The sequence below is a fragment of the Lysinibacillus xylanilyticus genome (assembly GCF_001183605.1).
In the GTDB taxonomy this organism is placed as follows: domain Bacteria; phylum Bacillota; class Bacilli; order Bacillales_A; family Planococcaceae; genus Lysinibacillus; species Lysinibacillus xylanilyticus.
The window spans coordinates 788,838-904,180 of the sequence record NZ_LFXJ01000010.1 but is presented as its reverse complement, the minus strand read 5'-3'; the positions used below and the strand labels follow the sequence as shown (position 1 = coordinate 904,180).

At 36.4% G+C, this 115,343-nt stretch carries 110 protein-coding genes and 2 riboswitches (2 of these 112 cut by a window edge); of the genes, 18 read left to right on the top strand and 92 right to left on the bottom strand.

Going from position 1 to position 115,343, the window contains the following annotated elements; all coding sequences use genetic code 11:
- The 3 genes from ACZ11_RS21725 to sirA all read right to left on the bottom strand — a co-directional run.
- A protein-coding gene (locus ACZ11_RS21725; protein ID WP_049668608.1) for an S-ribosylhomocysteine lyase crosses the window boundary here: on the bottom strand, positions 1-220 show its 5' portion. 251 nt of this gene lie to the left of the window's left edge; the window shows 220 of its 471 coding nt (coding positions 1-220); it begins with the start codon at positions 218-220; its stop codon lies off the left edge, out of view.
- A 193-nt stretch (positions 221-413) separates the two neighbouring features.
- Entirely contained in the window at positions 414-632 is a 219-nt protein-coding gene (locus ACZ11_RS21720) for a YneF family protein (RefSeq protein ID WP_049668607.1), read from the bottom strand.
- A gap of 102 nt (positions 633-734) precedes the next feature.
- Positions 735-1,160 carry a sporulation inhibitor of replication protein SirA gene (gene sirA, locus ACZ11_RS21715; RefSeq protein ID WP_049668606.1) on the bottom strand — a complete coding sequence of 142 codons (426 nt, stop codon included), beginning with the start codon at positions 1,158-1,160 and terminating at the stop codon, positions 735-737.
- Between the two features lie 284 nt (positions 1,161-1,444).
- Between sirA and ACZ11_RS21710 the strand changes: the two genes are divergently transcribed.
- From ACZ11_RS21710 to ACZ11_RS21675, 8 genes are all read left to right on the top strand, one after another.
- Positions 1,445-1,798, top strand: a complete 354-nt coding sequence (locus tag ACZ11_RS21710) for a lmo0954 family membrane protein (protein ID WP_049668605.1) — start codon at positions 1,445-1,447, stop codon at positions 1,796-1,798.
- A gap of 15 nt (positions 1,799-1,813) precedes the next feature.
- Positions 1,814-2,449 carry a PspA/IM30 family protein gene (locus ACZ11_RS21705; RefSeq protein WP_049668604.1) on the top strand — a complete coding sequence of 212 codons (636 nt, stop codon included), beginning with the start codon at positions 1,814-1,816 and terminating at the stop codon, positions 2,447-2,449.
- Positions 2,450-2,807: 358 nt separating this feature from the next.
- Positions 2,808-3,161, top strand: coding sequence for a lmo0954 family membrane protein (locus ACZ11_RS21700; protein ID WP_049668603.1), 354 nt, complete (start codon positions 2,808-2,810; stop codon positions 3,159-3,161).
- 15 nt (positions 3,162-3,176) lie between these two features.
- On the top strand, positions 3,177-3,815 hold the full coding sequence (locus tag ACZ11_RS21695; RefSeq protein WP_049668602.1) for a PspA/IM30 family protein: 639 nt from the start codon (positions 3,177-3,179) through the stop codon (positions 3,813-3,815).
- Positions 3,816-3,917: 102 nt separating this feature from the next.
- Positions 3,918-5,039, top strand: a complete 1,122-nt coding sequence (locus tag ACZ11_RS21690) for an alpha/beta fold hydrolase (protein ID WP_049668601.1) — start codon at positions 3,918-3,920, stop codon at positions 5,037-5,039.
- 65 nt (positions 5,040-5,104) lie between these two features.
- Positions 5,105-5,788 (top strand): cell wall-active antibiotics response protein LiaF, encoded by a 684-nt coding sequence (gene liaF, locus ACZ11_RS21685; RefSeq protein ID WP_049668600.1) that lies wholly within the window; start codon positions 5,105-5,107, stop codon positions 5,786-5,788.
- The gene (locus tag ACZ11_RS21680; protein ID WP_049668599.1) at positions 5,785-6,822 is read left to right on the top strand and encodes a sensor histidine kinase; all 1,038 of its coding nucleotides are present in this window, start codon (positions 5,785-5,787) and stop codon (positions 6,820-6,822) included. The genes liaF and ACZ11_RS21680 overlap by 4 nt, the downstream gene beginning before the upstream one ends.
- A complete protein-coding gene (locus ACZ11_RS21675; RefSeq protein WP_049668598.1) occupies positions 6,797-7,429 on the top strand; it encodes a response regulator transcription factor in 633 nt (210 codons plus the stop codon). Before ACZ11_RS21680 ends, ACZ11_RS21675 begins: the two co-directional genes overlap by 26 nt.
- Positions 7,430-7,785: 356 nt before the next feature.
- Here ACZ11_RS21675 and ACZ11_RS21670 read toward each other — a convergent pair whose 3' ends face one another.
- Positions 7,786-8,445, bottom strand: coding sequence for an HAD family hydrolase (locus tag ACZ11_RS21670; RefSeq protein WP_049668597.1), 660 nt, complete (start codon positions 8,443-8,445; stop codon positions 7,786-7,788).
- A gap of 20 nt (positions 8,446-8,465) precedes the next feature.
- Positions 8,466-9,452, bottom strand: coding sequence for a serine hydrolase domain-containing protein (locus ACZ11_RS21665; protein ID WP_049668596.1), 987 nt, complete (start codon positions 9,450-9,452; stop codon positions 8,466-8,468).
- A gap of 118 nt (positions 9,453-9,570) precedes the next feature.
- Here ACZ11_RS21665 and ACZ11_RS21660 point away from each other — a divergent pair, with 118 nt between their 5' ends.
- A complete protein-coding gene (locus ACZ11_RS21660; RefSeq protein WP_049668595.1) occupies positions 9,571-9,906 on the top strand; it encodes a hypothetical protein in 336 nt (111 codons plus the stop codon).
- A 39-nt stretch (positions 9,907-9,945) separates the two neighbouring features.
- Here ACZ11_RS21660 and tkt read toward each other — a convergent pair whose 3' ends face one another.
- Together tkt and ACZ11_RS21650 are read right to left on the bottom strand one after the other, a co-directional pair.
- The gene (gene tkt / locus ACZ11_RS21655; protein WP_049668594.1) at positions 9,946-11,940 is read right to left on the bottom strand and encodes a transketolase; all 1,995 of its coding nucleotides are present in this window, start codon (positions 11,938-11,940) and stop codon (positions 9,946-9,948) included.
- Between the two features lie 310 nt (positions 11,941-12,250).
- Positions 12,251-12,484: a DUF896 domain-containing protein gene (locus ACZ11_RS21650; RefSeq protein ID WP_049668593.1), complete on the bottom strand. Its 234-nt coding sequence runs from the start codon at positions 12,482-12,484 to the stop codon at positions 12,251-12,253.
- Between the two features lie 210 nt (positions 12,485-12,694).
- Between ACZ11_RS21650 and ACZ11_RS21645 the strand changes: the two genes are divergently transcribed.
- Entirely contained in the window at positions 12,695-13,207 is a 513-nt protein-coding gene (locus tag ACZ11_RS21645) for a GNAT family N-acetyltransferase (protein ID WP_049668592.1), read from the top strand.
- A 328-nt stretch (positions 13,208-13,535) separates the two neighbouring features.
- Here ACZ11_RS21645 and ACZ11_RS21640 read toward each other — a convergent pair whose 3' ends face one another.
- Both ACZ11_RS21640 and yneA read right to left on the bottom strand, forming a co-directional pair.
- Positions 13,536-14,204 carry a YneB family resolvase-like protein gene (locus ACZ11_RS21640; RefSeq protein WP_082172861.1) on the bottom strand — a complete coding sequence of 223 codons (669 nt, stop codon included), beginning with the start codon at positions 14,202-14,204 and terminating at the stop codon, positions 13,536-13,538.
- Positions 14,201-14,515 carry a cell division suppressor protein YneA gene (yneA, locus tag ACZ11_RS21635; protein WP_049668591.1) on the bottom strand — a complete coding sequence of 105 codons (315 nt, stop codon included), beginning with the start codon at positions 14,513-14,515 and terminating at the stop codon, positions 14,201-14,203. The genes ACZ11_RS21640 and yneA overlap by 4 nt, the downstream gene beginning before the upstream one ends.
- 161 nt (positions 14,516-14,676) lie before the next feature.
- On the opposite strand from yneA, the gene lexA reads away from it, so the two are divergent.
- Positions 14,677-15,294, top strand: a complete 618-nt coding sequence (gene lexA, locus ACZ11_RS21630) for a transcriptional repressor LexA (protein WP_049668590.1) — start codon at positions 14,677-14,679, stop codon at positions 15,292-15,294.
- A 289-nt stretch (positions 15,295-15,583) separates the two neighbouring features.
- Here the strand turns inward: lexA and ACZ11_RS21625 are convergent, their stop codons facing one another.
- From ACZ11_RS21625 to ACZ11_RS27125, 16 genes are all read right to left on the bottom strand, one after another.
- Positions 15,584-16,306: a gamma-glutamyl-gamma-aminobutyrate hydrolase family protein gene (locus ACZ11_RS21625; protein WP_049668589.1), complete on the bottom strand. Its 723-nt coding sequence runs from the start codon at positions 16,304-16,306 to the stop codon at positions 15,584-15,586.
- 96 nt (positions 16,307-16,402) lie between these two features.
- Entirely contained in the window at positions 16,403-17,155 is a 753-nt protein-coding gene (locus tag ACZ11_RS21620) for a prepilin peptidase (protein WP_049668588.1), read from the bottom strand.
- Between the two features lie 407 nt (positions 17,156-17,562).
- Positions 17,563-18,288 (bottom strand): hypothetical protein, encoded by a 726-nt coding sequence (locus tag ACZ11_RS21615; RefSeq protein WP_049668587.1) that lies wholly within the window; start codon positions 18,286-18,288, stop codon positions 17,563-17,565.
- Entirely contained in the window at positions 18,285-18,878 is a 594-nt protein-coding gene (locus ACZ11_RS21610) for a PilN domain-containing protein (protein WP_049668586.1), read from the bottom strand. Before ACZ11_RS21610 ends, ACZ11_RS21615 begins: the two co-directional genes overlap by 4 nt.
- Positions 18,878-19,849: a type IV pilus biogenesis protein PilM gene (gene pilM, locus ACZ11_RS21605; protein ID WP_049668585.1), complete on the bottom strand. Its 972-nt coding sequence runs from the start codon at positions 19,847-19,849 to the stop codon at positions 18,878-18,880. The genes ACZ11_RS21610 and pilM overlap by 1 nt, the downstream gene beginning before the upstream one ends.
- Positions 19,850-19,955: 106 nt before the next feature.
- Positions 19,956-20,429 carry a prepilin-type N-terminal cleavage/methylation domain-containing protein gene (locus tag ACZ11_RS21600; protein WP_049668584.1) on the bottom strand — a complete coding sequence of 158 codons (474 nt, stop codon included), beginning with the start codon at positions 20,427-20,429 and terminating at the stop codon, positions 19,956-19,958.
- Positions 20,430-20,532: 103 nt separating this feature from the next.
- Positions 20,533-21,738, bottom strand: coding sequence for a type II secretion system F family protein (locus tag ACZ11_RS21595; RefSeq protein ID WP_049668583.1), 1,206 nt, complete (start codon positions 21,736-21,738; stop codon positions 20,533-20,535).
- Positions 21,735-22,784 (bottom strand): type IV pilus twitching motility protein PilT, encoded by a 1,050-nt coding sequence (locus ACZ11_RS21590; protein ID WP_049668582.1) that lies wholly within the window; start codon positions 22,782-22,784, stop codon positions 21,735-21,737. The genes ACZ11_RS21595 and ACZ11_RS21590 overlap by 4 nt, the downstream gene beginning before the upstream one ends.
- A 14-nt stretch (positions 22,785-22,798) precedes the next feature.
- The gene (locus tag ACZ11_RS21585) at positions 22,799-24,469 is read right to left on the bottom strand and encodes a GspE/PulE family protein (protein ID WP_049668581.1); all 1,671 of its coding nucleotides are present in this window, start codon (positions 24,467-24,469) and stop codon (positions 22,799-22,801) included.
- A gap of 18 nt (positions 24,470-24,487) precedes the next feature.
- Positions 24,488-25,831: a VanW family protein gene (locus tag ACZ11_RS21580; protein WP_049668580.1), complete on the bottom strand. Its 1,344-nt coding sequence runs from the start codon at positions 25,829-25,831 to the stop codon at positions 24,488-24,490.
- 715 nt (positions 25,832-26,546) lie between these two features.
- Positions 26,547-28,082 carry a pilus assembly PilX N-terminal domain-containing protein gene (locus ACZ11_RS21575; RefSeq protein ID WP_049668579.1) on the bottom strand — a complete coding sequence of 512 codons (1,536 nt, stop codon included), beginning with the start codon at positions 28,080-28,082 and terminating at the stop codon, positions 26,547-26,549.
- On the bottom strand, positions 28,083-28,529 hold the full coding sequence (locus tag ACZ11_RS21570) for a type II secretion system protein (RefSeq protein WP_049668578.1): 447 nt from the start codon (positions 28,527-28,529) through the stop codon (positions 28,083-28,085).
- A 17-nt stretch (positions 28,530-28,546) separates the two neighbouring features.
- Positions 28,547-28,996 carry a type IV pilus modification PilV family protein gene (locus tag ACZ11_RS21565; protein ID WP_049668577.1) on the bottom strand — a complete coding sequence of 150 codons (450 nt, stop codon included), beginning with the start codon at positions 28,994-28,996 and terminating at the stop codon, positions 28,547-28,549.
- 341 nt (positions 28,997-29,337) lie between these two features.
- Positions 29,338-31,443, bottom strand: a complete 2,106-nt coding sequence (locus ACZ11_RS21560; RefSeq protein WP_049668576.1) for a DUF2339 domain-containing protein — start codon at positions 31,441-31,443, stop codon at positions 29,338-29,340.
- Between the two features lie 93 nt (positions 31,444-31,536).
- Positions 31,537-31,788 (bottom strand): phage holin, encoded by a 252-nt coding sequence (locus ACZ11_RS21555; protein ID WP_049668575.1) that lies wholly within the window; start codon positions 31,786-31,788, stop codon positions 31,537-31,539.
- Between the two features lie 1,180 nt (positions 31,789-32,968).
- Positions 32,969-33,163, bottom strand: coding sequence for a hypothetical protein (locus ACZ11_RS27125; RefSeq protein ID WP_236690920.1), 195 nt, complete (start codon positions 33,161-33,163; stop codon positions 32,969-32,971).
- 554 nt (positions 33,164-33,717) lie between these two features.
- Between ACZ11_RS27125 and vanG the strand changes: the two genes are divergently transcribed.
- Both vanG and ACZ11_RS21540 read left to right on the top strand, forming a co-directional pair.
- Positions 33,718-34,764, top strand: coding sequence for a D-alanine--D-serine ligase VanG (gene vanG, locus ACZ11_RS21545; RefSeq protein ID WP_049668574.1), 1,047 nt, complete (start codon positions 33,718-33,720; stop codon positions 34,762-34,764).
- Between the two features lie 50 nt (positions 34,765-34,814).
- The gene (locus ACZ11_RS21540) at positions 34,815-35,513 is read left to right on the top strand and encodes a D-alanyl-D-alanine carboxypeptidase family protein (protein ID WP_201778554.1); all 699 of its coding nucleotides are present in this window, start codon (positions 34,815-34,817) and stop codon (positions 35,511-35,513) included.
- A gap of 460 nt (positions 35,514-35,973) precedes the next feature.
- Here ACZ11_RS21540 and ACZ11_RS21535 read toward each other — a convergent pair whose 3' ends face one another.
- From ACZ11_RS21535 to ACZ11_RS21520, 4 genes are all read right to left on the bottom strand, one after another.
- Positions 35,974-36,609, bottom strand: a complete 636-nt coding sequence (locus tag ACZ11_RS21535) for a queuosine precursor transporter (RefSeq protein ID WP_049668572.1) — start codon at positions 36,607-36,609, stop codon at positions 35,974-35,976.
- Positions 36,609-37,109 (bottom strand): preQ(1) synthase, encoded by a 501-nt coding sequence (queF, locus tag ACZ11_RS21530; protein WP_049668571.1) that lies wholly within the window; start codon positions 37,107-37,109, stop codon positions 36,609-36,611. Before queF ends, ACZ11_RS21535 begins: the two co-directional genes overlap by 1 nt.
- A gap of 263 nt (positions 37,110-37,372) precedes the next feature.
- Complete coding sequence (locus tag ACZ11_RS21525) at positions 37,373-37,930, bottom strand: hypothetical protein (protein WP_049668570.1); 558 nt, start codon at positions 37,928-37,930, stop codon at positions 37,373-37,375.
- A gap of 198 nt (positions 37,931-38,128) precedes the next feature.
- A complete protein-coding gene (locus ACZ11_RS21520; protein ID WP_049668569.1) occupies positions 38,129-39,484 on the bottom strand; it encodes a YjiH family protein in 1,356 nt (451 codons plus the stop codon).
- Between the two features lie 920 nt (positions 39,485-40,404).
- On the opposite strand from ACZ11_RS21520, the gene ACZ11_RS27120 reads away from it, so the two are divergent.
- Positions 40,405-40,863 carry a hypothetical protein gene (locus ACZ11_RS27120; RefSeq protein ID WP_236690919.1) on the top strand — a complete coding sequence of 153 codons (459 nt, stop codon included), beginning with the start codon at positions 40,405-40,407 and terminating at the stop codon, positions 40,861-40,863.
- Positions 40,864-40,967: 104 nt separating this feature from the next.
- Here ACZ11_RS27120 and ACZ11_RS26450 read toward each other — a convergent pair whose 3' ends face one another.
- From ACZ11_RS26450 to ACZ11_RS21495, 4 genes are all read right to left on the bottom strand, one after another.
- Entirely contained in the window at positions 40,968-41,120 is a 153-nt protein-coding gene (locus ACZ11_RS26450; RefSeq protein ID WP_161804485.1) for a hypothetical protein, read from the bottom strand.
- A 225-nt stretch (positions 41,121-41,345) separates the two neighbouring features.
- Positions 41,346-42,680, bottom strand: coding sequence for a type I glutamate--ammonia ligase (glnA, locus tag ACZ11_RS21505; RefSeq protein ID WP_049668566.1), 1,335 nt, complete (start codon positions 42,678-42,680; stop codon positions 41,346-41,348).
- A gap of 84 nt (positions 42,681-42,764) precedes the next feature.
- Positions 42,765-43,139 (bottom strand): MerR family transcriptional regulator, encoded by a 375-nt coding sequence (locus ACZ11_RS21500; RefSeq protein ID WP_049668565.1) that lies wholly within the window; start codon positions 43,137-43,139, stop codon positions 42,765-42,767.
- Between the two features lie 299 nt (positions 43,140-43,438).
- Positions 43,439-44,689: a methionine gamma-lyase family protein gene (locus tag ACZ11_RS21495; protein WP_049668564.1), complete on the bottom strand. Its 1,251-nt coding sequence runs from the start codon at positions 44,687-44,689 to the stop codon at positions 43,439-43,441.
- 303 nt (positions 44,690-44,992) lie between these two features.
- Between ACZ11_RS21495 and ACZ11_RS21490 the strand changes: the two genes are divergently transcribed.
- Positions 44,993-45,598, top strand: a complete 606-nt coding sequence (locus ACZ11_RS21490) for a trimeric intracellular cation channel family protein (protein ID WP_049668563.1) — start codon at positions 44,993-44,995, stop codon at positions 45,596-45,598.
- A 97-nt stretch (positions 45,599-45,695) separates the two neighbouring features.
- Here the strand turns inward: ACZ11_RS21490 and cobT are convergent, their stop codons facing one another.
- The gene (cobT, locus tag ACZ11_RS21485) at positions 45,696-46,751 is read right to left on the bottom strand and encodes a nicotinate-nucleotide--dimethylbenzimidazole phosphoribosyltransferase (protein ID WP_049668562.1); all 1,056 of its coding nucleotides are present in this window, start codon (positions 46,749-46,751) and stop codon (positions 45,696-45,698) included.
- A 114-nt stretch (positions 46,752-46,865) separates the two neighbouring features.
- A riboswitch (cobalamin riboswitch) is annotated at positions 46,866-47,042 on the bottom strand.
- Positions 47,043-47,287: 245 nt separating this feature from the next.
- On the opposite strand from cobT, the gene ACZ11_RS21480 reads away from it, so the two are divergent.
- The 3 genes from ACZ11_RS21480 (at position 47,288) to add (ending at position 49,656) form a co-directional block, all read left to right on the top strand.
- Complete coding sequence (locus ACZ11_RS21480) at positions 47,288-47,794, top strand: NUDIX hydrolase (protein ID WP_049668561.1); 507 nt, start codon at positions 47,288-47,290, stop codon at positions 47,792-47,794.
- 109 nt (positions 47,795-47,903) lie between these two features.
- The gene (locus tag ACZ11_RS21475) at positions 47,904-48,428 is read left to right on the top strand and encodes an AAA family ATPase (protein WP_049668560.1); all 525 of its coding nucleotides are present in this window, start codon (positions 47,904-47,906) and stop codon (positions 48,426-48,428) included.
- A gap of 70 nt (positions 48,429-48,498) precedes the next feature.
- Positions 48,499-48,597, top strand: a riboswitch (purine riboswitch).
- A gap of 66 nt (positions 48,598-48,663) precedes the next feature.
- Positions 48,664-49,656 (top strand): adenosine deaminase, encoded by a 993-nt coding sequence (add, locus tag ACZ11_RS21470; RefSeq protein ID WP_049668559.1) that lies wholly within the window; start codon positions 48,664-48,666, stop codon positions 49,654-49,656.
- A gap of 106 nt (positions 49,657-49,762) precedes the next feature.
- On the opposite strand, the gene ACZ11_RS21465 is transcribed toward add, so the two are convergent.
- The 58 genes from ACZ11_RS21465 to ymfI all read right to left on the bottom strand — a co-directional run.
- Positions 49,763-50,065 (bottom strand): rhodanese-like domain-containing protein, encoded by a 303-nt coding sequence (locus ACZ11_RS21465; RefSeq protein ID WP_049668558.1) that lies wholly within the window; start codon positions 50,063-50,065, stop codon positions 49,763-49,765.
- A gap of 99 nt (positions 50,066-50,164) precedes the next feature.
- Positions 50,165-50,395, bottom strand: coding sequence for an RNA chaperone Hfq (gene hfq / locus ACZ11_RS21460; protein WP_049668557.1), 231 nt, complete (start codon positions 50,393-50,395; stop codon positions 50,165-50,167).
- Between the two features lie 90 nt (positions 50,396-50,485).
- Entirely contained in the window at positions 50,486-51,388 is a 903-nt protein-coding gene (miaA, locus tag ACZ11_RS21455) for a tRNA (adenosine(37)-N6)-dimethylallyltransferase MiaA (protein ID WP_049668556.1), read from the bottom strand.
- Positions 51,375-52,289, bottom strand: coding sequence for an alpha/beta fold hydrolase (locus ACZ11_RS21450; RefSeq protein ID WP_049668555.1), 915 nt, complete (start codon positions 52,287-52,289; stop codon positions 51,375-51,377). The genes miaA and ACZ11_RS21450 overlap by 14 nt, the downstream gene beginning before the upstream one ends.
- Positions 52,290-52,292: 3 nt before the next feature.
- Positions 52,293-53,939, bottom strand: a complete 1,647-nt coding sequence (locus ACZ11_RS21445; protein ID WP_049668554.1) for a glycerol-3-phosphate dehydrogenase/oxidase — start codon at positions 53,937-53,939, stop codon at positions 52,293-52,295.
- A gap of 171 nt (positions 53,940-54,110) precedes the next feature.
- A complete protein-coding gene (gene mutL, locus ACZ11_RS21440) occupies positions 54,111-55,997 on the bottom strand; it encodes a DNA mismatch repair endonuclease MutL (protein ID WP_049668553.1) in 1,887 nt (628 codons plus the stop codon).
- 14 nt (positions 55,998-56,011) lie between these two features.
- The gene (gene mutS / locus ACZ11_RS21435; RefSeq protein WP_049668552.1) at positions 56,012-58,591 is read right to left on the bottom strand and encodes a DNA mismatch repair protein MutS; all 2,580 of its coding nucleotides are present in this window, start codon (positions 58,589-58,591) and stop codon (positions 56,012-56,014) included.
- 118 nt (positions 58,592-58,709) lie between these two features.
- The gene (gene cotE, locus ACZ11_RS21430) at positions 58,710-59,360 is read right to left on the bottom strand and encodes an outer spore coat protein CotE (protein ID WP_201778553.1); all 651 of its coding nucleotides are present in this window, start codon (positions 59,358-59,360) and stop codon (positions 58,710-58,712) included.
- A gap of 472 nt (positions 59,361-59,832) precedes the next feature.
- Positions 59,833-60,270, bottom strand: coding sequence for a RicAFT regulatory complex protein RicA family protein (locus ACZ11_RS21425; protein ID WP_049668551.1), 438 nt, complete (start codon positions 60,268-60,270; stop codon positions 59,833-59,835).
- Positions 60,271-61,815, bottom strand: a complete 1,545-nt coding sequence (gene miaB / locus ACZ11_RS21420; RefSeq protein WP_049668550.1) for a tRNA (N6-isopentenyl adenosine(37)-C2)-methylthiotransferase MiaB — start codon at positions 61,813-61,815, stop codon at positions 60,271-60,273. It lies immediately after the preceding gene.
- Between the two features lie 500 nt (positions 61,816-62,315).
- A complete protein-coding gene (locus ACZ11_RS21415; protein ID WP_049668549.1) occupies positions 62,316-63,323 on the bottom strand; it encodes a histidinol phosphate phosphatase domain-containing protein in 1,008 nt (335 codons plus the stop codon).
- Positions 63,320-64,105 carry a DeoR/GlpR family DNA-binding transcription regulator gene (locus ACZ11_RS21410; protein WP_049668548.1) on the bottom strand — a complete coding sequence of 262 codons (786 nt, stop codon included), beginning with the start codon at positions 64,103-64,105 and terminating at the stop codon, positions 63,320-63,322. Before ACZ11_RS21410 ends, ACZ11_RS21415 begins: the two co-directional genes overlap by 4 nt.
- Positions 64,102-65,103 (bottom strand): ABC transporter ATP-binding protein, encoded by a 1,002-nt coding sequence (locus ACZ11_RS21405; protein WP_049668547.1) that lies wholly within the window; start codon positions 65,101-65,103, stop codon positions 64,102-64,104. Before ACZ11_RS21405 ends, ACZ11_RS21410 begins: the two co-directional genes overlap by 4 nt.
- The gene (locus tag ACZ11_RS21400) at positions 65,100-65,885 is read right to left on the bottom strand and encodes an ABC transporter permease (protein ID WP_049668546.1); all 786 of its coding nucleotides are present in this window, start codon (positions 65,883-65,885) and stop codon (positions 65,100-65,102) included. The genes ACZ11_RS21405 and ACZ11_RS21400 overlap by 4 nt, the downstream gene beginning before the upstream one ends.
- On the bottom strand, positions 65,885-66,727 hold the full coding sequence (locus tag ACZ11_RS21395; RefSeq protein WP_201778552.1) for an ABC transporter permease: 843 nt from the start codon (positions 66,725-66,727) through the stop codon (positions 65,885-65,887). The genes ACZ11_RS21400 and ACZ11_RS21395 overlap by 1 nt, the downstream gene beginning before the upstream one ends.
- Before the next feature lie 402 nt (positions 66,728-67,129).
- The gene (locus ACZ11_RS21390) at positions 67,130-67,966 is read right to left on the bottom strand and encodes an alkaline phosphatase family protein (protein ID WP_049668545.1); all 837 of its coding nucleotides are present in this window, start codon (positions 67,964-67,966) and stop codon (positions 67,130-67,132) included.
- Positions 67,956-69,044, bottom strand: coding sequence for an ABC transporter substrate-binding protein (locus ACZ11_RS21385; RefSeq protein ID WP_049668544.1), 1,089 nt, complete (start codon positions 69,042-69,044; stop codon positions 67,956-67,958). The genes ACZ11_RS21390 and ACZ11_RS21385 overlap by 11 nt, the downstream gene beginning before the upstream one ends.
- Positions 69,045-69,295: 251 nt before the next feature.
- Positions 69,296-69,667, bottom strand: a complete 372-nt coding sequence (locus ACZ11_RS21380) for an ELKS/Rab6-interacting/CAST family protein (RefSeq protein ID WP_236690930.1) — start codon at positions 69,665-69,667, stop codon at positions 69,296-69,298.
- 573 nt (positions 69,668-70,240) lie between these two features.
- Complete coding sequence (locus tag ACZ11_RS21375; RefSeq protein ID WP_049668542.1) at positions 70,241-71,620, bottom strand: sensor histidine kinase; 1,380 nt, start codon at positions 71,618-71,620, stop codon at positions 70,241-70,243.
- The gene (locus ACZ11_RS21370; protein WP_049668541.1) at positions 71,608-72,270 is read right to left on the bottom strand and encodes a response regulator transcription factor; all 663 of its coding nucleotides are present in this window, start codon (positions 72,268-72,270) and stop codon (positions 71,608-71,610) included. Before ACZ11_RS21370 ends, ACZ11_RS21375 begins: the two co-directional genes overlap by 13 nt.
- A gap of 28 nt (positions 72,271-72,298) precedes the next feature.
- The gene (locus ACZ11_RS21365) at positions 72,299-73,054 is read right to left on the bottom strand and encodes a lantibiotic immunity ABC transporter MutG family permease subunit (protein WP_049668540.1); all 756 of its coding nucleotides are present in this window, start codon (positions 73,052-73,054) and stop codon (positions 72,299-72,301) included.
- 3 nt (positions 73,055-73,057) lie between these two features.
- Positions 73,058-73,786 (bottom strand): lantibiotic immunity ABC transporter MutE/EpiE family permease subunit, encoded by a 729-nt coding sequence (locus ACZ11_RS21360; protein ID WP_049668539.1) that lies wholly within the window; start codon positions 73,784-73,786, stop codon positions 73,058-73,060.
- A gap of 1 nt (position 73,787) precedes the next feature.
- Positions 73,788-74,495 carry a lantibiotic protection ABC transporter ATP-binding protein gene (locus tag ACZ11_RS21355; protein WP_049668538.1) on the bottom strand — a complete coding sequence of 236 codons (708 nt, stop codon included), beginning with the start codon at positions 74,493-74,495 and terminating at the stop codon, positions 73,788-73,790.
- A 658-nt stretch (positions 74,496-75,153) separates the two neighbouring features.
- Positions 75,154-76,020 (bottom strand): 2-oxoacid:ferredoxin oxidoreductase subunit beta, encoded by an 867-nt coding sequence (locus tag ACZ11_RS21350; RefSeq protein WP_049668537.1) that lies wholly within the window; start codon positions 76,018-76,020, stop codon positions 75,154-75,156.
- Positions 76,020-77,759 carry a 2-oxoacid:acceptor oxidoreductase subunit alpha gene (locus ACZ11_RS21345; RefSeq protein ID WP_049668536.1) on the bottom strand — a complete coding sequence of 580 codons (1,740 nt, stop codon included), beginning with the start codon at positions 77,757-77,759 and terminating at the stop codon, positions 76,020-76,022. The genes ACZ11_RS21350 and ACZ11_RS21345 overlap by 1 nt, the downstream gene beginning before the upstream one ends.
- 308 nt (positions 77,760-78,067) lie before the next feature.
- The gene (locus tag ACZ11_RS21340; protein WP_008178903.1) at positions 78,068-78,334 is read right to left on the bottom strand and encodes a stage V sporulation protein S; all 267 of its coding nucleotides are present in this window, start codon (positions 78,332-78,334) and stop codon (positions 78,068-78,070) included.
- Between the two features lie 1,032 nt (positions 78,335-79,366).
- The gene (locus ACZ11_RS21335; RefSeq protein ID WP_049668535.1) at positions 79,367-80,164 is read right to left on the bottom strand and encodes a TIGR00282 family metallophosphoesterase; all 798 of its coding nucleotides are present in this window, start codon (positions 80,162-80,164) and stop codon (positions 79,367-79,369) included.
- Between the two features lie 268 nt (positions 80,165-80,432).
- Positions 80,433-81,473, bottom strand: a complete 1,041-nt coding sequence (gene rfbB / locus ACZ11_RS21330; protein ID WP_049668534.1) for a dTDP-glucose 4,6-dehydratase — start codon at positions 81,471-81,473, stop codon at positions 80,433-80,435.
- Positions 81,474-81,514: 41 nt separating this feature from the next.
- Positions 81,515-82,405: a glucose-1-phosphate thymidylyltransferase RfbA gene (gene rfbA, locus ACZ11_RS21325; protein ID WP_049668533.1), complete on the bottom strand. Its 891-nt coding sequence runs from the start codon at positions 82,403-82,405 to the stop codon at positions 81,515-81,517.
- A 62-nt stretch (positions 82,406-82,467) separates the two neighbouring features.
- Positions 82,468-83,175: a WbqC family protein gene (locus tag ACZ11_RS21320; protein ID WP_049668532.1), complete on the bottom strand. Its 708-nt coding sequence runs from the start codon at positions 83,173-83,175 to the stop codon at positions 82,468-82,470.
- Positions 83,176-83,186: 11 nt separating this feature from the next.
- Entirely contained in the window at positions 83,187-84,278 is a 1,092-nt protein-coding gene (locus ACZ11_RS21315) for a DegT/DnrJ/EryC1/StrS family aminotransferase (RefSeq protein WP_049668531.1), read from the bottom strand.
- Between the two features lie 361 nt (positions 84,279-84,639).
- Positions 84,640-85,485: a methionyl-tRNA formyltransferase gene (locus ACZ11_RS21310; protein WP_049668530.1), complete on the bottom strand. Its 846-nt coding sequence runs from the start codon at positions 85,483-85,485 to the stop codon at positions 84,640-84,642.
- A 313-nt stretch (positions 85,486-85,798) separates the two neighbouring features.
- On the bottom strand, positions 85,799-87,016 hold the full coding sequence (locus ACZ11_RS21305) for an ATP-grasp domain-containing protein (protein WP_049668529.1): 1,218 nt from the start codon (positions 87,014-87,016) through the stop codon (positions 85,799-85,801).
- Position 87,017: 1 nt separating this feature from the next.
- The gene (locus tag ACZ11_RS21300) at positions 87,018-88,505 is read right to left on the bottom strand and encodes a lipopolysaccharide biosynthesis protein (RefSeq protein WP_049668528.1); all 1,488 of its coding nucleotides are present in this window, start codon (positions 88,503-88,505) and stop codon (positions 87,018-87,020) included.
- Positions 88,505-89,464, bottom strand: a complete 960-nt coding sequence (locus ACZ11_RS21295; protein WP_049668527.1) for a glycosyltransferase family 2 protein — start codon at positions 89,462-89,464, stop codon at positions 88,505-88,507. Before ACZ11_RS21295 ends, ACZ11_RS21300 begins: the two co-directional genes overlap by 1 nt.
- Positions 89,465-89,531: 67 nt before the next feature.
- Entirely contained in the window at positions 89,532-90,572 is a 1,041-nt protein-coding gene (locus tag ACZ11_RS21290) for a glycosyltransferase (RefSeq protein ID WP_049668526.1), read from the bottom strand.
- Positions 90,573-91,105: 533 nt separating this feature from the next.
- On the bottom strand, positions 91,106-92,230 hold the full coding sequence (locus ACZ11_RS21285; RefSeq protein ID WP_049668525.1) for an EpsG family protein: 1,125 nt from the start codon (positions 92,228-92,230) through the stop codon (positions 91,106-91,108).
- Positions 92,224-93,324: a glycosyltransferase gene (locus ACZ11_RS21280; protein WP_049668524.1), complete on the bottom strand. Its 1,101-nt coding sequence runs from the start codon at positions 93,322-93,324 to the stop codon at positions 92,224-92,226. Before ACZ11_RS21280 ends, ACZ11_RS21285 begins: the two co-directional genes overlap by 7 nt.
- Positions 93,325-94,389 carry a glycosyltransferase family 4 protein gene (locus ACZ11_RS21275; RefSeq protein WP_049668523.1) on the bottom strand — a complete coding sequence of 355 codons (1,065 nt, stop codon included), beginning with the start codon at positions 94,387-94,389 and terminating at the stop codon, positions 93,325-93,327.
- Positions 94,382-95,518: a non-hydrolyzing UDP-N-acetylglucosamine 2-epimerase gene (gene wecB, locus ACZ11_RS21270; RefSeq protein WP_049668522.1), complete on the bottom strand. Its 1,137-nt coding sequence runs from the start codon at positions 95,516-95,518 to the stop codon at positions 94,382-94,384. Before wecB ends, ACZ11_RS21275 begins: the two co-directional genes overlap by 8 nt.
- A 1-nt stretch (position 95,519) precedes the next feature.
- Complete coding sequence (locus ACZ11_RS21265) at positions 95,520-96,629, bottom strand: capsular polysaccharide biosynthesis protein CapF (protein WP_049668521.1); 1,110 nt, start codon at positions 96,627-96,629, stop codon at positions 95,520-95,522.
- Positions 96,589-97,647: a polysaccharide biosynthesis protein gene (locus ACZ11_RS21260; protein ID WP_049668520.1), complete on the bottom strand. Its 1,059-nt coding sequence runs from the start codon at positions 97,645-97,647 to the stop codon at positions 96,589-96,591. Before ACZ11_RS21260 ends, ACZ11_RS21265 begins: the two co-directional genes overlap by 41 nt.
- Before the next feature lies 1 nt (position 97,648).
- On the bottom strand, positions 97,649-98,887 hold the full coding sequence (locus ACZ11_RS21255) for a glycosyltransferase family 4 protein (protein ID WP_049668519.1): 1,239 nt from the start codon (positions 98,885-98,887) through the stop codon (positions 97,649-97,651).
- A 523-nt stretch (positions 98,888-99,410) separates the two neighbouring features.
- On the bottom strand, positions 99,411-100,715 hold the full coding sequence (locus tag ACZ11_RS21250; RefSeq protein WP_053093239.1) for a glucose-6-phosphate isomerase: 1,305 nt from the start codon (positions 100,713-100,715) through the stop codon (positions 99,411-99,413).
- A gap of 92 nt (positions 100,716-100,807) precedes the next feature.
- Positions 100,808-101,452: a CpsD/CapB family tyrosine-protein kinase gene (locus ACZ11_RS21245; RefSeq protein WP_049668754.1), complete on the bottom strand. Its 645-nt coding sequence runs from the start codon at positions 101,450-101,452 to the stop codon at positions 100,808-100,810.
- 44 nt (positions 101,453-101,496) lie between these two features.
- Positions 101,497-102,228, bottom strand: coding sequence for a YveK family protein (locus tag ACZ11_RS21240; protein WP_049668518.1), 732 nt, complete (start codon positions 102,226-102,228; stop codon positions 101,497-101,499).
- A gap of 663 nt (positions 102,229-102,891) precedes the next feature.
- On the bottom strand, positions 102,892-103,026 hold the full coding sequence (locus tag ACZ11_RS27305) for a hypothetical protein (RefSeq protein WP_269079336.1): 135 nt from the start codon (positions 103,024-103,026) through the stop codon (positions 102,892-102,894).
- 164 nt (positions 103,027-103,190) lie between these two features.
- The gene (locus tag ACZ11_RS21235) at positions 103,191-104,897 is read right to left on the bottom strand and encodes a phospho-sugar mutase (RefSeq protein WP_049668517.1); all 1,707 of its coding nucleotides are present in this window, start codon (positions 104,895-104,897) and stop codon (positions 103,191-103,193) included.
- A 544-nt stretch (positions 104,898-105,441) separates the two neighbouring features.
- Positions 105,442-106,206: a tyrosine-protein phosphatase gene (locus ACZ11_RS21230; RefSeq protein ID WP_049668516.1), complete on the bottom strand. Its 765-nt coding sequence runs from the start codon at positions 106,204-106,206 to the stop codon at positions 105,442-105,444.
- Positions 106,207-106,703: 497 nt separating this feature from the next.
- On the bottom strand, positions 106,704-108,263 hold the full coding sequence (gene rny, locus ACZ11_RS21225) for a ribonuclease Y (RefSeq protein ID WP_049668515.1): 1,560 nt from the start codon (positions 108,261-108,263) through the stop codon (positions 106,704-106,706).
- 690 nt (positions 108,264-108,953) lie between these two features.
- Complete coding sequence (recA, locus tag ACZ11_RS21220; RefSeq protein ID WP_049668514.1) at positions 108,954-110,018, bottom strand: recombinase RecA; 1,065 nt, start codon at positions 110,016-110,018, stop codon at positions 108,954-108,956.
- A 158-nt stretch (positions 110,019-110,176) separates the two neighbouring features.
- On the bottom strand, positions 110,177-110,518 hold the full coding sequence (locus tag ACZ11_RS21215; RefSeq protein WP_049668513.1) for a hypothetical protein: 342 nt from the start codon (positions 110,516-110,518) through the stop codon (positions 110,177-110,179).
- 108 nt (positions 110,519-110,626) lie between these two features.
- Complete coding sequence (locus ACZ11_RS21210) at positions 110,627-111,883, bottom strand: competence/damage-inducible protein A (RefSeq protein ID WP_049668512.1); 1,257 nt, start codon at positions 111,881-111,883, stop codon at positions 110,627-110,629.
- Between the two features lie 17 nt (positions 111,884-111,900).
- Entirely contained in the window at positions 111,901-112,479 is a 579-nt protein-coding gene (gene pgsA / locus ACZ11_RS21205) for a CDP-diacylglycerol--glycerol-3-phosphate 3-phosphatidyltransferase (RefSeq protein WP_049668511.1), read from the bottom strand.
- Positions 112,480-112,529: 50 nt separating this feature from the next.
- Positions 112,530-113,432: a helix-turn-helix domain-containing protein gene (locus tag ACZ11_RS21200; RefSeq protein ID WP_049668510.1), complete on the bottom strand. Its 903-nt coding sequence runs from the start codon at positions 113,430-113,432 to the stop codon at positions 112,530-112,532.
- A gap of 25 nt (positions 113,433-113,457) precedes the next feature.
- Positions 113,458-114,246 (bottom strand): DUF3388 domain-containing protein, encoded by a 789-nt coding sequence (locus ACZ11_RS21195; protein WP_049668753.1) that lies wholly within the window; start codon positions 114,244-114,246, stop codon positions 113,458-113,460.
- 228 nt (positions 114,247-114,474) lie between these two features.
- Positions 114,475-114,732, bottom strand: coding sequence for a DUF3243 domain-containing protein (locus tag ACZ11_RS21190; protein ID WP_049668509.1), 258 nt, complete (start codon positions 114,730-114,732; stop codon positions 114,475-114,477).
- A 44-nt stretch (positions 114,733-114,776) separates the two neighbouring features.
- On the bottom strand, positions 114,777-115,343 hold the 3' portion of the coding sequence (gene ymfI / locus ACZ11_RS21185; protein ID WP_049668508.1) for an elongation factor P 5-aminopentanone reductase. 162 nt of this gene lie beyond the right edge of the window; only the last 567 of its 729 coding nucleotides appear in the window; its start codon lies beyond the right edge, outside the window — the gene reads right to left on this strand; it ends in the stop codon at positions 114,777-114,779.

Here is a 115,343-nt window from a genome sequence, read left to right as displayed (position 1 = left end):
GGTCGGAGTAATTGCGGATAATGTCTGCCGATAAATGCTCTAGGGAATGTAATGCAGGCATTTCCATATGCTCTTTATTTGGCTGTTTAAATCGAATATCGTATTTGTACACTTCATCGCCATTTTTTCCGGTTTTAACACCTGCTAAACGTACATATGGCGCTATTACTTTCGTATGATCTAGATCAAAGCTTTCAACATTTGTTTTTTCTTTCTGCAATACAAACAACTCCTTTATATAGAATATTTCTATTATAACGAGTTTTCCGATAGAATTATATGGTTTTTGATAATTTTTCAAATAATTTATAAAAATCAATTTTTAATTACCATAATTTTTGCTGTCGCTTCGCTTTCGAAGTAAAAAAAACAACCAGCCCCGGCTTGGACTAGTTGCTCTTTAAAAATTCCCATTACTTTTGGAATTTATTCATTTGTGACATCATTTGGCGTACTTGCTTTTCAGACGGCGTACGACCCATTTGCGCCATCATCATACGAATCATTTGCTCATTAATTGGTGGGTTTTCTTTTAAATATTTCATCATAGCTTGACGAGCTAAAAAGAAACCAAGTGCCGCGCCCGCTGCTAATGCGATAATTACAATAATAATCCAGCCCCATGTAGGCATACAACCAACCTCCTCCACTACAATATATACCGAGAAAAAAACTCTCCACGCTCCATTATACACCAAATATTAGCGTGTTACTATATATTGTAGTGAAATTTCCTAATGCATTGTATACTTCATTGGCTTTAGCCACCCACACTCATTATCTTGTTTATTAAATGCAATAAAGCGTTCGCTCATCTTCGCAAGCATTTGGAATAGATCCAAATCAAGCATTCGTGAACCCTCACAATAAACACAAATTTTGCGTTCCACTAAATAAATAGCCATTTTTCCTTTTATAGGATGTTCCAAAAATAAAGCATTACGAGCTCTCTCTAAATGTGCATACTTAGAATCTAGTTGCGCCTCAAGCATCGTAGCAATCTCATCGAAGCGTACGCTTTCACATATATATGCAAGCTCTTTTAAGGATTTCTCGTTAGCGTCTTCACAGCCTTGCATCATTTCTAATAACTTACGCTCTCTGCCGAAAATAAACGTTAAATGCTCTTCTTTTATTTTATATATGGAATAGGTTCTCACTAGAAATCCTCCTTCGCTCATTTCTTTTTCATAAGTATAGCTCATCCAAACTCTTTTATTTGTCAAACGAAGGAGGCATTCATCTTCTATTTTTGTCGAAAACTTTCTACTTTCGGTTCTATCAAATGCTTTATGACTAATTAAGTTTTGACAAATTTGAGCTTCTTCTATAGTACTTAGAATATTCTCAGCCTCAAGTCCTAGAGTAAAATCAATTTCCAGTCCGTTTTAGCAAAGCTTTCTAATAAGTAATATAAAGGTATCAACGAAAGGAGCTAAAACATATGAGAAAATTTTTTCTACTAATAGGAGGCTTTATCGCAGGATGTGTTGCACTTGCTTTAACTGGACCGATTGCAGGTCTACTATTTTCTGGATTGTTTGTAGCACTCGGTATGCACTTCTACACTTCAAGTAAATCGGCATTCGGCAAAGTCTTATGGTTTACAGTGGGTCTGATTGGTGTTCTATCAGCAATTTCTAATATCCCTGCAATGGTTGGTTTAGCAGCAATCGCTGTCATCTATGTTATCTATAAAAAATGGAATGGCGAAGATGTAAAAATCCCAACGATTGAAGCTAAAGAAGAAGATCCATTTACAAACTTTGAAAAAGAATGGTCTAACTTAACAAAATAAAAGGAGAGAATTAACATGAACTTATTTCAACGTTTTAAATATACAGTAGAGGCAGATTTACATCAGTTGTTTGATAAGAAGGAACAAAAAAACCCAATTGCGATGTTAAACCAATACATTCGTGAAGCAGAAAAACAAACAGAGCAAACTGGAAAATTATTAGAGCGTCAAGGTCAGCTAAAAGAGAAACTAGAGCAAGAATTTAAACAAAATGCGGAATTACTAGCTAAACGTGAGGCTCAACTAAAATTAGCTACTACTAGTGGTGAGCAAGATTTAATCGATTTTGCCTCTGATGAAGTTGCTGCTTACACAGCACGTAACAACACACTACAAGCTAGTATTGAAGCAAGTACACGTGAATACTTCGAGCTTGAACGCAAATTTGAAACAATGAAACACAAAATTAAAGATATGAAAGTGCGTCAATTACAGCTTATGGGCAAAGAAAACGTAACTCGCGCTCACCATCAAATGGACGGAATGATTGCTAAAAACAACAAAACCAACTTTGAAGATTTAGAATCATACATCGATAAACTTGCTTACCAAATCGACAAAGATCATGAAGTAACATCTTTCGAGACTCGTCTTGCACAGCTAGAAAAAAATGTCACAGAAGACACACCAGTGCTAATTGAAAACAAATAAGAAGTTAGGGATGCCTCAATAATTGAAGCATCCTTTTTCTTTGAAAAGAGAAAGAGAAAATAATTTTAATGAAAAAAGTGTAAACAGAAAGTGATTTAGTCCAAATGATTAAAATGATTAAAATATGTCTTTTTGTTTTATTATCCTTATAAATCAAAAGTGCTGAAATTATTAAAAAATGGTGGTATTGGCAAGTTAAAGGAAATCATATACTTTGCGTTTTTACCAATTTGAGCTTCTTCTATAGAGCTTAGAATACTCTCAGCCTCAGGACCTAGAGTAAAATCAATTCCCAGTCCGTTTTAGTAAAGCTTTCTAATAGGTAATATAAAGGTATCAAAGGAAGGAGCTAAAACATATGAGAAAATTTTTTCTACTAATAGGAGGCTTTATCGCAGGATGTGTTGCACTTGCTTTAACCGGACCGCTTTTAGGTCTACTATTTTCCGGATTGTTTGTAGCACTCGGCATGCACTTCTACACTTCGAGTAAATCGACATTCGGCAAAATCTTATGGGTTACAGTGGGTCTGATAGGTGTTCTATCAGCAATATCTAATATCCCAGCAATGATTGGCTTAGCAGCAATCGCTGTCATCTATGTTATCTATAAAAAATGGAACAACGAAGATGTAAAAACCCCAACGATTGAAGCTAAAGAAGAAGATCCATTTACAAACTTCGAAAAAGAATGGTCTAACTTAACAAAATAAAAGGAGTGAATTTGAATGAATTTATTTCAACGTTTTAAATATACATTAGAGGCAGATTTACATCATGCATTTGATAAGAAGGAGCAAAAAAATCCAATTGCGATGTTAAATCAATACATTCGTGAAGCAGAAAAACAAACAGAGCAAACTGGTAAATTATTAGAGCGTCAAGGTCAATTAAAAGAAAAACTAGAGCAGGAATTTAAACAAAATGCGGAAATACTAGCTAAACGTGAGGCACAACTAAAATTAGCTACTACTAGCGGTGAGCAAGATTTAATCGATTTTGCTTCTGATGAAGTTGCCGCTTACACAGCACGTAACAATACATTGCAAGCTAGTATTGAAGCAAATACACGTGAATACTTCGAGCTTGAACGCAAATTTGAAACGATGAAACACAAAATTAAAGATATGAAAGTGCGTCAATTACAGCTTATGGGTAAAGAAAACGTCACACGCGCTCACCATCAAATGGACGGAATGATTGCTAAAAACAACAAAACCAACTTTGAAGATTTAGAATCATACATCGATAAACTTGCTTACCAAATCGACAAAGATCATGAAGTAACATCTTTCGAGACTCGTCTCGCACAACTAGAAAAAAAATCCACAGAAGATAACGCACAGCTGCTAATTGAAAACAAATAAGATATAAGGGATGCCTCAATTATTGAAGCATCCCATTTCTTTGAAGAAAAAACTTTCCTCACTTATTGAAGGTGACCAAAAGGAGATAAAGGATATGGTAAAATGAAAATAATATTAAACAGAAAGTGGTTTAGGCCTATGATTAAAATATGTCTTTTTGCTTTTTTTATTCTTATAGTACTTATAATCATGTTATTAGGCTATCGCTTCATGGTACAACAACAAATTAAACAAAAAAGTGCTGAGATTATTGATAATGGTGGTATTAGCGAATTAAAGGAAATCAATGTAAATGGCGATAAACAATATATATTAGTTGAAGGAAAAGATAAAGAGAAACCGTTTTGTTTATTCCTACATGGTGGGCCAGGGTCACCATTCCCCTATGGCGTAAGTGCTCGAACATTGTATCCTGAAATAACCGAAAATTGCGTAGCAGTTTATTATGATCAAAGAGGTTCCGGAAAGAGTTTTAACAAGAAATTAACGAATACTACAATGACCCTTTCTCAATTTACAGAAGATGCTACTATAACAGTCGATTATATTAGAGAACATTATCAACAGGAAAAAATATTTGTCATTGGTCAGTCTTTCGGTACTGTAATTGGCACTCAATTAGTATCCGATTATCCTGAGAAGTTTCATGCCTATTTGGGCATTTCTCAAGTAACAAATATTAGTAAAGGTCAAGAACTTGGCTACAATTGGTTACATAGTGAAGCTCTATCTAATGGAGATAAAAAGACTCTCCGAATTTTAGACGATATAGGAGAGGGTCCCTATTTAGCAAAAGATGAGGATCAATTTAGCGATCTTATCAATAAATATAAAGGCATGAATTATTTTGATGATACGATAAAGAAGGTGAGTCTCTTTGACTTGATAAAAGGGGCATTTACTTCCCCTGATTACTCTTTACAGGATCTGTATAAAGCATTTATTTCAGGGCCACAATTTAGCCTTATAAAAAGCCAAGAACTAAAAAAAGAAATTATCCATACTAATTTTTTTGATTCTGTAAAAAGTATAGATATACCCGTTTATTTTATACAAGGTAAATATGATAAACAGGCGAATTATGAATTAGCAAAGCAATATTATAAACTATTAGACGCACCAAATGGTAAGGAGTTTATCACTTTAGAGCACTCCGCTCATTATCCAAATACACTTGATTCCACATTGATAAATGATACATTCAAAAAAATGCTTGAAAGATAATTAAGAACACTTTTTAAGAGAAGTTCGTCTTCTCTCATCAATTTGTAGAAAGAAGGGTGACCCTCTTGCAAAATTTCACAACTAATAAGCTCACATTTTGGGTAATATGCTTCTTTTTACTCGTTTTTGTGGAGCTCACAATTTTTAATAACGGTGGCGCCTTTTGTCTATTGATTGGGGTAGGACTTTTTTATTTAAGTTTCTCGAAAAAAAATCGTTTCTTTAAATGGACAGGAATTTTCTTTATCTCGATTGCCCTCTTTACAATGTGGAGTTTACGCCTATTTATCGTCATCATTCTCTTATATATGCTCTATCAATATTTGCAAAGAGAAAACTCTGCAAAAGTTGTTGGCTTGGAACTTTTTGAAAAACTTCCGACTACGAAAAACGAAATATTTGGTACATTACCTGCACCAGTAGATGCCTATAAATGGCAAGATGTTCAAATACAGCGACTTGCAGGCGACATTACGATTGACACGACACAAACAATTTTACCTGCCGGCACAAGCATCATTACGATTCGACAAGGCATTGGGAAGGTGCAAATATATATCCCATATGAAATTCCATTCCGCTTACACTATACGACATTGTTTGGTGAATTAAAATGTCTGCATGTTGGCCCACAACGCTTACTTAATGAAAGTGTAAGTTTCTCAGATGGAAACCCCGAGGATGCAAAACGTACACTCGTAATACATGTTGCAACATGGCTTGGGGACTTGGAGGTGCTACGTAAATGATTGCCTTTATCTCAAGAATATTTACTCTATTTTTTATTTTGATGAGTGCTACATTCGGACTCCTTGTCGCTGTTTGGGGCGAGCCAAACGAGAAAACATGGGAGCCATTATGGCAGCAGAATTATAATAATATCCCATTCGGTGGTTTTATTGCCGTCACTCTTTTTGCGCTTAGTTTACTGATTGCAAGCTGGATCAGTATGACTGCCCGTGCAAGAGAGGCTCAGGCAACCCGTATCGTGAAACAGTTAGTTGAACCTGATTTTGTATTACCCAAAAAAGAGCCTTTACCAAAACCTTTGAAAAAAGCTTTAGTTCAAACAAGTGAGTTAATTGATACTCAACGAAAAAGCTTACAGCGCTTATCTAATGAACGTGCAGAAGCTAATGATAAAATCATTCAAGAGCGCATAGTTGCTGAACGTCAACGACTTGCTCGTGAACTCCATGATTCTGTATCACAGCAATTATTCGCAGCTTCGATGTTACTGTCCGCATTAACAGAAACCAATGAAAATGCTACAAGCGTAAAGCAGGTCGAAAAAATCGTACAACAGGCACAACTTGAAATGCGCGCATTATTATTACATCTACGTCCAGTAGCTCTGCATAATAAAACTCTTGCACAAGGTCTCGAGGAACTTATTATTGAGCTGCAGCAAAAAGTATTCTTTCATATCGAATATGAGCTTGAAGAAATGTCCTTATCCAAAGCCGAGGAGGATCATTTATTCCGTATTGCACAGGAGGCGCTATCGAATACGCTACGCCATGCAAAAGCGAGCGAAGTTGAATTATTGCTCGTTGCCCGCGACGATTTAGCCATTTTACGTATTCAGGACAATGGCCTCGGCTTTGATGTCGAAGCCGATAAATCTACTTCTTACGGACTGCAAAATATTGCCGAACGTGCTGTAGAGATTGGCTGTATGTACAAAATTGTATCAGTGCCTGGCGAAGGTACAATTGTAGAGGTGAAAATCCCACTACAGAAGGAGGTTGAAGTGAATGATTCAAGTGTTAATAGTGGATGACCACGAAATGGTGCGGATTGGTGTTTCTGCCTATCTATCAGCACAACCAGATATCACTGTGGTAGGTGAAGCTGAAAATGGTAAAGAGGCAGTGGAACGTGCTCTAGCTCTTCGCCCTGACATTATTTTAATGGACAATGTAATGCCAGTTATGACAGGAGCTGAGGCGACAGCTGAAATTTTAACAGCATGGCCCGAAGCAAAAATTATGATGGTAACAAGTTTTTTAGATGATGATAAAGTCTACCCTGCATTAGAGGCTGGTGCAGTCAGCTATATTTTAAAAACGTCAAATGCGAAGCAAATCGCTGATGCCATTCGCAAAACAATGGGCGGTGAAACTGTTTTAGAGCCAGAAGTAACATCAAAAATGATGCATCGCATGCGCCACGGCAATAGTACCCCATTGTATGAGCAGCTTACCGAGCGTGAAATGGAAGTATTATTGCTCATGGCTAAAGGCAAAGCAAATCAGGAAATCGCCGATGACTTATATATTGCATTAAAAACTGTAAAAACACATGTCAGCAATATTCTAGCGAAGCTCGATGTTCAAGATCGCACACAAGCAGTAGTCTACGCTTTTCAAAACGGGCTAGCGAAGTAAGTTTTTCATGGATCGTTTGATTTATCAGCGATTCGGCTCTTTTCCCCCAAAAAATACGAAACTGCATTTCTACCAATGCAGTTTCGTATTTTTTTCTAATCAAGTATGCCTCGGCATAATTGCGTCCGGAATCGGCTTTGTGCTTAGGCCTGCAGATGTCTTTTGCGCGAAAGCGTAGCGGCAACAGCACCGACGCAGGTCAGTTAGCCGTTATCGCATGGATGCGATGATCTTAGGCTAACATCCTTTATTGAACTCCTTTCCGATTCTGTGACATCCGCCGAAGGCTTTAACTTCTTTCAGCGGAATTTGGAAACCCGCTGTAAAGTGACTTAAACCTATAAAGGTGGAAGTCTCTACTGAAAGAAGTTAAAAAGTTCTTGCAGCTCTTCTACACTGTTAACTATGTATGTTGCTTGTGCATCCGTTAATTCTTCAAGTGAGCCATAGCCATAAGTAACACCGATAGAATCTATTTGATTTTCATGTGCCCCAACAATATCGTATTTACGATCCCCAATCATCATAAATTGATCGATACTTACTTCATTAAAATGTTCGCGTACAAATGCAATAACTTCTCCTTTAGCTGAGCGTGTCCCATCTAAATTGCTACCTGCTACAAAGTCAAAAAAATGTTCAAGGTTGAAATATTTTAAAATTTGTTCTGCAAATACAGTTGGCTTTGATGTAGCTATTGCTAACTGATATCCATCCTTCTGTAAACTTTCTAATAATGAGGATATATTTTGATACAATTTATTCTCATACATACCGCTTTGGATAAAACGTTCACGGTAATAGGCAATCGCTTGCTGTATTTGAACATCATCCAATCCATATATTTCTCGAAATGATACTTGCAGCGGAGGCCCAATAAACGTTTCAAGCTGATCTAAATCTTCCTCAACTATACCAATTTTTTGTAAAGCATATTGAACAGATTTCGTTATCCCTATTTTAGGATCAGATATTGTACCGTCTAAATCAAATAAAACAACGCTATACTTTTTCATTACTAGCTCTCCTTTTATTGTTAAAGAATTGATTGATACACTGTTAAACCAAAATCATGAATATCTTTAATGTAATCAAACCCTTCAGGTGAACCAAAGCTATTAAATCCACGAACTGCCACAATATTTTCTTTTGGAATTACTAATAAAGCAACACTTGTGTAACCAAGTAATTGAAAGCTTCCTTGCGGTAATATTGGGCTTAACTCTGTAACCCCTTCTCTCTGTTGAGGCTGAATAAACCAGAAAAATCCATTAGTGGGCAAGGTCTTTGGTTTAGTATTCGGGGATTGAATTGTCGTTAATAACTGTATGATATCTTCAGGAATAATTTGTTTTCCATGTAATTTTCCTTTATCAAGATGCACTTGTCCCCACTTAGCTAGTTCTCTTAATGAGCTATACAAATTCATTTTGCTACCATCACATACATCGCTTTCATACCAAAATGGACTATCATTATGTATTACTTCTATATGCTGTTCGTTTTTTTCGCTGAACCAATTTGTTTCAGTAAAAGACAATGTCTGAAATACTTGCTCATCCACGATTTCTGCAATCGTTCTTCCAGTAACTTTATAAATGACTTTGGCAAGTAATTCTACATTAATATCTCGGTATGCCCAGTTATAGCCTGCTTTGAATTCCTTCATTATTTTTTCATTTTGACGACGTAAACCGTGAGTATGTGTTAGTAAATGTCTAATTGATACATTGGCAAAAACTTTTTCATTTTCTAAATAATCACTTAGTGGATCATCTATCGAGGCAATATAGTTATGATAAATCGCATATGCTACAGCAAAACCTACATATGTTTTACGAACAGAAGCAAGATGAAAAAGAGTATGTGTTCCTACCCTCTTTGCGTCTTGGTGTTGTCCCTGCACGCCAAAATATTCTTCTAGTACGGTTTGACCATGCTTATTAATAATAACTCCGCCACCAGTACAATCTAATTGTGAGAAAGTTTTCTTTACTTGTGTGAGTATAGCTTGTGAGTTCATTTAAATAGCCCTCCTACTCTTATCATTGTATACCAAACGGAAATTAATACCAGATAAGTTCCTTCGCCAGAGAAACCTTTTATTACCATAAACGTTATTATTTTTAAGGAGGGGTTGTGTGGATACTCGATTTACTTATAAGCATTTCGTAAATGAAAATACGTTTTCACTTCTTGATACGATTTTTGAAACTACCCTACTTTTTGCTGTTTTGCTACTCATTATCGTGATTATAAAAAAAGTATCTATTTGGTTTTGTATACTTTTTGCAAGCCTCTCGGTAATTGTCACAGGTCAGCTTCTTTGGTTTAGTGGCATTATAGCTGATGAGCTAAATATTGGAGGAAGTTCCAAGGGCTTTTACTGTTTTGTCGTTATGCTGCTAATTCATTGTGCAGCTATTTGGATTTCTTTAGTGAAGTCCTCTAAACATGAAAAAATACCGCAGTACTAAGAGGAGATTTAACCTACTGAGTATTGCGGTATTTATAAATTATAGCGCTTTTACTTTCGCTACAACATTTTCTACTGTGAATCCGTATTTTTCCATTACTAATTCACCTGGTGCAGAAGCGCCGAACTTATCAATAGCAAGAACGTCTCCTTCAAAACCAGTGTATTTATGCCAGCCGAATGATGCGCCCATTTCGATTGCAAGACGTTTTGTTACAGCTTTTGGAAGAACAGATTCTTTGTAAGCTGCGTCTTGTTTTTCGAAGCGATCCATTGATGGCATTGAAACAACTGCTACATCCATACCATCAGCTTTTAGTGCTTTTTGTGCTTCAATTGCAAGTGAAACCTCAGAGCCTGTTGCAATTAGAATGGCATCTGCCACTTCTTTTGTAGCAGGAGACACTGTATAAGCACCTTTAGTAACACCTTCACGTACTGTATCAATGGATGCGTCAAGAACAGGTAAGTTTTGACGAGATAATACTAAAACAGTTGGTGTTTTTTCAGATGCTACTGCTAGCTCCCATGCAACTGCTGATTCATTTGCATCAGCTGGACGAACAACAGATAGATTTGGCATTGCACGTAAAGATGCTAGGTGTTCGATTGGTTCATGTGTTGGACCATCTTCACCTACAGCGATTGAGTCATGTGTAAATACATAAGTAACAGGAAGACCCATTAATGCAGAAAGACGTACCGCTGGACGAACATAGTCAGAGAATACGAAGAATGTACCACCGAATACGTTAAGACCACCGTGAAGTGCCATACCGTTCATAGCTGCACCCATTGCAAATTCACGTACGCCGAACCAAATATTACGGCCAGCATAATCGTCTGCTGAGAAATCTCCAGCGTCTTTCATAGTTGTTTTATTTGAGCCAGCAAGGTCAGCTGAACCACCAAAGAATGATGGTGTTTTCTTTGCAATTGCATTGATTGCATCGCCAGAAGAAGAACGAGTAGCTACTGATTTACCTACTTCATAAACTGGTAATTCTGAAGCGAAATCCTCTGGTAATTGACCATTCATTGCGTTTTCAAATTGCGCTGCTAATTCTGGGAACTCTTGCTTATATGCTTCAAACTTAGCATTCCAAGCTTCTTCAGGTTGTGCCCCTTGAACATTAGCTGCTGCTGCGAATGTATCATATACTTCAGCAGGAATTTGGAATGGCTCATGTGCCCATTCATAAGATGCTTTAGTTAAAACGACCTCATCTTGACCAAGTGGTGCACCGTGAGAAGCAGCTTTACCTGATTTGTTTGGTGAACCAAAACCGATTACAGTTTTCACTTCGATAAGTGTTGGCTTGCCAGTTGATTTTTTAGCTTCTTCGATAGCTGCGTTAATTTCTTCAACATCAGTACCATCAGCAACTTTTAAATAGTTCCAACCATAAGATTCAAAACGTTTTTGGACATTTTCTGAGAATGATTTTTCTAAATCACCGTCTAAAGAAATATCGTTTGAATCGTATAAAACGATTAACTTTTCAAGTTTTAAGTGACCCGCTAAAGATATAGCTTCAGCTGCTACACCTTCCATTAAATCGCCATCGCCACAAAGTGAAAATGTATAGTGATCAACGATGTCATGTCCTGGTTTATTGTAAGTAGCTGCTAAATGGCGTTCAGCCATTGCCATACCAACTGTCATAGCAATACCTTGACCTAAAGGACCTGTTGTTGCCTCTACCCCAACTGTATGACCATATTCAGGATGTCCTGGAGTTAATGAATCCCATTGACGGAAGTTTTGAATTTCTTCCATTGGTAAGCCGTAGCCACCAAGATGAAGTAGGCTATATAAAAGCATAGAGCCATGACCTGCAGAAAGTACAAAACGGTCGCGGTTAAACCATTTTGGATTAGCCGGATTATGTTGAAGTTGTTTTGTCCAAAGCGTATAAGCCATTGGCGCTGCCCCCATCGGTAAACCTGGGTGACCTGAGTTTGCTTTTTCAATTGCATCGATTGACAAAGTTCGGATAGCATTGATCGCTAGTTGATCCGCATGTTGAGTCATTATTTTGTGACATCCTTTCTCGTCCTATATATTGTTCTTATACAGTTTAGTCAACATTGCTTCAGAAAACAATGGTTTTGTTATACTATTTGCCTTTTATAACATACTTTATCATTATATCAGTATAAAATTGCCCCTCATTATGAAGTCATACTTATATAAATGTAATATTTTCACGGCTTTAGGGCTGGCTGAATAAAAATAATGTCTTCGGCGGTTGTCCTAGATTTTGAAAGGAATTAATTGTGTAAGCACAATTCAAATTTCGGACACAATTATGCCGAGGAGTAATTGCTTTAAATGTGTCACACTAATTTAGAAATTTATTATTTCTAGCTTGTTTTACTTTTTCTGGAGTTACATCATTTCCTTCAGCATCTATCACTTTTACGTTTTCAATTGTATCACGCATCGTTGCTCTAAAAGTATCCAGATACTCCTTACGTAGTGCTGATCGTTCCTTAGCTTCTGCCTCAGTTAATGTACCACTTTTAGCCTTAGCAGAAAGTTCATTGATACGGTTAATTTTCTCTTTTGATAACATAAGTTACACACCTTTCAGTACATATCATAATGAATATGGTATGCAAAGTATAGCATGTCTTCCCTGAAAATGCAGTTATACCAACCTTTCTAGTATCCTTAAATTTTTGAAATAAATACCATAAATTACATGACTTTAGGAAATTACAAGTGTATAACTAATTTATAGGGTTCCAAAACAACAATTGATTTATGCTTGGAGGAATATAAATTGTTTATCAAAACGGAAAGACTATTAATAAGAGAGTTTGAAATTCAAGATTGGCAAGCTGTCTATGAATATACTTCGAATCCTACTGTAATGAAGTATATTCCCGAGGGCGTTTTTAATGAGGAAGAAGCAAAAAAGTTCGTTTCAGAAAATAACGGTGAAAAAGCAAAACACTTCCCCATTATTTTACTAAGCGAAAATACTGTAATTGGTCATATTGTTTTCCATCAATGTTTTGGTGACCATACGTATGAGATTGGTTGGGTATTGAATCCGAACTATTTCAATAATGGATTTGCATCAGAAGCAGCAAAAGCTGTATTGGACTACGGATTTAAAGAAATGAAACTTCATAGAATTATTGCAACATGCCAGCCAGAAAATACCCCATCCTATCGAGTGATGGAGAAGATCGGCATGAGACGCGAGGGCTATTTTAAAAAATGCATCCCAAATGGAGATGAGTGGTGGGATGAGTATTATTATGCTGTCTTAGAAGAAGAATGGGCATAGGGTAGTTTCAGGGAAAGATGCTTGTTTTTCAAATTTATAAAGAATATATGAGGAAGAGAGGTAGAATTCGCTACTTCTCTTATTTTTTATTGGCTACTGGATACTGTCCTACATGATAAATGGATTTTAGTTATTCATTCTTTTCGCCTATCGGGTTCTATCCGCCAATTTCGCCATTCTATCCATTACTTCGCCGTTTCTATCCGTCACTTTTGGAGCTTACTCTATACTCAAAAGTCTATCCATTACTTCACGGTCCTTTCCACATCTAGAGCCTTTAAAAATAAAAAAAATCAGCAGGACAATAAAACTCCTACTGATTAGAACGTCATTTTATTTGTTCGCTTCCCTCTTGATGTTCCCGATATCTCCTATGGACAGTAGCTTTACTCACTTCAAAGCCTAGACCTCTAAGAGTCATAGCGATTTCTTCAAAGGTGAAGCCTCGATTACGTAGGTTGACAATTTCTTCTACAGGAACATCCTTACGTTCTTGACCATTTGGATTTCCACGGTTAGATAAATTGTTTTCAGGGCGATAGCCATTTTCAACGGCACGACGCATGCCACGTCTTATTTTAGCATTATGGATTCTGCGCTGGTACTCCTCAACAATTGCTAAAATTTCTAGGAGCATCGTATCCATTTCATTTAATTGTAAAGGTCCCTCGTCTCGCATAGAAAAAACATCAGTTTCTGTTTTCTGCAATAAATGCAATACTGCCATTCGAGCATTCCCACGCCCTAAACGTGTTTCATCTTGCACAAATAATGCATTTATATCTTTTTCTTTTATGAAATCAAGCATTTCTAGTAAACCTTCACGTTCCACATCATAGCCACTATGCTTGTCCTTAAAAACACGTTTGACTTCATAGCTCTGTTCTTTAGCATAGCGCGTTAACTCCTCTTGCTGACGTTCTAACGAGGAACTTTGTGTCTCTTTTTCTGTACTCACGCGGCAATAGACAACAGCCGATTGTTGATTCATTATCATTTTTCGTTTCTCGCAATTTCAATTGAATTTATAGGATAGGATTGGTCACCCACTACTGGAATCACTAGTGATTTACCTGCAATAATTTGTACGTTCGATAATTCATTTTCTGTTTTCACAAGCTTAATCCATTCATCCGTTTTCATTTTACCACGGTATTGATCTGCTAACGACCATAAGCTATCACCATGTGCGATTTCAATTTCTGTGTACTTTACATCGCCTGGGTCTGTTATAAAAAGGTATGCTGCAAAAAGTAGACAAGCTCCTAATAAAATTGTAATATGTGGATTTTTCTTTAACCAGTTCATGTTTATAACCCCTTTTTAAGAATGTTTGTTCGGAATGTATGTTCTCATAATAGTACGAACAAACGTTTTTGTCAAACACTTTTCGAACCTATGTTTGCTTAAGTGTTCGCATTCTGTTATACTATTAATAAGTAGAATGATAAAAAAAGAGGTGAGCAATTATGAAAAAAGTTTCGAAAAGACAAGAGGCCATATTAGAGTTCATTAAAGAAGAAGTACGAGCAAAAGGGTATCCACCATCTGTACGTGAGATTGGTGAAGCAGTTGGACTTGCTTCAAGCTCAACAGTTCATGGACATTTAGCTCGTTTAGAACAAAAGGGCTTGATTCGACGCGATCCAACTAAACCCCGTGCTATTGAAATTCTAGAACCAGAGGATTCTATTCAAAAGCAACATGTTATTCATGTTCCATTAGTCGGAAAGGTTACTGCAGGTTCTCCGATAACTGCTGTTGAAAATATCGATGAATATTTCCCACTACCAGATATTTATGGAACAAGTGAAGATCAGTTATTTATGCTAGAAATTATGGGTGAATCAATGATTGAAGCTGGCATTTTAGACGGAGATTTAGTTATTGTTAAACAAAAATCAACAGCTGATAATGGTGATATTGTTGTAGCAATGACTGAAGAGAATGAAGCAACTGTAAAGCGTTTCTTTAAGGAAAAAAGTCATTTTCGTTTACAGCCTGAAAACGCAACGATGGAGCCAATTATCGTAGATCAAGTTTCTATTTTGGGACATGTTGTAGGTCTATATCGTCGTGTACATTAAAAACATCTCAATATTAAAGTATAAAAAGAGGATTTTATGTTCACAAATGGGCATATACCTCTTTTTCTTATCTTTTGAATGCCATTTTATACACTAAAAAAGAACCCACTTTAAAATGGATTCTTACACCTAGCAATGTCTTTAGTTAATTTAAAACAGCTCATCCCCATAACGCGGGATTGATTTCTGTCCAAGCTGTTCTTCATCTTTTTTGGGGCATCGTAAACAAAAAATTGCTTACTACGTCATCATCATAAAGTCCGGCTTTTATATTCTATGCTAAATAGTTTTATGCCTCTACCTTAAATTTCAAACTTGCATTTACAAATGCAGCAAATAGTTTCTTTGATACTTCATCTCCTGCAATGGCTAGCTCTTCAGGATGCCATTGTACTGCTAAACAAAATGGTAAATCATCATGCACTACCGCTTCAATGATACCATCACTTGATTTTGCTATCACTTTTAACTTTTCTGCTACTACGTTTATTGCCTGATGATGAAATGAATTCACAGCAATTTTTTCTTCCTCAATAATCGTTTTTAATAATGTATCATGTGTTAGATTAACATAATGTGTTGAAACGCCTCTTGCCGCTTGTTGCACATGCTTTATTAATTTTTTACTATGATACTCACTATCAATATCCTGATAGACTGTGCCTCCAAACGCAACATTTAGTATTTGAAGCCCTCGACAAATTCCAAAAATCGGCATTTTCCGAACATAGGCCGCGTTAATTAAAGCAAGCTCCACTGAATCTCTTTCAGGATGAACCTTCCCTAATTTCGGTGTAGGTTCTGCATCAAAGAGGAATGGATGTACATCATAGCCACCCGAGAGTAATAATCCGTCCGTCAACGATAAAATTTGTGCTACATCCTCTTCAACTCCAAGTGGAATTATAAGTGGAACACCCCCCGCTTCAATTATACTTTTGCTATAAGCAGCATTTAATCTTGAGGACAAATCATCCTCTGCGAAAGCCGTTATACCGATAATTGGTTTCATGTTATCCCCTCCATGATCTTTATCTTGCATTAACTGCCTGTAAAAGCCTGATTGGTGAAGATTATTAATCGTTGAAGGAATCCCTCGCTGGATTAATTACCAAAATCCGAGATACCAATTCATCAACGCATCCCCATAGAAATAGATAATAATAGCTGCTAGAGCAATAGACGGTCCGAATGGTATAGGCGTTTTTCTGCCCTGCCCGCGTACATTTAACACAACTATCCCAACAATCATGCCAATCACGGCTGCTAAAAATAGCGTCAGAATTGCATGTATTGTGCCGAGTACGAGCCCAAGTAAAAAGAATAATTTAATATCGCCACCGCCCATTCCACCTCTTGATAGAACAGCTATACAATATAATATACCAAAACTTACCACTGCACCAACTACACTGTCCCACCACGGAGATAAAGGAGATATCACACGTCCCAAAACTAGCAATGGTAAAAAGAATAATAGTACCTTATCGGGAATAAGCATATACGCAAAATCCGATACAACAATAATAACTAATAATGAAATTAATAATAGCGCTACGAAAAATTCTGTACTAAAGCCTAATTTCCAATATGCAAAGGCAAATAACACGCCTGTTATAAGTTCCATCAGTGGATAAATCCAAGAAATTTTTTGCCCACAGCTACGGCATTTCCCACCTAAAAATAAATAAGACAAAACAGGTACCAAATCAAGCGCTGTCAACTGTCTCTTACAAGAAGTGCAATGCGAGGGTGGACGTACAATGGACTCCTTCAAAGGCACACGTAAGCCAACTACATTAAAAAATGAACCAAGAACGAGCCCAACTATTAACACTGTAATTGTATAAGCAATTTCCATTTTTATGTCCTCCTATACTAATAGACGCCCATACATTTGAAGTATGCGCGCCAATCAATTACGCCTCGGCATAATTGCGTCTGGAATCGGTTTTGTGCTTAGGCCGCGTGAGGACCGACACGATGTCGGTCATTTCGGTAATGCCACAGGACGTGGCGCTTTTACCGATGCAGGTCAGTTAGCCGTTATCGCATGGATGCGATGATTTTAGGCTAACATCCTTTGTTAACTCCTTTCCGATTACGTGACATCCGCCGGAGGCTTTAGGCCAACACGATGTTGGTCACTCAGTCGTTGCCACAGGACGTGGCGTTTTTAGACTGAGTTCCTCTATTTCAGCAAATGTTTTTTGTTCCGAAAGCTAGCGACAGGTACAGGTGTTTGGACACCCGCTGAAAGAAGTTAAATTATTGTTGTCCTTCAAAATAGAACGTCGTTACTTGTATGGTAGCATTTATAGTTGTATCGGCGTCCTCCTGGAATTTCGCTTCTTCACCAGTTGCTTCGAAATCAATTGCATCAATTTTCATCACACGATCAATTTTTTCAATCTCTTTTATAAACTCAACCATTGCTTCATTATCCAATGCGACAACATCAATATTAAATGTTACTAGTTTTAATTCTTTTGGTATGGAATCTTTAGTGAAAGTAGCAGTTGGTAATTTATCTTTCACTTCAGGTGTTTCTCCATTATTAGCAACAGCTAGTTCATCCGCCTCAGTTGCAGATTGCTGTGTATCAGCCTGTTCCTCAGAATTTATCGAGTTGGGATCTGTCATAGTAGAATCCATTACGAGCGAATCATAATTATTAAAGTCCATAGCTTCTACCCGTGTTCCCGTCACCGCTTCAATCTCTTCAATATTTCGAATTACTTCATCAATAGCTCGAGTTTGAGGCACTTTTTTACGCAATGTTAAATTACTTGCACTATTCGATTTTCTATTTTTTTCAATTAAAGCGATCTGCTCCTGAATAGTAGAAATTTCTTGTTGAAGGGAGCTAATTGAACTTTCCTTCGCATCTACTTCTTCTAATTTAGGTGTTAATATATAGTAATATAGCGCGAATATAATTGTTGCAATTAAAGCTGTTAGGAGTAGAATCGTTGAATTTTTACTACTTTTCATGATTCTCTACCTCCAGCAAGAAATTTAAAATCAATTCCTAATGTAATAGTTGCCGAATAACGTGGTACTTCCTTAAACCTGTCCGTAGCACTTTCTTCTTCTTTGTTTCCAATAGATACATCAAAATTAGAAATAGTATCAACCTGTATATCATTGAAATATGGGCTTGCAGTTAGCTTTTCTAAATAAGATGATATAGCTGACATTGTTTCAAAATCAACAGTAATTTCTACATTTTCTTCACCAAATACATATTTCCTAAAATACGTTTGCTCTGGTAATAACATTTGTGTTTCATCAATTAACGGTGTCACAGGATACGAGACATTTTCGACAAATTGTACAGATTGCTCCAATGAACCTTGGTTCAAATTCCGCTTCCCATCTAACTCAATTTGAAGTTGTTCACGCTGCGATGAAAGCTCCACTTCCTGCGCACTTAATTTAGTAAGATCAATTTTTGCTTGGAAAAACAAGAAAATCATATATCCTACTATCATACCAATAAGAATAATAAATACTACATATATTAAAGTAGGTGTTGAATGCTTCTTTTCCAAATTCGGCAAGAGGTTAATTTCTGGTACCATCAATTAACCTCCTTCAGTGCCAATCCAATTAAGCTTGCAAATTCCTCTGAAAATTGAGGAAATGATTTTTGAATGACTGAATCATTTAACATAATAATCGGTGCCGAAAAATTATTTTCTAACAAATCTTTAATAGTACGAAGTAGTGGATTATCTCCCAAAATTATAATCTCATCTATACTTTTCTCACCTTTATGTAAGGAAAACTTAAAAAAATTCATGATACGATCGATTTCAAGCATTTGATCAGTAAGAATGATACGATAATCGTCTTCAGCTTCTAAATGATAAGAAAACCGATACTCTTCAATCTCTTTAGGCTTCCATTCCGATAAATCTGTATCAAATGATTGGTATCGTAAAAACTCCAATTGACCATATGAAAAAATACTTATCGACAATTCATTTATTGACCAATCCGCTATTAAATAAGTTCGATCATCCTTTATTAGCTGCAAATACTCTAACAGACGAATATTACACAATGCGCGAATATCCGCTACTTGTGGTTCTAATGTAGTATCTAGTAAAAGTCCAATCATTTTAGTAACTTCTTCTGAAGGTGCTGCAAATAACATTGCCTGTCCATCATTAGGATTTGGGTCAAACACATCAATAAGAGGGTCTTGAAATGGAAGATGAATAGAATGACCAATCTCCATCTCCACATAACCTTTTAATTCATTTAACTCTATATCATCAGGATGCTCAAAGCTCTTTAACAAAACTGAAGTATCCGGTACAAAAATACGTGTATTTTGCTTGTTGCCAGCCCATTTTGCAACATTATTTTTCATTAAATCAAACAATTCCATTTCATCATGAATAACAGAACCTTCTACAATTCCCTGTGCTAATGGCATTTCATAGCCCTTCCATTGCGACGGGTCAGCACCTTTTGCCACAACCGCACGCAAAATATAATCCTTTATTTCAATCGACACATGCGATTTTTTCTTTTTTGTAAACATGGGGAAAGATGCCTCCTTTTATACTTAAGATTTTAATGATTTAACCATCCATTTCCCAACCAGAAGCGTAGATTAAACTACGCCTCTGAGTGAGTTGGGAGGGTTACTATTTTGGAGTTGTTGTTTTTGATTGTTTGTCTATAGTATAAGCTGTATCAATAGCACTTCCCTTTTTTGGGTCTTTATTTATGTCATCTATCGTAACCTCATTGAATGTGACACTGAAAGATTTTACAGCATCCGGCACTATAGCTTTTAACTCCCGAGGAACCTGTATAGAAACTGTAGAAGTTCCAGGGATTTTCCCAGCTGTATCAAGATATTTGTCTTCTTTTAATTTATCAACGGTCACAACATCTTTCACCTCAGGATTATCCGTATAGTAAAGATTAGCGGCGTTTATAACATTAATAGCATCTGCCTTTACCCCATTGAATTTTGAGTTATTAATAATGTTCCCAATTGCTGGGATAGCAATCGCCGCAACAATCGCTAGGATAACGATTACTGCTAATAGCTCGATTAACGTTAAACCCTTTTGATTTTCTAATACTTTTTTATTTAAGATTTTTTTGAACATCGGTGTTCCTCCTTATAAATTGTTATGATTAGTCCGAAAACTCAAGTACATCCATTGCTACGACAACTTTTCTCTATACCATCCCCCTTTAAAGTTAGTAAGCTTACATATTTTCATATAGCGCGAACATTGGTAGGAAAATTGCTGCGACAATCACACCTACAACCACTGCTAAAATTAATATCATCAACGGTTCTATGAGCGATTTTAATGTATCAACGGTGCGATCCACCTCATCCTCATAGAAATCCGCTATCTTTTCGAGCATATAATCGAGAGAACCTGTTTTTTCCCCGATAGATGTCATTTGGGTTACTAATGGAGGAAATAGCCAACTTTTTTCTAATGGCTCAGATAAGGTACCTCCCTTTTCTAGGTTATCTCTTGCTTCTAGTACAACCTTTCCTACAACTGGATCCCCTACAACCTTTTCGACAATTGTAAGTGCTTGTAGAATTGGCACTGAACTACTAAACAGAGATGATAAGGTTCTTGTCATACGGGCAATTACGTTTTTTTGCATCAAAATACCAAATACGGGTATTCTCAATAATGCATAGTTCACATTGTAATGAAACTGCTTATTATTTTTATAGAAAAATCTAAATAGAAGAATCGATAATAAGATAATCCCAATTGCAAAATACCAGTATGCTATTAACCAATCCGAAATACTGACAACAACAACTGTTAATAATGGCATTTCCATGTCCATTTCTTCAAAAGTAGCCATAAACGTCGGAACGATAAATACCATTAGAAACATACCTACTGCGATTGTTAGCACAGATAAAATAGTCGGATATGTCAAAGCCGATTGTACTTTCTTCTTAATTTTGAATTGTTTTTCAAGTGTCCCTGCTAAGCGCTCTAAAGTCTCATCGATATTCCCTGTTGCCTCGCCTGAGCGCATCATATTAACAAACATTACCGGAAAAACCTTTGGATGCTTGGCCGCTGCATCTGAAAACGCTGTACCGCCGCGTATATCTTCTTCCACTTGTTCTAAAGCTTTTTTCAATGCTTTACTTTTGGTTTGCGCACTTAAAATATGTGTTGCCTCTACAATTGAAACTCCAGCACGGATTAGTGTTGCATATTGGCGACAGTAAATAACGAAATCCTGGTGCTTTACTTTACCGCCAATATTTAAGTCTTTGTGTAAAATGCTTTTAGACTCTTCCAGCTCACGAGCATTAATGCCTTGTGCTCGTAATTTTTCAAGTGCTACTTTTTTATTGGTAGCGTCTATAATTCCTTTTCTTTGAGCACCAGTTTTTGTGCGTCCACTATAGCGAAAAACGGTCAACTATAATCCCCCGCATTCATATATGCCCTTGCGTCTTCCAAAGAAATTTTCCCCATGGTGATTAAGCGCTGCATCGAAGTTTCCAAAGTATGCATTCCTAAAGCTTTATTCGTCTGCATAACAGTAGGAATTTGGTGAACTTTTTCATTTCGAATTAAATTTGAAATAGATGGTGCTTGTACTAGTATTTCAGTTGCAGCAATACGTCCCTTGGCATCCTTACGTACAAATAAACGCTGTGAAACAATTCCCACTAAAACATTTGCTAGTTGCACACGAATTTGTCCCTGTTGATGCGGTGGAAAAACGTCTATTATACGATCAATCGTTGTCGGAGCACTACTTGTATGCAATGTCGCCATTACTAAGTGACCTGTTTCTGCAGCAGTGATAGCTGTTGAAATCGTTTCGTAATCACGCATCTCCCCTACTAAAATAATGTCAGGGTCTTGACGTAATGCTGCACGCAAGCCATTAGCAAAGCTCAGCGTATCAACCCCTACTTCACGTTGATTGATAATGGATTTTTTATGTGCATGTAAATATTCAATCGGATCCTCAAGCGTTATAATATGCTTTGATTTTGTTTCATTAATATGATCAATCATTGCAGCAAGTGTTGTAGACTTACCCGAACCTGTTGGACCAGTCACTAAAATAAGCCCCTGTGGTTTTTCCGCTAATTGATACAGTATCTGTGGCATATTTAACGATTCAATGGAAGGAATTTTTGCTTCAATTAACCGGGCTGCAATTGCCACTTCATTTCGTTGATGATATGCATTTACACGAAAACGGCATTTCCCTGGCAATGAATAGTTAAAATCGGTTTCCCCTTTATCATGAAATTCTTGTAATTTATGCTCTGGTAAAATAGCTTTAACCATTGTCTGTAATGCTTCGGAAGTTAGCGGTTCATTCCCATAATGTTCAAGTTGTCCATGGATACGATATACAGGCGGAATCCCCTTTGTTAAATGAAGGTCAGACGCTTTTTCTTCAAATGAGTGTGTTAATAGCTCATCAATATTTCCAAATGTTGTCATGAATGATTCACATCCTAATCTACATTTGCTACACGCAATACTTCTGAAGTGGTTGTTTGTCCTTCTGCTACTTTTAACAATCCATCTACCAGTAATGTGTAATAGCCTTTTTGTTTCATATAATCGCGGATCACACTATCGCTACTTCGATTTAAAATCATTTCTTTAATATTGCGGTCGATTGGTAAAATTTCATGAATAGCCATCCGTCCACGATAGCCTGTTTGATTACACGATGGGCAGCCTCTTCCGCGTCTACCATGTGTAACACCTTCAATGCCGTTACTACGCATTATTTCCAATTCACGGTTGGTAAAAGTATAGTTTTCTCCACAGTCTCGACAAATTCTTCGTACTAAACGCTGTGCCATAATTCCTACTAGTGAGGAGGATAATAAAAACGGTTCTATCCCCATATCCTGTAATCGAGAAATCGACTCAACTGCGCTATTTGTATGTAAGGTACTTAAAACTAAATGCCCTGTTAATGAAGCTCGTACCGCTATTTGCGCAGTTTCAAAATCCCTTATCTCACCAATCATCACGATATCTGGGTCTTGACGCAAAATTGAACGTAATCCAGTTGCAAATGTTAAGCCTACTTCTTCTTTCACTTGAATTTGGTTTATACCATCGAGCTGATATTCAACTGGATCTTCAACTGTAATTATGTTGACATCTTCTTCATTCAAGTTACTTAAGGCAGCATATAATGTAGATGATTTCCCTGACCCTGTAGGTCCCGTAATGAGTAAAATACCATTAGGATTGGCAATCATGTTTCGGAAAAGAACTTCGTTTTTCTCAGTAAAGCCAAGCTTGTCAATAGAATTGGCTACACTACTTAAGTCCAAAATACGCATTACCACTTTTTCTCCATAAACAGTTGGCAGTGTCGCAAGTCGAATATCTACTGGCTTGAAATTAACATTTGTTTTAATACGTCCATCTTGAGGAATTCGATTTTCCGTGATATTTAAATTCCCCATAATTTTAATACGAGCTAATACTATATTTTGCATATGTTTCGGTAACGAGCGCTCCGTTCTCAAAACGCCATCCACTCGATAACGGACCCTTAAATCTGTCTCCTGCGGGTCAAAGTGGATATCGCTCGCACGTTGGGCAACTCCGTTAGCAATTATCTGATTAACTAGGCGAACAATTGGAGAATCCTCTCGTTCAATTTCCTCCTGTGTTTCAGCAACTGTCGCACCTATATCGAGCAATGCAGCTTCCATAGACTCTTGTAAATCATAGTATTTCGTTAGCGTACGATATAAATCATCCTTAGCTGCAATACTTGTTTCGATTTGGCAGCCCGTCGCCATACGTACTTCTTCAATTGCAAAATAATCCATCGGGTCAGCCATCGCGATGAACAATTTATTTTTTTCACGACGAATCGGAATAATATTTGTTCGCTTAGCGAGTTCAGCCGGAACAAGTTGAAGTAAATCCGGGCTTATTGAATATTGATTCAAATGAATATGTGGGATTCCTAACTGAAACTCTAGTACTTCAATTAACTGTTGCTCGGTTAGAATGTTTTCTTTTATGAGAAAATCGCCTAATTTCTCTTCTTTCGTTTTGTTCGTGAGAGCAAATTCTAATTGCTCATTTGTAATTACACCAGATTCAACAAGTAAATCACCTAAGCGCTTTCGTCCAGTTTTTACAACCATTCGCATTTGCTCCTCTCTTTACGGGCTTGTTTGTATAAAATTACCACCTTTATCATAGTAGCCGTATACAGTTTCAGGGTCATTCGGGTCTTTTGAAGTATTCGTTTCCGGTGCGTTATTGCCGGATTCTTTATTTTCAGATTGAGTATCTGGTAATCCATCACCATCTAAATCCATTTGTAAATCAGGATCACTCGAATCTGAGTTTTCGCTACTTTTTTCAGAAACAACAGGCTGTCTTGAAGATCTCACAATAATCTTATTAACCGGTGGATAATAGTCACGGCTAACAAGTTCCTCCGAAGTGTTACCATTTTCTAAAATCGAGCGATAAACTTCGACCCGTACCCCTTCTTGACCTTTTTGGAGAACCTCTTCGCTGCCTAATGGTAAATCTTTAGAATAGCGAATAATGACCCGTGGTTGTATGATCTTATCTTTACTAACTCGAACAGAGATATCTTTTTCTTTCTTTTGAGCTAGTAACTCCACTTTTAAAGAATCCCCTTCTACTGTGAGTTTTAACTTATTCGATTTATCAGAACGGTTTACAAATTGCAAATCCTTATCTAGCGTACGATTTATTCTCGCATCCAAACCTTGCTGTAAATAATTTGTCTTCTCTTCTTGGGAATGTCTCTCTGAAATCTCATAATCGGTTTGAAGAGCAGCATTATAAAGCATGGAGGCCACGAAATTAATTGCTTCAATATTTGCTTCGTCATATTTTTCTTCTATCGCTGTTAAAAAAGAAAACGGTACATCCGGTAAAATAATAGATTCATTTATTATATTCGTTAATTTATCAACACCTATTGCATTTGTAGGTATTTTCTCAATCGATAGAGCCAAACGCTCCGCTTCTATTACATGAGTATCTGCAACTGTTGCAGTGATTGTATGACTTTTCAAATTGGAAATTTGAGTGATAATCGCATTCAAGGTCGCTTCAACCTCCCATACACCAGTAGCCTCAAGCTGCTTCTTTACCTGACTATCCACTACCACATGTAAGGGTATATGTACCGCTTGTCCTTGCTCCCAGAAAGCAAACCAAGACTTGTCTGTTAAACTATGATATTCAACCATAGAACTTTCAACATCAAATACAAACAATTTTGGATCTAGTGAAATCGTAATATTGGCCCCTTCTACGCTAACAGGAGCGTCTTGCCAAGTATTAATGGCCTCATGTAAAGCATTTTCAATATCACCATCCTCTAAACCCTTAACTGATATTCCACCGATTGTAGATTCATCACCTTTAGCCAGCGCTCTATCTACGATTATATTTGGTACCCAGACTGTTAATAAGATGATTAGAACAGCTACCATAGCGCCTAACTTCAAATATAATTTCATAGCCTCATCGCCTTTACAAATATAGTAAAAAAATAAATGTCTAATTACTCACGTATAACAGTTACTTTTTGTTCATGTTTTTACAATACAACACAAACTATATTTAAAAATGAGCCTTTATCCCCAAAAATAGTTAAAAATTAGTGAACTAAGTTTTATTTTATATGAAATTGTAATCACTATAACCATATTGTCAATATGTTTTATAGCCCATAAATTCAGATTATTTGCCTAATAACCTTCATGGTTATACCTATTAATCAATCGACTTAGACACCAAAAGACTATTAAGTTGGGGTATCTAAGATAAATCTATAGGAAAGACTGCATTTAAAAATTCAAATACTATTCAAAACAAAACATAATTATGTATGGAGTTGGCTCGCATATAATCTTTCATGCAGGCATTTCTGTAAGACGAACGATTTTAATTGCAGTACGCGGCAATAACCAAAACTTCACTTTATGAAATTTTATAAAAATATTAAAGTAAGGGTTATTTAGAAAATCTGATTCCATCACAGACATTCTAAATAACCCTTTTCTATTACTTTCTCAATACCGTCTGAACAGTAGTAACCCTATTCCGAATCGTCATTGACAGTATTGCTCTTTAAACTTTTCTGCTTGTTATAAAAAATAATGTGGTTATTGAGAAAGCAAATACTTTTAGTCCCTCATTCAAATAAATTTGCTTCTACATGCTCCATAATTTTCATTCTACTTCTAGCATACTATTAGAAATTGTTAAATTATTATTTTCTTCAAATACTAAACCACCATTTGATATTGTATCTTCAATCGTTTTTTGTTTGTAAGTAACAGTTGAACCTCCACTGGTATTTACTGTATAAGCCATTATTCCTCCTATAACTTCACCTGATCCCCCCAATGTGGCTTTTGCGTTTGGGGCATATATATATAAATTGTGATTATAAGATCCTCCTTCAACAGTGATATTCGATCCACCTGCATATAGATTTCCTTGTACGCTACCAGAACCAGCTATTTTTATATCGGCTGACTTAGCATATATAGAGGCTTTTGTTTTTGTATCACCAGTAAAATCCATTAACGAAGCGCCCGTATAATATACACTTAACTGGCCTATGTCCCCTGTATTATTCATGCTTGAACTTCCCTTTAAATTAAAAGTATTCTTTATATACAAAGTTAATCTACCACTTCCCGTAATATTAAAATGCCCTTGAGAGAAGTCAAAGTTATCTATATATAAATTTTTATCTGAATTACCTACATCAATAGATAACGTTCTGTCTGAAGAAACCGAAAACGTTTTCAAGTACATATTTTGAGTAAGCGGGAGAATACCACTAAAGTTTTGATAACCATTTATGTGTCCATTCCCTCCACCATCAATCTTAATTGAATTATTTTCCAACGGGAGTTGAGTTTGCTTTCCATCGATGGTAACTTGGATTGAATTCGTATATGGTCTTGTGCTTAAACTAGTAAATTCACTATCCGGGAAAGGTGGTAATATATTTTCAGGAAATGCAACATTCCCTATAATCTCATTAGTAACATTCATCCAGTTCGGTTTAGAAAACTTATCTGAAGTTGTTCCAATCTTACCAGTAATTTTAGTACTATCTTGTGTAATACTAATATTTCCACTGTCAGAAACAACATCCCCATTAAGATTACCGCCCCCGAGTTCGATGTTTTTTATAGCGTGGATAGCAGCGGTATTTGAAAAAGTAGAACCAGTACCGCTTCCTAAATTAATTGTAATTGTTTGTGCTAGTGTTCTCGTTTTCTTTCCAATATTACCAACAGATATTATTTTATATTGCAATGGTTCTGTATTTCCTTGTATAATTTTTACATTTGCAATTGGTTTCTCATTAAATTGTTCATCAAAAGTTACTGTAGTGGAATATGTTGATTGAGCATCCTTATCAAAGATTTTTTTTATGCTACTTTCAAATGTATCTATAAAATCTAACTTAAATTTTTCTGGCTTTCTTTTATCAAGAGGTAGCTTATTGAATTTTTTTCTGTTCTCATCGTATGTAAATTCAACTAATTGTTCTACTTTGCTTTTTGTACTGTTTAAGCCACCTTCTGCAATATAAAATACAGATTGGTCATCTCTTTCATTAGTAGACATCTTTAATGAATTAGCAGTCAGTGTTAAAAGCGTAATTCCAAGAACTGATATAAAAGCGATTGTCAAAATTACTAAAAGTAACGAATAGCCATTTTCTTGCTTTAGATTCTTAAACATCTAGCTGCCTCCCCTAAAATATATTGTTGATGAAAAAGATTTACTATTTGGCGTTGTGATATCAATAATGATATGACTCCGTTTATCTTCAATGTTAAAATCAAGAACATTTGCTGCAATCATTTCATCATTTCTTGTAATCGTCTGATTCTTTCGGTGATATACGTAAGTATATTTTTGATTATTTTGATTATTTATCAATATATATTCTGTATACTCATCTAGAGCTTTCATAAGAATTTTCGTAGATTTACGTGTATCTTTAGTAACAACTTTCAAAATATATGTTGTATCAGATAATTGAATAGTCGATATCATTTGTTTATCATTTGTAATCTTACTGTTCGTTAAGATAGACATTAGAACAATAGATACAATCGTAGCTATTATAGTAACAGCCAAAACTTCTAGTAAGGTCACGCCTCTTTCATTATGAAATTTAGACATATGTACCACCTCTTTTCTTAAAAACTAAAGATGTTTTGCACTTTTGCTTTTAATACCTCCCCTCTTGAATCATAAACTTCGATAGTAATCCTAACCGTTTTATCAGGCGACATATCTTCAGCATTCACTATTATGACTTCCTTATTTTTAGCATTAAAGGGTGTCACTTTATACTTAGTGGTATTACCGGTTGAATTCACTTCATCCTTTTCAGCTGCGTACGGAAAATTAGATTCCCAAGTTTCGATTTTAGTGGATTTAAAGTAGTTATACATTTTCTCCATTTCCTTTTGCGCTAAATAGGTAGCATCAATAATTTGTTCAGAGCTTTTTCCTGTTTTATTCGATTGAATGAGTAAGCCGAAAAAGGATAATAAGACGATAGTTATTATAACTAAGGAAGCAACAACTTCAATTAAAGCGAATCCCTCTTGACTGTTAAATAATTTTCTATTTTTACGTTTCATTTTCTTCCTCCTTATGCCGACATACTTTTTAGTAACTTAAAAAAACATTAGTCTTAAACACTAAAACAACAATGCTTATGGTAACTAAGTTTTACCATTCTTCGAATTTTTTTATGATAATTATACTATTTCATATATAAATCGCATTTACAACACCACTTCTTCGTATGAATTTGTATTTATTTTTAAATTTCCCTATTCATGAAAATAAGTAAAGCGAACTATGTTCAAGTTGCCATAAAAAGCGATTAGATATAAAAAAACCATTTACCATAAAATAAAGGTAAACGGTTTTAATGTTGTTTTATTGAAATACCATACTTTTGTTCTATATTAATTATTTATTTCTTCAACAACCTACCCGACAACAGCAACCCTATCCCACCAATCGTGATAAACAGGACTGCTCGTATTAGTAAGTCTAGTGCTGACAAATCAAAGAATATAAGTTTAATAAACGCAAAGACTAAGATGACAAAACCCGTTATACGTAATGTTCGGAAGTGACGCGCGGTGCTAAGCCATAGCGAAATACTTGCTGTTAGGAATAATGTAATCGTTGAGAAGGCAATGCTTAGTTTCCAATCAAGCAAACTGTTATAGGAAAGTTGGGATATGAGACCCCAAATGGATATCATCGTAAGCACAACGCCTGCACTTACAATTGGGTCCAGAAGTTTCTCTATTTGCTCTTGATAGATTTGATAAATGCGCCCCTTCATCAGTAAATCAATCATAATTGCTAGGATAACAGCAATATACACGATTCTTGTTACTATATTTAACCACTCGACACCCTGCATATTGTACGGAATAATTTCAAGCATTATTGTGAAGAGAATGAAAAATACACTAAGTACTGGCGTTAATGCGCGCCCTTTGTATTTTGTTGGAACTAGAAGTGATCCCACGAAAAGTAATGCAAGGAAAATACACACTAGGTGCGGAATATTACCAGCACCTGCAAAGTACGTTCCATCCAGCTTTCCGACATAGGCTAAGAAATAACCAGCCGTAATTACTGCTACAATATCAACCATATACATATCCTTCATAAACTTTTCAAAGGTTGTCAGTGTCTCTTTTGGTCGTCTTGCATATACATAAATAATTAGGAGATATATTCCCGGCATTATCAAGCTAACATGGTCTATGCTGAAAAATGGTGTCGGCTCATGAAAAATAAAGCTTAAAGCGAGTGTAATTGTAAATGCGAATGAGCCGACAACCTTCATCATACTTACTCGTAATTGTAAACTCATCATTACGCCTGCAAAGGTGATGAACGGGATGAGCAATTGATCTACGTTCACTGGTAAATTCATAACTAGTAGCGTATTACATAGTGTAATAAATGCGAGTGTTACGGCACTATCAAATGCCTCCTGCCATTTTTGCTTATAGCCATAACCCGCTAAAGCAGTAAACAAGCCGACTAATATGAGTAGTAGTGCTTCGCTATATTCAATTGGTCTAATAATAAAGTTCATGAGCAATAAACTATAGGCTCCAAGGCTAAATTGGAGTCCGACATGAATATATTTCAATTTAGACTCTGCATTATATAAACGGCACCAGCTCGCGTAAAAAGTAGTTAGAACAACAAGGAAACCTATTGCAAAAACAACTCGATTGTCATTGTTCATAAACGCTATAATGCTGACAGCTAGCACAGTGAAAAAGGTTGCTATATAGAGCGCCAATTTCTGCTTGTGTTGATGAATGACAAATTGCAGCATCATAAATAGTACAACGACATAGATTAAGATAATAACAGGACTAAAATCCATAAATTCTAGTAAATATGGTAGTAATAACGAGGTAAACGCTACAAATATCGTTAGTACTTCGTTTTTCTTGAAATAGCTAATAACAATACCGTAGCCGATATAACCAACAGCAATAACAAGTGCCAGCGTTAACCCTATGATTTCATACAATATCGCACTTGCGGCTGTTGTTAATATTCCAACAATAAAAGCCCCGCCATATAAAGAAATTGTTATGGCCGATGATCCTATTTGTTTACGCTCCATCACATAAGCTGTTGCTGCTAAGGCAAGCGATAATACGTAGGCAAGGATAATTTTAACCTCGTTCGGTAAATAGCCATAATCACTCACGAGCTTTAGACCCCAAAGCACACCCATCACTAAAATTACCATAAATAATTTTGGAAGCGCCCACATAATACGCTCTTCTAATGTCCTCTGTGGCTGCACCTTTTGTTCTGGATCTGTCATTATTTTGGGCTTTGGTTCCACGTTTGAATATGGCTTTTGGTCTTGCGCTGGTTTTGGCGCAGATTGTTCAATAATGGATTTTCTGGCGCCTAACGTACTTGCTTTGGCAACAGATTGCTGGCGCTTTAAGTCTTCTAATTCATGCCGTAAATCCATCATTTCTTGCTCGAGATTGGCAATCCTCTGCTCCATTTCAAGCGACATCCAATCATCCTTCCTACTTTATCAATTTTTTTACATTATACCATATTTATCTAAAATGTAAAATTACACTTTTAATTTATTTTTACTTCTTTCTTATCTAGGTCTTCTATACATTAAAGCACGTTGACTATCACTGGTTCCCCGTGTAGTTGGATCTACTACAACCCCTACTAAAACGAAAATTGATAATACGATATTTAAGATGTACGTCGCTTGCTCATTCATTGCACTCGTTAAATCGTAGCCAAAAATAGTTGCTACTTGCTGTGCGAGTAATAAAATCAACGAAAATAGCGCAAGTAAAAATGGTTTATGCTGAAGACGGATCATCCAGTTAATTCTCATAAATGCTCACCTCCCCCCTTCTCATCCACAGTATATGCTCATCCTTAACGTGGTACATATGCAAAAATGGAGCTATAAACGTGGAATAGGAGGTATTCTTTTAAAGAATATTCTTCGTTACGAGAATTCCACTAACTTCCGAAGAAGAATTATGCACATCTCTCCTATCAAGTTATTAAAAAAATTCACAAACCATATATTAATGTCCTTTACTACGAATGCTTTACTCATAGTTAGGGTGCATCTTGTTGATGGATGCCTTCAACCTTGCTTATAGTGGGTGATTGAGATGTATGAGTGGAATGTTTTGAGGGCAATTACCTGCTTATCAATTGTGTTATTAAACACTACAACGAATACGGAAATTATTATTGGGTTGCCTGAAATATTAGTAAGCACACATTTGCAACGCTAGTTTTCGTTATTCTTTCGGCTTCCATTTTAACTATAAATTATTATTTAAGAGACATCGAACTCACTCTAGACGGTTAGACATAATACTGCTTATTAATTCAATAACTTTATGCATTTTAGCATTCGGTCAAATTGTGCCGAAGCTAAAAATCATGTTCATTCGGGATATTTTTGTTCCAATGGCTTGTCCAAAAATACCTAGTCCTTTATACAACACAAATACCTTCAACCTTTTTGCAAGTCCTTACGCTATTTCTATTGAGCTTGATTGTCTGTATGTTCATTATAAAATCATTTTGTTTTTACCTTTTAGTGCTTATCTGATTAGTAAAGCACACATGAAAAAGCCATCTCAGCAATGAGATGGCCCAAAGTATTGTGGAAAATAGTAATACAGTTATTTTGAAATGGGTGTGGCGCTTTAAATGTGATGGATTGCCGTTCCAGACTACCTACTTTTCTGTTAGCAAGCGATGAGCTGTGACGTAAAGCATAAATTTTCCGTTTGGAAGGTTTATGCTTTATTTCATTTTAGGAAGTTTTATGGTTGATTAGATGTAAAGTAACAGGGGCAATGCAATTTTTAAATTAATACGTTTATCGTACCAGGAGGTGCTGATCGTTTATATGCGTTGTTTACATTCTACTTTACAATCGCAATTTCCCTTCTTTGTAAAATTTTAGAAACTACCCTTAGAGGTCATTTTCATAACACTCAGCACATTCATCTGACTGATTTTCGAAATCTAATTAATTGACCTGCTCTTTAATAATCATTGATGGCAAATAATAAAGAATCAAGCTCTCTCTTAGAACGACGTGTTATTGATTCTCCTCTTATATTTACTGTTAATTTATCATGTTTGATTACATCAGGCTGTATAAATTCTTTTGTAGAAATACCCATTATCTTTTCTAATTGTTCAATACGTTCAGGCTTAAGAGTACCTTCACTATTCAACATCGATCCAACAAGTGATTTACTAATTTCTAATTAGTCAGATAACCCTTGATAATTTTTTCTTTCTCCGTCTAGCCAATTTTTTACCTTTTTAATTAATTGTCGTTTCATAACCGCCTACCTCCTTTGGCCACATTTATTGTAAATTTCTTTGTCAAAGATGTATTGGTAACTTCCAATTGTTCTCTGACGATTTCCTGCAATCCTTATATACTGAAATAATATTAAAGCTTTCTCTCTTCGTCTTTTGTCTGATCTCAATGCCCCACCGCAATGTTCTTGCCTTTTCTTCTGTCGAGAAAATTCCCCATCAAATAATCAATTCCTCCTTATTACCTTACCTCCTTTTAATTTCATTAAATCTTAAGAAATCTCCTAAGTTTTTATTAATAATTATTATTTATAATCAGTACTATCTTGATGAAAGAGAGATAAGATGCAGGAAAAACCGTTACTAAGAACACTGTTTTTTTACAGATAACTGAATAATGCTTGTGAAATAGACTACGATCTATCTGATGATATTGAAATCATAAAACAAGGAGGAAATAAAAATGAAACCTAATATAGCAGTGATTTTCGGAGGTAATTCCTCGGAGTATCCCGTATCGTTACAGTGTGCTTTTTCGATTTTAGAAAACTTAGATGCAAGGAAATATACAATTATTCCAATTGGTATTACAAGACAAGGTGACTGGTATCGTTATGACGGAAAATTCGATAATATTTTGAACGACTCGTGGATTATTGACACCGATAACCTTACCCCTATTATCATTTCTCAAAATTGCTCAGTGGGTGGTATTGTCGCACTTTCCGAGGAAGGTATCAATGTTACTAAACTTGATTTTGTTCTTCCTCTATTGCATGGAAAAAATGGTGAAGATGGTACAGTTCAGGGGTTGTTTGAATTAGCGGGAATACAGATTATTGGTTGTGATACCCTTTCTTCGGCTTTGTGTATGGATAAGGATAGAGCACATAAACTTGTTCAAGCCGCAGGTATTGCCGCACCAAAAGCAATAACACTGCGAAAGTCCAAAATGCAGGAAGCTCTTAGCTTGTCAAAAGATTTAGCGTATCCGTTGTTTATAAAGCCCGTTCGAGCAGGCTCATCGTTTGGAATTTCAAAGATTTACGAACAATCCGAATTGCAGGCAGCGGTTGATTTGGCGTTTGAACACGATTGTGAAGTTATTATCGAGGAAGCTGTTGAAGGATTTGAAGTTGGATGTGCAGTTTTGGGAATAGATGACTTGCTTGTAGGCAGAGTAGACGAAATTGAACTATCAAACGGTTTCTTTGACTACACAGAGAAATATAGCCTAAAAACCTCAAAAATTCATATGCCAGCACGAATTGATGAAATTTGCGAAAAGAGAATACAAGAAACTGCAAAAACTATCTATCAAATACTTGGCTGTTCAGGTTTTGCAAGAGTTGATATGTTCTTGACGCCATCAGGAGAGATAGTATTTAACGAGGTCAATACGATTCCTGGCTTCACATCTCATAGTCGTTATCCCAATATGATGAAAGGTATCGGTCTGTCCTATTCAGAAATTTTGGACAAGCTGATTGGTTTATACACAGTAAAATGAAAACTATCATTCTAAGCAAATCTCAGATTTATACAGGAGACCTAATCCTTGTGAATGCCCATTATCCCGTTCACTCTCATAGCATAGAAGGATTTTCAATCGTTGATGCAAAGTATCCTGATGTGCGTATGAAGCGTAATGCTGTAAATGCATTACAGTGCATTTTTGACAAAATCGGCTGTACAGATCAAATTGTTGCAGTTAGTGGACACCGATCGCTAGCTGAACAAGTAGAAATATATAATGGCTCAATGCGTGACAATGGTCGAAGCTTTACTGAAAAGTATGTTGCTTTGCCTAACCACAGTGAGCATCATACAGGGCTTGCAATTGACTTGGGATTAAAACAAGAGGTTATAGATTTCATTCGACCAGAGTTTCCGTATGATGGTATCTGCAATAAATTTCGCAAAACAGCACCTTATTACGGCTTTGTTGAGCGTTATCAATCAGACAAAGAAGATATAACAGGTATTGCTCACGAACCATGGCATTTCCGCTATGTTGGGCACCCTCATTCAGAAGTGATGGATAAAGAACATCTGTCATTTGAGGAGTACATTGAATATATTAGGAACTTCACTTATAACAAAGAACATCTTCGTATATCGGGAAATGCCGGAAAAGAAATTGAAATATTCTTTGTTCCTTGTCATACAGAAAGAGTGGAAATAACTATACCTGAGCATTCAATTTATCAAGTATCTGGCAATAATGTAGACGGTTTTATTGTGACGATTTTGAGATGAAAAAATGAATAGGAATAGAATGTATGCAGGCATCGACTATTTTAGATTTACTGCCGCATTCCTGGTTATTGCAGCCGATACATCTCCGCTATCATCATACAGCGAAGCTCTATAAAGAATATTTATCTGATAATAAGTTTAGGATACAAAGTGGATTAAACCATAAGATTTCCGAAAATAAAAATATAAATCATAATGCTTCCGAAAGTTTAAATTCTAGTTGAATTTGGAATTTCAGAAGCATTATTTTTTGAACCTTTATGATTTATTTAGATGTTTTAAATGATTTGGGATCGGATTATCACGAAAAGCCCTGTAGTATTACTGGTTGGAAACTATATCGTTTATTGTATGGAAATTATATGATTTTCGTCATATGAGCTCTTTCTACACAAATTAGAGCACTTGCTAGAAAACACACGCTAAGAGCTTTACTTTATTTTCAACACTTTGAATCACTTCAGTAATGAGATGGTTCAAAGCCTTTACGTTTATCAAATTTTCGCGCAATGAAAACTAGCCCATAAACAAGTGGTGTTGCTACAATGGACGCCAAGAATTTAAATATATACTGTGTAATAAATAATGTCAGCAACACTTTCATTGGCATTATTCCATAAAAGGCTATCGAAATAAATAATGCCGTATCGATGAGTTGACTTAACATCGTTGACGCATTGTTGCGAAGCCAAAGCTTACCGTTTCCATGCTTTTCTTTAAACTTACTAAATATGACTACATCCAAATTAACACTGACCGTATACGCTACAAGACTCGCAATAATGACACGCATACTGCCACCAAGAATTGTCTCAAACTCCTGCTGATAACCAAAGGCTTCTGCAGGTGGTAGTGCAATGGCAATAGCAATAAAGCATGCCGCAAACACTTGTGCCATAAGGCCTGTTCTTACCGTGCGACCGCCCGCTTCCTTGCCATATACCTCACAAATTACATCAATAAGAGGATACGTGAAAATAATTAAAATCGCCGCTGCCGGAAGCATTATCCATTCGCCTATACTAAACACTTTTACAGCTAAAATATTTGCTAAAATTAAAAAGCCAACAAACAATCCATTTAAATAGTAAAGCATCAGCGATTATCCACCTTTTCAGGATACATATCGTGGTTCATCAAACGATGCTCTGCCATTTTTTCATATTTTGTGCCTGGGCGACCATAGTTACACCATGGATCAATAGACAGGCCACCGCGTGGCGTAAACTTGCCCCATACTTCAATATATCGTGGCTCGATCAGCTTAATTAAATCATTCATGATGATGTTAACACAATCCTCATGGAAGTCCCCATGATTACGGAAGCTAAATAAATAGAGCTTTAATGATTTACTCTCTACTAGCTTTTTATCTGGAATAAAAGATATATACATTGTCGCAAAGTCGGGCTGCCCAGTCATTGGACATAGACTCGTGAACTCCGGGCAATTAAATTTTACGAAAAAATCATTTTTCGTATGCAAATTATCGACTGCTTCGAGTATTTCCGGTGAGTATTCAAATAAATACTTTGTGTTTTGATTGCCAAGGAGTGTTAAATCCTGTAAGCCTTGTTCTTCATTTCTTCCTGCCATAAAAATGCCTCCTCAAATTGTGAGAAGTCCATTATGCGTGAATCCTAATAAAAAAAAATCGCCATATCCGCATTTGGATATGGCGTAAATGACGTCATCCATAGTTTTTTATAGAGGGTATGCGCTATGAACCTCTTTCTTATTCGCTAGTAATATTAACTTAATGAATGCATTCAGTCAACTAATTTTTTCAACTTGAGGGGATTTGACACTTTAATTTAGTAAAAATACCAAGCCCCCATTAAAGGTCTTGGCATTTTTTATTATCCCTGTTCATCCTCTTGCATTGTATAGTCAATGGAATTGGCAATGTCAACTAAAACTTCAGGTGTTACCTTATTTGAAACCCTTTTATCAATCCACAGCATATATTGCCAATCTTCTCTTTCAAAAGAAAGTACATTGAAACCTGAAATTTCCATATAAATTGCAGTCGTTCCGTTTTTCAACTTGAAATCCTTTACTATATTTTCCTTTTTAGTTGGTAAATTAAACTCATTAGGTCGAACAGTAATTTTATAATGATGCTCAGGAAGTTGATGGTTAATAAATGTCACTTCAAAAAAATCATTCATATCTCCTTCAAGATCATTAAATCGACCAAAATGATGTGTAAAACTAATAGAAGGTACTCGAAGTGGTAGCTTTAGCCCTTGATGAAAGTGCCGTTCAAAATCGGAGGCAGCTGCTTCAACCGTTTTATAGCCTATCTCAGGATAAATTTCTTCATAAGGACTGAGCGAATCATTTATATAGGCATCACTTGGTTGAGAAAATAATAAATAACAGGAACTTAAGCAGAGAGAAAAAATTCTGTCCATTTTATCACCTCAGTATCACTTTCAGTATTAATACTTTAAGTGTAGTTTTTCCCAACTCAATGAATTTATGTGTCAAGTTGTATTCCGTTCACAGTTATTTATTCTTTTTTTTCGCAAATATTCTCCACTAACGCACGATTTATATAAAGAAAAAAGCAATTGTTTGCGTTAGTAAATTCGAACAATTGCCTTTTAAGTCTAAAAGAGTATATGTGCAACTAATGCTGCGATTGGTAGTGAAATAATCGTACGTATTAAGAAAATAACAACTAGATCTAAAAATTTAAGCGGAATCTTTGTACCTAAAATAAGTCCACCGACTTCAGACATATAAATAAGCTGTGTCACAGAAACGACAGCAATTACAAATCGTGTAGTTTCAGCTTCAATTCCTGCTCCTAAAATTGAAGGTAGGAACATGTCAGCAAAGCCAACAACCATTGTTTGTGCTGCCTCCGCTGCCTCTGGTAAACCAAGCACTGTTAAAATAGGTTCAAACGGCTTTCCTAAAATTGCAAAAACATTAGTGAATTCAGCAAGCATTAAAGCAACCGTACCAAATGCCATAACAACCGGTGCTACTCCAACCCATAAATCCAAGACATTTCTAAATCCATCTTTTAAAAATTGACGTGGATCACGATTTGCATGCGCAACGGTTAATGCATTTTCTAAGCCATGTGACACAGAATTATAACCTTCTGGTAATTCCTCACGTGATAAATCTACTGGTGTACCGTCGATATAAGTATCTTCTTTGTTAGAAAGAGGAAAAATCCGTGGCATAACTATCGCTAAAACAAGACCACAAAGAACTACTGTTAAGTAATAGGGAATAAAATAGCGTGACAAATGCACTGTATCTAATACTACGATACAAAACGTGATGGATACTACAGAGAAGCTCGTTGCAATAATGGCAGACTCTTTTTTCGTGTAGTTCCCCATTTCATATTGCTTACTCGTCATAAGAACACCAATTGTTCCATCCCCAACCCACGATGTAAGTGCATCAACCGATGAACGACCAGGGCTTTTAAAGAGAGGACGCATGATTTTTACCATCATCGTTCCGAAAAATTCAAGCAAGCCGAAGTTTGTTAAAAATGGTAGTAGTAGGCCTGCAAATAAGAAAATCGTAAATAAAAATGTTACTAAACCACCGTCTGGATCCATCAATAATCCACCAGTATTTTCATTATTAATCGCCGATGGTCCAAAATCAAAGACAACCATTGAGGCAAATACTAAACCAATGACTCTTATAATTGTCCAGAACCAATTTACATAAAATAATGTATCTAAAATACTAGGCTCTTTTGAATTATTTCGCGGAAATAATTTGGCAATGAGTGAACCAATTGCCGAAATCGCAAACATAATTATAGTAAAATAACCAATAACCGGAGCAACAAAACCTGCTAGTAAATTTGCTAAAATAGCAATTGGAACTTTCCATCCATCTTCCGTTAAGACTGGTGTCATAAATAATAGAACACCAATAAGAGACGGAATTATGAAGAAAAAGTATGTAGAAGTAGGGTATTTTTTCATAATTTAAAGCCTCATTTCTCTAGGTTTTTTCGAAGTTTAATACATCAAGCTTGTTAGTTATGTCCTTTTAAACCGCCAAGAAATGTATATATGAACTTAATCAGTGGGAATTTCTTTATTCCCCACTAATCATTAGTATTTACCGTTCAGGCATTTACGAGCCGAGGTGGGAGTCTTGTACCCGACGCTTCGCTTTCGATACAGATAAATTACTGTCCGTTAATGCGAGATAAAGAACGTACGGATAAAATAAAAAAACATCCCTCTAAAAAGTAACAAAGGAATGCCCAAACACTACTTTTTTTTATTATTAACATCCGCACTGCAAAATTTCTATTCATAAAGTCATAGCTATAAAAATATCATAAACCAACAATACAACGGTTAATTCTACAGCAAAATGCATTTTTATTCAATCCCAAAAAATTGTTAATGTTATATTTCTCTTCTAATTATCCACACTTCTTCTATGTATCATTACCTTTCAACAAAACTTAATTTTACATTATCTAAAAGAAGATCAATTTTACCTCGGCATAATTCCATCCTGCGGCAACGACTGAGTTCCTCTTTTTCAGCGAGTGTTTGGACACCCACTGAAAAGTAATTAAATTCGCATTCATCTCACTACCTATAGAGGTGGGAAACCTCCGTAACTGACGCTCCGCTTTCGCTACCAAGACATTTGTAGCTGACACTTTGCTTTCGCTACACAAAACATTTGTAACTGACGCTTTGCTTTCGCTACCAAGACATTTGCTAATAGAAGTTATCGTTTGGTGAAACTCTCCATTAATCATACCTATTTTGATTGCCTAAGAGATTTAACCAGCTCTTAATAGGCATACAAATAGACCACACTGTCTTTCATCTCATATGTTAACTATGAACCACAACTTATCAAAACAGGAGGTTTTACCATGCATAGACGTATGCATCATCATCACCATCATCACCACGAAGGTCCACATTGTTGTCCGCCACAAATGTGCCCAACTCAATTTGAACAACCACATTTTTGTCCACCAGAGGAATATGTACGCACTAATTACATCCATACGGTCGTACCTCATGTACAACCAGCACATATTACAACAGTTAACAAACATATAATTGATCATCAATATCACTTCCCTTGCACTGAGTGTGTAGTGGAGGAATGTTGCGAAACTCATACACTTTGCGAGATGCCACCTGAGCCTTGCCATATGCCACATCATCATATGGGACATCATCATATGGGTCATCATCATATGGGTCATCATCACATGGGACACCATCACACGGGACACCATCACCACCATATGGATCATCATATGTGCCATCATATGGATCATCATATGGGCCATCACATGGGTCATCATCATATGGGCTATTAATAGAAGAAAGCGATGGGGCTTGTTTTCCCTATCGCTTTCTTACTATTAGTGTAGATTAGAATTTCGTCATTAGTACATTCTTGAATTGATACAAAGTTATGGATTTATTTCCCCCTGCTATACATTGCTCCTACACATACGCCGCCAAGTATCACCTGTTGAGCAGGACGTCCCTTCATATCATAGCCGGCTAAATGCACACTATCCTCATGACTATTCGGTAAATCAATTGTCATAAATTGAGCAATAATTTTCACGGTTTTATTGACATTATGTCTTGTAGCAAATCGGTCCCTACATACTATTACCGCTGCTGCACCACATGTCGGTGGACAGGCCTTAAATTGTGTCTTATCATGACCTATTCTAATTGAAGCTTATTTGAGAATAGAGAATAAGGGTTGTTTATAGCATACTGTCTCGGCCATTTGGTGATAGGTGCACAAAAAAACGTTGGAGCCTCACAGCTCCAACGCTTTTAATTAGTACATTTTTAAATATTGATCGCGTTCCCATTGGTGTACTGTTGTACGATACATGTCAAACTCGATTTCTTTTGCTTCTTTAAAGTTTGCATAGATATGCTCGCCTAAAGCTGCTTGAGCTACTTTATCTTGTGCAAGTAACGCTAAAGCATCGTCAAGTGCTGGTGGTAAGTTTGCAATACCATTCGCTTTACGCTCTTCATCAGACATCACGTAGATGTTACGGTTAATAGCAGCTGGTGGTGTTAAGTTACTGCGAATACCTTCTAGACCAGCTTCTAAAATAACAGCCATTGCTAAATATGGGTTAGCAGATGGGTCCACAGAACGTACTTCTACACGAGTTGAAAGACCACGTGCTGATGGGATACGGATAAGTGGTGAACGGTTTTGAGCTGACCACGCAACATAACATGGCGCTTCATAACCTGGTACAAGACGTTTATAAGAGTTAACTGTTGGGTTTGTCACAGCTGTGAAGCCTTGAACGTGAGCAAGGACACCTGCCATGAATTGCATTGCTGTTTCAGAAAGACCTAGTTCAGTAGATTCATCGTAGAATGAATTCTCTTTACCTTTAAATAATGAAACGTTGAAGTGCATACCAGAGCCAGCTTCACCGAATAATGGTTTTGGCATAAATGTAGCATGTAAACCGTGTTTACGAGCAATTGTTTTAACAACTAATTTGAACGTTTGGATATTGTCACAAGCTGTAATTGCATCTGCATATTTAAAGTCAATTTCGTGTTGTCCTGGAGCTACCTCATGGTGAGATGCTTCAATTTCGAAGCCCATTTCTTCTAGCTCTAATACGATATCACGACGGCAGTTTTCACCAAGATCAGTTGGTGCTAAGTCGAAATAACCACCGTGGTCATTTACTTCTAGTGTTGGTTCACCTTTTGCATCTAATTTGAATAAGAAGAATTCTGGCTCAGGCCCTAAGTTGAAGCTTGAGAAGCCCATATCTTCCATTTTTTTAAGGATACGTTTTAAGTTGTTACGTGGGTCACCAGCAAACGGCTCGCCTTTAGCAGTGTATACATCACAGATGAAACGTGCTACTTTCCCTTTTTCAGAAGTCCAAGGGAACACTACGAAAGTATCTAGGTCAGGATATAAATACATATCTGATTCTTCGATACGTACGAAGCCTTCAATGGAAGAGCCATCAAACATCATTTTGTTTTCAAGAGCTTTGTCTAATTGGCTTACAGGAATCTCAACATTTTTGATTGTGCCAAGAATATCTGTAAATTGTAGACGTATAAAGTTTACATTTTTTTCTTCGATTAGACGTTTAATGTCCTCTTTTGTGTATTTACCCACAGTTTTCCACACTCCTATAAATTGTCTAGCTTTTTTATCATTACCCTACCCTATTAATAAAGTAATTAATGATGTTGCCTTTTATTAATAGAATCGAGATAAATCCCCACGACGGATGGATGATTTTTGCATGCGCTGCGCTTGAAGCATTTCCTCACGCATGATGCGACGTAATTCTGAGTCACTTAAATTAGGTTCATCTGTTGAAACAGGTTCATTCTTTTTAGAGAACAGCTTTTTAATTTTTGCCATGTTCATGCCCTGTTCCAAGTAATCTTTAATTTCCAGCAGTATATCGACGTCATTTAATGAAAACATTCGTCGGTTGCCTTCTGTTCGGTGCGGCTCAATTAAATGGTGTTCTTCATAATAACGAATCTGACGTGCCGAAAGCTCAGTCAATTGCATTACGATATTCATAGATAACAACGGCATAGTTCGTCTAATTTCACGACTCATTTAAGTCCCCTCCAATACCTGCTAATAATATAACGAAAAATTTATACTGTCAACCATTCATGTAAGGTTTCCTAACATGTAATAAAATAATTTTTTTGAAATGATTAAAAATTGTAAAATACTAAGTTTATTATCTTAAGGTAGGAGTTGATTTCCATTTCAACTTGGGCTTTTCTGAGGGCGTCCGATGTCCAATCAACTTATATACATTGCTACGTTTCAACAAATGATATCTTCAACTTTTCATCCATAAATAAAAAACTATTCAAAATGGACATTTTGAATAGTTTTTTATTTATCTATTTTTGGATTTTTTGAACAGCACTACAAATTGCAAATTTTACGTGCTCATATGTTAACCCACCTTGAATAAATGCTGTAAATGGCGGACGAATAGGACCGTCTGCTGTAAGCTCAATACTGGAACCTTGAATGAATGTTCCAGCTGCCATGATGACATCATCTTCATAGCCAGGCATATACGCCGGCTCTGGTGCATAATGCGCATTAATTGGTGAGTTCGCTTGAATTTCACGGCAAAAAGCAATCATTTGTTCCGCAGTTTGGAAAGAAACCGATTGAATTAAATCCGTACGATTAGCATCATAGCTTGGTGATGTATTCATGCCGATCTCTCCTAGCATAGCCGCCGTGAAGATGGCACCTTTTAATGCTTGAGATACAACATGTGGTGCAAGGAAAAATCCTTGATAGAAATCACCAAGCGTATTTAATGTTGCTCCTGCTTCAGCACCAATACCTGGTGACGTCATACGATAAGCACATTTCTCTACTAAATCTGCACGACCCGCAATATAACCACCAATTTTCGCTAAGCCTCCACCAGGATTTTTAATGAGTGAGCCTGCCATTAAATCAGCCCCAACCTCTGTTGGTTCCTGTGCCTCAACAAATTCACCGTAGCAATTGTCAACGAAAATAACTGCATTTGGCGCTATTTCACGGATTTTTGCACACATGTCTGCAATTTGTGAAATGGTAAAGGATGGGCGTGTTGCATAGCCCTTCGAACGTTGGATAGCAATCATTTTTGTGTTTGGTGTAATTGCAGCTGCAACACCTTCCCAATCTATCTCTTGATTATCGATTAAATCCACATGGCTATAACCGATTTTATAATCTTTTAACGAGCCAGTATCCTTGTCTCCACCATCAACTATTGATTGCAATGTGTCATACGGCTGACCCGAAATATAAAGTAATTCATCACCAGGACGAAGCACTCCGAATAAGCTAAGTGTGATTGCATGTGTACCAGAAATAATTTGCGGACGTACAATAGCAGCCTCCGCTCCAAAGACCTCTGCATACACTCGTTCTAGATTGTCACGCCCCTCATCATCATAGCCATAACCATTAGACGGGTGCAGATGATAATCACTCACTTGATGCTTTCGGAATGCAGCAAGCACTTTTTGTTGATTGAAGAACGCCATGTCTTCTACCTTTGCATGAAAAGGGCGTACCCTTTCTTCTATTTTAGCAGCTAACGCTAGTGTTTCTTCTGATAAATTGGTTGTAAAAGTCATTATGTTATTCTCCATTTCACATTTGTTCAAATCTTATCTTAACAATTTGTGAGCTTACCTGCAAAATTTGCTTTGAAAGCGCGGGTATTCTTCTTGTTTCTAATTTTCATTTGGCGATAAACTAAATAACGAACTTAATCTATTTAATTCTGCTATAATAAGATATTTGATATCTGATAATTCCAAATCGTAAGTCGATGCTTTACTTTGCAAAAACTTCTAGATACAAAAAGGTAACTTTAAAGTTTTCTAGTATGTAATCTACAACAACATGAAATGATTTATTCACAAGGGGTGAAAGGGTTGGCTTGGGAGTTTTTTAGTATCATCGGAACAATTGCCTTCGCTATTTCCGGGGCAATAATTGCAATGGAGGAAGAATACGATTTATTCGGTGTATATATACTCGGTATCGTAACTGCTTTTGGTGGTGGAGCTATACGAAATCTACTGATAGGTTTACCTGTAACAACACTGTGGGGGCAAGACATGATGTTCCAGATTGCCATTGCAGCCATTACAATTTTTTTCATATTTCCACATCGACTCATTCAGCATTGGCATCGCTGGGGCAATTTCACTGATGCTATTGGATTATCGGCATTTGCGATTCAAGGTGCCCTTTATGCTGTGAAGCTCGACATGCCTATTAGTGCCATTGTTGTAGCTGCTGTCTTAACAGGGTCAGGTGGTGGAATTATTCGCGATTTATTAGCTAGACGACAACCATTAGTCCTCCGTGATGAAATCTATGGTGTTTGGGCAGCACTAGCTGGGCTTATCATCGGACTTCAACAATTCTCAGGGGATATCTTTTTATATGTATTATTTGGTGTGATCACAGTACTTAGAATACTTTCATATATGAAGAAATGGCGTTTACCGTTACGGAAGTTGAATCGAGCATAGCTATACTGCTGCATAATAACAAGCCCAAAATCAGATTTGGGCTTGTTTTTTATTCTAATTTATCAAAAACACCGCGCATCCATGGCAGCGACTAAAGTTACTTTTTCAACAGCAACATAGATTCCTCTAATGTAGCCATGTTTTTCATCATAGAGCATGCTGCATCTAAAATAGGAAAGGCTAACGCTGCACCAGAGCCCTCACCTAATCGCATATTCATTTGCAGCATCGGTTCAATTCCGAGCATTTCAGCGGCAATTTTTGCACCTGGTTCTTCAGAGGCATGCGAAGGAATGATATAGTCTTTTACGTTTGGTTCGAGTTCGTATGCAATAAGAGCAGCAATAGTAGAAATAAAGCCATCAATAACAACAGGCTTGCGATGCGCTGCTGCGGCAAGTATCACTCCAGCCATAGCGCCTATTTCTAATCCACCAACTTTTGCAAGAATATCAATAGCATCATGACGATTTGGTTTGTTTAATGCAATAGCATTGTAAATGACTTCTACTTTATGTGCTATCCCCCCTGGCCCAACGCCTGCACCGAAGCCTGTCACTTCATTCGGATGACATTCGCGAAGAACCGATAATATTGCAGCACTCGGTGTTGTATTACCAATGCCCATTTCACCCGTCCCGAGTACATTTATCCCCTTGTTTATTTCTTCCGTAGCTACTTCAATTCCTACTTCAATGGATTGAATGGCTTCTTCCCTTGACATAGCAGGACCTTTCGCCATATTGTCCGTTCCATATTTAATCTTTTTTATGATGACACCAGCATCATGCGGAATATCCTCTTTTACGCCAACGTCTACCGTAACAATTTTTGCATTTGTTATTTTCGCTACGGCACAAACACCCGTCCTTCCTCTTGGAAAATTTAATGTTTGAAAGACCGTCACATTTTGTGGATTAGATGTCACCCCTTCATCACAAACACCATGATCTGCGGCACAGACAATAATCGCTTTTTTATCAATCGCAGGAAATAGTTCTCCTGTAATCCCTGATAATTGTACAGCAAGGGTCTCTAGTCTTCCTAAGCTTCCAGGAGGCTTGCAAAGTGCATCGATGCGTTCTCTTGCCTGCTCCATCATTTTGTGGTCAGCACTTTGAATATTTTGAATCGTCTGTTGTAATAATTGCATGAAAATTTCCCCTTTCTTTTTTGCCCTTGTTACTTGAAGAATGATTTAGAGAAAAAAATAAAAAGCCTGTAGTTTATTCCATAACAAATAAACTACAGACTTTTCCATCGTCTATATAACCGAAGCAGTTAGGCAGGTCTCCTGGCTCAATTTCAACATTTCATAGAACCTTCCCAGAACGATGCTAGTGGCATTCTCTATGAAACTCCCTTTTACAGTGGTGGGACCGCTAAAGTTTTTCACTTTATTCCCTATTCTCCCGCAATGGGCACCTAATGCTTTTATGCAATTACTTTAAATCTACGACAAAGTGGTTTTTGTGTCAATATATTAGTGAAATTGTATATTTCCTTCCAACGTTTCTGAGTTACATTTAGATACTGCACTACGTACATCGATAATTACCATATTGCTAGAAAGATTGTACATAGAAAAATAAATACTTCACTACCGGTGCAGATTAGGACAAAAGAGGAAAATCCAAACATCTTATAGAACTTGTATTGAGACTATTTTCATTAAGGTGGTAATCAAATATGGGGATTTCTAACTTCTATCAGGAACTTAGAGATAAAGTTGGTAGTGAATTAATTTTCATGCCTTGCGTAGTAGGAATTATTCGAAATAAACGAGGAGAAATTTTGTTGCAGAATAAAGGTAATGGTGAGAAATGGAGTCTCCCAGCAGGAGCAATAGAAATTGGTGAAGCACCTGCACAAGCTGTTGTACGTGAGGTGTTAGAAGAGACAGGATTATATGTTGTGCCAAAGAGATTAATGGGAGTATTTGGTGGGAAAGATTTCCGTTACGAATATCCGAACGGGCATAAAGTGGAATATAACGTTTTTATGTTTGAGTGTGATATTCAAAGTGGAGAACTATGTCCAATAGATAATGAAACTAATGATCTTCAGTATTTTAAACCAGATAATATGCCAGAATTAGCTTTACCTTATCCGAAACATATATTTACACAAACAGACAATAACGAAGTATACTTTCAATGGGATAAAACGTGGTTAGATATTCCCTCCGAAAATTAACTCCCCTTATTAAGCTAATGGGGGCGATTGTTCAATAGAGCAGTCGCTTTTTCACTAACGGCGCAGGTTACTTTCTTTTATTTAATTTATTGAAGAGGGGTGATGAAGCTTGTTTTTCGTTCAAATGTCAGGTTTTCCTGGTTCCGGAAAATCCACTCTTTCTCGTGAGATTGCTAAAAGAACGGGTGGTATTATCATTGACCACGATATAGTAAAATCGGCTCTTTTAAATTCTATTGATGAAGTTTCAATCGATGTTAAGCTTGCAGGTAAGATTTCTTATATTATCGATTGGTCCTTAGTTGAATTTCATTTATCACAAGGACATAGCGTAATACTTGATAGCCCGTGTCTATATGAAGAATTGATTGATAAAGGGACAAAACTGTCAGTTAAATACAATGTTAAATATAAATATATTGAGTGTTATCTTGATGACTTCAAAGAGATAAATTATAGATTGAAAAATCGAGAGAGAATGATTAGCCAAATAGCAGAGGTAAAATCAGAAACTGCTTTTATCCATACACTTCAAAGTAGTAAAAAGCCCTCCAACTATAGGTGTATCACTGTGAATACAAGACAACCATTGGAAAACTATATACAAGAAGTAATGGATTATATAAATATCTAATTATCTGTTTTCTCTTATTCAACTAACGATATTGACAATCCGAAATTTTTTTATTATCATATTAAAAATCATAAATGAATTCAATAATATTCGTATAACCCCAATAATATGGTTTGGGGGTCTCTACCAGGAACCGAAATTCCTGATTACGAAGAAAGTACAATACTTGTATTTTCTTTGTGGTCAGGAATTTTTTTGTATTTTAAATCTAATAATTTATTTCAGGAGGTCAAAAATGAACTTTTTAACATTGCCAAAAATTGAACTACACTGTCATTTGGATGGAAGTCTTAGGGCTGAAACTATTATCGATATTGCACAGAAGGAAGGCATTCAGTTACCCACTTTTGATAAGGATGAACTACAAAAGGAGCTGATTGCTCCGTTAGAATGCGAATCCCTTGATGAATATTTAAAAAGATTTTTTCTTCCTAATTTAGTAATGCAGTCTAAGGAGAATTTAAGAAGAATTACTTTTGAGCTATTTGAGAATGCAACAATGGAAAATGTGAAATATTTAGAAGTCAGATTTGCCCCGTTACTTCACACATTACAAGGTCTTGGCGTTGAAGAAGTTATTCAAGCTGTTATAGATGGGATGAGGGACGCTGAAAGCTGTTACGAAATAAAGGGAAATATAATCCTGTCTTGCATGAGGACGATGTCTGTAGAAAGTGCATTCGAGGTGGTTGAAAAGGGGAAAAAGTTCCTTGGAAAAGGTGTAGTGGCAATTGACCTATGTGCATCCGAAGAAGAAGGCTTTTGTGAAAAATTCGTAGATCCAATCGCTTTAGCCAAAGAATATGGCTACAGAGTCACTATTCATGCAGGTGAAACAGGAATTGGTAAAAACGTTCTAGAGGCTGTTGAACTGTTGGGTGCTGAAAGAATAGGACACGGAGTATTTATTAAAGATTGTGCCGAAGCTTATAAGATTGTTAAAGAAAGACAGGTAGTTCTTGAAATGTGTCCAACAAGTAATGTCCAAACGAAAGCTGTTCATCATTATTCTGAACATCCGATTTATAAGTTTCATAAAGATGGAATAAAAGTGACATTTAATACGGATAACAGAACCGTATCAAATACTACAATGGCAAAAGAAATCCATTTAGTTAACAATGAATTTAATCTAAGCGAAGAAGATTATCGACAAATTTATTTAAATAGTGTAGAAGCATCCTTTGCCGACCAAGAAACTAAAGAATGGTGCTTGGCACAATTTTAATTCTCGTGTAGGGGCTGCTGTAATAGCTATTAAACGAGGCTTCAACCTTATATCAACTCGATTGTACAAGAAAAACCCTCGCCTAAACGAGGGTTTTAATCGATAATTATTTAAATTCTAACTCTCCATCATAAGCAAGCATGCCGCCTTCAAGGTTTGTTACGTCAAAACCCTGAGCTTCTAGGTATGCACAAGCATTTGCTGAACGACCGCCTGCTTTGCAAACGATAATGTATGGCTTTGAAGCATCTAATTCGCCTAAGCGCTCAGGGATTGTTCCAAGAGCAACGTGCTGAGCACCAGGGATCATGCCTTGTGCTACCTCATCATCTTCACGAACATCAATGATGTATAGGTCTTCGTTCGCATCTAATAGTTCTAATATTTCTGTTGTATCCATAGTTTTCATATGTGTAGTCCTCCAATATGTCGATTTCCTCTTACATTATAGCCTGTAGGCAAAAAAACAGCTAGTGTCATGAACACTAACTGTTTTACTATAATGTTTCTATTCTTCTGTCTCTAAAAAATCTACTTGCTTTGCTGGAACAAATGTAGAAATAGCATGTTTGTAAATAAGGTGTTGCTTGCTTTCAGCATCTAGTAATAATACTGTGAAATTATCATAGGATTTCACAGTTCCTTTTAACTGAAATCCATTTAATAAAAACACAGTTACAAAAACATTGTTTTTACGTAGATGGTTTAAGAATGTATCTTGCAAGTTAATTGATTTCATCAAAATGCCTCCTTATACTCTCTTTCTACCTCTTCATTCCTATAGTAGCATGTTCTACCAATTTGGCAATTAGTAATTTTTAGAAATTAATTAAAGTATTTCGTCATTATTAACAAAATATACATCCATTTTGTTTCGGAAGTATGTTAGTTGTCTTTTCGCATAGCGGCGAGAATTTTGCTTTAAACTATCAATGGCTTCTTCTAAAGAACATTTTCCATCTAGGTAATCATATAATTCCTTGTAGCCGATTGCTTGGATTGACTGCACACCTCGTATATTTTGCTGCCATAAGCCTTTCACTTCTTCTAAAAGCCCTTTTTCCATCATTATATTAACGCGAAGGTTAATTCTATCATAGAGCTTTTCACGTGACATATTTTGCCCAAGCCCTAAAATCACATGATTGTAAAGTGGAACTTCTCCACGATTTTGTGCTTCGGATGCCTTTGAAACGCCACTAAGCTCAATCATCTCTAGCGCACGTATAACACGGCGAGTATTATTTGGATGAATCGTCTCTGCTGTTTGTGGATCAAGTTTTTTTAGCTTAGCATGCATCGCCTCTGGACCTAATTTCTCCAGTTCTGCGTAATAAGCTTTTCGAGCCGCTTCATCTACCTGCTCCTCAGTAAATTGAAAATCATAGAGTACTGCCTGCACATATAAACCTGAGCCACCTACAATAATCGGTAGCTTACCGTGCGCTTGAATTTCTGCAATTTTAGCTCGCACTAATTTTTGATAGTCTGCTACTGAAAAGGACTCTGTCGGCTCTTTGAAGCTTAGTAAATGATGGGGTACACCCTCCATCTCTTCCTCAGTAATTTTCGCTGTACCAATATCTAAGCCTCGATAGATTTGCATGGAGTCACCGTTGATGATTTCACCATTATATTTTTTTGCTAACTCAATGCTTAGTGCTGTTTTTCCAGAAGCAGTAGGCCCTACGATTGCTACGACCTCTGCCTGCTGTATTTTATCTTGTATCATATTTTTCTAACCACCGTAATAAAACTTGATAGACTGCATTTTGATTGCCCTCGTTTAGGATTTCATGGCGCTTATCCTCAAATAAGTAAACCGTCACATCCTGTATGCCCGCTTCTGCCAATTGTTCAGCTACAGCGTATACACCTTGGCCTTGTTCTCCTACTGGATCCTTACTACCACTTATCAATAGTATAGGTAAGTCTTTTTTTGTTTTTGCTATCTCTTTTTTACGATTTAACGACATAAAACCAGTTGTTAAATCCACAAAAAATTGGTTAGTAGGGATAAAACCGCAATATGGATCATCTATATATTTTTCCACCTCATCCTCTACTGAACATATCCAATCATACGCAGTCTTCGAATTTGGGAACTGTTTATTAAAGCTACCAAAGCTCAGCTTATTTAACAACTTGCTCTCCGTCTCTTTACCGAGCTGTTTGGCCAATACTTTTGCTACTAAATTCCCCATCGTATGCAATGCTGTAACGTTACCTGTTCCACAAAGAATCACATTATCCACTTGATCGCTGTACAATTGAATATATCTTCTAGTAATGAACGATCCCATACTATGACCAAATAATATCAAAGGTACATCTGTAAATTGTTCATGCAATAATGTTACTACTTCATGTGCATCCTTTACGACACGATCAAACCCATTTTCTTCAGCAAAAAAACCTAGTGTGCCATTATAGGCTGCTGTTTCTCCATGCCCACGATGATCATGCATTGTCACTGCATAGCCAGCTTCATTTAAGCTATTGGCAAATTTAACATAACGTCCACTATGCTCCGCCATACCATGCAGAATATGAATATGACCAATGCATGGCTTCGATGGCTTTAATGTTCGAGTAAACAGAAAATGGCCATCTGACATTTCAATATAACGCATTGCCTACACCCCTTCCTCAGCAAAATTTGTTGCATCTAAAATAGCTTGCTCTAGTTGAGCTACATAAGTATTTCTTTGCGAATCTGTATAGTTAAAATGTTGTTGCATAACTTGAATGACCTGCAGTTTATAACGTTTAACCGCATCAATATCAAAGTATAGTAAGCCTGTTCGACGGATAAAGAAATCACTTGGTGTGTACACCATTTCCGCTTCTATGCCATAAAGTAACATCGCATGCAGTACTAGGGGCATCGTGCTTCCATGTTCATGCAAATATTTCACCTGGTTATATAAAGCATCGACATTCGTGCCATATTTTTGTACAAGCTGTTTTGCTTCATCATAATTTAGACCATACTGAACGCCCTCTTTAGCTTTATAAGTACTATAATCAGTGAAATTGATGGCATTAATGCCTTTTGCACCAGAAAGTGATAACTCACGTGTTACACATGGACTTGCGTGCTTGTATTTATGGGTTTTCACAATTTTATCAACGATTGTTTCTGCCATTTGGCGGTAGCCCGTTAGTTTGCCACCCGCAATCGTCATTAGTCCACTTGGAGCCGTCCATATCTCATCTTTGCGTGAAATTTCGGATGGATCCTTCCCTTTTTCAAAAATAAGTGGACGCACACCTGCCCACGACGATTCAATCGTATCTCTTGAAATATTTGCAGTTGGAAAGACAGTTTTTGCAGCAGCAATTAAATAGTCAACATCCTCTTGGGTAGCGACAGGATGTACAGGGTCTCCCTCGTAAACTGTATCTGTTGTCCCTATATAGGCTTTACCTTCACGTGGAATAGCAAAGGCCATACGCCCATCCGCTATATCAAAGTACACTGCTTGTCGTAATGGAAAATCCTTTTGATCAAGGACAATATGGACGCCTTTTGTGAGACGTAACTGCTTTTTATCTATTACTTTATCCTTTTGGCGAACTTCATCTACCCAAGGTCCAGTAGCATTGACGATTTGCGCAGCATGCACTTCGATCGTTTTCCCTGTAACATGATCCTTCACTTGTACTCCAACAAGCTTTTTCTTCTCATATAAAAACTCTGTCATCTCCGCATAATTTAAACAAAGTGCCCCATATTCCACAGCTTTTTTCAGCACTTCAATTGTCAGACGGGCATCATCTGTACGATATTCAACGTAATAGCCACCACCAATGAGCTCATCCCGATTGAGTAAAGGCTCTAGCGCTGCCGTTTCCTGAGCGTTTAACATTGTTCTTCGTTCATGCTTTTTAACACCTGCTAATCGATCATATACCTTCAGTGCCATTGATGTTGTAAATGGTCCAAGTGAGCCCTTCTTATATAATGGCAATAGCATCTTTTCAGGAGTTGTCACGTGAACAGCATTGTCATAAACAATTTCACGCTCACGCCCAACCTCAGCTACAACACCTACATCAAGTTGCTTTAAATATCGAAGTCCACCATGAATAAGCTTTGTTGAACGGCTTGATGTGCCGGCAGAAAAATCCTGCTTCTCAATCAAAGCAACTGATAGCCCTCTAGATGCTGCATCAAGCGCAATGCCAGCACCAGTAATACCACCACCAATGACTAAAACGTCAAAGCTATATTGCTCTAAAAAATGCATAATTTTAGGACGTTGTTCAAATGAAAACATAACTTTTTTCCCCCATTAGCTATAATTTGAAAATACGTGTAACCTCTACTGAGTATGCTAGCCTGTATAAATAGTAAAAACTTTAAGCATAGAATCTCTTGTATACCTATAAAATTCCTTTATGCAGCATGGACTATTCATGTTGTTCATGATTATTGTCAGGCGTTACAACTACATTACCCGTTTAAACATTTTTTCCACTTCATACGTTGTAAAATGTATTAGCACTGGACGTCCGTGTGGGCAAGTAAATGGATTGTCGGCATTGCGTAAATCTTGCAGTAACGTATCCATTTGCTCTTTCGTTAAATAATGATTGGCCTTTATCGACTTTTTACAGCTCATCATAATCGCTGCCGCCTCACGTAATTTTTTGACGTCCGCCTTTTTAGTTGTCAGTACCTGTTCAATTAAATCCTCAATAATTTCTTGTTCTTCTCCTTTAGGGAACCAGCTAGGATGCTCTCTCACTACAAATGAAGCCTGTCCAAATTCCTCTAAAAATACGCCAACAGCTTCTAACTCTTGTCTATTTTCTCGTAATATAAGAGCCTCGTCTGCAGCATAATGGAAAGTCAATGGAAGCAATAAAGCCTGACGCTCATTTGGGTTCACCTGACCGACCTTTTCACGGAAAAATTCATATTTAATACGCTCCTGAGCAGCGTGCTGATCAATTAAATAAAAGCCATCCTCCATTTGTGCAACAATATATGTGCCGTGAATTTGCCCTACTACTTCAAGCGCAGGAAATGGCTCTTTAGCTGGTTCATCCTCTAGAATTTCCACTGGTTCCTCTAGCTTCACTTCATCAGGAAGATTCACTTCTTCAATAGGATTCACTTCCATCACCGGTGTCGGTTGCCAGCTTTCTTCAACAGCAGTAGGAACGGATTCAGGTTGTGGCACTATAGGATCTAATGTGTTCGATTCCTGAACAGTTTGCACATCATAAAGTTTTTCTACAATTGCATTCATTTTATCCACATTAAGCTTTGGTGCAGGTTTCCAAATATTTAACTGCTCCGTCGCAGCCTTTACCACTTTCTCCTTCTTTTCCATAAGCGGTACTCGAATAACATTGCGGATTTTCTCTCGTATAGTTTCCTCAATTAGCTTAAGAAGCTCAGGCTCCTTACTTAAACGTATTTGATGCTTGGCAGGATGAACATTGACATCTGTTAAATAAGGATCACCCTCTATATAGAGCGCAACAATTGGAAAACGTTCAATGGGCAAATACGTATGATACGCATCTACAATCGCTTTTTGGACCAAATAATGCTTCACCCAGCGACCATTTACAAACAATGACATATAGTTTTTCGAAGCACGAGTCACTTCTGGTAGTGATACGAAGCCAGAAATTTTATAATCATGTGACTCTCCATTGAATGCCACCATTTTTTTCGCATTATGCACACCGTAAATGGCAGCTAATACTTGCTGTACGTCTCCTCGTCCATTTGTTTGTAACAATTGCTGGCCGTTATGCAATAATCTAAACGCAATTTGTGGATTTCCGAGCGCAAGACGGTTCATCAGATCAATTGTATGTCCAAGCTCGGTCTGTATTGTTTTCATATATTTTAATCGAGCGGGTGTATTGAAAAATAACTGTGCTACTGTAATATCTGTTCCCTTACGTAAAGGGCCAGGTTTATGTGTAGCAATATGCCCACCCTCAAGCTCTAAATACGTTCCTGATTCACCATTAGATGTAATAAGTGTCATTTTCGACACTGATGCAATGGAAGCTAAGGCCTCGCCACGGAAGCCAAGGGTACGAATACGAAATAAATCGTGTTCTTGATGAATTTTACTTGTCGCATGGCGAGAGAATGATATTAATGCATCCTCTTCATCCATACCACTACCATTATCAATTATTTGAATTGAAGTGAGGCCCGCTTCTAGTAAAAAAACATCAATGGACGTACTTCCTGCATCAATGGCATTTTCAACAAGCTCTTTTACTACAGAGGCTGGTCTTTCAACTACTTCCCCTGCAGCGATTTTATTGGACAGCCACTCGTCCATAATTTGTATTTTTCCCATAGCGCATCACTCCTTTACTTTTTTGCGTTTACTAGTTGCTGCTGTAATTCGTATAAAATATTCATTGCTTGCATTGGTGAAGTGCCCAGAATATTTACTTTTTCAAGGTTTTTAAGCACCTCTGTCTCTGCTGGAGAGATTGGTTCTCCCTCCGTAAATAGAGACATTTGCATTGGCTTTTCCACAACTTCCTGTACCACTGTTACTTCGTTTCCAACTTCATTTCCAGCCTCGAAGTTTTCAAGTAGCACTTGTGCTCTTGTTAAAATTTCCTCTGGCAATTGTGCGAGCTGTGCTACATGAATTCCGTAAGATTTATCGGCAGCACCCTTTTTCACCTTATGCAAAAAGACAACTGTGCCATTTTTTTCAGTAGCAGATACGTGTACATTTTGCAGTCGAGGAAGTTCCTTTTCTAGTGCCGTTAATTCATGATAGTGAGTTGAAAACAGTGTATTTGCCCCAATTTTGTCGTGGATGTATTCCATCATCGATTGAGCAAGACTCATACCATCATAGGTAGATGTCCCACGTCCAATTTCATCAAACAGCATTAAACTATTTTTTGTAGCATGCGTAATCGCGTGCTGAGATTCTAGCATCTCCACCATAAATGTTGATTGTCCCGCAGCTAAATCATCCGCCGCACCGATGCGTGTAAAGATCTGATCTGTAATTGGTAATCTAGCTTTCTCAGCAGGTACATAACAGCCCATTTGTGCCATAACAACAATTAGTGCAACTTGACGCATATACGTACTTTTACCGGACATATTCGGACCAGTTATAAGCATCATATTGTTATTTTCCTCAAGTACACAATCGTTTGGTACATACATTTGCTTATTGAGCATTTTCTCAACAACCGGATGACGCCCTTCAATAATTTCTAGTGAACGTCCACCATGAAACTCAGGCTTCGTAAAACGGTATTTCTCTGAAACACTTGTAAAGCTTAATAGTACATCTAGCTCACTAATGCTTGCCGCTAACGCTTGGACACGTGGAATAAACGCCTTTAATTCATCACGGATTTCCACAAATAAGTTATACTCTAACGTTAAACTTTCTTCCTCAGCATTTAAAATTAATGCTTCTTTTTCTTTAAGCTCCTGAGTAATATAACGCTCGGCATTGGCTAAAGTTTGTTTACGTTCATAGCGTGTTAAATCAGCTAAATGGATATTAGATTTTGTAATTTCAATATAGTAACCGAAAATTCGATTGTAGCCTATTTTTAAGTTTTTAATGCCTGTTTTCGCCCGTTCCTCTTGCTCGAGCTGTGCAATCCAATCCTTCCCATTACGAGAAGCAAAGCGAAGTTCGTCTAAGCGCTCATTATAGCCATCGCGAATGACGTCACCCTCTTTAATCGTAATTGGTGGATTGTCTGTAATAGCACGAGCTAATAGTGCCTCTACATCCGCACACATATCAAGCGCTGCGCCTAGCTTTTGCATCGTTTCTTTATTGGTACTAAGTAATTGCTGCTGAATTGCAGGTACCTGACGTAATGAATCACGTAGCTGTGCTAAATCTCGTCCACCAACATTACCAAAAGCTACACGTCCAGCTAAACGCTCTAAATCATATACTTGTTTTAAAGAGGCTTGGAGTTCAGTTCTTACAAAATATTCATCCAATAAATCAGTGACAGTTGCTAGTCTCTCTTCAATGGCAGCACGTGAAGCAAGAGGTTGGTGTAACCATTGCTTTAACTTGCGCCCTCCCATTGCAGTCACAGTGTCATCTAACAACCATAAAAGTGTGCCCTTTTGATCGCCACCGCGAATAGATTGAATAAGCTCTAAATTACGCTTAGAGCTAGAGTCAATACGTAAATAATTTTTCATTTCATTGTACGTAAATGCTTGAATATGTGATAAAGAACGCATTTGTGTTTTATCGATATAAGCTAGCAAACGTTGGCAAGCAATTCGTAAATCATTTGGCACCGCTTCTAAATAATGTGCAGCTTTATCTAATGTCATTTCATCTGTTTCAATTGAAAGGACGATACCTGCATTTACTGCATGCTCTGCTAATAGAAGCTGCAAACTTTCCGTAACAATTAATTCACGAATACCGTATGCCTGCATTTGCATTAAAAGTGCTTTTCCATCTCCCTCAATTGATGAGGCTACTGCTTCACCTGTAGATAAATCTAAATAGGCGTAACCAAATGTTGTATCGTCGAATTGCTCCGCAGCACCAATAAAATGATTGGATTTACCTTCGAGCGACTTACCTTCCATGATCGTACCAGGTGTAATAAGCTGTACGACTTCACGCTTAACTACACCCTTTGCTTGCTTTGGATCTTCTGTTTGCTCACAAATTGCAACCTTATAACCCTTTTGCACAAGCGTTTCAATATAATTTCTTGCCGAATGATGCGGAATGCCACACATTGGAATACGCTCTTTTGCACCCGCATCTCGGCTCGTTAATGTAATTTCTAAAAGTTGAGAGGCATTAATAGCGTCCTCAAAAAACATCTCGTAAAAGTCGCCTAATCTAAAAAATAAAAAGGCATCCTTGTAATCTTCCTTTACCTGCAAATACTGTTGTATCATTGGTGTATATGTTATCATTTTAAAAATCCCTCGCTCTAACCATATAGATATTTTTATTATAACAAAAGATACATGCGAAACGCTTAATTCACCTTTTTTAAGATGCTAGCGCTTCGCATGTATAAAATCTTTAGTATTATCTTGGTCTTTCATCAGGAAACGATGAAGACTCTAAAACATACCTGCCTTCTTCACTAGAGCTAGACGATGAGCTGGAACTGGAGCTAGATGAAGACGAAGATGAGCTCTCTTCAAAGTTCCATTCCTCTTCGAAATCAAGTGGATGTACACTAATGCAAATCGTCGTTTCTCCCATTACCTCTACAACCACTTCACGTTCTACTACGATTTCAAACTTCGTACCACATGGAGAGATGATTGCCTCTATGCAGTTTGGCTCTTGAACGACACGTACACGAACATCATCACCAACACTTACTTCGCCATCTCTAAATGAAAGCTTTACTTTGTCTTTATAGTGCACCGTTTCAGAAAACACTGCTGTTTTCGAATGACTACTATAGGCATACCATACATTGACATCAAATTTCCCCGATACTTCTACAAATTTACCGACTTTTTTCGCGGAGCAAGTATGATTGATGACCCAGCACCCGAGAATACTCGTCGGCTTATTTGATGGACTTAATGTTACACGTTCTTCCGTTCTCTTCTTCCCTTTGGCAACTACTGCTCTCGTCACGATTTGTCGTAAACGTTTCAGCGCAATTCCTCCTTTGACTCTTTTCACTCCATCATATGCAGGTAGCGCCCATTGGGTGAACATATATTTTTGTAGAATGTATTTACTGACTTTTTACATCCTATGTTGTCTGAATGCGCTATTTCCCACGAGTATTGAAGAAGATTAATCAATTATGCCTCGGCATAATTGCGTCCGGAATCGGCTTTGTGCTTAGGCCTGCAGATGTTTTTTGTGCGAAAGCGTAGCGTCAGCAACGTGTTTTTGTCTGTGCGAAAGCGAAGCGGCAGCATATGAGTTTCATCTGCGCGAAAGCGAAGCGGCAGCATATGAGTTTCATCTGCGCGAAAGCGAAGCGGCAGCGGCAACAGCACGAGGTTGGTCACTCAGGCGTTTTCACAGGATGTGAAGTTTTTAGCCCGAGTTCCTCTATTTCAGCTGATGTCTTTTGTGCCGAAAGCGTAGCGACAGGTACGGATGTTTGAACACCCGCTGAAAGAAGTTAAACATAAAAATAGCCCGAATGCTGTCATTCGAGCTATTTCTTCTATTATTTTTATGAGCAGCTGCCTGGTCTTGTATTTGCTACTTGTGAGCCAGTTTCTCCATAAAGTAAATCCCCACCAGTTGATCGAATAATCTCATTAGTAACGTTGTTAGCAATTGTGTTCGAAACTAATTGCAATAAATCATTTACATCACCTTGAGATTCTTTAAATTGTTGAACCACTGGGATTGCGTTGATTTCTTCTTCGATTTTTTCGATTTTATCTTCAATTAATTTAAGCGCTTTTTCTTTTCCTAAGTGTTGGAAGTTAACAGCTTGTTTTTGTAGGCTTTTTAGACTTGCAATACGTTCACGTACTAATTGATTTTCATTAATTTGTGCTTCAGCCTTTTTGAAAAATTCAACTTCTGGCGTATTGGCAATCATATGCGCAATTTCGTGTGACTTCTTGATTAAATCATCTTTTGTATATAATACTTGTGTCATTTACGCTTCCACCTTTTCATTTTTTACTAATTCTACGAACTCACCACTTAGTGAATAAGAAGTAGCCTCAACTATTTTTACCTTCACTAATTGACCAATTAAATCTGCTGGTGCTTTAAAGTTAACAAGACGATTTTTACGAGTATAGCCAGCTAACACATCATCGCGTTTTTTACTCGTGCCTTCGACTAAGACTTCTACTATTTCGCCCTTCAAGCCCTCTAATGCTTTGCGAGAGTATTCCCCTACAACCTCATTTAAACGGTGCAGACGTTCTTTTTTTACTTCTTCAGGTACATTATCGACCATTTTGGCAGCAGGTGTACCCTCACGAGGAGAATAAATATAAGTAAAGGCCATTTCAAATCCTACTTCACGGTACAAGGATAATGTCTCCTCAAATTGCTCCTCTGTCTCATTAGGATATCCTACGATAATATCAGTCGTTAGTGTTACTTCCGGAATAGCCGCTTTAATTTTCGCTACTAATCCAAGGAAATGCTCACGTGTATACTTACGTGCCATAATTTTTAGCACATCATTTGAACCAGATTGTACTGGTAAATGAATATGTTCAACTAAGTTACCACGCTGTGCAAGTACTTCGATTAAATGATCATCGAAGTCTCGTGGATGACTCGTTGTAAAACGAATACGTGGAATATCAATTTTTCGTAATTCATCCATTAAATCACCAAGTCGATATTCAATATCCTCAAAATCCTTACCGTAAGCGTTGACATTTTGTCCCAGAAGCATAATTTCTTTATAGCCGGCAGCCGCTAGTTCACGAACTTCAGCAATAATTTCCTCTGGACGGCGACTACGCTCCTTACCACGCGTATAAGGTACGATACAATACGTACAGAATTTATCACAGCCGTACATAATATTTACCCAAGCTTTGATGGAACCAAGACGTTTTTTCGGCAGATTCTCAATAACATCGCCTTCTTTAGACCAAACCTCAATGACCATTTCCTTAGACATATATGCTTCTTTTAAAATGTTCGGTAAACGGTGAATATTATGTGTACCAAACACCATATCGACATGCGGATAACTTCTTAAGATTTTATTTACAACGGATTCTTCCTGTGACATACAGCCACAAACCCCGATAAGCATTTCTGGATTTTTACGTTTATATTTTAGTAGGAAGCCCAGTTCTCCAAATACTTTGTTCTCTGCATTTTCACGGATAGCACACGTATTCAGTAGCACTACATCAGCCTCATCAATCACATCTGTAGGCGTATAACCTAGCTGCATAAAAATCCCAGCCATAACTTCCGTATCATGCTCATTCATTTGGCAGCCATACGTACGAATATAAAAAGTACGCCCCGTACCCATACCTGCAAACTCTTCTGCAATGTTAAAGTCCTTATGGTACTTAACTTCTTCTTTCCCACGTTTTTTAGCATCTTTTAATGAAGGTGCCGTAAAGACCGTTTCAAAATATTTACTATAATCCTTTTCAGGCTTGTCTTCTTTTTTTGGTTGATTGACTTGTTGATTTGCTAAGCGTTGTTCTTCATTCATCGCAATCAGGTAACTCCTTTCAAACGAATTCCATACATTTGAATTCCCATTTTACTATTATACTTAATAATTGCAACATCCTACAAGGTTTGCGTACTAAATGTCGCGGTTTAGACTTAATTACTCTTAGCTAGATGAATATTTTTGTTAGGTTGCGAGGAGTGTCAGTTTTGCTGGAGGGGGGGCATTTGTCGGTTTGACGATTCTTTCCGTCGCCTTAAATTCTATCCATCATTTTGATGGTTCTATCCACGACTTTGTCAATTCTATCCATCACTTTGCCGATTCCATCCGTCGCTTTGAATTCTATCGTCCACTTCAACAGTTCTTTCCGTCGCTTCAACAGTCCTATCCGGCGCTTCGACGATTCTTTCCGTCGCCTTGAATTTTATCCGTCACTTCGTCCGTTCTTTCCGTCGCTTGGACGTTTCTTTCCGTCACTCTGCTCACTCTTCCTAACATAAAAAATCACCGAAGATATCCATCAACGGCGACATAAATTATAGTTCTATATATTGTTTTTGACGTTGATTAAATCCAATAATTGATTGAACGCCGTAGCTTTTTAGTAAATCTGTATTCGCAAATGTGTATTTACCTAAATCGTCTGGAAAATGCGCATCTGAAGAAACTGTAAAGGCTACATCGTGTTCAATTAAAATTTGTAAGAAACGTGGTCCTGGGCACATTTCCTTTACTGGATAGCGATAATATAGGCCGGCATTTATTTCAGTGACTGTTTGTGTTGTCACAAGTGCCTTTGCAATTCTTTCATACCAAGAGTCAAGAAAAGCTGTGTTCTTCACTTGATAGTCAAACACTTTAAAGTTGTCTAAATGCGCCACAAAGTCAAATATATTCGAGAGGATCATTTTTTCCACTGTAGCAAAAAATCGGGCAAAGTTTTCCTGTAAAGTTGCGTCGTCCATGTCCTCAAATATGTATTGTGTTTGAGGGTTATCAAAGCCCCAGCCATCCACAAAATGGACAGATCCGATAACATAATCCCATGGATATCCTTCCAGTAATGATGCTAATTCTTCCTCACCGCCGACAAAATAATCTGCCTCGATGCCTAGCTTTAAGGAAATACCATGACGACTCCATTTTTCTTTTGCTTGATTAATAGCTGACACAAAATCATCCATACTTTCCGTCATCACACTATCAAGCCAGTAACGCTGAGCTCTACCAACTTCATTGTCATCTAACTGCATATATCGCTCAAAATATGCTCGTGTCTCCTTGAAACGATATAGATGGTCGACAATGCCAACCTCGCGTAAACCTAGCTGCTTTGCCTGTTGTAAATATAAATCTAGCCATTCCTCGCTATAGCAGCCACTTTGTAATCGCTGTGATAACTGCTTCATTTGTAATTCTATAAATGCTTTAGAACCTTTTGCTGATCCTTCATCTTCATTAAAAAATCCAATTGCTTGAGAAGTACGCTCTAGCCAACGAAATGAATATGGGCCCTCCTCTAAATGTACATGGTAATCAATCATCCGCATTTCCCTCCTTTGCATACCGTCCACTTTTCCTCATACGCTTGCCATTCCAACGGGCAAGCTATATCACAAAGAATTTCTGAGCACTCTTCAATGTGACATATTTGATAAAAGGACTTACCATTTATTTTAGATGCATCCGCTAATAAAAAGTTCATCTTGCTACGGTCAAGCATTTTTTTAGAAATTAACGATTCATCCAAATCATAATCGTATACGATATCTTCACTTATACCACCACACGATATAAATGCTTTATCAAAATTCATATTTCCTAATAACTCCAACGTCATAGCGCCTGTTACTGAGGATTGCCTTGGGTTTGTCGTTCCACCAAGTAATATGACCTTCCCCGTCATGCGCCGCTCCTCTATCGCCAAATTAAATTGAACAGCTGCAGCGATAGAATTGGTTACAACTGTTATATCGTCGACTGCCAATAAAAAATCTGCAATATGCACAGTCGTTGTACCTGTATCAACCGCAATTGTATCCCCATCACATATACATCTAGCTGCTAAACGAGCTATATTGCGCTTTGCCTCCTTTTGCATTTGAAGCTTGCGCAAAAATGCCGGTTCATTTCTAACGTTCGTATACTTAACAGCTCCACCATGTACTCTCGTTAATAAATGTTGTTGCTCTAGCTCATCAAAATCTCTACGGACCGTTTCTGGTGCTACTTGTAATTCTTCTGCAATATTGGCAACAACAATTTTTCCATCAGCCTCTAACTGTTTCAAAATAAATTCAAAACGTTCAATTTTTGCATATGTCATGATAATGCAATCACATCTTCCCTCGCTACATAACACACATATCGCTTACCAAGCTCAAACGATTGCCCTCGTTGATGTAGCTGCTCCATCGTAAAGGGACATTCACCCTCTAACGTTGTCCGAATAACATTGCCACTCATTAATGATTGCTTCGCCTCTCCAGTCATACAAACATCCCCCTGTCTCTGATCGAGATGTATAGCTTCTGGTCGAATCGCAAATTTTGAGTATTCTTTTGGCAATGTCTCGCCAATCATTTTCTCAAGTGTTTGACGCGTAAACACATTGTAATGTCCGATAAAATTAGCGATAAATTCACTTTCAGGGCTTGTATAAATCGCTGTAGGTGTTCCACTTTGTGCAATCATCCCATTGTCCATAACAAATATTCTGTCAGAAACAGCCATCGCTTCCTCTTGATCATGCGTAACTAAAATCATCGTTATACCTAGCTTTTGTTGAATAGCTCGTAAATCTGCTTGAAGTTTCTTACGAATTTGGGCATCTAGCGCACTGAGCGGCTCATCTAACAACAATACTTTTGGCCGTACTATTAAAGCTCGCGCAAGGGCAACACGCTGCTGCTGACCACCAGATAATTCTTTCGGATATGCATTTGCTTTTTCACTTAAATGCACAATCTCAAGCATTTCTTGAACACGTTGATCCACTTCAGCAGTATTTACTTTTTGCATGCGTAAACCGAAGGCTACATTTTCTTTCACCGTCATATTTGGAAATAGTGCATATGATTGAAACACCATACCAACTTGACGATCCTTTGGTTGAACACCATTCATATCCTTTCCTTCTACGATAATTTTTCCCGCAGATGCATCTGTTAAGCCTGCTAAAATACGTAGAATTGTACTCTTACCACAGCCACTCGGACCTAAAAGAGTTATAAATTCACCTTTTTCAATCTTCATATTTATATTTGATAAAACCGTCGTTAATCCATATTTTTTATGAAGTTCTTCAATCACAATATAACTCATAGATTTGTAGCACCTTTCGATCGTTTCGTTAATGTTGCAATAACGAACGTTAATAAGCCCATTAGAACGATATAAATAAAGACAACTGCACTAGCAATATGTCCACTAGTACTAAGCTTCTTCATTAAATAAATTTGCACCGTCTCAAAGCGAGAACCTACAACTAGATTAATCAGTACAAATTCTCCAAAAAGTACGGAAAACGATAATAATGCACCTGCAAATAAGCCTGGGTAAACAGTAGGTAATAAAATTTTAGTAAATGCCTGCAATTTCGATGCTCCCAGTAATTGCGCTGCATCTAAAAGCTGTCGTGCATCTACATTCCGCAAACTATTGCGTGTCCCCTGATAAATGTACGGTAGAATACCGATAACATATGCCCCTAAAACTACTAGAATCATCGGCACACCAAATTTGCTGTAAACACGAATGAGCCCAACTGCTAAAATAATTCCTGGAAATGAATACACCATCACAACAGCCATCTGAATCCATTTTTCGTATTTTGGAAAATACAACACGATCACAAAAATAGCTGGTACGATAACGAGCAATGCAACCACTACAGCCCCACTCGACAATAAAACAGAACGTCCAAACGCCTGTATAAATTCTGCATCCTGAAATAATGTAGCAAGCCATTTAAATGTTAATCCTTCTGGCAAAATGGTCTTATTCCATTTTGTCGCAAAGGCATAAAGCATTGTTGCAACAACAGGCAGCACTAAATACACCACTAACAGGAGGAAAAATAAATCAGCAAAGCCTCTTTTTTTCACTATAACTTCCTCCTTGTTTTTGAAATGCTCCATTCGCTTAATAGCATTGCCGTCACCATCGTTACTGCTAGTATTACGGCAATAGCACTTGCCAACTCTGGTTGAGCAAAAATATCCCCCTTAATAAGAGAACCAATACGAATGGCCACTAAATTGTAGTTACTGCTAGTTAGAGCATAAGCTGAGGCATATGCACCCATTGCATTGGCAAACAACACGCTAAATGTTCCAACAATCCCCGGAAGCATAACTGGGATCCCAATCTTCATCCAAAACTGCCAAGTAGAAGCTCCAAGTAGCGCTGCAGCGTCCTTCCATTGTTGTTGAATTCCATCATAAATTGGGTATAAAAGCATTAATGCTAACGGCAGCTGAAAATAAATATAAATCAGTAACAAGCCACCCCAGCTATATAGAGAAAATGATGATAATGGGCCGATACCCCATTTATCGAATAACAATGTAAAGAGCCCGCTATTGCCAAGTAATACGATAAAGGCAAAAGCTAACGGAATACCTGAAAAATTTGATGTTAAGTTTGTTAGTATTAAAATTTTCTCGCGCACTGGCTCAGAAAATCTCATAATCGCATAAACTGCAAATAAAGTAACGATTAAGGCAATTACAGCCGAAATAACGGACAGTGTAATACTATTTTTAAAGCCTTGTAAAATGTAATCATTCGTTAGTACAGATTTATATTGTGCGAGTGTAAAACCATCACTATTTTGAAAGCTTGTGATTAGCATATACAGTAACGGTACTAAGAAAAATAACAAGACAAGTACTAGAAAAGGAAAAAGCCAGGCAACTGTTTGCCGCTTCGAAATCAAAACAATCACTTCTTTCTATAGTTAATAGCGGCTATTTAGATAATCATAATCATTTTTATTAATTAGAAGGCTCATCATCATAACGGGTGGTTGATTTCCGTTCCGGCTGGGCGCTTCCGATGAGCCGCTAATCCCCTAGGAGTCACCCATAGTTGATAAAAACTGAAATTGTTCCGATAAAATGCGATTTTGTTCCGATAAATTCTAAAATTGTTCCGATAAAACGTGATTTTGTTCCGATAAATCTTCAAAGTAATTCATATAAAAATGAGTTCTTCACAATAACATGGGGTTGATTTCCGTTCCAGCTGGGCCACTCCGCTTCGCTGCAGGGTATCATCTATGACACTGATCCCCCAAGTAGTCGCCCAGCCCTCCACTCCAATTACATACCTGAATAAATAATGATAATTAAACCCCTTTTAAAGAATGCATCCCCTCTAATAACAGCGGAACCATTTCATCAGAAGGTTCAATATTCAATAAATGACAACATAGCGGAGCAATTTGTAGCTGTGATACAACCTCATCCTTAATGCCTGCTTTAACATGATTCGAAATAACAAACATCGGTACGTGGCGATCCTCAGCTGTTGTGCCTCCATGATTACCATCACTCGTCATTCCATGATCAGCTGTCACGATCACTTCATAGCCCTGCGCAAGACATTTTGGAATAAATATAGATAATAATGCATCCACTGCTAAAACTCGATTTCGATATTGTGCCGAATCGGCTGTAAATTTATGACCATCATCATCTACATTCATCGGGTGAATATATAAGAAATCGGGTTCCTTTTGATCCATTAACCAAGCAGCATCAGCAAATAAATGACTGTCTGGATAGTGATCCTCAAAGTAGAACAAGCCATTCTCAATCGGCAATTGAGTATCTAATTGCAGCCTGTCCTCCATATGCACAAATGGTGCACGATTATATAACTCACTTACCCAATGATAGGCAGCAGCTGCAGTAGAAAGACCGTTTTCTTTTGCTAAATGAAATAGACTATTTTGCGTGGATAAACGAACTGTCATATTGCTCGTCACTCCATGCACAATGGGTGGTGTCCCCGTTAAAATCGTTTCATATAAAGGCCTTGATAGTGACGGGACCTCTGAGCAAACCTTGTAACGTGCTGCAATTTTACGTTCAACTAAATGATGCATAAATCCCATATGGGTACAGGCTGTATCAAAGCGAAGTGCATCTACGACAATTAAAACAACTTTATTATTTCCCATGAATTAATACCTGCTCCTGATATAGTTGTGGAATTTGCTTTGTTGTTTCTTCCCATTTCTTTTGGTCTTTTACTGGCTGTGCATTTTTGTACATTTCCTCAGGCAATAATAGCTTCTGAACATCTTGAGACAATTGCACTTTGTCACGAATTGGACGAGCATAACCCTTCGCTAAATTTTCTTGCCCAGCATCTGATAAAATGTATTCACGAGCAAGCATTGCTGCATGAGGATTTTTGGCGTATTTATTAATGATCGTTGCATAGCCTGATGTTACAGAGCCTTCTGATGGAATGACTACATCAAAACGTTTCTCATCAATTTGGTGTCGATAACCAAGTGAATTAAAATCCCATAGGATAGCTACGTCAATTTCGCCTTTTTCTAAATTCGCTACAGTTGGATCTCCTTTTAAACGCCCTTGTTTTGCTAAGTCTGCAAAAAAGTCTATTCCTGGTTGAATATTCGATTCATTGCCACCAAATGCCATTGCAGCTGCTAAAATAGCAAACTGTGCTTGATTCGCTGTTAAAGCATCACCAATGCTGACAGTGTAATCTCCGTTTTTAATGTCCTCCCAAGATTTCGGGGCATTTTTGACGTTGTTTTTATCAGTTAAAAATGAAATTGTTCCAGTGTAACCCACGATCCAATGGCCTTCATCATCCTTTGCCCAGTCAGGTATTTCATCCCAATAAGATGTTTTGTACGGTAATGTTAAATCTTTGTCCTTAGCAATCGGCCCAAAGGCAATTCCAACGTCACCAATATCCGCAGTGGCATCATCCTTTTCTGCCTCAAACTTCGCTAGCTCCTCAGCACTCGACATATCTGTATCCTTATGCTTGAGGCTATATTCAGTACCAAGCTCTTCCCAAGTCTCTACCCAGTTAGCCCAAGTATCTGGCATACCGACAGAATTTACAGTGCCTTCTTCTTTCGCTTTTTTCGTAATCTCTTCAAGTGACAAATCACTTTTCACTTCATTCGAACTAGATGAACTGTCAGAACAAGCCGCCAACATTGAAATTGCTAATGCTCCGATTAGACCTTTCTTCCACAACTTTTGAATTGCCATGAGTTGGAACCTCCATTTGTTTATGTTTGTTTTCATTTGTCTTACAACATTTATGTTAGAAAACAAACATTAAGCAAGTATGGAGGACGTTAAAATATTCAGTAAAAATTATTAAGGAATTATGAAAATCTATGAACAATTATTAATTGAAGGGGGATTGTAAAAGTTTTAGAGGAAATTAAGAAGGAATCTAGTTCTGTATGCGCACGTTTATATAGCTTTCCAAGACGTGCACACACTCTAGATTAATTTTATAAACCAAGAAAATCTGCATATGTATGCGGCTCGTTCTCCTTTAAAATTGTTAAAAATGTAAAGGCAAGCTGTACAACTGACCACCATCTCATATTGTAGGACATCTCGAAGTGGGCAGGTCCAAGTGTAAAAACATCCTGAAAAATATTAAGTGGATCAATTTTTTCATCTTTTAATATTGAGAGAAATCCTAAAAACAACGTATGGTCCTTGACCTCAATCATTTTACCATCAACAAGTGCATCAATATTTTCTGGTTGATGAAAATTACATTGTGTCGCAACATACCTTTCTAAATCCTGAGCACGCTGCCTTTCTTCGCGTTCTCTTTTCTTTGCAATAAAATCAATGACGTTATCCACGTGCATCGCCTCTTCTTTTTTTCTTTTATTGTAGCATTTTTTACAATACGATTGCCCGAACACACTCCCCACTTTTTCATTTCAAACAAAAACAAAAAGAATGATATTAACAAATTTGTCAAAATCATTCTTTTCTCAAGATATTTTATAAGTGTGTTAATTAACCACTTTTATTAATTATAGGCTCACATCAAAAGCGTGAGGTTGATTTCCGTTCCGGCTGGGCGCTTTGTTGCTGTCGCTTCGCTTTCGCACAGAGCAAAGCTTCCTGGGGGCGTCCGATGAGCCCTTGGGCCAACACGATGTTGGTCACGAAGGCGTTATCACAGGATGTGATGTTTTTAGCCTTCGTTCCTCTGACTGCTCGCTCCAGGGTCTCATCTGTGACGCTGATCCCCAAGGAGTCACCCAGCCTCACTCCAATCAACTCATATATATGATATATGTTTTATCCAATGTCATATTAATGAACTTCATTAGAATTCGCTAACCAAATAGACATATACAAAATAATAAACCTCATTTTGAATAATTTAGTTTATCTATGCGAAAGCAATGAAACAGCAAAAACAATTACGCTTAGGCTAAATTTATTGGGATTGTTATGGTCACTTTCCCTCCACCAGCTGATAAATCATTGGCAATTAGCAATGTTCCATCATGACTCTGAACAATGGATTGGGCAATATAAAGTCCCATCCCATGGTGGTTTCCCGCATTTCTGCTTAGATCCCCGCGATAAAATTGTTTGGTAGCCTCATTCAAATCTCTCGGAGAAAATCCACAGCCGCTATCAACAACAGTAAATTGAATAATATCAGCGGCACCTTGAACAGTTATTGTCACCTTGCCATTTTCAGGTGCGTGTTCTACAGCATTGGCAACGACATTTAAAATCGCTCGATAGAACCTCTCTTCATCGATCAATATAAGTGTAGGTAGCATTTCCTTTTGGACATCTACTTGAAGCTTTTTCTCCAACGAAAGAGCTCTCATTTGATCTTCTACTTCTATCATAAATGCATCCGTTTTAACATTCGTTTTTTCACGAACGATATTTTTCTCCATTTTTGATAAATCGATCAGCTCTTTCGTAAATTTTTCTATTTCCATTGTATTTTTCAAAATATAGTCATTATATTCTCTTTGTATATCATCTTGATCAGTATCCTGTAAAAGTTCTGCATTCCCCCGAATAATTGTAAGAGGTGTTTTCAGATCGTGGGCAAGAGCAGAGATTTGCTCTCTACGGGTCTGTTCTGATTCCCATTGCTGTTTTAAAGAACTGTTTAATGCCTCCCTCATATGCTCAAGAGAAATGGATATTTCATCTATTTCACGAATTCCTGAAGTATTTATTGTAAAATCCAAATTTTGATTTTGTATTTTTTCAATCGCTTCCTGCAAGCCAAACATTTTTTTCTTAAGATTTCTTCCAAAATGGATCGCAAGGACAGTCGCTAGGGTTACAACCCCTATAATAAATAATAGAATATCTAAAAGCTGAGGATTAGGAAGATATTTCCTTAAAATTTCTGAACTATACTGTGGTACTAAATAATATCGTAATATACAAATCTCGTTTTCTCGCTCTATAAACGAGTAAAATTGGTTGATACCTTGAGCTTGCTCTTTTTTCATTGCATCCCAAGCTTTGAAAGCTTCCTGCTCTGAAAGATTTCCTGCAAGAAATTTACCTTCTTTAGAAAAGACTGCGTAATCAACAAGGTCTGGGATCAATTCAGCTGTAACCGAACTACTAGACGCAATACGATCCCTTGATAATGAAATTTGAGTTTCTGCATAATTTGCTGGTAATACGAAGTTGGTAGAAAAGGCAAACATCGTTAAACAGATCAGTAGCACCACTAACAGAATAACGCCTAGACTTAGGAAAAGGAGATATCGAAGAAAAAAAGTATGTAGTCGTGTTCCTTTAGTCGGCTTTATTGTCTCCATTTATATCCAATCCCCCAAACAGTGTCAATGGCGTCAACATTAAAAGCATGTAGCTTTGAACGAATATTTTTAATATGCTCAGTAATAGCGGTACTGTCACTCTTCCCATCAAACCCAAAAACAGTTTCATAAATTTTTTCTTTAGAAAACACCTGTCCTCGATTTCGAGCTAGAAATTCGCATATTTCATATTCGCTTTTTGTCAGTATTACCTTCTCTTCATTTACAAACAGCTCTTTGCCAGATAGATTGAAGTGAACGTTATCTACAAAAAGAATGCTACGTCTTTCTCTTTTTTCGCGTCTCAAATGAGCATTTACTCTTGCACGTAGCTCCCCAATTCCAAACGGCTTGATAATATAATCATCTGCGCCAAGACCAAGACCATACATTAGATCTTCCTCCAATGATTTAGCCGTTAAAAAAAGGATAGGACAATCTACAGCATGACGTATTTGGCCACATAAAGTAAACCCATCAATTTCGGGCATCATCACATCCAATAAAATTAAATCGAAAGCACCAAGATTCATTTTACTTGCTTCTGTCGCATCAGAGACTGCCGTTACTAAATGTTCGTCTTTTAGTAATGCATTTTTTATCAATACTAAAATATCTTTTTCATCATCTACTGCTAATATTTTTGCCATACTTCTACCCTCATCATTTCTTCAAACCCTAATTATCAGACTTTCTTCCTTCCCATTTCCAAAACCATAAACAAGATAGGACTAATGCAAGCAATGTCCCGCAAACTGAAGCAATAATACCTTCCTGTAGTCCTATTTCCACCGTCGATAGGTCAAGCCCTGACGCTTTCATTTCCCATAATGAAACAAAGTGACCACCCCAGCCATAAGGTATAAATGACCAAATACCATCACCTAGTCCTGTGAGGAGTAGGGCTACTATTAGTGATCCGACAATACCTAATCCGATTGAGGCACCTTTACCAAAATGAAAACTAACGAAAAAATGTAAAATATATAAAATTGCAAAGCTAACAAATAGAATACATCCAGCTATAAAATAAAATTGATAACCAAAAGTATCTTCATGCAAAAGTTCAATAAAACCAATACTAAAAATACCGAAGGACAGTAATATTGCTCCAAAACTAAATAACAATAACATTAGCAACTTGCTTAAATAGGCCACTACTTTTGTTTTAGTAGCTGTTAGCATCTCCTGAAAATGTCCTGCATTTGCTTCTTGCTCCGCTGCCATTGCACAAACTAATCCAATAATAATTGGAAACCCACACGAAAGAGCCTGAAAATAACCGGATATTTTCCAAGCAAAATTCCATGGTGAATATGAATAGTATGCTAAAAACAGCCCAGAAATAATAATCGGTACAAGGAGATGAATTAGTAAAAATGGCGTTCTTTTTACTTTAAGAAACTCTGCTCTCAGTAATCTTAACATTACCATGCACTATTTCGCCTCCCTTTTCTGAAACCAACGTGCAGTAAGGAAGCTGATTAACGCAAACCATGTTATAGCAATTAATATACCCGGAACTATAACCGACATGCTTAATAACGGACTGCCTTCAGGCACTGGCAAACCATTTGGTAAAATCTCAAGAGTTGGACAAATTAGTCTTGCTGTAATGGCATAAGGAACTCTATACCAGAACTCTCCATTTGCAAATGCAATCATACCAGCAATATTGCCGACTAAATTTATAAAAATAGCCATATAAGTTCCTAATTTTGCCGCAAGGAATAAACAAAGTGGAATTTGCCATAAAAATGTTACGAAAATTAATAAACTACCTGTAAGACTATTAATGAAAGAATAGCTATTACCAAATAATATTCCACCAGCAGTAATACCAGTAAAGAAAATAAGTGTAATTAATAACAACCAGGCACTACATGCAAGTATTTTGCCAAACCAAATCTTCTTCAGATCGAGTGGCATTGCGAGAATACTATGATATTTCAATTTAGCATCATTTTCCACCACTAATGCACAACATATCGTCAGAGCACCCGGTAAGAGCATTGAATACCACCAATTATAAGCACCCTTTTGGAAGAAGCTCCCTCCCATTAAAAATGCAGTTAGTAATATCGCCACAATGGGTGCCAGCCACACTAATTTAGGGATAAAAGTCTTTTTCCATTTTAATCTTTCAGCCTTCATAATTGAGATCATGTTACATGCCTACCTTTCTATTAGCAGACACTACTTGCATAAATAATGATTCTAATTCCTGACCTTGTGGGGCAACTCCCTGATAACCTAATTTCCCTCCTGCAATGATGCCAATTTCATCAACAACCTGCTCTACCTCTGACAGGATGTGGCTAGATAAAATGACTGTAATCCCTTGCTCTGGAAAAGATCGAATCAGCTTTCGAAGTTCTTGAATGCCGATAGGATCGAGACCATTTGTCGGCTCATCAAGAATTAAAAGCTTTGGATAGTTTAATAGCGCAATTGCTATTCCTAGACGTTGTTTCATCCCAAGCGAAAACTGTCCTGCTCGTTTTTTTCCTGTATTAGTCAAGTCAACAATTTTTAATACTTCATCAATACGTGACTGTGGCAACCCGAGGGCAATCGTTCGAACCTTGAGATTTTCTCTTGCCGTTAAATTTTCATAAAGCGGTGGTGTTTCAATTAATACACCAATGTCTTTTAAATCATTACGATTCCATTCACGTCCATTAAAAAGTATCTTTCCTGCATTCGGACGCAGCATCCCCGTAATCATTTTTAACGTTGTTGATTTCCCTGCACCATTTGGACCGAGCAAACCATAAACAGTATTGCGAGGTATCGTTAACGATAAGTCCTCTACAATTTCTTGCCCCTTAAAGCCTTTACTAAGATTTTCTGTTTGTAAAATAATATCTTCCATCTATAATCATCTTCCTTTCGATGACTATAGTGTAAAAAATGATTATAAGGATTTTATAAGGATAACGAAAAATTTTGTGGAGCATCACTAAGAAAATTAATGAGATATTATAACTTCGGCAAAACAAGGGGTTGATTTCCGTTCCGACTGAGCGCTTTCCTGGGGGCGTCCGATGAGCCGCTTCACTCGCGCTGCTCGCTCCAGGGTCTCGGGCCAACACAGTGTTGGTCACGAAGGCGTTATCATAGGACGTGATGGTTTTAGCCTTCGTTCCTCTATCGCTAATCCCCAAGGAGTCGCTCAGTCTCCACTCCAATCAGCCACTTCACTTAGCGTGTACCTCTTGGCAATTTATAATATAAAGCGAAACTTTAGCAAAATGTTATACCAGCGTGAAAGCATAGTGAAACGTAGTGAGCAGCAACAAATGTTCTGCGCGAAAACGAAGTGTCGGATAAGCAAACGGGAATCACGTCACTGTCATTAGCCATAGCGCTCATTTTTTGGATGGATTAAATTCACAAGAGAAACTACCTTCGTCATACTTTATTTAATATGTCATCTTAATTCATTGTCATCGCAGTCTTCAAAAGACACAAAAAGCATTTGGAATGAGTACATCCCAAATGCTTTTTTGTCATGCTATATAAAATTTAATTTACATAAATTCTTTCACTAAATCATTAAAATCATTTTCGCTCATTTTAATATCGATATCTGTTAATGGTAGCTCTGAGTAGCCCGGTACTTTTTCTTGATATGAAGCTGTTTCAGTATCTTGATAAATAATACCTGTTACTAAACCTTCATGCTCCATCACTGTACGCATTGCCATACCACGGTCAGAATTATCATAGCCTTCGATATCAGCAAGCTTCGTTAAGTTTTCTTTAAACCAATCGTACGTGTTCACTTTGTTATACGTAACACATGGTGAGAATACGTTGATGAATGAGAAGCCTTTATGATTAATACCTGCTTCAATTAAAGCTGTTAACTCTTTAATGTCCGTTGAGAAACCTTGTGCGACAAATGTAGCTCCACTTGTTAAAGCTACTTCTAATGGTTTTAATGAAGGCTCAATCGCACCACCTGGTGTAGATTTTGTAATAAATCCTGCAGCAGAACGTGGAGATGTTTGCCCTTTTGTTAAACCATAAATTTGGTTATCCATAACAACGTATGTGATGTCAATATTACGACGGATAGCATGAATTGTATGACCCATACCAATCGCAAATCCATCGCCGTCACCACCAGAAGCTATAACGTTTAAATCACGGTTAGCCATTTTTAAGCCTTGTGCAATTGGTAATGCACGACCATGAATACCGTGGAAACCGTAAGAATTAATGTAGCCTGAAATACGACCAGAACAGCCAATCCCTGAGATAACAGCTAATTCGTTTGGTTCAATACCAACGTTTGCCGCGGCGCGCTGAATCGCTGCTTGAACAGAGAAGTCACCACAGCCTGGGCACCAGTTTGGTTTCACTGTATTACGAAAATCCTTAAATGTTGCCATTAGCGAGTCAACTCCTTCACACGATTTTCTAATTCACCTGGCAAGAATGGTGTACCATCATATTTTGTAATAGTCTCGATTTTATCGTGACCACCAACATTCATCTTCATAATATTTGCTAATTGACCTGTGTAGTTATTTTCTACAACGATTACTTTTTTCGCTTTTGCTACAAGTGGTGCCACCTCAGCAGATGGGAATGGGTGAATTAAGCGAATGTGTGCATGGTTCACCTTCATACCTTGAGCATTCAATCGTTCTTGTACTTCTTCAATTGCTCCACGTGTTGAGTTAAAGCCCACTAATAAAATATCGGCTTCTTCGTGTGGCGCATTAGAATGTACTGGATTATCGAATTTCAATGCTGCTAGCTTACGGAAACGTTTATCCATTTGTACTTGACGGTTACCAGTTGCTTCAGATGGTTTACCTGTTTCATCGTGTTCAACCCCTGTTACATGGTGAATACCATTTAATGTACCAGGTAGCACACGCGGTGAAATACCATCTTCTGTATCTTCATAACGTTTGAAGTATGCTTTATCAGCCGCTTCTTCAATGTCGCCTGTAACAATTTTACCGCGACGAATTTCAATTTTATTGTAATCGAATGGCTCTACAGATTGTTTACCTAGAGATAATTGCAAGTCAGTCATTAAAATAACTGGTAATTGTAATTCCTCTGCAATGTTAAACGCTTGGATTGTGTCAAAGAATGCTTCCTCCATTGTAGAAGGTGCAATTACTACTTTTGGAATTTCACCATGCGTACCATATAACATCGCCATTAAATCTGATTGCTCTTGTTTTGTTGGTAACCCTGTTGATGGACCACCACGTTGTGTATCAACAACAACTAGCGGCTGCTCCGTCATACCTGAAAGACCAAGCGCTTCCATCATTAATGAAAGACCAGGGCCAGCAGAAGCTGTAAAGGCACGAACACCACCAAAGTTTGCACCAATTGCCATTGTCGCTGCAGCAATTTCGTCTTCTGTTTGAATAACCGCACCACCGAATTTCGGTAATTTTTTAATAAGGTATTCCATAATCTCAGAAGCTGGTGTAATTGGGTAGGCTGCCATAAAGCGTGTCCCAGCCGCAAGTGCACCAAGTGCTACTGCATCGTTTCCGATCATGAACATACGGCGTTTACCGTCTGCTGGTGCTAAAGCCCATTCACCTACACGATTGCCTAAAAGCTCACTCATAATTTGGCGGCCTCGTGCAATGGCCTCCATATTTTTTTGAACTACTTCTTCACCTTTTCTGCCAAAAATATCGTCTACAACATTTTGGAATACTGCATTATCTAAATTTAGTAATGATGCAGTTGCCCCAATGGCCACCATATTTTTCATTAACGAAGTACCTAGCTCTGCTGCAATTTCTGTAAACGGTACCGCAAATAATGGCGCCTTTGAATCTTCTGGCTTCACTGGATCAAATTTTGAATCCGCTAAAATAATGCCTGTTTCTGTTAGTTCTTTATAATTGACGTCGATTGTTTCTTGGTCGAACGCTACTAAAATATCTAAATCATCCGCAATAGAACGTACTTCTGTTGGACGAACTGTAATTTTATTATTCGTATGGCCACCTTTGATTCGAGAAGAGAAATGACGATAACCGTATAGGAAGTAACCTAAACGATTCATTGCCATTGAGAAAATTTCGCCTGTACTTTCAATCCCTTCACCCTGTTGCCCACCGACTTTCCATGAAAGCTGATGTAACATGTCAACAACTCCTTAGATCCAATGTGTATGCTATTATTTTTCCTTCATAAGTTTAACACGAAGAAACGGTCTGCACTATTGTTATTCCACGATTTAACCGAAAATCAGACCTTTGACTGAAAATGGGTTCATAAAGTTGTAATTTTCAAATCAATTAAGTTTAAAAAATTAACTTACTGATTTCAAGTGACATTTAACATGTCAGTATGTAGAGCATGAGGCACTCTCTTCCTCATATCCTTATTTCTATATAAACGAAAAAATGCCTTGCAGCTTATTATGTGCAAGGCATTTTACTTCATTACATTTTATCGATTACGTTTTTCCACAAGAAGCTTTAAGGCTGTACGTTCCTCACCAGCAATTAAAATATCGGCAAACGCCGGTGCGCAAATTAAATCTGTGCCACTTGGCGCTACAAATCCGCGTGCAATGGCCACTGCTTTCACGGCTTGGTTAAGTGCCCCTGCCCCAACTGCCTGCATTTCTGCTTGCCCTTTTTCTCTGATTACCGCGACTAATGCACCTGCAACTGAATTTGGATTAGAGCGTGATGATACTTTTAATGAATCCACAATTATTCCTCCCCGTTTCGCGAATAGTGTTTACGCTCAACAACTCATGTCCCCCTTTTTTTTGGACCTCAAGTTATTGTCGATAGGTCATTTTATGCTCGGCAAGAAGAAAATAGACTATATTCATTTCTTATATATTAAAACAATCAAAAAAGACTGAAAATTTACATTAGAAAGCTACTATGGCAATGAAATCAAAGGCGTCACAAAATAGCTCTTAGGCAAAGCGAGAGGTTGATTTCTGTTCCGACTGGGCGATTTCCTGGAAACGTCGGGAAAACAAATTTTTTCTGCGCGAAAGCGAAGCGGCAGCGGCACGATGTTGGTCGAAGGCGTTATCACAGTACGTGATGGCTTTTAGCCTCCGTTCCCCTATCCACTTCACTCGCGGTGATCGCTCCAGGGTCTCAGGCCAACAGATGCTTTTTCGCGAAAGCTTAGCGGCAGCGGCACGATGTTGCACGAAGGAATCGCCCAGTTTCCACTCCAATCAACTGATTCTCATGACTTCCGAAATGTCATCCAACTTTTTAGTTTTATCGGAACACTTTTACGATTTATCGACCAACTTTTAAATTTTATCGACTAACTTTCACGTTTTATCGCCCAACTTTTGAATTCTATCGACTAACTTTCACGTTTTATCACCCAACTTTTGAATTTTATTGACATCTACCTGCCAAAGAGCAAAAAAGGATTCATACACAAAACTGTGTGTGAATCCTTTTACTTTTTGATGTCTCTCAGTCGGAACGTAAATCAACTGATTGACATAGCAAGTATCTTCTGGCACGTCGCTTTAATCTAAGTAATAAAGTAATTTTAACAAAAGAGTTTTGTCTGTGCAAAAGCAACAGCAACAACAACAAAGCGAAGGAAGTGGCTCGACGCTCGACTACAGGAAAGCGAGTTGCCCGGAACAGAAATCATTCTTATTAAAAGTGCCAAAACATTCTCAAATATTACCTAACCATTTTGTTTTTCAACATAAAAAACTATTGTGCATTTTTTTATACACAATAGTTTCTCTTCTTATGCTTGGAACGGATAATCTTCGTTTATATAAATCCGCTCACAATGTAGAGCTTTTCCTGTTTTATCATCAATCTCTACAAAGAAACCACTTAACACTTCGCGTCCTTTTTTAGGCACTTCAAAACGAGATGGCATGTTTGTTTGGAATCTATAAATGACACTTTCCTTCGTCATCCCTAAAATTTCATCGTATGGACCTGTCATACCAACGTCTGTAATATACGCTGTTCCATTCGGATAAATACGTGCATCCGCTGTTTGCACATGAGTATGTGTACCAACGACTGCTGATGCCTTCCCATCTAAATGCCAGCCTAGTGCAATTTTCTCGCTTGTTGCTTCTGCGTGGAAATCAACGAACACAAGCGGTGACGTTTTATGTGCTTCTTCGATTAATTCCTCTGCCATCGCAAAAGGATCCTCATGAGGAGGTAAAAATACTCGTCCATGTAAATTAATAACAGATAGTGTTACACCGTTTTTTGAAATTTGCACCATTCCTTTACCTGGTGCCTCATCCGAAAAGTTCGCTGGGCGTATTAAATAATCTGCATCATCAATAAAATCAAAAATATCTTTATTATCCCAAGTATGATTGCCCATTGTGATAACATCTACACCCATTTGCAATAGATCATTATAAATACTTCGTGTAATTCCACGCCCTGCTGCTGCGTTTTCACCATTGGCAATAACTACGTCTGTGTTATATTTTCTCTTTAAGCGTGGTAAATATTTTTCCACTGCATCTCGGCCGATTGAACCTACAATATCACCTATAAATAAAACTTTCATTTTTCAAGACCACACTTTCTTTAATTAGCAACTTTTAGTTTACCACCTAATCCTAGTGAATCGCAAAATAAAACGCAAATCTCTTTGAGTTTGCGTTTTGTACAGGCTGAATTTATTGTGACTGTAACGATATAAGGGCATCATTTTTTTATAAATGACGAACATGATCAACGTTGAGAGCAAGTAAGTGAAATTTTATTCATTTCATGAAAAATCGTTATTTATTTTATTAATTGCCTTCAAATCGATTACTACATCTTTTCATATACTATTTTGGGGTGATTTCAGATGAATAGGTTGAAGTCATCTCCAACATATTTTGATATTCCCCATTAATAATTTGCTCCCACCATTCTTTGTTTTCCATGTACCATTGAATCGTTTGAGCAATTCCAGTTTCAAAAGTATATATCGGTTGCCAACCTAATTGTTCTAATTTTGTTGCATCAATTGCATATCGCTTATCATGTCCTAAACGGTCTGCTACAAACTCTATTAATGCTTCTGATTTCCCTAATGTACGAATTATGGTTTTAACTACTTCTAAATTCGTCCGTTCATTATGCCCACCTACATTATATACTTCTCCATTTACACCTTCATGTAAAACTAAATCAATGGCAGCACAATGATCAAACACGTGTAACCAATCACGAATGTTTTGACCATTACCATATATAGGAACCTTTTCTCCATTCAATACACGCGAAATCGTTAAAGGAATTAATTTTTCCGGGAAGTGATAAGGCCCATAATTGTTAGAACATCGTGTAATATTAATAGGCACCCCATAAGTATGGTGATACGCTTGAACTAAAAGATCAGAGGAAGCTTTACTTGCACTATATGGACTATTTGGTTGTAACGGTGTTTCTTCAGTAAAAAAAGTTGTTGGATCAAAATCCAATTCACCGTATACTTCATCTGTAGAGACATGAACAAATTTGGTAATTCCTACTTGCCTTGCAGCATCTAATAACACCTGTGTTCCTAGCACATTTGTAGAGACAAAAACCGCTGGATCTGTGATGGATCGATCTACATGACTTTCTGCAGCAAAATGCACAATATAATCAAACTTTTCTTTCTCAAATAAAGAAAAAATCACATCATAGTCTACAATATCTGCTTTCACAAAATGATAATTCCCCATTTTTTCTATATCATGGTGTTTAGTTAAATCACCTGCATATGTTAACACGTCTACATTATAAATTTCATACTCAGGGTACTTTTTAACCATGTATTGAACAAAGTTTCCACCAATAAACCCCGCTCCACCCGTAACAAGAATTTTTTTCTTTGTCATCTGTCTCACCTCTAAACTTGTTCGACTGAAATAAAAAAACTCTACATTGTCACATGAGAGTTGTTTAATGAATGAGAAACTTCAATTAAATATTTACCGTATTCTGTCTTCATTAGAGGATGCGCAAGATCTAATAACTGCTTCTTTGTTATATATCCTCTTCTGAATGCTATTTCTTCAATGCAAGCAATATATAGCCCCTGCCTTTTTTGTATAGCCTCTACAAAGTTAGAGGCCTCTAGTAATGATTCATGCGTGCCTGTATCTAACCACGCCAAGCCTCTACCAGTAAGTTCAACCTTTAACTCACCCCTTTGCAGATATACATCTATTATAGAAGTAATCTCCACTTCGCCCCGCGCTGAAGGCTTCACGTTTTTTGCGATATCAACTACTTTATTATCAAAAAAATATAAACCTGGGACTGCATATGAAGATTTAGGGAATTCCGGCTTTTCTTCTATTGAGATAGCATTCATCTGCTCATCTACCTCTACTACACCATAGGCCCTCGGATCATTTACATAACATCCAAAAATAATGCCCCCAGTCGATAAAGACGCAGCATCTTGTAAACGATTGCTCAAATTAGAACCATAGAAAATATTATCGCCTAATACTAATGCGACTGGTGATTTACCGATAAACGCCTCTCCAATTATAAAAGCTTCTGCAAGGCCATTAGGACTTTCTTGTACCGCGTATTCAAAGTTCATCCCTAACTTACAGCCATCTCCTAAAAGTTCTTTGAATCCTCCGATATCTCTAGAAGTAGAAATTATCAGTATTTCTTTTATGCCCGCAAGCATTAATACGGATAGCGGATAATAAATCATCGGTTTATCATAAATAGGTAACATTTGTTTAGAAATAGATTTCGTCAGGGGATAAAGTCGAGTACCTGAACCCCCTGCTAAAATAATACCTTTCATCCGATATTAACCTCTTCTCATTGCTAATATTAACTAAAATAGAGAACTATAATTATTTTTTGTTAAATCTCCTCAAAATCAGCGAACATTTTTTGAATCACTTCTATACTGTTAAACATCATGATATCAATAATTGAAAGACCCGGAATAAAATGTTTTTTAAATTGTTTGTATGGCGATAAGTTGGGCTTAATAAAGTGTATATCCAATCCATTATCTCTGTATTTTTCCTTATCATAAAAATCTTTTCCACCAATAGCATTAATATAAGTACTAGCATTTAATGCTTTAGACACTTTAACTCCCCACTCATCTGCTGTATTTGCATATTCAATAGTAGGAAATTTTTTTGACAAAATTGTAATCTTTGTTCTTATATTTAAGAGCTCACAAGTTTTTCTTAGGAGTAATGTATTAATTTCACTTAAATTATCATAATTATTATTTGGTAAACTACCATTCAAAAAATCCAAAACATAGTTAAAATAAGGAGCTTGTTTATAATAAAATAATTGGTTAAATAGTTTCTCTTGCCAATCAATATTTTTGTTTATCAATATATCTTTAATTTTAGTTTCTCTAGGAGCCTTAATTATTGGAACATTGATAAAACTACTTTCTTTATGCTCGTTTAAAATCCTATTTCTAGTAATCCAGCTTTTTTTAATATATTGAGCATTATCAAATATAACAAATTCATCTACTGAATTTATTAATTGAAAATAGCCCACATATGGAAAAAAATAAGGTTGCATTAATGCTACTCTCATTCAAATCTCCCCTACGCTTTAATAATTCCGCAAATCTTATCAACTTCTTCTAGTTTCAAATCACCATAAAGTGGTAAAGTTAGAATTCTTTCCGACATATATTTTGCGACTGGTGTTTCTTCGGGAGAAAATCCACCACGGTAGCATTCAAAACTATTTGTTATAGGGTAAAAATACTTTCGTGTAAAAATATTATGCTTCTTTAATTTATCATGAACTTCATCACGGGAAAGTGTAAACCCATCAAATAAAATAGGAAAGTATGCATAATTGCTTTTTACACACGAAGGAGGAAATGTTAAACGTATTCCATTAACGCTACTAAGTTGTTCGAGATATCTATTGTAGATTTTTTTTCTCTTATTAATTTCTTGATCTACATTTCGAAGGTTGCAAAGGCCCATTGCTGCCTGAAATTCATTCATTTTTGCATTACCACCAATATAATCTATTGTTTCAAGTCCAGTAATGCCAAAGTTTTTATACGCATTGAATACATTGTTCAAGCTAGAGTCCTTAAAAGTTAATGCTCCTCCCTCAATCGTATGAAAGACTTTTGTAGCATGGAAGCTAAACATGGATATATCACCATAGTTTGCGACCCCTTCATCATCGATTGTAATACCAAAAGCATGTGCAGCATCATAAATTACTTTAAGATTATACTTTTTTGCAATTCTATTAATTTCAGCTACATTACAAATATTACCGTAAACGTGAATAGGAATTATCGCCGACGTTTTATCTGTTATAAAATGCTCGAGGTTGTCAGTTTGGATTGTATAGTTATTTGGGTCAATATCACAGAAGACAGGTGTCAGTCCATTTCTAACAATCGCATGGGTAGTGGATGCAAAAGTAAATGGCGTTGTAATCACTTCCCCGGTTAAATTTAATGCTGTGATTGCATACTCTAACGCAAGATGCCCATTCGAAAATAGCGAAACATTAGGTGTTTTTAGATACTGTTCCAATCCCACTTCTAGTTGTTGATGTTTTACACCCATATTAGTCAGGCATCGACTATCCCAAATACCTCTAATTTCTTCAGAAAACTCATCAAAATCAGGCATTGATGATTGCGTTACTTGAATTGGTTTCATCGTTTCCCCCACTTTACTTCAGCTATTTTTCACTACTGAAATTTCTACAATGATATATATACCCAGTTCTCCATATTGTCCATCTTTTCTAACATTTCAAGCATATTCAGTATCTTGCAAATATCATCAGTACAAGGAAAATCAAATCCCAAAATGAGCGTAGAGCAGAAGTGTTAACGCTCTTTTTGTTATATATTTGGCAATAGATGTGTCATCGGGAGTATACCTACCTTGATACCCTTCCAAACTATTAACTAGAATTCTTAAAAGTTTACGCTCCACCTTCAGTTGTATTGAAGACTTTTGCAGCACGGAAATTGAACATAGAAGCACCATCAAAATATAGAAAAATAACAGAATTTTATACTCTTATATTTAATTCCATGAAAATTTTCCCTTGTCTACAATATACAAAATAAGCATCATCATCTTTATAGACTTTCCCTAGCTTTTGTCGTGACTTAACATCTTTTTTTACATATTGAAGTATATTCCATTTTAAAACTTCGCCTTGAATCTCAGAAAAATCAAAAACATTAAGCCAATTTTGGGTTCCTCTTAATAAATGCCAAATTCTCTCTATTTCCCATTCTTCCCAACCAATAATTTGCTTATATTCATTCGGTTTAATTTGTCTAGCCCGTACTGTTGGACTTATTCTAGGTTGCTTTATCCTCGGAGCACAATTATTCTCAATATCTAGAATGGATTTTATTAACATTTCAACTCCTATTTTAAATACTAAGACTTCCAACAATTCTTCCTCAGTAGCTCCTAAAGGCATACGATAACTTTTTTGATATATAATATCTCCAGTATCTTCACTTTCATCGATGTAATGGACAGTCACTCCTTGATTTAAATCATAATCATAGTAAGTCCAAAAAAAAGGAAACCCTCCTCTGTATTTAGGAAGTAAGGTTGGATGAAGATTAATGCACCCTTTTTTAGGGATTTCCAATAAATTCTTCTTTAACAATTCAGACATCCTATTTACAACTATTAAATCAGGTTCTAACTTTCTAACCCAATTCTCTAATTTGTCATTGCAGCCCTCATTCATAAAATAATACGGCAGTCCATTTTCTAAACAAAAATTCTCCAATTCCTTTGTTTGCATATTAGGATTTTTCCGTTTAGATTCAATAACACCAATAATATTAATTCCTGATTCAATTAACGAATGAATTACATTAGAAACTTCCATAGTAATTAATATTACTTTAATATTTGTTTCATATATTATAAGCCCGCCTTCCTTTCACTAAAATATTTCACTTATTAACAAGGGCTCTACACCAAGATATGTGCTTGCTGATGAATCCTACTCTCTTTTTTCGCGGACAAGCTCATTCGGGATATTCTCTGACTTACTTTCCCTAAGGGATTCGTCTTCTCCAACAACACCTCTTAAAGATCAAACTTAGATTATAGTCAAAAAATCCCTGCAAACAAATGTTGAATATATTAACATTTAATTTTCTATATAAAAAGCTTACATTTTTTCAACCCATTTAAATTCAGCTATTTTTTATTAATGAATCTTCTATAATTATCTTCACCAAGTTTGTCATATTCTCCATCTTTTCTATCATTTCATTCAATGATGTAAATTTCAGCATCATTAATCCTACTGTCCTATGGGCTCCAGTAAGAGAATAAATTGGATCACCTGGTTTTACTAATAATTCATATTCAACAATATTATTTTTTATATCTCCATCAATTTCAACATTCTTAAATATCCCACAATTCAGACTATTAAGAACATACATACCCCAATATCCTTTTGTCTCGACCATAATTAAATCATCACAATCTTCACCTATTGCCGCCCTAATTGTATATTCAATCAAATCTATACCAGTTGCATATTTTATAGCTTGAGATACCCATTGACCACCATTTCTTGCAGCAATCTCTATTAAATAAACATTTTCTTTTGCATCAATTACAATATCAAAATCAAAAGCCCCTGTTTTCATTTTTAATAAATCTAGTACTCTTTGAATTTCATCATGCACCTTATTATGAATACGTTCAGGCATATTATATGGCCAACTAGAAGCTATTGGAACAAACGGATATAAATTAGATAATGAGAAATGTGTATTTGCGAAACTACGAAAAACTATTTTCCCATTTACTGAAAAGCAATCTCCCGAAATTTGATAACCATTTTTTTCGATATACTCTTCTATAACAAATTGTTTTGCTTTTGAAAAATATAAAGCATTCTCCACTTTTTCTTGTAGATGATCTATTGAATTTATTTTTGAAACTCCTCTACTTCCTGACGAATCAACTGGTTTAACCATCCATGGCATTTTGAAATTAATAAAATCATTCTTAGCTTCTTCAAATGATTGGTATCCTTTAAATCTGGGTACATTAAAATTATTTTCTTTCAAAAATTCTCTAAATTTATCCTTTTTAGTTAAAATCTCCACAGATTTATAAGGATGAGAGGGTAAGCCTAATTTTTCAGCTACATAAGTTGCTGTAAGTAATGCTGAATCTGTCGCATAACAAACTATTCCATCAATGGTTAGTGACTTCGCTAAAGATAAAACAGCTTCTGTATCTGTAGTATCTACATTATAGTACTCGTCAGCAAATTGCTGACCTGGATTTTCTTCTAAGTAGTCACAAGTTACAACATAATAGCCCATTTCTTTTGCTTTTTTTATAGCTGGAACTTGAGCATGTGCACCACCAAGCATTAAAAGCTTCTTCATTTTATCGCACCTCATTATTTATTATTAATTTAGTTTTCTCTTTTTTATTTTCTAACATATCTTTCAAGGTCAATAATAGATAAGTAAAACATTCTAGTTTAAATAATTTTGCTAATGCTACGTATAAAATAGTTCCTATAAATATTTGAATTATAATTGTTAAAATATCTGACATTGCGTACGATTTTATGAAGAAAATTACAAATCCCATTACTAACGATAAAAGTAAAGATGGCATGATATCTTTCCATTGCTCTTGAATACTATAATTAAGCAACTTCAAATTAGGATAAGCATTAATAATAGTGCCCAAAAATCCACTAATTAACACACCTACAGCCATTGCATGAACCCCAAATTGAATACTTATTACGAGAACTACAAATCCAAATATCTTTTTAACAATTTCTAGCTTCAAAAAAATATCACTACGACCTAATGCATTTATAGCCTGCAAATTTGCTGTATGAATAGGCCATAGAGCATAAACAGCACAAAATATTTGTAAAAATGGAACAGTAGGTAACCATTTTTCTGTTATCAAAATCTTTACTAAAGGTTCAGCGATAATAGCTAGACCTATCATCATCGGAAATACAATAAATGAGCTCGTAACAATGACTCTTCTCACCATTTCCTTTACCCTTTCCCTATTTTCTTGATGAGCTGCCAACGTAGGAAGCATGACTGATTGTATGGATCCGTTTATATTACTTACAATGAAACCGGGAAACTGTTCTCCTCTACTATAAAAGCCCAATAATATTGGACTAAAAATTTTACCTATTAAAAGTCCACTTATATTCGTATAAATAGTATCAATCAACGCAGATATTAATAACTTCCATCCAAATGAAAATAATCCTATTATTCTTTCCATTGAAAAAAGTAACTTTGGTCTCCATTTGTCGGTAAACCATAAAATAACTATAACCAAAAGTTGATTTGTTAATTGCTGCACAACCAAAGCCCATACACCAAAATCATTATATGCCATTGTTATACCAAAAATCCCCGATACTAAGACTGCCCCTAAACTGCTAAAAAATAATTTCTTAAATTCCATATTTCGAGCAATAATTGCGTTCTGAATTGAATTAATAGCACCAAAAAACAAAGTTATCGATAAAATTCTTAAAATAAGTGTTATCTGTGTTTCTTCAAAGAAAATGGCAATAATAGGCGCAGAAAAGAAAAGTACTACATATAAAATACTAGCAACAAATAAGTTTAAGAAAAAAACAGAAGAAAAGTCAACTTCATCAGCATCTTTCTTCTGAATTAAAGCTGTATTAAATCCACTTTGAATTAATACATTAGATAACGAAATAAAAATTGCTACTAGTACAATTAATCCAAAATCTTTAGGTAGTAGCAAACGAGCTAGCACTATCATTACTATTAATTGAAAGCTCTGCGATCCCCCCCTCTCCATCATTTTCCACAAAAGAGAAGAAAGGACTTTTGATTTTGTTATGTCATTGTTCATTAAACAAATTTCCTTTTGGCAATTCTAAGAATTTTCAAAATACCTGGACTATAATTTTCCATGAATAAAGCAATCTTCATTTTTAATCCTAGTTCCAAATATAACTCTTTAAATTCCCCTGTTTTTGCTTCTTTATAATTACCCTTTTCAAATAGTAGAAATAATTGAGATCGTTTTTTTGTTCTTTTTATTACATCATCATATTGTTTGTTTGTATAATGATTTATTTCTTCTAGCATAATTGCCATATCATTGTAGTGTTTTTCCTTTTTTTTAATGTTTGATAAATATTTGGCTGTCCAAGAACATTCGTCTCCTACTCGATATGCTGACATAATTTCATCGATACAATATACTGTACCAAGTAAAGATAAATTGATAACTAAAGGATAATCACCGACAGGGGCATTTTCTAAGAAAGCTGGCCTATTAGTTCTAAATTCCGTTGGATACAGCATGGAATTTGTTAAGAAAAGAGATCCACCGCCTTCTATTACTTCAGAAACTGTAAAGAGTTTATTTCCTTTATTAGGTCTGTTATACATCAATATTTTTTTTTCTGTTGCTGACACCACATACCCACCATGAACGCACAAACTACATTCAGGATGATTTTCCATATAGTCTACCTGTTTTTGCAATTTATATGGATCTGTCCAGTAATCATCACCTTCACATATCGCAATATATTTTCCTTTTGCTCTTTCAACATTAATAGATTCTACGGACACTCCTTTTGAATATTGGTTTTCACTTTGATAGATAGGTTTTATCAAATCTGGGTATTTTTTTTCATACTCTCTTATTATTTTTGCTGTGTTATCTGTAGATGCATCGTCATGAATTAATATTTCAATCTTAAAAGTTGTTTTTTGCATTAAAAAACTGTCAATTGCATCTGCTATATATTTTTCATGATTATAGGTTATACAGCTAACACTAACTAAAATATTATCCATTTAGATACACCCTTTCGCCAATCTCACAATATGATATTCATCAAACTGAAAGTATATTCTCTCTATTTCACCTACGCTCTAATTTCAACAATAATTTGTAATAAATATATAAAAGTACACCAAGTTCATATTTTAATGCAGTTAATACAAACTTTTTCCTTAATGTATACCCTTTCATATCTACTTTTTTCAGAATAGCTTTTAATTTTTTATCTTTACACAAATTTTTTATATATAGTATTTTCTCTGAATATTCTTTAACATTTCCTCTTCGGACTTCATTTGCTATTGAAAGAATATACATACTAACATATCTATTCTGCAGCCTTTGTTCGACAATAGAATTTATGTCAATTTCACTCTGTAATAATTTTTTTAAAATTTTATATACCTCATGTTGTATATTTATCATCCCCCCCCTATAGGATGAAGTTACAGAATTCGAATTAATCATATAGTGATAATATAAATCTCTATTTATACTAACTTTTTTGCTTTTTAATAATACTTGGACACAAAATATGAGATCTTCCATTAAAGGAATTCCTAATTCAAATTTTAATTTGTTATAACTAATCAAATCTCTTTTTATTATTAGGCGACATACGCTTCCCATAATCGTAGATGTATTACTATTTAAATTAGAACTTCCTATCATATTAACGATAATGAGCTGGACTATTTCTTCTCCTACTAATAAGTTTTGTTTGATATTTAATAAATTTGGAGTAACTTTCCCCTTATTTTCAACTAAATAGTTTCCTATACACACTTCAGCGTCCGAAGATTTAACTTGTTCATATAAATTTGTGTACATCCCGCGTTCTATCCAATCATCTGGATCAATAAAGCCTATATATTCACCTTTTGCAATCTCAATTCCAGCATTTCTAGATGAAGATACTCCTTCATTAGGTTTATCAATAATCTCTATTCGAATATCATTTTTTTGATATTCTTTACAAATAGACAAACTATTATCCGTCGATCCATCATTCACTAATATTATTTGAATATCTTCTAATGTCTGATTTTGTATACTCTCTATACTTCGACGTAAGTATATTTCTGAATTATAAATTGGGACAATAACACTAACTTTAACCAACATATCCCCCCTAAATAGAACGAGGCCACTGAAAAACTATAAAATATGAAAGTTGAACTTAAGAATCCTGCATGCTGTTACCTATACATTCAAGTTGGCCGCAAGTAACAGACGCTGAGTTGCACTCATGTTTTCGGTACGTAAGAGCCCGCAAAATACGTGCGATCTCATTATTTCCGTTTATGCGGCATGCTTTTGCTACTGCGCTTTCGTCCTTGAAAAAATTTGCAAGGCGCGAATGTCCACAGTATTTCTTACTCGTTTGAACTTTTTATTCAATATATTAATATTATTTTAGCAATTATTTGCAAATGCTTTACATTTGTTAAAAAGATTTATTGTAACGGTAGATGTTTTTTGTGCGAAATAGCTACAGGAACATGTGACTGCGGGCTAAGAGAGACACAGTAGGAAGAGTAGGAGTAGGACCGACACTCACCCGCGGAAAGGGAAGGGTCAGGTGCAAAATTTTGTTAGGAGTTATATGAAAAATCCACTTTTTAGTGTGTGTATAAATTCATTTAAAATATAATTTACTTGTAATAAGTGATTGCATGAAATAATTCAAGTCCTTGATACATTATCATTCCTGTGAAAAAAACAATACATATAATAACAAAAAGAGTTCTTATCTTTTTTGAAATACTTTGTAGAATTAAGTGAATTAATGGTAATATTAAAAATGCCAATCCATATAACATACGATTAAAAATTAATACATTTTGCAAAGAACCAAGTGCTACAAATAAATATATTATGATAAAAGTAATATATTGTAGTTGGCCGATATTATAATTCAGGTGTTTTTTCTTTAAAATATATAAACAAGCTATAATAATTATCGAAACAAATATGACGTTTACAATAACAACACGATAATCAATAATGGTACTACTTTCTCCATATAGTTTTAATAAATATCCTGCAGTTTGCAATGCTCCAATTGAAGATGATTCCAATAACTCCGATATATTACTGGCAAAAATTCCCCATATTATTAACAAGGGGGCCAATTTATACATTTTCGGAGTCAAAACAAATATTCGTGCAACGGGCACTATAATTGTAGATGGGTGAATAAAGATTGGAAGTATATATAGTAAATACTTTATAATACCTTTTCTCTGTTTAAATAGATCCATATATACCGCCAGAGAAGCTATACTAAAAGCAAATACATTTCTAATACCTGATATTGACAACACTATGTTGACCAAAGCAAAAAATAAAAAAAAGTTTATTGAAAAAGCGATGGTATTTCTTTCACGCTCATATTTTTCTTTTAAATCACAAGAAATATAAGTAAATATCATATACTCAATAAATATAGTGATAAAAACTAGTAAATTATTGTAATCAAATAAAGATACAGCATAAAAAATAAAATTAATTATGAAAAGTTCTTTGTATCTCCCTTGTGTAAGGGCATAGTCTAAACCACCACTTCTCATTCTATCTAATTCATTATAATGATGAACTAGATCCCATAGAGGAGGGGGATTGATTTGTGCTGCTAGAAAAGCATATGCAATTCCAAAATAGAATAACATAAACATATACTGTTTTTTATTTACTTTTATATTAACTAAGAAGCCAATTTGATGTATTAAAACAATTATTAAAATATATAATGCAAATATAATATTCAATATCAGCATAATCTATTGTCCTTGCTACTTAAGTATAAATCCCCATACTTTTCCACACATTTCTGTATATCATATTGCTTCGACATATTAAAAGAAACTTCACTAAATTGCTGCCTTAACATTACATCCTCAACCAACTTCGACATTTCTTCTGTAAGCTGTTCTCTATTCCCAACGTCAACTAATAAACCATTTTGATTTTGCTTTACGATGTCAATAACCCCACCTGCTCTAGTTGTTACTATAGGCAAACCACAGGCCATAGCCTCAAGTACAGATAAGGGTACTCCTTCATAATTTGAAGTCATTATATATACATCTGCCTTGTTAAGTTCCTCTGCTACATTTCTTACAACACCTTTTAAAATAACTTTCTCTTCTAAACCTAGTTCTTTAATTTGTTTTTCAATATCTAATCTAAGTTCCCCGTCCCCTAAAATGGTTAACATTACATTACTATACTTTTCAGCAACATCTGAAAATGCATTAATCATAAGTTTATGATTTTTGACATGTTGCATTCTACCAGTAGTAATAAAGTTAAAATAATTTGTATTTTGCTTTTTCTCTATTCTTTTAAATATTTCTGTATTAACTCCGTTATAGATACAAGGTACTTTCTCATCAGGCAAGCCATATTCTTCACATATAGTTGTTTTTACAAAATCACCAATAGCTACAGGAGTAAATGAAAAAAATCGATAAGTAACTTTCATTATTTTTTTTAGAAATCCAGTTGACTCCATATTTGCAACACTATGAACGGTGTGAAACCTATTTTTAATACCGTAAAGAATAGTAGCAGGTAAAACATATGGAACAACATTTAGATGTGTGTGTATAATATGGGGGTTGAATTTCCTCACAACATTTGCAAATGTTATAATAACTTTCGGATCAAAACCCAGTTTTTTATCTAAAAAATGAACCTTAATATCATGCTTTTTTATGATACTTTCAAACTCTGTTCCCATTTTAGGAAATAAAGATATTAATAACACTTTGTATTTTTGCAAATCTAAATTTAGAACAATATCAATCGCAAGCTTTTCACCGCCTCCAATTCCAAGAGTCGGAACTACAATTAATACTCTTTTCCTCATTTATGACTCCTCATATATATCACAAATTTTTTTTATCACAACTTCCGTTGAATAGCAGCATTTAATTTTATTTTGATTCCATTTAGATATTTGACTTCTAATCGAGGGATCTTGAATCTCATTAACAGCACTAATTATTGCAGGTACATCTCCGACATCAATTAAAACTCCACCATTTTCTTCAATCATTTCAGGGATGGCACCAACTGGTGTACCGATAACCGGTAAACCGCAAGCCATAGCTTCTAAAACAACAAGGGGGAAACCTTCCATGTGAGATGGGAAAAGTAATACATCTGCATTTTTCATTTCTATTAATACGTTATCTTTAGAAACTTCCCCTATTAATTTCACATTTTCAGGTATATCTATATTTTTATAATACGAACTTATATTTCCAATTAAACGAAAGTTTATATTAGGGAAAAATTGAGATACCTCAAGAATTTCATTACACCCCTTCGATTGATTCACATGACCTACAAAAATTATTGTTTTTATTTCCTCAGATATATACTTTATGCTTGAGTAATTTATATCCTTATAGTCAATAAAATTTGAAACTATAAAACTTTCTCTTTTTAATATTTTGTTAACATACTGATTTGAATCGGAGTTTAAAACAATAATAGTATCAGTATGCTTGATAAGCTCTTTAAAAATCCAAGTTGAAAATTTATTATTCAACATACTTGGGATATTACAGTGACATTGTAATATCAACTTATAACCATTTTTTTTAATCTTCTTCGCACACAATAAATCTCTGATCATACCAGTTGTAGAACAAGAAGTGTTTAAATGAGCAACATCAAACTTATTTTTTTTCAAAGTTTTAATTAGGTTAATATAAATCGAAATATTCCTCATTATTTCTTCCGTAATCTTCCTATTATTGAAACTATAAATTCTATCTCCTCTAACAGCTGTATTAATAACTTTTACATCTTGTTTTTTTATGAGTTCACTTTTTAAATACATCTCAGTCCAGGTTGCTATACCGCCTGCCGGTGAAGGTAAGGGAGAAATTAATAATATGTCTAATCCATTTTTAAGATTAGTCATTTTGATTCTCTCCATAAACCACACGATTTACATAATCCGTATACGACAAAATAATTCTAAGCACTTTATCTGACACATTTGGCATACTATAATCTACAACTCTTTTTAAACCGTAATTTTCTTGTGTCTTTAAAATCTCTAATCCTTGTAAAATTCTCTCTTTCTTCAGCCCTACCATCATGACCGCAGCTTCTTCCATCGCTTCCGGTCTTTCATGTGCCTGTCTAATATTAAGCGCTCTAAATCCAAGAATGGAAGATTCCTCACTTATTGTTCCACTATCACTTAATACGGCCTTTGCTTCTATTTGAAGTTTTACATAGTCATTAAATCCCAAAGGCTTTATTATATTTACTAAAGGATTAAACTCTATCCCCTTCGCAAGAATCATCTGTAAAGTTCTAGGGTGTGTACTGACTATGACAGGTATCTGATATATCTCTGCAATAGCATTTAAGCTTTCTACTAAATCTAAAAAGTTTGTTTCTGAATTAATATTTTCCTCACGGTGTGCCGATACTATGAAAAAATCTGCTTCTTTAAGATTTAATCTTGCTACTACATCTGATCTTTCTATATCCGCTCTTCTTGAATTGAGTACTTCTAACATTGGACTCCCCGTCTTAATAATTCGATCTGCAGGTAGCCCTTCCCTTAATAAATATTCTCTTGCAATGTCACTATAAGTTAAGTTTATATCTGAAATATGATCAACAATTTTTCTATTTGTTTCTTCCGGTACTCTTTGATCGAAGCATCTATTACCCGCTTCCATATGAAATATAGGAATATGTCTTTTCCTTGCTGCAATTGCACATAAACAGCTGTTTGTATCTCCTAATACTAATAGTGCATCTGGTTGGACTTCCTCTAGTACCGGATCAATCTTGATAAGAATATTTCCTATTGTTTCAATAGCAGTTCCAGTTGCTGCATTTAAAAAATAATCTGGTGTCTTTAAATTGAACTCTCTAAAAAACACTTCATTTAACTCATAATCATAATTTTGTCCAGTATGGACTAATACATGTTCGATAACATTTGATTCTTCTAATTTATTTATGACAGCAGATAGTCTAATAATTTCTGGACGAGTACCAACAACAGTCATTACTTTTAGCTTCTTCACCTTATACCTCCAAATAGATTGTATCTGGTTTCTCAGGATCAAATATTTCATTCACCCACATGATTGTTACCATATCTGCGTTGCCTAAATTTTCAATGCTGTGTGTATAACCTACTGGAATATCAACCACTTCCAATTTATCGCCACTGACAAAGTACTCCACTACTTCATTCGAATTAAAATTTCTAAATCGAATCACACCTTGACCACTTACAACTAAAAATTTTTCATTTTTTGAATGATGCCAGTGGTTACCTTTTGTTATACCTGGTTTCGAAATATTTACAGATATTTGGCCTCTATCAGGCGTCTTAATAAATTCCGTAAATGACCCTCTTAAATCTACATTCATCTTAAGATCATAGCTAAATTGATTTTCACTTAGGAAACTTAAAAATGTACTGTATAATTTTTTGGTAAACGTGTGGGACATATTAGGAATAGAGCGTTCTTCTCTACTTTTTTTGAAGGAATAAATCAATTCTACAATTTCTCCTAGCGTCGTCTTATGGACAACAGGAATTTGGCAATAGCCTTGGATTGAGTTCTCATTCCCACTCAAGGCTTCAAGCAATTCTTCCACAACATCATCAATGTAAACTAGCTTCATTTCAAGGCTAGGATCACTTACTTTTATAGGTAAATCATGTGCAATATTATGACAAAATGTTGCTACAACACTGTTGTAATTCGGCCTACTCCATTTACCAAATACGTTGGGCAAACGATAGACTAAAACTTTCGCACCTGTTTTTTTACTGTATTCGAAAAGCAAATCCTCCCCAGCTTTTTTACTAATGCCATAAGGATTATTTTGTTCTGCTTGAGTAGATGATGCTAGCATAACAGGGCAAGTATTTTGGTACTTCTTTAATGTATCTAGAAGAATAGAGGTGAAGCCATAGTTCACATCCATGAAATCAGACTGATCTTTCGGCCGATTTACTCCTGCAAGATGGAAAATGAAATCCGCTTCCTTACAATATTCATCTAACAAGTCTTTGTTTGTTTCTCTACTATATTCTAAAACTTCGATATAATTTTGGCTTTTAAGCTTTGCTATGAGATTCTTACCGATAAACCCCTTTGAACCGGTCACTAGTATTTTCATCATAGGCCCAACCTTTCAATTCTTCTTGAATATAATCAAGCTTTAATAACTTTTCTTTTATTTGCTGAATATTTAGCATTTCTGTGTTGTGAGAATTGTACTCCTCTTGTATGGATAATTTTCGATCACCCTCTACGAAGTATTTTTCGTAATTTAAATCCCTTTTATCAGAAGGCACACGGTAAAACTCTCCTAAATCTTGAGCAACCACATTTTCCTCTCTAGTAAGCAAAGTTTCATATAGTTTTTCACCATGACGAGTACCAATAATATCTATGTTATTATCCGCATTGAACAACTCCCTGATGGCATGTGCTAAATCCCATACAGTTGATGCAGGCGATTTCTGCACCATAATATCTCCTGCCTCCGCATGTTCAAATGCAAATAATACTAATTCAACTGCTTCTTCAAGACTCATTAGAAATCTAGTCATCTTTGGATCTGTAATTGTTAGTGCTTGGCCATTTTTAATTTGGTCAATAAATAATGGAATAACAGAACCGCGTGAAGCCATCACATTTCCATAGCGAGTACCACATATTAATGTTCGTTTTGGATCAACTGTTTTTGCTTTTGCAATAATCACCTTTTCCATCATTGCTTTTGATATGCCCATTGCATTAATCGGATAAGCTGCTTTATCTGTCGACAAACAAATTACCTTTTTTACACCACTTTCAATTGCCACAGTCAGAACATTATCTGTTCCAATTACATTAGTTTTCACTGCTTCTAATGGAAAGAACTCACAAGATGGAACTTGTTTTAGCGCAGCAGCGTGGAAAATGTAATCTACACCGTGCATAGCATTTTTCAAACTCGATAAATCCCTTACATCGCCTATATAAAATTTCAATTTTTCATTTTTATAAACTTTCCGCATATCATCTTGTTTTTTCTCGTCTCTTGAAAAAATACGAATTTCTTTAATATCCGTGTTTAAAAATCTCTTCATGACTGCATTGCCAAATGAACCTGTACCACCAGTTATTAATAATATTTTGTCTTTAAACATATTATTGTTCCCCCAGTAATTTATGCATAAGATTCACATATTTCCGAGTACATTTTTCCATCGTGTATTTCTCAAAATATAACTTCCTACAATTCTCTCCCATATATTCACGCTTCTCCCTATCATCAAGGAGTTCTTTAATAAAAATTACTAGTTTGGAGCTATCCTTTGCTTGCATAGCGTATCCTGCATTATGATTTATTAAATCTCTAGCTATATCAGAATTCGCTCCTATAATAGCGATTACCGGTTTACCGGCCATCAAATAACTGTAGGTTTTACTTGGTACAGCTAGGCCAGTCAATCCATCCGCTAAACTTACAATGAAACAATCGCTGATACTAAGTGCCTTTTGAAAATCATGTCCATGTAAAAAATCAAAAACACGTGCGTGATTCAATTTCTCCGTTTCTATAATCCCTTTTAATTTATCCATTTTATTTCCATGTCCTGCAAAAAGAAATTGAACGTTCTTATCATCTTTTAATTGGCGGATTGCCTCCAATATCGGATCCAAATCTTGACATATTCCCATATTGCCAAAATAAGATACGACAAGATTTTCATCCGTTTTTATGGATTCTAAAAGTTTATTTTCATATGCTTTAGTGGCATTAGAGATTGCTTTATCCTCACACCAATTAGGGATTACTTCAATTTGGTGTTTTTTTAATGCCATTCTATGTTTTAGTAGATAGTCTTTCATTTCATTCGATAAAGCAACAACTGTATTAACATGTTTAAAAATACATTTATTAACTCTTTTCATCAATTTGCTAATTACACTATCTTCGGAAATAGTTTTTGTAAAGTAAGCTATTTCTGGGTATACATCGTAGCTTACAAACACTACTTTTGTGTAAAAAAACTTATTAGCCAAAGCTGCTATTAACGGTAATATTGGTGGATTTGAGTAAACGATTATTGCTTCATACTTTCTCAATTGTCTAAAACGTAAGGCTACAGAAAATGTAAAAGAAAAATAATTAATTAATCGTCCGATGAAATTACTACGTTTAAGTTGGATATACTTTAGTCTACTTATCTCAATATTTTCATAGGTTTCTTGCAACGGGACATTATTTGTTAAGTTGTACTCTTTCGGATACCCAGACAATGCGCTGACAGTAAAACCAGCCTTACTAAGAGCCACTGCAGTGTTAAAAGGGAGTGTAGCCGACGAAATATATTCCGGATAAAAATACTGGCACAAAAATAATATATTTTTCTTATTCTCCAAAAAATCACCCCACTTTTAGTTCGCATGACTCATTGATCCTATTTAATTTCTGTACCAGTTGAGCACTTTCCGGGGAGCTGCATCCCTTGCAAGCTCAATCCCGTGTCTCACTATAAAACATTGGTCATTTCATTTTATTCGATAACACATATAGTTTTAATTGAATATATATGCTCGTACAATTTCTATATTCCACCGAGAAATATGAGAAAAATCACAAATTAATACTCTAATAAAAAGAGGATAAATATCCAATCACAGTCACCTATAAATTAATGTGTAAATCTGTAAAAGAATACTATCGGATATCAATAGTGAAATTATTAACTTTTTAAAATACTTTCAGACAAGAATGTATTTTTTACAAAACCCTTAATTACAACTGAAGTTCATAATAAGTATCTTCTAAATAAAGTTAGGGACCAGAAAAAATATTTCTCTTACTTTTAAAAATGCCCTAAAAGTCATAAAATACTTTTAGGGCATCTTCACAATGAGAAGTTTTGTATATTTTAATATAAATCTAAAACTCACTATATTTTGGTGCTTTATGTTCTTGTAAAAGTTCCATCATTTTAAGCTTATATGTTTCTACACCTGGCTGATCAAATGGGTTGACACCTAGTAAATATGCACTCATTGCACATGCCTTCATAAAAAAATAAATTAGAAAGCCAATATGATAAGCATCTAGCTTTGGCAATTCCAGCTGTATAACTGGGACATTGCCTTCCGAATGAGCTCGTGCTGTGCCTTCTTTAGAAATGGCGTTTATTTCATTAAATGTTCGATTCGTTAAATAATTTAGTCCATCCTCATTGCGTGCATCATAGGGTACTGCCAAATCATCCCCAATTTCATGAAAGTGAAGTAATGTTTCAAACAAAATCGGGCTACCCTCCTGTATAAATTGGCCAATTGCATGCAAATCTGTTGGAAAATTTACTGGAGAGGGATAAAGACCTTTTCTGTCTTTACCTTCACTCTCACCAAACAGTTGCTTCCACCATTCATGAAACTTATTTAAGGCCGGTTCAAATGAAGCAAGCAATTCTATTTTGTATCCCTGTTCATATAATGCATGACGTAACACCGCATATCGGTACGCCTCATTATACTCAAGTCTTGATTCTTTTAACTCTAATGCCGCTACCTTCGCCCCAGACATTAAGTTATAAATATCAACCCCTGCAACTGCCATAGGCAAAAGACCCGCAGCAGTTAATACCGAAAAACGGCCTCCTATGTTTGAAGGTATAACAAATTGTCTATAACCCGAGGAATCAGCTATTTTCTTTAATAGTCCTCTTTCGGCGTCTGTCGTGACGATAATACGTTCAGCGGCTTTTTCTCCATAATGTAATTCCATATACTGACGTAAAACTCGAAAGGCCAGTGCTGGTTCCATAGTTCCGCCAGATTTTGACACAACATTCACGTATACACTCTTATTCTCAATGTTATCCAGTAATTGCTTAATATAAGCTCCACTCATATTTTGACCTACATATATTACTTCAATTCCATCATGATGTGCACCAAAATAAGGTGTTAAGGCATCTTGCACAGCACGGGCACCTAGAAAAGAACCACCCACTCCAATGACAATAAGTACATCTGCAAAACTACGAATTTCATGCGCTGTCTTTTCAATATGAACAAATAATGCATCGTAAGCTTCAAGGGGTGCATGAAGCCAACCAGTCGGAACATCCTCTGCCAGTTCTAAATATCGGTGGATTTCTTCTACATTTTTTGTATAAAATGACCAATCAATATTAGTTAAGTCATAATTTAGAATGTTCGTACGCAAAAATTGCTTACTCAAAGTATGACCTCATTTCGTATGATTGAATAAGTTGTTAATGCATAAAAGTCCTCTATTTCAGCATCAACGCCTTCTTTCTATGAACGATATGATCAATAATAATAATGGTTCTTAGGCGTTTTAACATTATTCAGTACAACACCCAAAATTTGAGCTTTTGAAGAAACAAGTGTAGCCTTTGCTTTTAAAACATCTACTTTTTTTACTAAATCCATATTCACAACCAATATAGTACCATCACATTTATTAGACAAAATTTGCGAATCTGATACTGATAATAACGGAGGTGCATCTATAATAATAATGTCATAATCCTTCCTTAAATCCTGCATAAGTATTTCCATCGTCTTCGATGATAGTAGGTCAACCGGATTTGGTGGAAGTGGTCCGCTTGGGATAATACTTAACTCTTCCACTGATGTTTTTTGAATAACATTCAAGTAAATCTTCTGCCTTGTTAACACATCTGATAATCCATCGGTATTTATAGTACTAAACGTATGGTGTAAAGTTGGTTTACGCATATCGGCATCTATGATAATAACTCTTTTACCTTCTTGAGCAAAAACAACACCGAGATTTGCAGCATTTGTGGACTTACCTTCCCCTGGTATAGATGAAGTAACGAGTAGTGATTTTATTTCTTGATCTGGCAAAGAAAATCGAATATTTGTACGTATCGTTCGGAATTGTTCAGATATGATTGATTTTGAATCTGTCACTAGTTTACGTGCCATTATAGAAGTTTTTATTTTTTTTCTTTTTTTCAAACCAAATATGGTTAGTTCCTCCTCACTCTACGTGATTTCATGGGTTTATTCGTTTCTTTTTCCAGAGCGATCGCCCCAACCAAACCAATAATTGATAAATTCAATATTCCTTCTATTTCATGCTCCGATTTAAACCTTGTATCCAAAAACTCTAGTAAAAAAGCTAAAATGATTCCCACCATTAAACCACCAACAGTTCCACCGATAATATTTAGTAGCTTATTTGGTTTTACCGGTTTAGGATTATCTATTAGTTTAGCTACTGATAGAATTTCTATATTATCAACATTCATTAATATAGGAATTTCCTTTTTAAAGACATCTGCCAACGTATTCGAAATTTTCACGGCCTGAGATGCTTGTTTGTCCATAACTACAATATTTACAACTTGTGAGTTATTTGCACTAGATACTGTAATTTGTCCCGCTAAACTTTCTAATGTTTTATCTAACTCAAGTTTTTCTATGACTTTCGATAATATTACAGGGCTTTTAATGATGACATTATACGTATTTATTAATCGTAAATCTGTTTCGTTATTTTGGGCCCATTGATATTGTTCGATATTAGAACTACTTTTTTGATTTACTAATATTTGCGTTTCCGCTGGATAGATTGGTGTTAATAAATAGTAGCTAGTTATTGCAGCTGCTGCACTTGCAATAACTGTACAGCATAGAACAAGGAACCAATGTTTTCGAATTGTTGTCAATAAGTCTTGTAAAGAAAATGCTGTCTCCAATTTCCTTCACCCCTTTTCCGAATACCTGTTGGTTATTTTCAAAAAAGTCGCTACTGTAACATTCCATTAAAAATGGCTAACATTGAATTACGTTATATAAAATCGTACCCAGAGATTTTTTCCTTCACTTTACTTTTGATTATATTAATGCGCTCCTCCATTTATTCATACCTGGCCACATTATCAAAAGACCTTTTCCTCATAATTTTGAGCCTATCATATTTCCATTAGTAGATTTATTTCAACCAACTTATGTTAAAAATGACTGTGACATATTTAGGGGTTTAATAAAAAAACGATCCTTCCGATTTATACGAAAGAACCACTTTCATGAAATAATATCTATAAAAATACCTCTATTTATTGATTAATTGCCTGTTGAAGCTGTAGTAGTTTGTCGGCTGCTACATCACGATTTTCCCCTACTTCCTCAAAGTAAAATTTGCATTTCTGTTCTATACCCTAAGTATAAATTGCTACCCAGGAACTGTCTGAAAATAGCACATTTTCTTTTGGTAACTTTAATACTTCAATAGAGCTGTCCGTTAGTTTCGTTTCCCCACTTCAATAATCTTCCACACTTACAACTTCAACACCGGTAAGCGTAAACAGTACATTTGCTCGGAAGTTCTCTAAAATTCCCTTCATCTGCTTTCGCCCAACTTACCCTTCAAACACATGTGACTCAAGTGCTTCCTTGTAATAACCAAACTGCTCGTATAAATCATCCAGCGCATACAACAATGTCTTGCCTTGCTTGGCATAATAACTAGCCATTTCTGCTGTGACAAGTGCCACTTGCACCGCATCCTTATCCCGTACAAATTTTTGGATTTAATAACCGTAGCCCTCCTCATATCTAAAGACAAATCAATGCTCTGTCGCAGATAAAAAGCGTGTGCCTCGGACTTCTGCTGGAATGATTGCTTTTTTGACTTTCTTCATCTTTCTCTGTACACCAACTACTTTTTTGTCATAAAGGCTACCTGTAATTGTTGTAGCTTTTGTTGTGCTTGTTCTCTCGTACTAGCTACTGTACCAAAGTAAAACTTACATTTTGGCTCTGTTCCGGAAGGGCGAATCGCTATCCATGATTGATCTTCTAATATGAACTTCAAGACATTTTCTTTAGGTAATTTAATTGAAGAAATCGAACCATCTTGATGAATAGCTTGTTGCGTTAAGTAATCTTCTATTAGCATTACCTTTTGACCTGCAATGTCAAAAATTCTATTTTCCCTAAGGTTTTGTAGTAAAGCTAGCATTTCCTTCTGACCTGAAATGCCTTCAAATGTTTGTGACTGTAATGCTTCTTGATAATAGCCATATTTATTAAATAAACTGTCTAGAACATCTAATAAAGTTTGTTGTTTTGTTGCGTAGTAAGCAGCCATCTCTGCTATTACCAATGCAACTTGGACTGCATCTTTATCACGTACAAAGCTTTGGACCAAATAGCCATAACTTTCTTCGTATCCGAATAGATAAGCTTTTTCCTTCGATTCGTCATACTCAGCAATCTTTTCTGCAATGTATTTAAAGCCTGTTAGTGTATTCACAGTTTCAACCCCATATTGCTTAGCAATTACTGCACCAAGTTCGGAAGTAACAATTGTTTTGAGCATAACTCCATTTTCAGGTAGCTCATTTTTTTCTTTTTTCGCCTCAAGCAAATACTGTAGGATGAGTGCGCCTAACTGGTTACCGGTTAATAATTGATAGCTATGCTCTGTTTTTACTGCCACACCTAATCGATCTGCGTCAGGATCAGTTGCTAAAAGTATTTGTGCACCTGTTTCTTTCCCTTTTTGTATGGCATACGTAAAGGCTGCTGCTTCCTCTGGGTTTGGATATGGTACCGTTGGAAAATCGCCATCTTGCACAGCTTGTTGTTCTACAATATGGACGTTTGTAAATCTAAAAGCTTGTAAACCTTGTTGTACCGGTACTAGCCCTGCACCATGTAGAGGTGAGTAAACAATTGGTATATTGAAGTCAATATTGGTACGTTGTTTTAAGCTGTGTAATTTATCTTGATAGGCTTGGTCAATCGTATGTAAAATCCATTCCACAGTTTGATGTTGCTCTAATGTGTACCATGGTGTTGTTGAAATGTCAAAAATATTTTGGATATCATCTAGTTTTTCAATGATTGTTTGAATAGCAGACGGCGTCAGTTGTGCCCCGTCCTCCCCATAAACTTTAAAACCATTATATTGTTTTGGATTGTGACTAGCGGTAATGACTACACCTGCAAAAGCGTTTAAATACCTTACTGCAAAAGATAATTCAGGTGTTGGTCGTGCTTCACTAAATACAAATACCTTTACCCCTAATGCCCCAAGCACTTGAGCTGTTTCAATAGCAAAATCCTTTGAGAAACGGCGTGTATCATAGGCAATGACAACACCACGCTGTTTGGCAGTTTCCCCGTGTTCGGTTATATACTGTGCTAGCCCGTATGCAGCTCGGCGAATTGTATAGATATTCATACGATTTGTACCTGCACCTAACACACCACGCATTCCTGCTGTACCGAATTGTAAGTATTGATAAAATCGATCTTCAATTTGTGATGCATCATTTACAATGGCTAGTAATTCTTCTTTTAAATAGGATGGAACTACTGCCTTTATCCATTGCCTGTATTGTTTATCTACTATACTCATTGAGACACCTTCTGTTCATTCAATAATTCAAGCATTTTTTTCTTATACGCCTCGACACCTGGTTGATCAAACGGATTTACATTTAATAGGTAAGCACTCATTGAGCACACTTTCATGTAGAAATATATATAATAGCTGCGATGGCAAGCACGCCTCTCTCATATATGGTTCGTGATTGAATACTGACCAAGACATTTAAAAGGCATCCTCTAAATTGTTTTCATCATCTAACATCGCAGTTAACTGTATTCTTATAGTTTCATCAAGATGGTAAAAATATAGATTGTTAATAAACACAAAAATAGGAAGAGGTACTCTATATTTACCCTACTATACGAATTGAGTGTGTTCAATTTATTTTCAGCTTCTTTTTATTTGGAATATAATATCATATGTTTTTCATCATTGTTTCCGAAGCACTATTTATGAAAAGATGCTCTCTCTCATATACAAAATCTAATGTATTCATTACTGATTTCAATAATGACATTAAAGCTTTCCGTATTTTTCACTTACAAATAATATTACTTCTTTTTTCTTAATACTAAAAAATCTTCCACCATTTCTTTACACAAATTTCATCTAATTCTAGCTGTGGTATTGGTCTATTTCGGACTATTCGCACATTGTTTTCTAATAATCGATCTATTGCAGAAAATTCTTTTTGCTTTTCAAGATAGTGTAAGCCAGCTTTAAATAGAAAGGGCCTTGTCTTTACATCATGTGCATCCGAACCGTACGTATGAACGTAATTTGCTTGCACTAAATTTAAAGCTAATTGCTGCACAGATTTGCCAAAGTGCCCCGATAAACTTCCTGCAGTAACTTGTGTAAGTGCCCCTTGCTGAATAAGTGGTACAAGTTTTAGTGGATTTTGTGCAATACCTAAATTTCGTTCTGGATGTGCAATGATGGGTGTGTAGCCTGCTGTCTTTAGAGCAATAATGATGTCCTTGGTATAGAGCGGAACTGTACTTGACGGTAATTCTAGTAAGACAAATTGGGAATTTGCTAAAGTATGCAATTTTTCATGGTGGAAAAGTGTATTTACCTGATCATTCAAACGAACTTCGTGACCAGTATGAAGTTTTATCTGTAAATCATTCTGCACCAATAATTTGCGTAAGTGAAGAATTCCTGTGTCTACTGACATGTAAGATACATGATGTCGAGGGTGCATCGCATGAGAAGTACTTATGATTTCAGTGATACCTTCGTTTTTTGCTTGTTCCAACATCTTTAACGATTCTTCCTCTGTTTTTGGCCCATCATCAACCCCATACAATATATGTGCATGCATATCTACCATAAGAATCACAACTTTCTTATTAACAATGTCCGGAGGCTTGAAACGGCAGTTACAAATGTCTTTTGTACCGAAAGCATAGCGACAGGTACAGGTGTTTGGACACCTTTTGAAAAGTAACATAAACCTGCATTCTTCTCACTACCTATAGTAGTGAGAGACTTCTATACCTACCGCTGTCGCACAAAAAAATCCGACGTTCGCTTTCCGCAGAAGTCGCCTCCTACCGCAACTAAAGAATGTACGTATTTTTTACATAACAATTTATGAAATTTACTCATTTGTAAAAAAATCTTTGAGTACCTGGATAATAAATCTTATTAATACTATCCCTCATAATATTCCTGTCTAAAAACCAAAATGATATAAAAGTTCTAACAATCCCATTCCGTTCCCACTAAGGATATTATCATTTAACCTCTTTTAAAAATAGGTCTTTGATCATTCAACTAAAAAAAGATACCCTACATAATTAAGTAGAGTATCTTCTATTATTATTATTATTTTGCGTATTCTACGGCACGTGTTTCACGAATAACCGTTACTTTAATATGGCCTGGATAATCAAGTTCTTCTTCAATTCGTTTACGGATATCTCTCGCTAAGCGATGTGAAGCTAAGTCATCAATTTTTTCAGGTTGTACAATTATACGAATTTCACGACCAGCTTGAATCGCAAAGGATTTTTCTACACCATCATAGCTTTCAGAAATTTCCTCTAACTTTTCAAGTCTACGGATATAGTTTTCAAGCGTCTCACTTCGAGCACCTGGACGAGCCGCTGACAATGCATCAGCTGCAGCCACTAATACCGCGATGACAGATGTTGCTTCTGTATCACCATGGTGCGAAGCTATACTGTTTATTACGACTGGATGTTCTTTGTATTTCGTTGCTAATTCTACACCAATTTCAACATGGCTACCTTCAACTTCATGATCAATTGCTTTACCAATATCATGTAATAAACCTGCACGGCGAGCTAATGCTACATCTTCACCAAGTTCAGCAGCAAGTAAGCCTGCTAAATGCGCAACCTCAATGGAATGCTTTAGAACGTTTTGTCCATAGCTTGTACGATATTTCATACGGCCTAAAATTTTCATTAAATCTGGATGTAAGTTATGAATGCCAATTTCAAATGTTGTTTGCTCACCTGTTTCGCGGATTTGTTCATCCACTTCACGACGAGCTTTTTCCACCATTTCCTCAATTCGAGCAGGGTGAATGCGGCCATCCTGTACAAGTTTTTCAAGTGCAAGTCGAGCCGTTTCACGACGAATTGGATCAAAGCCTGATAAAATAACCGCCTCTGGAGTATCATCAATAATTAAATCTATACCTGTTAGCGTTTCCAAAGTACGGATGTTACGACCTTCACGACCAATAATACGACCTTTCATTTCATCATTTGGCAAGTTCACGACAGATACTGTTGTCTCAGCAACATGGTCTGCTGCAAAACGCTGCAATGCCAGTGATAAAATTTCACGTGCTTTTTTATCTGAATCTTCCTTCGCACGTGTTTCAGCTTCCTTCGTCATCACAGCAATATCAGTTGTTAGCTCTTTTTCTACTTCTCCTAAGATAATAGCTTTTGCTTCATCTCTAGTTAAAGCAGAAATTCGCTCTAGCTCTGATTTTTGCGAGGCAACGAGCTCGTCCACTTTGCTTTCCATCTGTTCAATATGCTGTTGTCTTTCGCCTAAAGCTTGTTCTTTACGCTCTAAGCTTGCTTCTCTCTTATTTAGAGCATCATCTTTGCGATCAAGATTCTCTTCTCTTTGCAATAAACGGTTCTCTTGTTTCTGAAGTTCTGAACGACGTTCACGAATGTCATTTTCTGCTTCAGTACGAAATTTGTGAGTTTCATCTTTGGCTTCAAGTAGTGCTTCTTTCTTCAATGCCTCCGCTTCTCGTTTTCCTTCTTCAACGATTGTTTCAGCGACATGTTTAGCACCAGTGATTTTTGAGTCATTCACTTTTTTCATGTAGATAAAGCTAACAGCGGCACCAACGATGAGTCCAAGCAAAGCGGAGATGATAGTAATTCCATCCATATGAACACCTCCTCTTGCTATTTGGGTATTACAGTTTCAGTCGGCGCATACATCAATCTCGCCTTTGGCATAGTAATTGCGTCCCGGATTTTGAAATTATGCTCTGGTCTGCACGAGGAGCCGTCCCGATGTCGGGCACTCGGTAAAGTCACAAGAAATGGTGTTTTTACCGCTGCAGATACGTTAGCTGTTTTCGCATGATGCAAAGAACTAAGGCTAACATCTTATTATTCATTTCTTTCAAAATCCTTGGCATCTGCCAGAGTCTTCATCTTCATTTACTAGGGCTTTATGGCCTTTATTAATGAATTCAGAATGTACTGCCTATTTAAAGTCATAATTCAGAAATTATACATTTTTAATTGTATAGCTAGCCTCAAGCTCTGTCAAGGATAGTCGGGCATCTGTTCGCCCTCCTAAGAAAAAAAGTCAGTCATAACCATTAAGAGAATTAATTACCTATTACTTTTTGCACTAACGCTTATTTTACCATTTAACATCAATGCATAGAAGCAGTACTTAGGAATTACTTTTACAAAGCTTCCCCATTTCTCTTTATGGCCCACAACTTTTAGTGATGAGCTGAATGAATGGATATGCTAATAAATATTATAAAACCACATTCCCCAGTATGTGTAAACAAAAAAATGCATTGCTCCCACTATAAAGAGTGGGAACAATGCATTTATATTATTCATTTTCAAGAAGAAGTTTTAATTCCTCATCCATTTCTTCCTCATCATCATGCGCAGCAATTGTGTATGATGATGATGCAATACCGTAAGAAGCACGGATTTTATTTGCGATGTCGTCAAGTACTGCTGGATTTTCTTTTAAGTACTGTTTAGCATTTTCACGACCTTGACCTAGGCGTTCATCACCGTAAGCATACCAAGAACCGCTTTTTTGAACGATGTCTAGTTCAACACCTAAATCGACTGTTTCGCCCTCTTTTGAAATTCCTTCACCGTACATAATATCAACTTCAGCTGTACGGAATGGTGGTGCTACTTTGTTTTTCACAATTTTAATTTTTGTACGGTTACCCATAATGTCATTGCCTTGTTTAATAGCTTCTGCACGACGTACTTCTAAGCGAACGGAGCTATAGAATTTAAGTGCACGTCCACCAGGTGTTGTTTCTGGGTTTCCGAACATAACACCGATTTTTTCACGTATTTGGTTTATGAAAATAGCAATCGTTTTTGATTTATTGATAGCACCTGAAAGCTTACGTAAGGCTTGAGACATTAAACGCGCTTGTAAACCAACATGCGAATCACCCATATCTCCTTCGATTTCCGCTTTCGGAACTAATGCTGCTACTGAGTCAATAACGATGATATCGATAGCACCACTACGTACTAATGCTTCTGCGATTTCAAGCGCCTGCTCTCCTGTATCTGGTTGAGATAATAGAAGCTCATCAATATCGACGCCTAATTTTTGTGCGTAAATTGGATCTAACGCATGCTCAGCATCGATAAACGCTGCTTGTCCACCATTTGCCTGCACCTCTGCAATGGCATGAAGAGCAACCGTTGTTTTACCTGATGATTCAGGGCCGTATACTTCAATAATTCGTCCACGTGGATAACCACCAACACCTAATGCAGCATCAAGTGCTAGCGAACCACTTGAAGATGTAGCGATTTCTAAATCGGTCTTTTCGCCAAGTTTCATGATAGAACCTTTACCAAAATTCTTTTCAATTTGTTTTAACGCCTGTTCTAAGGCAGCTTTACGATCACTCATTCATTTTCCTCCTTCGAAAACTGTTCACTGTTTTTCTCTATCTCTACTATACTTGTTTTTGAGATAGGACGCAAGAAAAAAGCGAACATTTATTCGTTTTTCTTCAAAATAAAAATTTGGGTAACTTTCCATTACCCAAATTTCTATTTTCAACTATATTATGGATCCCCATCAAAACGTGTGGTTGATTTCCGTTCCGACTGGGCGCTTTGTAGCTGTCGCTTTGCTTTCGCTACAGAAAACATTTGTTGCTGTCGCTTTGCTTTCGCTACAGAAAACATTTGTTGCTGTCGCTTCGCTTTCGCACAGATAATACATTTGTTGCTGTCGCTTCGCTTTCGCACAGATAAAACAATTGCCTCTGACGCTTCACTTTCGCGCAGTGCAGAGCATCCTGGGGGCGTCCGATGAGCCGCTTGGGGCAACAGGATGTTGGTTACGAAGGCGTTATCACAGGACGTGATGGTTTTAGCCTTCGTTCCTCTATCGCTAATCCCCAAGGAGTCTCCCAGCCTCCACTGCAATCAACTTATTTACATAGTAACGTTTTAACAAAAGTAATCCGCAACTTTTAGGGATGAACCTATATTATGTCGAGGCATAATTGATTAACGTTTTTTAAAGCCTCTTTCTACTAAAAGCTGCATTAAATAATGACAAGTAAATTTCGCCGTGCGCAGTCGATTTGTATTACGCATACCCGATAAATGAAGTAAATATGTTATCGGTTTTTCATCGCCAATGGCAAGAGCAATCCAAACTGTCCCTACTGGTTGATGATCATGGGCTGTAGGACCTGCCGCACCTGTTAATCCAATACCAATATCTGTATCAAACTTTTTACGCACAGCACTAGCCATAGCCACTGCACATTCACTGCTTACAATCCCATGTGTAGTTAATAATTCCTTAGAAATACCGAGTTGCTTAATCTTAGCCTCTTCCGTATACGTAACAACGCCACCAACAAGGGCATCCCCTACACCTGGTATTTCAGCAAGCTCTGACTGAAATAATCCCGCTGTTAAACTTTCTGCTGCAGAAATTGTTAACTTATTGTCTAGTAACATTTCTACTGTTTTAGAGGCAAGAGAATCATCATCTATACCGTATTTATAGTCCCCAACAAGCGCTTGAATCTCTGCTACCTTCGAGGCAATAAGCTGCTGCGCTTCTTGCTCTGTTTCTGCTTTGGCAGTTACACGCAATGTAACCTCACCGTCAGAAGCAAGTGGAGCAACAGTTGGGTTTGTTTGAGAATCTAAAATATTTTGGACGCGTACTTCAAGCTCCGCCTCTCCAATTCCATAAAAACGCATAACGTGCGATGTAATTACCCCTCCAGCATTTAACATCGCAGCTAGCTTTGGCTTTGCTTCAAACTGGAACATTGGCTCAAGCTCTTTAGGTGGCCCCGGAAGCAAAATATACGTACGCCCATCCTTTGTTAATATCATGCCAGGTGCCATACCGTGATGGTTTACAAGCACCTCACTACCCGCTAGTATTAAAGCCTGCTTACGATTATTATCCGTCATTGGACGTCCTCGTTTTGCAAAGAACTGCTCAATATTAGCTAGTGCGATATCATCAAATTCGAGAGAAACGTCAAGATGACGCGCAATCGTTTCCTTTGTTAAATCATCCTTTGTAGGACCCAGCCCACCAGAGAAAATGATTAAATCAGCACGAGCCTCTGCAATGGAAATAGCATCTTCTAAACGTTGTGCATTATCTCCAACAACAGTGTGATAATACACATTTATCCCTAACTCGGACAACTGACTAGAAATAAATCTCGCATTTGTGTTCGAAATCTGACCAAGCAATAACTCTGAGCCAACCGCAAGAATTTCAGCATTCATGATCCTCAAGACCTCTCTTATTTAGACTCAAGTAAGACACGTCGATTTAGATAGAAATAATCCCATCCAGACCATAGTGTAAAGAACAATGCAATATATAGCATAATTGTATCAAATGGAATACCGATAAGTGTAAAGATTGTATTGTGTAAAAGTGCTGCTCCGATGGCTACAATTTGAGCCCATGTTTTAATTTTCCCAAGTTGGTTCGCCGCAACAACTTCTCCTTCACCTGCCAATATTAAACGAAGGCCAGTTACTGCAAACTCACGGCTAATAATAATTATTATTATCCATGCAGACGCCATATCAAGCTCTACCATTAAAATAAAAGCTGCTGAAACTAGCAATTTGTCAGCAAGTGGGTCTAAAAATTTCCCAAATGTTGTCACAAGATTGTACTTACGTGCATAAAAACCATCTACCCAATCAGTCGTTGAAGCAATAATAAAAATGAGTGCACCTACAAAATGATGAACAGGCATCGTCGCACCGAATAGTGACATTGTTCCCCAGCCAAAATCAAACATCATAACAATGACAAAGAATGGAATAAGTAAGATTCGAGAGATGGTAATTTTATTTGGAATGTTCATTTTTCTAACACCTTTCATGATGAAAGAAAGTAGTCATCACTAGATGACTACTATTCTTTATTGAAATTGATGACGATGTTTTGCGTAACAATTTGCTGTGCATACGTTAAAGGCTCGTCATTAATGTATACTTTAGCTTGCGATGAATTACCTAATCGGATACGGGCATAATTTTGAGATGTTGCGTCGAATTCTACTACTTCTCCTGTATTATAAACACGAGTATCTGTTAGTATTTCTTGTTGCTGTTGGTTTCGAATACCGATAAATGTAGGACCTGATACTTCTATACGTATTTTAAATGCATCGGCACCTGTTAACGTATAAGTAGTTGTAGCACCATCCGCTTCAATAGTCCCCGCTGAAATCGATTGCTTAACATCTTCAGTTTGCTTTTCATCAGGTGTGTCCTGTGCTGAATCTGTTGAGTCTTGTTTGTCCTTCGTTTGAGCTTTTTTATGCTCTTTTTCTTTATCTTTTTCTGTATCTATAGGTTTTACTTTTGTATCATATTCTATTTCTGATGAAGTATCGTCCATAACATCTGGCACTGCACTATTTTTAGATTGCATTAGAACCCAAATCACCACAATAATGACAATGATAAATAAACCAACGATTATCTTCGGCATTGCTTCCATCATTTTAGTAGAAGGGCCTTTTGAAACTTTTCTTCTACTTGGACTACTAGTCATCTGACTCACTTGATTGTTTGGAGTTCCTGGTAGCTCGCTTTTATAAGTTTCTAAAAGTTCCTCCGCGTCCAAACCAACAGCGTCAGCATACTGTTTAATAAAAGCTCGTACATAAAACGAACCAGGCATAATCGAATAATTGCCCTCTTCAATACCTATTAAATAACGCTTTTGAATTTTTGTTATTTCTTGTAAATCGTCTAAACTGTAGCCTTTAGACAGTCTCGCCTCTTTCAGTCGAGTCCCTAATTCTGCCACTCATAACACCTACTTTAATATCAAATTAAAAATTAAATCCACCAAATGAATTAGATTCGGACATCATATGGTCTTTTTCCATTATTTCATACGTAATTTCTTCATCTGGGTGATGACGCAATTCAATGATATAATCAAAATCCTCTATCTTATATTCTGAATGCTGAACAAACATGTCTGGATGCTCGATGACCTTAATGGAAGGCATATTCATCATTTCACGCACTAGTTGCAAATGTCGCTCATCAGATGAACGACGCGTCACAATGCCATCTAATATAAAAATATTATTGTCACTGAATTCATCACCAGCAAGTTTATTGCGAACAGTCTGCTTAATCATTGTAGACGATAAAAAAATCCATTTTTTATTGGCACATACACTAGCCGCTACAATTGATTCGGTTTTTCCAACACGGGGCATTCCACGTATCCCAATAAGCTTATGCCCTTCTTTTTTAAAAAGCTCAGCCATAAAGTCAACTAAAATACCAAGTTCATCTCGTACGAAGCGGAAGGTATTTTTTTCATCTGCATCTCGAGGAATATAACGACCGTGCCTAATGGCTAAACGATCACGGAGTTTAGGTTGTCGAAATTTGGTAACGTTAATATGTTCCATTGTCGAAACAATTGTACGAAAACGCTCAATTGTCTCATCGTTGTCTGTATGCACTAACATACCACGTCGATCCTCATCGACACCATTTATTGAGATAATATTGACACGAAGCATCCCTAAAAGTGAAGCAATATCTCCTAATAATCCAGGGCGATTCACCTGAATTTCATATTCAAAGTACCAATCGCTCAAACACACTCGTTCCCTTCCTATTAGTTAACGTAAAAAATCCTTTATAAGTTCCATCATAGCTGATTTTTTATGTAATGGAAAGTTAGAATACATGGAATTATGGCGTTATTTTTAAAAACTTACTATTTTTTTTTTGAACGTACAGAATAGGCTTACATACGTTCCCTTTTCAATGCAAAAATCATTTTTTATACAGAAAAAAAAGAGGAGATAGTTCTCCTCTTCGTTTTACTGCACAGGCTTATTCTCTACAAGTTTAATGACACAATTCGCCAATGCATGTTTTTCTTCTTCAGAGGCAACACCCCATAAATCCGACAGCACTCGCTCTTGTTCATTTTTAGGATCGACATTTGTCGCCAAATATTCTCCAATTTGTACAGCGGCCTGTTGAATCATTTTCGATGGCATACCGCTCGATTCTGCTCGCGCAACATTTTGACCTAAAAACGATGTCCATTTTTGCCAGTTTTCTAAAATAGTCATATGTTTCTCCTCCTTTACACATGTAGTATGTGCAAAAAAGAACATTATATGTACCAGCCACCGTTTAATCTAATGATTTGTCCCGTTACATAATCTGCTTTTCCAGAAAGATAGAAGCGTACCATTTCAGCAACATCCGTTGTTTGTCCTATTATACCTAACGGAATGTCCTCTAAAATATATTCAAGCTCCTCTTCGCTTAAATGGCTGTTCATCGAGGTATTAATAAAGCCAGGCGCAATGGCATTAACACGAATACGTGACAGTGCCGCTTCTTTTGCATATGACTTTACAAAAGCATGTTGGGCACCCTTCACAGCGGCGTAAAGTGCTTCACCAGCCGATCCAGCCTCTCCCCAAATAGAACCGATAAAAAGCACATAGCTAACATCATGAGCGCGCAGCTTTGATGACAGCAAAGCCGTCAGATGCATTGGATTTTGCACATGAACACGCCATAATGCATCCATATCCTCCACCGTAGTATCCTCAAGCAGAGAATAATGTGCCTGACCATTTGCAAAGACAATCGCTTGCACGTTAAAAATTTGCGATGCTAGTAATTGTGCCCCGGACGCTTTCGAAAAATCTCCCTGTACAAGCATAAACTC

Coding starts and splice junctions, on each gene's coding strand:
- ACZ11_RS21720 (WP_049668607.1), bottom strand. CDS start 632: ATGCCTACATGGGGCTGGATTATTATTGTAATTATCGCATTAGCAGCG.
- ACZ11_RS21710 (WP_049668605.1), top strand. CDS start 1,445: ATGAGAAAATTTTTTCTACTAATAGGAGGCTTTATCGCAGGATGTGTT.
- ACZ11_RS21705 (WP_049668604.1), top strand. CDS start 1,814: ATGAACTTATTTCAACGTTTTAAATATACAGTAGAGGCAGATTTACAT.
- ACZ11_RS21700 (WP_049668603.1), top strand. CDS start 2,808: ATGAGAAAATTTTTTCTACTAATAGGAGGCTTTATCGCAGGATGTGTT.
- ACZ11_RS21695 (WP_049668602.1), top strand. CDS start 3,177: ATGAATTTATTTCAACGTTTTAAATATACATTAGAGGCAGATTTACAT.
- ACZ11_RS21690 (WP_049668601.1), top strand. CDS start 3,918: ATGAAAATAATATTAAACAGAAAGTGGTTTAGGCCTATGATTAAAATA.
- ACZ11_RS21680 (WP_049668599.1), top strand. CDS start 5,785: ATGATTGCCTTTATCTCAAGAATATTTACTCTATTTTTTATTTTGATG.
- ACZ11_RS21675 (WP_049668598.1), top strand. CDS start 6,797: ATGATTCAAGTGTTAATAGTGGATGACCACGAAATGGTGCGGATTGGT.
- ACZ11_RS21670 (WP_049668597.1), bottom strand. CDS start 8,445: ATGAAAAAGTATAGCGTTGTTTTATTTGATTTAGACGGTACAATATCT.
- ACZ11_RS21665 (WP_049668596.1), bottom strand. CDS start 9,452: ATGAACTCACAAGCTATACTCACACAAGTAAAGAAAACTTTCTCACAA.
- tkt (WP_049668594.1), bottom strand. CDS start 11,940: ATGACTCAACATGCGGATCAACTAGCGATCAATGCTATCCGAACTTTG.
- ACZ11_RS21650 (WP_049668593.1), bottom strand. CDS start 12,484: ATGTTATCAAAAGAGAAAATTAACCGTATCAATGAACTTTCTGCTAAG.
- ACZ11_RS21640 (WP_082172861.1), bottom strand. CDS start 14,204: ATGATAATGAATCAACAATCGGCTGTTGTCTATTGCCGCGTGAGTACA.
- yneA (WP_049668591.1), bottom strand. CDS start 14,515: ATGAACTGGTTAAAGAAAAATCCACATATTACAATTTTATTAGGAGCT.
- lexA (WP_049668590.1), top strand. CDS start 14,677: ATGAAAAAAGTTTCGAAAAGACAAGAGGCCATATTAGAGTTCATTAAA.
- ACZ11_RS21625 (WP_049668589.1), bottom strand. CDS start 16,306: ATGAAACCAATTATCGGTATAACGGCTTTCGCAGAGGATGATTTGTCC.
- ACZ11_RS21620 (WP_049668588.1), bottom strand. CDS start 17,155: ATGGAAATTGCTTATACAATTACAGTGTTAATAGTTGGGCTCGTTCTT.
- ACZ11_RS21615 (WP_049668587.1), bottom strand. CDS start 18,288: ATGAAAAGTAGTAAAAATTCAACGATTCTACTCCTAACAGCTTTAATT.
- ACZ11_RS21610 (WP_049668586.1), bottom strand. CDS start 18,878: ATGGTACCAGAAATTAACCTCTTGCCGAATTTGGAAAAGAAGCATTCA.
- pilM (WP_049668585.1), bottom strand. CDS start 19,849: ATGTTTACAAAAAAGAAAAAATCGCATGTGTCGATTGAAATAAAGGAT.
- ACZ11_RS21600 (WP_049668584.1), bottom strand. CDS start 20,429: ATGTTCAAAAAAATCTTAAATAAAAAAGTATTAGAAAATCAAAAGGGT.
- ACZ11_RS21590 (WP_049668582.1), bottom strand. CDS start 22,784: ATGACAACATTTGGAAATATTGATGAGCTATTAACACACTCATTTGAA.
- ACZ11_RS21585 (WP_049668581.1), bottom strand. CDS start 24,469: ATGGTTGTAAAAACTGGACGAAAGCGCTTAGGTGATTTACTTGTTGAA.
- ACZ11_RS21580 (WP_049668580.1), bottom strand. CDS start 25,831: ATGAAATTATATTTGAAGTTAGGCGCTATGGTAGCTGTTCTAATCATC.
- ACZ11_RS21575 (WP_049668579.1), bottom strand. CDS start 28,082: ATGTTTAAGAATCTAAAGCAAGAAAATGGCTATTCGTTACTTTTAGTA.
- ACZ11_RS21570 (WP_049668578.1), bottom strand. CDS start 28,529: ATGTCTAAATTTCATAATGAAAGAGGCGTGACCTTACTAGAAGTTTTG.
- ACZ11_RS21565 (WP_049668577.1), bottom strand. CDS start 28,996: ATGAAACGTAAAAATAGAAAATTATTTAACAGTCAAGAGGGATTCGCT.
- ACZ11_RS21560 (WP_049668576.1), bottom strand. CDS start 31,443: ATGTCGCTTGAAATGGAGCAGAGGATTGCCAATCTCGAGCAAGAAATG.
- ACZ11_RS21555 (WP_049668575.1), bottom strand. CDS start 31,788: ATGAGAATTAACTGGATGATCCGTCTTCAGCATAAACCATTTTTACTT.
- vanG (WP_049668574.1), top strand. CDS start 33,718: ATGAAACCTAATATAGCAGTGATTTTCGGAGGTAATTCCTCGGAGTAT.
- ACZ11_RS21535 (WP_049668572.1), bottom strand. CDS start 36,609: ATGCTTTACTATTTAAATGGATTGTTTGTTGGCTTTTTAATTTTAGCA.
- queF (WP_049668571.1), bottom strand. CDS start 37,109: ATGGCAGGAAGAAATGAAGAACAAGGCTTACAGGATTTAACACTCCTT.
- ACZ11_RS21525 (WP_049668570.1), bottom strand. CDS start 37,930: ATGGACAGAATTTTTTCTCTCTGCTTAAGTTCCTGTTATTTATTATTT.
- ACZ11_RS21520 (WP_049668569.1), bottom strand. CDS start 39,484: ATGAAAAAATACCCTACTTCTACATACTTTTTCTTCATAATTCCGTCT.
- ACZ11_RS27120 (WP_236690919.1), top strand. CDS start 40,405: ATGCATAGACGTATGCATCATCATCACCATCATCACCACGAAGGTCCA.
- ACZ11_RS21500 (WP_049668565.1), bottom strand. CDS start 43,139: ATGAGTCGTGAAATTAGACGAACTATGCCGTTGTTATCTATGAATATC.
- ACZ11_RS21495 (WP_049668564.1), bottom strand. CDS start 44,689: ATGACTTTTACAACCAATTTATCAGAAGAAACACTAGCGTTAGCTGCT.
- cobT (WP_049668562.1), bottom strand. CDS start 46,751: ATGCAATTATTACAACAGACGATTCAAAATATTCAAAGTGCTGACCAC.
- ACZ11_RS21480 (WP_049668561.1), top strand. CDS start 47,288: ATGGGGATTTCTAACTTCTATCAGGAACTTAGAGATAAAGTTGGTAGT.
- add (WP_049668559.1), top strand. CDS start 48,664: ATGAACTTTTTAACATTGCCAAAAATTGAACTACACTGTCATTTGGAT.
- ACZ11_RS21465 (WP_049668558.1), bottom strand. CDS start 50,065: ATGAAAACTATGGATACAACAGAAATATTAGAACTATTAGATGCGAAC.
- hfq (WP_049668557.1), bottom strand. CDS start 50,395: ATGAAATCAATTAACTTGCAAGATACATTCTTAAACCATCTACGTAAA.
- miaA (WP_049668556.1), bottom strand. CDS start 51,388: ATGATACAAGATAAAATACAGCAGGCAGAGGTCGTAGCAATCGTAGGG.
- ACZ11_RS21450 (WP_049668555.1), bottom strand. CDS start 52,289: ATGCGTTATATTGAAATGTCAGATGGCCATTTTCTGTTTACTCGAACA.
- ACZ11_RS21445 (WP_049668554.1), bottom strand. CDS start 53,939: ATGTTTTCATTTGAACAACGTCCTAAAATTATGCATTTTTTAGAGCAA.
- mutL (WP_049668553.1), bottom strand. CDS start 55,997: ATGGGAAAAATACAAATTATGGACGAGTGGCTGTCCAATAAAATCGCT.
- mutS (WP_049668552.1), bottom strand. CDS start 58,591: ATGATAACATATACACCAATGATACAACAGTATTTGCAGGTAAAGGAA.
- cotE (WP_201778553.1), bottom strand. CDS start 59,360: ATGTTCACCCAATGGGCGCTACCTGCATATGATGGAGTGAAAAGAGTC.
- ACZ11_RS21425 (WP_049668551.1), bottom strand. CDS start 60,270: ATGACACAAGTATTATATACAAAAGATGATTTAATCAAGAAGTCACAC.
- miaB (WP_049668550.1), bottom strand. CDS start 61,815: ATGAATGAAGAACAACGCTTAGCAAATCAACAAGTCAATCAACCAAAA.
- ACZ11_RS21415 (WP_049668549.1), bottom strand. CDS start 63,323: ATGATTGATTACCATGTACATTTAGAGGAGGGCCCATATTCATTTCGT.
- ACZ11_RS21410 (WP_049668548.1), bottom strand. CDS start 64,105: ATGACATATGCAAAAATTGAACGTTTTGAATTTATTTTGAAACAGTTA.
- ACZ11_RS21405 (WP_049668547.1), bottom strand. CDS start 65,103: ATGAGTTATATTGTGATTGAAGAACTTCATAAAAAATATGGATTAACG.
- ACZ11_RS21390 (WP_049668545.1), bottom strand. CDS start 67,966: ATGGGAAATAATAAAGTTGTTTTAATTGTCGTAGATGCACTTCGCTTT.
- ACZ11_RS21385 (WP_049668544.1), bottom strand. CDS start 69,044: ATGGCAATTCAAAAGTTGTGGAAGAAAGGTCTAATCGGAGCATTAGCA.
- ACZ11_RS21380 (WP_236690930.1), bottom strand. CDS start 69,667: ATGCACGTGGATAACGTCATTGATTTTATTGCAAAGAAAAGAGAACGC.
- ACZ11_RS21375 (WP_049668542.1), bottom strand. CDS start 71,620: ATGGAGACAATAAAGCCGACTAAAGGAACACGACTACATACTTTTTTT.
- ACZ11_RS21370 (WP_049668541.1), bottom strand. CDS start 72,270: ATGGCAAAAATATTAGCAGTAGATGATGAAAAAGATATTTTAGTATTG.
- ACZ11_RS21365 (WP_049668540.1), bottom strand. CDS start 73,054: ATGGTAATGTTAAGATTACTGAGAGCAGAGTTTCTTAAAGTAAAAAGA.
- ACZ11_RS21360 (WP_049668539.1), bottom strand. CDS start 73,786: ATGATCTCAATTATGAAGGCTGAAAGATTAAAATGGAAAAAGACTTTT.
- ACZ11_RS21355 (WP_049668538.1), bottom strand. CDS start 74,495: ATGGAAGATATTATTTTACAAACAGAAAATCTTAGTAAAGGCTTTAAG.
- ACZ11_RS21350 (WP_049668537.1), bottom strand. CDS start 76,020: ATGGCAACATTTAAGGATTTTCGTAATACAGTGAAACCAAACTGGTGC.
- ACZ11_RS21345 (WP_049668536.1), bottom strand. CDS start 77,759: ATGTTACATCAGCTTTCATGGAAAGTCGGTGGGCAACAGGGTGAAGGG.
- ACZ11_RS21335 (WP_049668535.1), bottom strand. CDS start 80,164: ATGAAAGTTTTATTTATAGGTGATATTGTAGGTTCAATCGGCCGAGAT.
- rfbB (WP_049668534.1), bottom strand. CDS start 81,473: ATGACAAAGAAAAAAATTCTTGTTACGGGTGGAGCGGGGTTTATTGGT.
- rfbA (WP_049668533.1), bottom strand. CDS start 82,405: ATGAAAGGTATTATTTTAGCAGGGGGTTCAGGTACTCGACTTTATCCC.
- ACZ11_RS21320 (WP_049668532.1), bottom strand. CDS start 83,175: ATGAGAGTAGCATTAATGCAACCTTATTTTTTTCCATATGTGGGCTAT.
- ACZ11_RS21315 (WP_049668531.1), bottom strand. CDS start 84,278: ATGAAACCAATTCAAGTAACGCAATCATCAATGCCTGATTTTGATGAG.
- ACZ11_RS21310 (WP_049668530.1), bottom strand. CDS start 85,485: ATGGAAGTTTCTAATGTAATTCATTCGTTAATTGAATCAGGAATTAAT.
- ACZ11_RS21305 (WP_049668529.1), bottom strand. CDS start 87,016: ATGAAGAAGCTTTTAATGCTTGGTGGTGCACATGCTCAAGTTCCAGCT.
- ACZ11_RS21300 (WP_049668528.1), bottom strand. CDS start 88,505: ATGAACAATGACATAACAAAATCAAAAGTCCTTTCTTCTCTTTTGTGG.
- ACZ11_RS21295 (WP_049668527.1), bottom strand. CDS start 89,464: ATGGATAATATTTTAGTTAGTGTTAGCTGTATAACCTATAATCATGAA.
- ACZ11_RS21285 (WP_049668525.1), bottom strand. CDS start 92,230: ATGCTGATATTGAATATTATATTTGCATTATATATTTTAATAATTGTT.
- ACZ11_RS21280 (WP_049668524.1), bottom strand. CDS start 93,324: ATGAGGAAAAGAGTATTAATTGTAGTTCCGACTCTTGGAATTGGAGGC.
- ACZ11_RS21275 (WP_049668523.1), bottom strand. CDS start 94,389: ATGACTAATCTTAAAAATGGATTAGACATATTATTAATTTCTCCCTTA.
- ACZ11_RS21265 (WP_049668521.1), bottom strand. CDS start 96,629: ATGAAAATACTAGTGACCGGTTCAAAGGGGTTTATCGGTAAGAATCTC.
- ACZ11_RS21260 (WP_049668520.1), bottom strand. CDS start 97,647: ATGTTTAAAGACAAAATATTATTAATAACTGGTGGTACAGGTTCATTT.
- ACZ11_RS21245 (WP_049668754.1), bottom strand. CDS start 101,452: ATGGCACGTAAACTAGTGACAGATTCAAAATCAATCATATCTGAACAA.
- ACZ11_RS21235 (WP_049668517.1), bottom strand. CDS start 104,897: ATGAGTATAGTAGATAAACAATACAGGCAATGGATAAAGGCAGTAGTT.
- ACZ11_RS21230 (WP_049668516.1), bottom strand. CDS start 106,206: ATGGTAGATATGCATGCACATATATTGTATGGGGTTGATGATGGGCCA.
- rny (WP_049668515.1), bottom strand. CDS start 108,263: ATGGATGGAATTACTATCATCTCCGCTTTGCTTGGACTCATCGTTGGT.
- recA (WP_049668514.1), bottom strand. CDS start 110,018: ATGAGTGATCGTAAAGCTGCCTTAGAACAGGCGTTAAAACAAATTGAA.
- ACZ11_RS21210 (WP_049668512.1), bottom strand. CDS start 111,883: ATGAATGCTGAAATTCTTGCGGTTGGCTCAGAGTTATTGCTTGGTCAG.
- pgsA (WP_049668511.1), bottom strand. CDS start 112,479: ATGAACATTCCAAATAAAATTACCATCTCTCGAATCTTACTTATTCCA.
- ACZ11_RS21190 (WP_049668509.1), bottom strand. CDS start 114,732: ATGACTATTTTAGAAAACTGGCAAAAATGGACATCGTTTTTAGGTCAA.